Origin of the sequence: Streptomyces tendae (genome assembly GCF_014650435.1) — a bacterium.
Classification (GTDB): Bacteria; Actinomycetota; Actinomycetes; order Streptomycetales; family Streptomycetaceae; genus Streptomyces; species Streptomyces tendae.
Genome location: NZ_BMUY01000001.1, coordinates 226,268 through 338,599 on the forward strand (window position 1 = coordinate 226,268; position 112,332 = coordinate 338,599).

Annotated in this window: 115 protein-coding genes and 1 pseudogene (2 of these 116 only partly in view); 89 read left to right on the top strand and 27 right to left on the bottom strand. The window is 71.4% G+C overall.

Going from position 1 to position 112,332, the window contains the following annotated elements; all coding sequences use genetic code 11:
• Window positions 1-432: the end of an elongation factor Tu gene (gene tuf, locus IE258_RS01070; RefSeq protein WP_159329772.1), read on the top strand. It extends 762 nt beyond the left edge of the window; the window shows 432 of its 1,194 coding nt (coding positions 763-1,194); its start codon lies beyond the left edge, outside the window; it ends in the stop codon at window positions 430-432.
• A 101-nt stretch (window positions 433-533) separates the two neighbouring features.
• Here the strand turns inward: tuf and IE258_RS01075 are convergent, their stop codons facing one another.
• Window positions 534-3,014 (bottom strand): ABC transporter permease, encoded by a 2,481-nt coding sequence (locus tag IE258_RS01075; RefSeq protein ID WP_189737729.1) that lies wholly within the window; start codon window positions 3,012-3,014, stop codon window positions 534-536.
• The gene (locus tag IE258_RS01080; protein ID WP_189737732.1) at window positions 3,008-3,748 is read right to left on the bottom strand and encodes an ABC transporter ATP-binding protein; all 741 of its coding nucleotides are present in this window, start codon (window positions 3,746-3,748) and stop codon (window positions 3,008-3,010) included. Before IE258_RS01080 ends, IE258_RS01075 begins: the two co-directional genes overlap by 7 nt.
• Window positions 3,749-3,928: 180 nt before the next feature.
• Here IE258_RS01080 and IE258_RS01085 point away from each other — a divergent pair, with 180 nt between their 5' ends.
• From IE258_RS01085 to IE258_RS01095, 3 genes are all read left to right on the top strand, one after another.
• Window positions 3,929-5,224, top strand: coding sequence for a sensor histidine kinase (locus tag IE258_RS01085; RefSeq protein WP_189737736.1), 1,296 nt, complete (start codon window positions 3,929-3,931; stop codon window positions 5,222-5,224).
• Window positions 5,197-5,856, top strand: coding sequence for a response regulator (locus IE258_RS01090; RefSeq protein WP_308434112.1), 660 nt, complete (start codon window positions 5,197-5,199; stop codon window positions 5,854-5,856). Before IE258_RS01085 ends, IE258_RS01090 begins: the two co-directional genes overlap by 28 nt.
• A gap of 122 nt (window positions 5,857-5,978) precedes the next feature.
• Window positions 5,979-7,118, top strand: a complete 1,140-nt coding sequence (locus IE258_RS01095; protein WP_189737739.1) for a hypothetical protein — start codon at window positions 5,979-5,981, stop codon at window positions 7,116-7,118.
• A gap of 84 nt (window positions 7,119-7,202) precedes the next feature.
• Here IE258_RS01095 and IE258_RS01100 read toward each other — a convergent pair whose 3' ends face one another.
• The 3 genes from IE258_RS01100 to IE258_RS01110 all read right to left on the bottom strand — a co-directional run bounded on the left by IE258_RS01100 (window position 7,203) and on the right by IE258_RS01110 (window position 10,732).
• Window positions 7,203-8,573 carry an alpha-lytic protease prodomain-containing protein gene (locus IE258_RS01100; protein ID WP_189737742.1) on the bottom strand — a complete coding sequence of 457 codons (1,371 nt, stop codon included), beginning with the start codon at window positions 8,571-8,573 and terminating at the stop codon, window positions 7,203-7,205.
• Between the two features lie 181 nt (window positions 8,574-8,754).
• On the bottom strand, window positions 8,755-9,702 hold the full coding sequence (locus tag IE258_RS01105; protein WP_189737745.1) for a LysR family transcriptional regulator: 948 nt from the start codon (window positions 9,700-9,702) through the stop codon (window positions 8,755-8,757).
• A gap of 64 nt (window positions 9,703-9,766) precedes the next feature.
• Window positions 9,767-10,732 (bottom strand): helix-turn-helix transcriptional regulator, encoded by a 966-nt coding sequence (locus tag IE258_RS01110; protein ID WP_373309701.1) that lies wholly within the window; start codon window positions 10,730-10,732, stop codon window positions 9,767-9,769.
• A gap of 75 nt (window positions 10,733-10,807) precedes the next feature.
• Here IE258_RS01110 and IE258_RS01115 point away from each other — a divergent pair, with 75 nt between their 5' ends.
• Window positions 10,808-11,200, top strand: coding sequence for a VOC family protein (locus tag IE258_RS01115; RefSeq protein ID WP_189737752.1), 393 nt, complete (start codon window positions 10,808-10,810; stop codon window positions 11,198-11,200).
• Between the two features lie 12 nt (window positions 11,201-11,212).
• On the opposite strand, the gene IE258_RS01120 is transcribed toward IE258_RS01115, so the two are convergent.
• The 3 genes from IE258_RS01120 to IE258_RS01130 form a co-directional block, all read right to left on the bottom strand.
• Complete coding sequence (locus tag IE258_RS01120; protein ID WP_189737755.1) at window positions 11,213-12,085, bottom strand: hypothetical protein; 873 nt, start codon at window positions 12,083-12,085, stop codon at window positions 11,213-11,215.
• Window positions 12,086-12,101: 16 nt separating this feature from the next.
• Window positions 12,102-12,977 carry a helix-turn-helix domain-containing protein gene (locus IE258_RS01125; protein ID WP_189737758.1) on the bottom strand — a complete coding sequence of 292 codons (876 nt, stop codon included), beginning with the start codon at window positions 12,975-12,977 and terminating at the stop codon, window positions 12,102-12,104.
• 240 nt (window positions 12,978-13,217) lie between these two features.
• Window positions 13,218-13,652 carry an ATP-binding protein gene (locus IE258_RS01130; RefSeq protein WP_189737761.1) on the bottom strand — a complete coding sequence of 145 codons (435 nt, stop codon included), beginning with the start codon at window positions 13,650-13,652 and terminating at the stop codon, window positions 13,218-13,220.
• A gap of 112 nt (window positions 13,653-13,764) precedes the next feature.
• Between IE258_RS01130 and IE258_RS01135 the strand changes: the two genes are divergently transcribed.
• Together IE258_RS01135 and IE258_RS01140 are read left to right on the top strand one after the other, a co-directional pair.
• Entirely contained in the window at window positions 13,765-14,613 is an 849-nt protein-coding gene (locus IE258_RS01135; protein ID WP_189737764.1) for a helix-turn-helix domain-containing protein, read from the top strand.
• Window positions 14,610-14,801 (top strand): DUF397 domain-containing protein, encoded by a 192-nt coding sequence (locus IE258_RS01140; protein WP_189737766.1) that lies wholly within the window; start codon window positions 14,610-14,612, stop codon window positions 14,799-14,801. Before IE258_RS01135 ends, IE258_RS01140 begins: the two co-directional genes overlap by 4 nt.
• Here the strand turns inward: IE258_RS01140 and IE258_RS01145 are convergent.
• Entirely contained in the window at window positions 14,752-15,660 is a 909-nt protein-coding gene (locus IE258_RS01145) for a helix-turn-helix transcriptional regulator (RefSeq protein ID WP_189737769.1), read from the bottom strand. The genes IE258_RS01140 and IE258_RS01145 overlap by 50 nt on opposite strands.
• A 77-nt stretch (window positions 15,661-15,737) precedes the next feature.
• Here IE258_RS01145 and IE258_RS01150 point away from each other — a divergent pair, with 77 nt between their 5' ends.
• The 4 genes from IE258_RS01150 (at window position 15,738) to IE258_RS01165 (ending at window position 18,740) form a co-directional block, all read left to right on the top strand.
• Window positions 15,738-16,511 carry an SDR family oxidoreductase gene (locus tag IE258_RS01150; protein ID WP_189737772.1) on the top strand — a complete coding sequence of 258 codons (774 nt, stop codon included), beginning with the start codon at window positions 15,738-15,740 and terminating at the stop codon, window positions 16,509-16,511.
• Window positions 16,511-16,720, top strand: coding sequence for a 4-oxalocrotonate tautomerase family protein (locus tag IE258_RS01155; RefSeq protein ID WP_003974281.1), 210 nt, complete (start codon window positions 16,511-16,513; stop codon window positions 16,718-16,720). Before IE258_RS01150 ends, IE258_RS01155 begins: the two co-directional genes overlap by 1 nt.
• Window positions 16,721-16,897: 177 nt before the next feature.
• Window positions 16,898-18,256, top strand: a complete 1,359-nt coding sequence (gdhA, locus tag IE258_RS01160; protein WP_189737775.1) for an NADP-specific glutamate dehydrogenase — start codon at window positions 16,898-16,900, stop codon at window positions 18,254-18,256.
• A 280-nt stretch (window positions 18,257-18,536) separates the two neighbouring features.
• Window positions 18,537-18,740: a cold-shock protein gene (locus tag IE258_RS01165; RefSeq protein ID WP_003974279.1), complete on the top strand. Its 204-nt coding sequence runs from the start codon at window positions 18,537-18,539 to the stop codon at window positions 18,738-18,740.
• A gap of 114 nt (window positions 18,741-18,854) precedes the next feature.
• On the opposite strand, the gene IE258_RS01170 is transcribed toward IE258_RS01165, so the two are convergent.
• Together IE258_RS01170 and IE258_RS01175 are read right to left on the bottom strand one after the other, a co-directional pair.
• Window positions 18,855-19,214, bottom strand: coding sequence for a GvpU-like protein (locus IE258_RS01170; RefSeq protein WP_189737778.1), 360 nt, complete (start codon window positions 19,212-19,214; stop codon window positions 18,855-18,857).
• 49 nt (window positions 19,215-19,263) lie between these two features.
• The gene (locus IE258_RS01175; RefSeq protein WP_189737781.1) at window positions 19,264-19,620 is read right to left on the bottom strand and encodes a MerR family transcriptional regulator; all 357 of its coding nucleotides are present in this window, start codon (window positions 19,618-19,620) and stop codon (window positions 19,264-19,266) included.
• A gap of 402 nt (window positions 19,621-20,022) precedes the next feature.
• Here IE258_RS01175 and IE258_RS01180 point away from each other — a divergent pair, with 402 nt between their 5' ends.
• From IE258_RS01180 to truA, 37 genes and pseudogenes are all read left to right on the top strand, one after another.
• On the top strand, window positions 20,023-20,670 hold the full coding sequence (locus IE258_RS01180; RefSeq protein ID WP_189737784.1) for a hypothetical protein: 648 nt from the start codon (window positions 20,023-20,025) through the stop codon (window positions 20,668-20,670).
• A 103-nt stretch (window positions 20,671-20,773) separates the two neighbouring features.
• Window positions 20,774-21,912: pseudogene (locus tag IE258_RS01185) on the top strand (PP2C family protein-serine/threonine phosphatase).
• Window positions 21,897-22,409, top strand: coding sequence for a hypothetical protein (locus IE258_RS01190; protein WP_229891896.1), 513 nt, complete (start codon window positions 21,897-21,899; stop codon window positions 22,407-22,409). Before IE258_RS01185 ends, IE258_RS01190 begins: the two are co-directional and overlap by 16 nt.
• Before the next feature lie 101 nt (window positions 22,410-22,510).
• Window positions 22,511-22,963, top strand: a complete 453-nt coding sequence (locus IE258_RS01195; RefSeq protein ID WP_229891897.1) for a barstar family protein — start codon at window positions 22,511-22,513, stop codon at window positions 22,961-22,963.
• Window positions 22,964-23,079: 116 nt separating this feature from the next.
• Window positions 23,080-27,645 (top strand): DUF6531 domain-containing protein, encoded by a 4,566-nt coding sequence (locus tag IE258_RS01200; RefSeq protein ID WP_189737790.1) that lies wholly within the window; start codon window positions 23,080-23,082, stop codon window positions 27,643-27,645.
• 68 nt (window positions 27,646-27,713) lie between these two features.
• Window positions 27,714-28,424 carry a hypothetical protein gene (locus tag IE258_RS01205; RefSeq protein WP_189737793.1) on the top strand — a complete coding sequence of 237 codons (711 nt, stop codon included), beginning with the start codon at window positions 27,714-27,716 and terminating at the stop codon, window positions 28,422-28,424.
• A gap of 434 nt (window positions 28,425-28,858) precedes the next feature.
• The gene (gene rpsJ / locus IE258_RS01210; protein ID WP_003948644.1) at window positions 28,859-29,167 is read left to right on the top strand and encodes a 30S ribosomal protein S10; all 309 of its coding nucleotides are present in this window, start codon (window positions 28,859-28,861) and stop codon (window positions 29,165-29,167) included.
• Window positions 29,168-29,184: 17 nt separating this feature from the next.
• Window positions 29,185-29,829, top strand: a complete 645-nt coding sequence (gene rplC, locus IE258_RS01215; protein WP_007443982.1) for a 50S ribosomal protein L3 — start codon at window positions 29,185-29,187, stop codon at window positions 29,827-29,829.
• A gap of 8 nt (window positions 29,830-29,837) precedes the next feature.
• Window positions 29,838-30,497, top strand: coding sequence for a 50S ribosomal protein L4 (gene rplD / locus IE258_RS01220; RefSeq protein WP_127894806.1), 660 nt, complete (start codon window positions 29,838-29,840; stop codon window positions 30,495-30,497).
• Window positions 30,497-30,916 carry a 50S ribosomal protein L23 gene (gene rplW / locus IE258_RS01225; RefSeq protein ID WP_007443985.1) on the top strand — a complete coding sequence of 140 codons (420 nt, stop codon included), beginning with the start codon at window positions 30,497-30,499 and terminating at the stop codon, window positions 30,914-30,916. Before rplD ends, rplW begins: the two co-directional genes overlap by 1 nt.
• 39 nt (window positions 30,917-30,955) lie before the next feature.
• A complete protein-coding gene (gene rplB, locus IE258_RS01230) occupies window positions 30,956-31,792 on the top strand; it encodes a 50S ribosomal protein L2 (protein ID WP_030400225.1) in 837 nt (278 codons plus the stop codon).
• Window positions 31,793-31,804: 12 nt separating this feature from the next.
• A complete protein-coding gene (rpsS, locus tag IE258_RS01235; protein WP_003974263.1) occupies window positions 31,805-32,086 on the top strand; it encodes a 30S ribosomal protein S19 in 282 nt (93 codons plus the stop codon).
• 44 nt (window positions 32,087-32,130) lie between these two features.
• Entirely contained in the window at window positions 32,131-32,478 is a 348-nt protein-coding gene (rplV, locus tag IE258_RS01240; RefSeq protein WP_003974262.1) for a 50S ribosomal protein L22, read from the top strand.
• A complete protein-coding gene (rpsC, locus tag IE258_RS01245) occupies window positions 32,478-33,308 on the top strand; it encodes a 30S ribosomal protein S3 (RefSeq protein WP_109034237.1) in 831 nt (276 codons plus the stop codon). The genes rplV and rpsC overlap by 1 nt, the downstream gene beginning before the upstream one ends.
• 5 nt (window positions 33,309-33,313) lie before the next feature.
• Window positions 33,314-33,733, top strand: coding sequence for a 50S ribosomal protein L16 (gene rplP / locus IE258_RS01250; RefSeq protein ID WP_004927269.1), 420 nt, complete (start codon window positions 33,314-33,316; stop codon window positions 33,731-33,733).
• Window positions 33,733-33,957, top strand: coding sequence for a 50S ribosomal protein L29 (rpmC, locus tag IE258_RS01255; protein ID WP_003974259.1), 225 nt, complete (start codon window positions 33,733-33,735; stop codon window positions 33,955-33,957). Before rplP ends, rpmC begins: the two co-directional genes overlap by 1 nt.
• Complete coding sequence (rpsQ, locus tag IE258_RS01260; protein ID WP_003974258.1) at window positions 33,957-34,244, top strand: 30S ribosomal protein S17; 288 nt, start codon at window positions 33,957-33,959, stop codon at window positions 34,242-34,244. The genes rpmC and rpsQ overlap by 1 nt, the downstream gene beginning before the upstream one ends.
• Before the next feature lie 107 nt (window positions 34,245-34,351).
• Complete coding sequence (rplN, locus tag IE258_RS01265) at window positions 34,352-34,720, top strand: 50S ribosomal protein L14 (protein WP_003974257.1); 369 nt, start codon at window positions 34,352-34,354, stop codon at window positions 34,718-34,720.
• A 2-nt stretch (window positions 34,721-34,722) separates the two neighbouring features.
• Complete coding sequence (rplX, locus tag IE258_RS01270) at window positions 34,723-35,046, top strand: 50S ribosomal protein L24 (RefSeq protein WP_003974256.1); 324 nt, start codon at window positions 34,723-34,725, stop codon at window positions 35,044-35,046.
• Complete coding sequence (gene rplE, locus IE258_RS01275) at window positions 35,046-35,603, top strand: 50S ribosomal protein L5 (protein WP_003974255.1); 558 nt, start codon at window positions 35,046-35,048, stop codon at window positions 35,601-35,603. Before rplX ends, rplE begins: the two co-directional genes overlap by 1 nt.
• A 5-nt stretch (window positions 35,604-35,608) precedes the next feature.
• The gene (locus IE258_RS01280; protein WP_003948630.1) at window positions 35,609-35,794 is read left to right on the top strand and encodes a type Z 30S ribosomal protein S14; all 186 of its coding nucleotides are present in this window, start codon (window positions 35,609-35,611) and stop codon (window positions 35,792-35,794) included.
• A 211-nt stretch (window positions 35,795-36,005) separates the two neighbouring features.
• Window positions 36,006-36,404: a 30S ribosomal protein S8 gene (rpsH, locus tag IE258_RS01285; protein ID WP_026248232.1), complete on the top strand. Its 399-nt coding sequence runs from the start codon at window positions 36,006-36,008 to the stop codon at window positions 36,402-36,404.
• A 24-nt stretch (window positions 36,405-36,428) separates the two neighbouring features.
• Window positions 36,429-36,968 carry a 50S ribosomal protein L6 gene (rplF, locus tag IE258_RS01290; protein WP_003974253.1) on the top strand — a complete coding sequence of 180 codons (540 nt, stop codon included), beginning with the start codon at window positions 36,429-36,431 and terminating at the stop codon, window positions 36,966-36,968.
• A 3-nt stretch (window positions 36,969-36,971) separates the two neighbouring features.
• On the top strand, window positions 36,972-37,355 hold the full coding sequence (gene rplR / locus IE258_RS01295; RefSeq protein ID WP_003974252.1) for a 50S ribosomal protein L18: 384 nt from the start codon (window positions 36,972-36,974) through the stop codon (window positions 37,353-37,355).
• Between the two features lie 43 nt (window positions 37,356-37,398).
• The gene (gene rpsE, locus IE258_RS01300) at window positions 37,399-38,004 is read left to right on the top strand and encodes a 30S ribosomal protein S5 (RefSeq protein WP_003974251.1); all 606 of its coding nucleotides are present in this window, start codon (window positions 37,399-37,401) and stop codon (window positions 38,002-38,004) included.
• Window positions 38,005-38,006: 2 nt separating this feature from the next.
• Window positions 38,007-38,189 (top strand): 50S ribosomal protein L30, encoded by a 183-nt coding sequence (gene rpmD / locus IE258_RS01305; protein WP_003974250.1) that lies wholly within the window; start codon window positions 38,007-38,009, stop codon window positions 38,187-38,189.
• A 2-nt stretch (window positions 38,190-38,191) separates the two neighbouring features.
• On the top strand, window positions 38,192-38,647 hold the full coding sequence (gene rplO, locus IE258_RS01310; RefSeq protein ID WP_003974249.1) for a 50S ribosomal protein L15: 456 nt from the start codon (window positions 38,192-38,194) through the stop codon (window positions 38,645-38,647).
• Window positions 38,648-38,903: 256 nt separating this feature from the next.
• The gene (secY, locus tag IE258_RS01315; protein WP_003974248.1) at window positions 38,904-40,217 is read left to right on the top strand and encodes a preprotein translocase subunit SecY; all 1,314 of its coding nucleotides are present in this window, start codon (window positions 38,904-38,906) and stop codon (window positions 40,215-40,217) included.
• Window positions 40,217-40,870 (top strand): adenylate kinase, encoded by a 654-nt coding sequence (locus IE258_RS01320; RefSeq protein WP_003974247.1) that lies wholly within the window; start codon window positions 40,217-40,219, stop codon window positions 40,868-40,870. The genes secY and IE258_RS01320 overlap by 1 nt, the downstream gene beginning before the upstream one ends.
• A gap of 152 nt (window positions 40,871-41,022) precedes the next feature.
• Window positions 41,023-41,859: a type I methionyl aminopeptidase gene (gene map / locus IE258_RS01325; protein ID WP_189737796.1), complete on the top strand. Its 837-nt coding sequence runs from the start codon at window positions 41,023-41,025 to the stop codon at window positions 41,857-41,859.
• Window positions 41,860-42,000: 141 nt separating this feature from the next.
• Window positions 42,001-42,222, top strand: coding sequence for a translation initiation factor IF-1 (gene infA / locus IE258_RS01330; RefSeq protein ID WP_003948620.1), 222 nt, complete (start codon window positions 42,001-42,003; stop codon window positions 42,220-42,222).
• 68 nt (window positions 42,223-42,290) lie between these two features.
• Window positions 42,291-42,404 (top strand): 50S ribosomal protein L36, encoded by a 114-nt coding sequence (rpmJ, locus tag IE258_RS01335; RefSeq protein ID WP_003974245.1) that lies wholly within the window; start codon window positions 42,291-42,293, stop codon window positions 42,402-42,404.
• Window positions 42,405-42,625: 221 nt separating this feature from the next.
• A complete protein-coding gene (gene rpsM / locus IE258_RS01340; protein WP_003974244.1) occupies window positions 42,626-43,006 on the top strand; it encodes a 30S ribosomal protein S13 in 381 nt (126 codons plus the stop codon).
• Window positions 43,007-43,070: 64 nt separating this feature from the next.
• Complete coding sequence (rpsK, locus tag IE258_RS01345) at window positions 43,071-43,475, top strand: 30S ribosomal protein S11 (RefSeq protein ID WP_007443997.1); 405 nt, start codon at window positions 43,071-43,073, stop codon at window positions 43,473-43,475.
• Between the two features lie 138 nt (window positions 43,476-43,613).
• Window positions 43,614-44,636 (top strand): DNA-directed RNA polymerase subunit alpha, encoded by a 1,023-nt coding sequence (locus IE258_RS01350; protein ID WP_003966937.1) that lies wholly within the window; start codon window positions 43,614-43,616, stop codon window positions 44,634-44,636.
• Between the two features lie 116 nt (window positions 44,637-44,752).
• Complete coding sequence (gene rplQ / locus IE258_RS01355; RefSeq protein ID WP_189737799.1) at window positions 44,753-45,259, top strand: 50S ribosomal protein L17; 507 nt, start codon at window positions 44,753-44,755, stop codon at window positions 45,257-45,259.
• 140 nt (window positions 45,260-45,399) lie between these two features.
• Window positions 45,400-46,254: a tRNA pseudouridine(38-40) synthase TruA gene (truA, locus tag IE258_RS01360; protein ID WP_189737802.1), complete on the top strand. Its 855-nt coding sequence runs from the start codon at window positions 45,400-45,402 to the stop codon at window positions 46,252-46,254.
• A gap of 19 nt (window positions 46,255-46,273) precedes the next feature.
• Here the strand turns inward: truA and IE258_RS01365 are convergent, their stop codons facing one another.
• Window positions 46,274-47,182 carry a hypothetical protein gene (locus tag IE258_RS01365; RefSeq protein ID WP_189737804.1) on the bottom strand — a complete coding sequence of 303 codons (909 nt, stop codon included), beginning with the start codon at window positions 47,180-47,182 and terminating at the stop codon, window positions 46,274-46,276.
• A gap of 74 nt (window positions 47,183-47,256) precedes the next feature.
• Between IE258_RS01365 and IE258_RS01370 the strand changes: the two genes are divergently transcribed.
• The 4 genes from IE258_RS01370 to glmM all read left to right on the top strand — a co-directional run bounded on the left by IE258_RS01370 (window position 47,257) and on the right by glmM (window position 51,242).
• Window positions 47,257-48,462, top strand: a complete 1,206-nt coding sequence (locus IE258_RS01370; protein WP_229891898.1) for a glycosyltransferase family 87 protein — start codon at window positions 47,257-47,259, stop codon at window positions 48,460-48,462.
• 207 nt (window positions 48,463-48,669) lie between these two features.
• On the top strand, window positions 48,670-49,113 hold the full coding sequence (rplM, locus tag IE258_RS01375) for a 50S ribosomal protein L13 (protein ID WP_064729367.1): 444 nt from the start codon (window positions 48,670-48,672) through the stop codon (window positions 49,111-49,113).
• A 42-nt stretch (window positions 49,114-49,155) separates the two neighbouring features.
• A complete protein-coding gene (gene rpsI, locus IE258_RS01380) occupies window positions 49,156-49,668 on the top strand; it encodes a 30S ribosomal protein S9 (RefSeq protein WP_087807730.1) in 513 nt (170 codons plus the stop codon).
• Between the two features lie 215 nt (window positions 49,669-49,883).
• A complete protein-coding gene (gene glmM / locus IE258_RS01385; protein WP_164458926.1) occupies window positions 49,884-51,242 on the top strand; it encodes a phosphoglucosamine mutase in 1,359 nt (452 codons plus the stop codon).
• 127 nt (window positions 51,243-51,369) lie between these two features.
• Here glmM and IE258_RS01390 read toward each other — a convergent pair whose 3' ends face one another.
• Both IE258_RS01390 and coaA read right to left on the bottom strand, forming a co-directional pair.
• Window positions 51,370-52,317: a DUF389 domain-containing protein gene (locus IE258_RS01390; RefSeq protein ID WP_189737810.1), complete on the bottom strand. Its 948-nt coding sequence runs from the start codon at window positions 52,315-52,317 to the stop codon at window positions 51,370-51,372.
• Window positions 52,318-52,396: 79 nt separating this feature from the next.
• Window positions 52,397-53,386, bottom strand: coding sequence for a type I pantothenate kinase (gene coaA / locus IE258_RS01395; protein ID WP_189737814.1), 990 nt, complete (start codon window positions 53,384-53,386; stop codon window positions 52,397-52,399).
• Between the two features lie 279 nt (window positions 53,387-53,665).
• Here coaA and IE258_RS01400 point away from each other — a divergent pair, with 279 nt between their 5' ends.
• A complete protein-coding gene (locus IE258_RS01400; protein ID WP_189737817.1) occupies window positions 53,666-54,469 on the top strand; it encodes a hypothetical protein in 804 nt (267 codons plus the stop codon).
• 111 nt (window positions 54,470-54,580) lie between these two features.
• On the top strand, window positions 54,581-56,428 hold the full coding sequence (gene glmS, locus IE258_RS01405; RefSeq protein WP_189737820.1) for a glutamine--fructose-6-phosphate transaminase (isomerizing): 1,848 nt from the start codon (window positions 54,581-54,583) through the stop codon (window positions 56,426-56,428).
• Between the two features lie 394 nt (window positions 56,429-56,822).
• Here glmS and IE258_RS01410 read toward each other — a convergent pair whose 3' ends face one another.
• Entirely contained in the window at window positions 56,823-58,283 is a 1,461-nt protein-coding gene (locus IE258_RS01410; RefSeq protein ID WP_189737823.1) for an NAD(P)H-hydrate dehydratase, read from the bottom strand.
• A gap of 79 nt (window positions 58,284-58,362) precedes the next feature.
• On the opposite strand from IE258_RS01410, the gene IE258_RS01415 reads away from it, so the two are divergent.
• Window positions 58,363-58,971: a helix-turn-helix domain-containing protein gene (locus tag IE258_RS01415; RefSeq protein ID WP_189737826.1), complete on the top strand. Its 609-nt coding sequence runs from the start codon at window positions 58,363-58,365 to the stop codon at window positions 58,969-58,971.
• A gap of 230 nt (window positions 58,972-59,201) precedes the next feature.
• On the opposite strand, the gene IE258_RS01420 is transcribed toward IE258_RS01415, so the two are convergent.
• Window positions 59,202-59,573 (bottom strand): holo-ACP synthase, encoded by a 372-nt coding sequence (locus IE258_RS01420; protein WP_087807722.1) that lies wholly within the window; start codon window positions 59,571-59,573, stop codon window positions 59,202-59,204.
• A gap of 111 nt (window positions 59,574-59,684) precedes the next feature.
• Here IE258_RS01420 and alr point away from each other — a divergent pair, with 111 nt between their 5' ends.
• The 4 genes from alr (at window position 59,685) to IE258_RS01440 (ending at window position 63,134) form a co-directional block, all read left to right on the top strand.
• Window positions 59,685-60,854 carry an alanine racemase gene (gene alr / locus IE258_RS01425; RefSeq protein WP_189737829.1) on the top strand — a complete coding sequence of 390 codons (1,170 nt, stop codon included), beginning with the start codon at window positions 59,685-59,687 and terminating at the stop codon, window positions 60,852-60,854.
• A 121-nt stretch (window positions 60,855-60,975) separates the two neighbouring features.
• Window positions 60,976-62,235: an alpha/beta fold hydrolase gene (locus IE258_RS01430; protein ID WP_189737832.1), complete on the top strand. Its 1,260-nt coding sequence runs from the start codon at window positions 60,976-60,978 to the stop codon at window positions 62,233-62,235.
• Window positions 62,201-62,743 carry a tRNA (adenosine(37)-N6)-threonylcarbamoyltransferase complex ATPase subunit type 1 TsaE gene (gene tsaE / locus IE258_RS01435; protein WP_189737835.1) on the top strand — a complete coding sequence of 181 codons (543 nt, stop codon included), beginning with the start codon at window positions 62,201-62,203 and terminating at the stop codon, window positions 62,741-62,743. Before IE258_RS01430 ends, tsaE begins: the two co-directional genes overlap by 35 nt.
• A 154-nt stretch (window positions 62,744-62,897) precedes the next feature.
• Window positions 62,898-63,134: a hypothetical protein gene (locus IE258_RS01440; protein ID WP_189737838.1), complete on the top strand. Its 237-nt coding sequence runs from the start codon at window positions 62,898-62,900 to the stop codon at window positions 63,132-63,134.
• Between the two features lie 81 nt (window positions 63,135-63,215).
• Here IE258_RS01440 and IE258_RS01445 read toward each other — a convergent pair whose 3' ends face one another.
• A complete protein-coding gene (locus tag IE258_RS01445) occupies window positions 63,216-63,770 on the bottom strand; it encodes a hypothetical protein (protein ID WP_189737841.1) in 555 nt (184 codons plus the stop codon).
• Between the two features lie 208 nt (window positions 63,771-63,978).
• Here IE258_RS01445 and tsaB point away from each other — a divergent pair, with 208 nt between their 5' ends.
• The 8 genes from tsaB to IE258_RS01485 all read left to right on the top strand — a co-directional run bounded on the left by tsaB (window position 63,979) and on the right by IE258_RS01485 (window position 70,748).
• Window positions 63,979-64,632, top strand: a complete 654-nt coding sequence (tsaB, locus tag IE258_RS01450) for a tRNA (adenosine(37)-N6)-threonylcarbamoyltransferase complex dimerization subunit type 1 TsaB (protein WP_159329604.1) — start codon at window positions 63,979-63,981, stop codon at window positions 64,630-64,632.
• Window positions 64,629-65,162: a ribosomal protein S18-alanine N-acetyltransferase gene (gene rimI / locus IE258_RS01455; RefSeq protein ID WP_011029840.1), complete on the top strand. Its 534-nt coding sequence runs from the start codon at window positions 64,629-64,631 to the stop codon at window positions 65,160-65,162. Before tsaB ends, rimI begins: the two co-directional genes overlap by 4 nt.
• Complete coding sequence (gene tsaD, locus IE258_RS01460; protein WP_159329605.1) at window positions 65,155-66,288, top strand: tRNA (adenosine(37)-N6)-threonylcarbamoyltransferase complex transferase subunit TsaD; 1,134 nt, start codon at window positions 65,155-65,157, stop codon at window positions 66,286-66,288. Before rimI ends, tsaD begins: the two co-directional genes overlap by 8 nt.
• Window positions 66,285-66,569 carry a hypothetical protein gene (locus IE258_RS01465; RefSeq protein WP_189737843.1) on the top strand — a complete coding sequence of 95 codons (285 nt, stop codon included), beginning with the start codon at window positions 66,285-66,287 and terminating at the stop codon, window positions 66,567-66,569. Before tsaD ends, IE258_RS01465 begins: the two co-directional genes overlap by 4 nt.
• 93 nt (window positions 66,570-66,662) lie before the next feature.
• Entirely contained in the window at window positions 66,663-67,724 is a 1,062-nt protein-coding gene (locus IE258_RS01470; protein WP_189737846.1) for a LacI family DNA-binding transcriptional regulator, read from the top strand.
• Window positions 67,725-67,913: 189 nt separating this feature from the next.
• On the top strand, window positions 67,914-68,951 hold the full coding sequence (locus IE258_RS01475) for an LCP family protein (RefSeq protein WP_189737849.1): 1,038 nt from the start codon (window positions 67,914-67,916) through the stop codon (window positions 68,949-68,951).
• A 119-nt stretch (window positions 68,952-69,070) separates the two neighbouring features.
• Window positions 69,071-69,427: a YciI family protein gene (locus tag IE258_RS01480; protein WP_189737853.1), complete on the top strand. Its 357-nt coding sequence runs from the start codon at window positions 69,071-69,073 to the stop codon at window positions 69,425-69,427.
• Window positions 69,428-69,491: 64 nt separating this feature from the next.
• Window positions 69,492-70,748, top strand: coding sequence for an RNA polymerase sigma factor (locus tag IE258_RS01485; protein WP_189737856.1), 1,257 nt, complete (start codon window positions 69,492-69,494; stop codon window positions 70,746-70,748).
• Here IE258_RS01485 and IE258_RS01490 read toward each other — a convergent pair.
• Window positions 70,745-71,917, bottom strand: a complete 1,173-nt coding sequence (locus tag IE258_RS01490) for a class I SAM-dependent methyltransferase (RefSeq protein ID WP_189737859.1) — start codon at window positions 71,915-71,917, stop codon at window positions 70,745-70,747. The genes IE258_RS01485 and IE258_RS01490 overlap by 4 nt on opposite strands.
• A 90-nt stretch (window positions 71,918-72,007) precedes the next feature.
• Between IE258_RS01490 and IE258_RS01495 the strand changes: the two genes are divergently transcribed.
• The 4 genes from IE258_RS01495 to groL all read left to right on the top strand — a co-directional run bounded on the left by IE258_RS01495 (window position 72,008) and on the right by groL (window position 76,149).
• Entirely contained in the window at window positions 72,008-72,934 is a 927-nt protein-coding gene (locus tag IE258_RS01495) for a polysaccharide deacetylase family protein (RefSeq protein WP_189737862.1), read from the top strand.
• Window positions 72,931-73,686, top strand: coding sequence for a polysaccharide deacetylase family protein (locus IE258_RS01500; RefSeq protein ID WP_189737864.1), 756 nt, complete (start codon window positions 72,931-72,933; stop codon window positions 73,684-73,686). The genes IE258_RS01495 and IE258_RS01500 overlap by 4 nt, the downstream gene beginning before the upstream one ends.
• A 384-nt stretch (window positions 73,687-74,070) precedes the next feature.
• The gene (gene groES, locus IE258_RS01505) at window positions 74,071-74,379 is read left to right on the top strand and encodes a co-chaperone GroES (RefSeq protein WP_003974211.1); all 309 of its coding nucleotides are present in this window, start codon (window positions 74,071-74,073) and stop codon (window positions 74,377-74,379) included.
• A 144-nt stretch (window positions 74,380-74,523) separates the two neighbouring features.
• Window positions 74,524-76,149 carry a chaperonin GroEL gene (gene groL, locus IE258_RS01510; RefSeq protein ID WP_159329614.1) on the top strand — a complete coding sequence of 542 codons (1,626 nt, stop codon included), beginning with the start codon at window positions 74,524-74,526 and terminating at the stop codon, window positions 76,147-76,149.
• Window positions 76,150-76,361: 212 nt separating this feature from the next.
• Here the strand turns inward: groL and IE258_RS01515 are convergent, their stop codons facing one another.
• The 3 genes from IE258_RS01515 to IE258_RS01525 all read right to left on the bottom strand — a co-directional run bounded on the left by IE258_RS01515 (window position 76,362) and on the right by IE258_RS01525 (window position 79,288).
• Complete coding sequence (locus IE258_RS01515; protein ID WP_189737867.1) at window positions 76,362-77,633, bottom strand: hypothetical protein; 1,272 nt, start codon at window positions 77,631-77,633, stop codon at window positions 76,362-76,364.
• Between the two features lie 157 nt (window positions 77,634-77,790).
• The gene (locus IE258_RS01520; protein ID WP_127894056.1) at window positions 77,791-78,564 is read right to left on the bottom strand and encodes an SDR family NAD(P)-dependent oxidoreductase; all 774 of its coding nucleotides are present in this window, start codon (window positions 78,562-78,564) and stop codon (window positions 77,791-77,793) included.
• A 55-nt stretch (window positions 78,565-78,619) separates the two neighbouring features.
• The gene (locus IE258_RS01525; RefSeq protein WP_189737870.1) at window positions 78,620-79,288 is read right to left on the bottom strand and encodes an MOSC domain-containing protein; all 669 of its coding nucleotides are present in this window, start codon (window positions 79,286-79,288) and stop codon (window positions 78,620-78,622) included.
• Between the two features lie 96 nt (window positions 79,289-79,384).
• Between IE258_RS01525 and IE258_RS01530 the strand changes: the two genes are divergently transcribed.
• Window positions 79,385-80,299, top strand: coding sequence for a LysR family transcriptional regulator (locus IE258_RS01530; protein WP_189737873.1), 915 nt, complete (start codon window positions 79,385-79,387; stop codon window positions 80,297-80,299).
• Between the two features lie 92 nt (window positions 80,300-80,391).
• On the opposite strand, the gene IE258_RS01535 is transcribed toward IE258_RS01530, so the two are convergent.
• Window positions 80,392-80,730 (bottom strand): WhiB family transcriptional regulator, encoded by a 339-nt coding sequence (locus tag IE258_RS01535; protein ID WP_029394253.1) that lies wholly within the window; start codon window positions 80,728-80,730, stop codon window positions 80,392-80,394.
• Window positions 80,731-81,111: 381 nt separating this feature from the next.
• Between IE258_RS01535 and IE258_RS01540 the strand changes: the two genes are divergently transcribed.
• The 4 genes from IE258_RS01540 to IE258_RS01555 all read left to right on the top strand — a co-directional run bounded on the left by IE258_RS01540 (window position 81,112) and on the right by IE258_RS01555 (window position 85,524).
• Window positions 81,112-81,723, top strand: coding sequence for a response regulator transcription factor (locus IE258_RS01540; protein WP_003948568.1), 612 nt, complete (start codon window positions 81,112-81,114; stop codon window positions 81,721-81,723).
• Between the two features lie 281 nt (window positions 81,724-82,004).
• A complete protein-coding gene (locus IE258_RS01545) occupies window positions 82,005-82,592 on the top strand; it encodes a sigma-70 family RNA polymerase sigma factor (protein ID WP_087807702.1) in 588 nt (195 codons plus the stop codon).
• Window positions 82,593-82,746: 154 nt separating this feature from the next.
• On the top strand, window positions 82,747-84,252 hold the full coding sequence (gene guaB, locus IE258_RS01550; protein ID WP_159329621.1) for an IMP dehydrogenase: 1,506 nt from the start codon (window positions 82,747-82,749) through the stop codon (window positions 84,250-84,252).
• Between the two features lie 147 nt (window positions 84,253-84,399).
• Entirely contained in the window at window positions 84,400-85,524 is a 1,125-nt protein-coding gene (locus IE258_RS01555) for a GuaB3 family IMP dehydrogenase-related protein (protein ID WP_052839813.1), read from the top strand.
• A gap of 607 nt (window positions 85,525-86,131) precedes the next feature.
• On the opposite strand, the gene IE258_RS01560 is transcribed toward IE258_RS01555, so the two are convergent.
• Window positions 86,132-87,349, bottom strand: a complete 1,218-nt coding sequence (locus IE258_RS01560; protein ID WP_159329622.1) for a nucleotide sugar dehydrogenase — start codon at window positions 87,347-87,349, stop codon at window positions 86,132-86,134.
• A 336-nt stretch (window positions 87,350-87,685) separates the two neighbouring features.
• On the opposite strand from IE258_RS01560, the gene IE258_RS01565 reads away from it, so the two are divergent.
• From IE258_RS01565 to IE258_RS01600, 8 genes are all read left to right on the top strand, one after another.
• Complete coding sequence (locus IE258_RS01565) at window positions 87,686-89,392, top strand: glycerol-3-phosphate dehydrogenase/oxidase (protein ID WP_159329623.1); 1,707 nt, start codon at window positions 87,686-87,688, stop codon at window positions 89,390-89,392.
• Window positions 89,393-89,491: 99 nt separating this feature from the next.
• A complete protein-coding gene (locus tag IE258_RS01570) occupies window positions 89,492-91,597 on the top strand; it encodes a serine/threonine-protein kinase (protein ID WP_189739231.1) in 2,106 nt (701 codons plus the stop codon).
• Window positions 91,598-91,770: 173 nt separating this feature from the next.
• The gene (locus tag IE258_RS01575) at window positions 91,771-94,551 is read left to right on the top strand and encodes a serine/threonine kinase C-terminal domain-containing protein (protein ID WP_189737876.1); all 2,781 of its coding nucleotides are present in this window, start codon (window positions 91,771-91,773) and stop codon (window positions 94,549-94,551) included.
• 145 nt (window positions 94,552-94,696) lie between these two features.
• Window positions 94,697-96,451 (top strand): serine/threonine-protein kinase, encoded by a 1,755-nt coding sequence (locus IE258_RS01580; protein ID WP_189737879.1) that lies wholly within the window; start codon window positions 94,697-94,699, stop codon window positions 96,449-96,451.
• Window positions 96,452-96,544: 93 nt separating this feature from the next.
• Window positions 96,545-97,648 carry a serine/threonine-protein kinase gene (locus IE258_RS01585; RefSeq protein ID WP_189737882.1) on the top strand — a complete coding sequence of 368 codons (1,104 nt, stop codon included), beginning with the start codon at window positions 96,545-96,547 and terminating at the stop codon, window positions 97,646-97,648.
• 92 nt (window positions 97,649-97,740) lie between these two features.
• Window positions 97,741-99,480: a serine/threonine-protein kinase gene (locus IE258_RS01590; protein ID WP_229891899.1), complete on the top strand. Its 1,740-nt coding sequence runs from the start codon at window positions 97,741-97,743 to the stop codon at window positions 99,478-99,480.
• Between the two features lie 139 nt (window positions 99,481-99,619).
• Window positions 99,620-101,233: a succinic semialdehyde dehydrogenase gene (locus IE258_RS01595; RefSeq protein ID WP_189737885.1), complete on the top strand. Its 1,614-nt coding sequence runs from the start codon at window positions 99,620-99,622 to the stop codon at window positions 101,231-101,233.
• Window positions 101,234-101,271: 38 nt separating this feature from the next.
• Window positions 101,272-103,116 carry a GMC oxidoreductase gene (locus IE258_RS01600; protein ID WP_189737887.1) on the top strand — a complete coding sequence of 615 codons (1,845 nt, stop codon included), beginning with the start codon at window positions 101,272-101,274 and terminating at the stop codon, window positions 103,114-103,116.
• A 513-nt stretch (window positions 103,117-103,629) separates the two neighbouring features.
• On the opposite strand, the gene IE258_RS01605 is transcribed toward IE258_RS01600, so the two are convergent.
• Complete coding sequence (locus IE258_RS01605) at window positions 103,630-103,917, bottom strand: chorismate mutase (protein ID WP_030145536.1); 288 nt, start codon at window positions 103,915-103,917, stop codon at window positions 103,630-103,632.
• A gap of 369 nt (window positions 103,918-104,286) precedes the next feature.
• Between IE258_RS01605 and guaA the strand changes: the two genes are divergently transcribed.
• Window positions 104,287-105,867, top strand: coding sequence for a glutamine-hydrolyzing GMP synthase (gene guaA / locus IE258_RS01610; RefSeq protein ID WP_052839803.1), 1,581 nt, complete (start codon window positions 104,287-104,289; stop codon window positions 105,865-105,867).
• Window positions 105,868-105,891: 24 nt separating this feature from the next.
• Here guaA and IE258_RS01615 read toward each other — a convergent pair whose 3' ends face one another.
• Entirely contained in the window at window positions 105,892-106,377 is a 486-nt protein-coding gene (locus tag IE258_RS01615) for a pyridoxamine 5'-phosphate oxidase family protein (RefSeq protein WP_189737890.1), read from the bottom strand.
• 126 nt (window positions 106,378-106,503) lie between these two features.
• On the opposite strand from IE258_RS01615, the gene IE258_RS01620 reads away from it, so the two are divergent.
• The 3 genes from IE258_RS01620 (at window position 106,504) to IE258_RS01630 (ending at window position 109,410) form a co-directional block, all read left to right on the top strand.
• Window positions 106,504-107,307 carry a class II aldolase/adducin family protein gene (locus IE258_RS01620; protein ID WP_127895167.1) on the top strand — a complete coding sequence of 268 codons (804 nt, stop codon included), beginning with the start codon at window positions 106,504-106,506 and terminating at the stop codon, window positions 107,305-107,307.
• A 161-nt stretch (window positions 107,308-107,468) separates the two neighbouring features.
• The gene (locus IE258_RS01625) at window positions 107,469-108,764 is read left to right on the top strand and encodes a hypothetical protein (protein WP_189737893.1); all 1,296 of its coding nucleotides are present in this window, start codon (window positions 107,469-107,471) and stop codon (window positions 108,762-108,764) included.
• A 130-nt stretch (window positions 108,765-108,894) separates the two neighbouring features.
• Window positions 108,895-109,410, top strand: a complete 516-nt coding sequence (locus IE258_RS01630; RefSeq protein WP_159323922.1) for a DoxX family membrane protein — start codon at window positions 108,895-108,897, stop codon at window positions 109,408-109,410.
• Between the two features lie 16 nt (window positions 109,411-109,426).
• Here the strand turns inward: IE258_RS01630 and IE258_RS01635 are convergent, their stop codons facing one another.
• Window positions 109,427-109,672 carry a hypothetical protein gene (locus IE258_RS01635; protein ID WP_189737896.1) on the bottom strand — a complete coding sequence of 82 codons (246 nt, stop codon included), beginning with the start codon at window positions 109,670-109,672 and terminating at the stop codon, window positions 109,427-109,429.
• Window positions 109,659-111,107, bottom strand: coding sequence for a PspC domain-containing protein (locus IE258_RS01640; RefSeq protein WP_189737898.1), 1,449 nt, complete (start codon window positions 111,105-111,107; stop codon window positions 109,659-109,661). Before IE258_RS01640 ends, IE258_RS01635 begins: the two co-directional genes overlap by 14 nt.
• 190 nt (window positions 111,108-111,297) lie before the next feature.
• On the opposite strand from IE258_RS01640, the gene IE258_RS01645 reads away from it, so the two are divergent.
• Window positions 111,298-112,332, top strand: partial view of an ATP-binding protein gene (locus IE258_RS01645; RefSeq protein WP_127894815.1) — the 5' portion only. It continues 258 nt past the right edge of the window; the window shows 1,035 of its 1,293 coding nt (coding positions 1-1,035); the start codon lies at window positions 111,298-111,300; the stop codon falls past the right edge of the window.

Here is a 112,332-nt window from a genome sequence, read left to right on the forward strand (position 1 = left end):
ACCACCACCACGGTCACCGGCATCGAGATGTTCCGGAAGCTCCTCGACGAGGGCCAGGCCGGTGAGAACGTCGGTCTGCTGCTTCGCGGCATCAAGCGCGAGGACGTCGAGCGCGGCCAGGTCATCATCAAGCCGGGCTCGGTCACCCCGCACACCGAGTTCGAGGCCCAGGCCTACATCCTGTCGAAGGACGAGGGTGGCCGTCACACCCCCTTCTTCAACAACTACCGTCCGCAGTTCTACTTCCGTACGACGGACGTGACCGGCGTCGTGACCCTCCCCGAGGGCACCGAGATGGTCATGCCGGGTGACAACACCGAGATGAAGGTGGAGCTCATCCAGCCCGTCGCCATGGAAGAGGGCCTGAAGTTCGCCATCCGCGAGGGTGGCCGGACCGTGGGCGCCGGCCAGGTCACCAAGATCAACAAGTAAGCTCCGCTTGCTTGTCGGTCGACCCGACCTGACATGGGCTGATGCCTGAAAGGGCCCGTACGACTCCGGTCGTACGGGCCCTTTCGTCGTGCCATCCCGCGTCACTCGCGGACGACCGCGCGGCGGCGTACCAGCAGGGTGGCGGAGGCGAGTGACGCCGTCACGGTGAGAGCCGCGCAGGTGGCCGCGGTCGCCGCGACGGCGGTCCATGGGACGACCGGGGTGGCGGGGACCGCGAGCAGGTGCAGGGCCGCGCCCATGCCCGCCAGGTTGAGGCCGGCGACCAGCAGGCCCAGGAGGGTGCCCACCGCGGCGACCGTCAGTGACTCGACGGCGAGCAGCCGCAGCACCTGAGCGTCGGTGGCGCCCGTGAGGCGCAGGACCGTCAGGTCGCGGACCCGGTCGGACGTGGCCGTCAGCATCGTGTTGACCACGGAGATCCCGGTGTAGAGCAGGGCGATGCCCAGGACCAGGAAGAGGCCCGTCCGTGTGATGCCGCCGGACTCGGCCAGGGCCGCTTCGGCCCACTCGTCGCCGCTCGACACCCGTCCGCCCACCGACGCCACCGCCCCGCGCAGCCCGGCGGCCACCGTGTCGGCGTCGGCGTCGTCGGCGAGGGCGACGTCCACCCGGTCGACGGGGGCGCCCGCGGCGTTGGCCGCGGTGACGTAGACGCCGTTGTCGCCGGTGCCGGTGTGCATCACGGCGGCGATGCGCAGGGTCTTCGACGTGCCGTCCCCGAGCCAGACCCGTACCCGCCGGCCGACCGTGTGCTCCTCCCACTCCTCGTTCACGATGATCGAGTGGTCGTCGAGGTCGGACACCTTGCCCGCGGCGAGCGGGAGGCGGGTGGTGGCGGTGAGGGGCTCGGGGGCGGCGACGGCACGCGCGTCGGACCTGATGAGGGCCACGCCGTCCTCCAGGACGTACACCGCGCTCGACGAGGTCGGGGAGAGCTCCGCGCCCGGCACCGCGCGCAGGCGGTCCACGGTCGCCGCGTCGAAGCCCGCACCGGACGGCGCCGTGACCACGAAGGCGGCGGTGGTCCGCTCCCGGACCTCGGCGGCCTTCGCCCCGTTCAGGGTCGCGACGGCGCCGAGCAGGGAGCCCGTGAGCGCGACCGTGACCAGCACCGGCGCCGCGACGGCCGCGGTACGGCGCACACCGGCCACCGTGTTCTCCCGGGCCAGCAGGCCCGTGGCGCCCGGCAGGCGGGCCGGCAACCAGGTGAGCAGGCGCGCCGTCGGGCGCACCACGACCGGTGCGAGCAGCGCCGCCGCGGCGATCAGCGGCATCGGGCGGCTCACGTACGTCTTGCGGTGCAGCAGGTCGCCGGGGTCGTCGGCCAGCGCGAGTACGAGCGTGACCAGCGCGGTCAGCAGCAGCCCCGCCCCGCACACCCATCGGCCCCGGGTCATCGCCCGGGTGTCGACGGACGCCTCGCGCAGCGCCTCGACGGGACCGGTGCGCCCCGCCCGCCACGCCGCCGCCGTCGCGCCGCTCAGGGCGACGACGAGCCCCGTCCAGAAGGCCGCGTGGTACGGCCAGGTGTGGTCGCCGATGGCGAACCAGGCCGGTGCCAGCCCCTCCTCGACCACCAGGGCCGCCAACCGCGGCGCGGCGTACGCACCGAGCACGCAGCCGGCCGCGGAGGCGAGCACCCCGACCCCGAGGGCCTCGGCCAGCACCGTCCGGCGCAGCTGTCCCGGCGTCGCCCCGGCCGTGCGCAGCAGCCCGAACTCCCGGCGCCGCCGGTCCACCGCGAAGGCGAACGTGGACGCCACGACGAACACCGACACGAACGCGGTGACGCCGCCGGCCGTGCCGAACAGGGCGTTCAGGCCGGTCAGCGCCTCGCGGTCCCGGTCGGGGTCCGCGTCCGCGTACCGCCGGTCGTCCCCGGCGAGCACCCGGACGCCCGCACTGCCCGGCACCGAGTCCCGTCCGGCGTCCCGTACCGCCTTCCGTACGGCGGACACCTCTGCGTCGACCACCACCTGCACGCCGACCGGGGCGAGCCGGGCGGCCCGCGCGTCGGTGAAGAAGACGGCGTCCTCGAACCCGCGGCCGGGCACCGTGCCCACCACGCGCAGGGTGCCCCCGTCCGTGCGCACCCGCTCGCCCGGCGCCGCCCAGCCGCCGGTGACGACGACCTCGTCGGCGGCGCGCGGCGCGCGACCGGCGTCGATCCGGTACGGGGCGAACGCGGCGGTCGACCACGGGTGGCCCACCAGCTCACCGGGGCCGTGCCCGGCGCCCCGTACGCGCACCGGGAAGGACCGGTCCTCGACGACGGTGCCGAGCCGCTTCAGCCGGGCCACGACGGCGTCGGGCACGGCACGCGGTCGCGCCAGCTCCTCCGTACGCTCCCCGGAGGCCGTCGGCACCCGCAGGGTGTCCTGCCCCCGCACCACCACCGGCGCGGCGGCGAACCGCTCCGGTTTCCGGTCGGACGCGTCCAGCGTGGCGGCCAGCGCCAGCCCCGACACGGCCAGCAGGGCGACACCGAGGGACAGCGCGACGAAGCTGCCGGTGAAGGCGACCCAACGGGTGCGCAGGGTGTGCAGGGCGGTGGTCAGCACGGGGCCGCCTCCAGGTGGGTCAGGTGGGCGGCGACGGTGTCGGCGGTGGGGGCGGACAGTTCGCCGTGGACGTGGCCGTCGACGAGGAACAGCACGCGGTCGGCGCGGGCGGCGGCCACCGGGTCGTGGGTGACCATGACGACCGTCTGGCCCTCGCGGTCGACCATGCCGCGCAGCAGGGCCAGCACCTCGCGGCCGGCGCGTGAGTCCAGCGCCCCCGTCGGCTCGTCGGCGAAGAGCACCTCCGGGCGGGTGATCAGCGCGCGGGCCAGGGCGACGCGCTGCTGCTGGCCGCCGGACAGCTCGGTCGGCCGGTGCCCGGCGCGGTCGGCGAGACCGACCTGGCGCAGCGCCTCGCGCACCCGGTCCCGCGGCGGGCGGCGTCCGGCCAGCCGCAGGGGGAGCGCGACGTTCTGCGCGGCGGTCAGGGACGGCAGCAGGTTGAACGCCTGGAAGACGAAGCCGACGCGTTCGCGCCGCAGCAGGGTCAGCCGCCGCTCGCTCAGCCCCGTCAGCTCCGTGCCGCCGACGACGACCGATCCCGACGTGGGCCGGTCCAGTCCGGCGGCGCACTGGAGCAGCGTCGACTTGCCCGAGCCCGAGGGGCCCATGACGGCGGTGAAGCTGCCGCGGCGGAAGGAGAGGGACACGTCGTCGAGGGCGGTCACGGTGCCGTCGCCCGCGCCGTACCGTCTGCTGACGGAACTCAGTCGGATCGCGTCGTCGCTGGTCATCAGTCTCCACTTCCCGATGTCCGAGCTGTTCGATGGGGTGCCCGGTGCGCCAACGAAACCGTGCGGGGCGGCACCGGCGCAGTGCGGCAGGGGCTAGAGCGGGGGTATGGCCTGCCCTACCTCCGTTGCTCCGCCTGGGCCGATGGCCGCGCCGCCCGTGGCGGTCCTACGGTGAGCCGCATGCGCTCTCGCGACCTGTGGCAGGCCCTGTCCGCCCGCCGCTATCTGCTCTCCGCCTGGCCGTGGCGGGCGACCGCCTACCTGGTGACCGGGGCGGTGGCCGGCGCCGCGACCCTGGTGGGGCTCGCGGTCGCCCTCGTCGTCGGGGGTGCCCTCACCGTGGTGCTGGTGGGACTGCCGCTGCTGCTGCTCACCGCCCTCGTCGGCATCCCCCTGGCCCGCCTGGAGCGGCGGCGGCTGCGCCTGATCGACCGCGCTCCCGCCCCTGCCCGGCCGGTACGGCTGCCGCCCGCCACCGGGCCGTGGCCCTGGCTGGTAACCCGTCTGCGCGAACGGGCGACCTGGCGGGAGCTGGGCCACGCGCTGCTGTTCGCCCTGCTGCTCTGGCCACTGGACGCGCTGGTCGTCGCCTTCGCCCTGGCGGCACCCCTCCATCTCGCCGCCACCCCGCTGGTGATGGCCGCGTTCGGCGGCGGCGAGGAGGCGAAGGTCCTCAAGCAGTGGACGGTCACCACCTGGCCGGCCGCGTCCGGCGTCGCCGTGCTCGGGCTGCTGCTCCTCGCCCTCGGCGGCTACGCGCTGGGCCTGGCGGCGGGCGTGCGGGCCGAGCTGGCCCGGGTGCTCGTGGGTGCCCCGGGCGAGGGCGATCCGGAGGCCAGGGTCGTCGAACTCACCCGCTCCCGGGCCCGGTTGGTGGACGCCTTCGAGGCCGAGCGGCGCCGCATCGAACGCGACCTGCACGACGGTGCCCAGCAGCGCCTGGTCGCCCTGACGATGGCCCTCGGCCTGGCCCGCCTGGACGCGCCGCCCGGTCCGCTGGCCGACCAGCTGGCCAAGGCGCACGGGGAGGCGGGCCGGGCCCTGGAGGAACTGCGCGAGCTGATCCACGGCATCCACCCCAAGGTCCTCGCCGACTACGGGCTGCCCGCGGCGGTCGCCGACGCCGCCGACCGCTCCGCCGTCCCCGTCGACGTCGCCCTGGAACTGCCCGGACGGCTGCCCCGGGCGGTGGAGGCCACCGCCTACTTCGTGGTCTGCGAGGCCCTCGCCAACGTCGGCAGGCACAGCGGCGCCGACCGCGCGGAGGTGACCGGCGGCCACCGCGACGGTCGGCTCCTGCTGCGCATCCGGGACGACGGCCGGGGCGGGGCCGACGTCGCGGCGGGCAGCGGGCTGACCGGGCTCGCCGACCGGGTGTCGGTCCTGGATGGCAGACTCTCCCTGTCCAGCCCGCCGGGCGGACCGACCCTGCTGAGCGTGGAGATTCCTTGCGAGTGGACCGAACGCTTCGCGTAGTGCTCGCCGAGGACAGCGTGCTGCTGCGGGACGGCCTGACCGGCCTGCTGGCCCGCTTCGGCCACGAGGTCGTGGCGGCCGTCGGCGACGCGGAGGCGCTCGTCGCCGCGGTCACGGAGCACGTCCCGGACGTGGTCGTCACCGACGTGCGCATGCCGCCCGGCTTCCAGGACGAGGGCCTGCACGCGGCCGTGCGCCTGCGCGAGGAGCGGCCCACGCTGCCGGTCCTCGTCCTCAGCCAGTACGTGCAACGGGCCTACGCGGCCGAGCTGCTGGACTCCGGCGACGGCACCGGCGTCGGCTATCTGCTCAAGGACCGCGTCGGCCAGGTCGAGGAGTTCGTCGACGCGCTGGCCGAGGTCGCGGACGGCGGCACGGTCGTCGACCCGGAGGTGGTACGCCAGTTGCTGCGCCGCCGCCGGGACCCGCTGGAGCGGCTCAGCCCGCGCGAGCGCGAGGTGCTCGCGTTGATCGCGGAGGGCCGGTCCAACGCGGCCATCGCCCGTCAACTCGTCGTCTCCGAGGCGGCCGTGGGCAAGCACATCGGCAGCATCCTCGCCAAGCTCGACCTGCCCCCGGCGACCGAGACGCACCGCAGGGTGCTGGCGGTGCTGACGTATCTGCGGGGCTGACGCGGGTCGAGCGAAGGTGTACGGGTTCGGTCACAAGTGCCGCACGAAGCAACACTTCTCCTCCACTCGACGGCAGGATGGATCACCGTCGACGCCCCCGCACCGAGGCAGAAAGTGAGCCCGTGAGTTCCGTCCCGCCGCCCGACCGCTCCGACGACGAACCGGCCCCGTCGATCTCCGACGAAGAGTTGGAGTCGTTCCTGCGGGAGGCCGCCGACGGTGGTGGCGCCTCCGCACCCAAGGAGCCGTCGGCGCGGGCGCGGATGGTGGCGGCCCGGCTGCGGGACCAGGAGGAGCCGACGCCCTGGCGGGCCCCGCAGGGCAACCCGAAGGACGACGGCCGCGGCCGTCGGCGCCTGGTGGGCACGGTGGTCGGCGTGGTGGTGCTGGCGGCGCTCGCCGTCGTCGCCGTACGGCCCTCCCTGGTCCTGGACCGGCTGCCCGGCGGAGACGACGCCTCGGCGTCACCGACCCTGTCGGCCGAGTCGGCGCGGCCGACCGGCGCCCCCGGGGAGGCGGCCGGGGCGGAGCGTGCCACGCGCGAGCACCCGTTCCGCGGCTCGCCCGCCGAGCGGTGGGCCGAGGGCGCCGACGCCATCGAGGTACCGGCGGCGAAGCCGCTGTCCGGCATGAGCAGGGACGACGTGGCGTTCGCGCTGCGCCGTACCAAGGAACTCCTGGTCGCCGCCAACCTGGACCCCGCGGTCCTGCGCGGGGAACGGCCGGACGAGGCGCTGGACGTGCTCGACCCGAAGCAGCCGGAGCTGCTGCCCAAGCTGCGCCGCTCGCTGAGCGACCCGGACGCGGACCACGACCCGCTCCGGCTCTTCACCCGCTTCGACCCGGACGAGACCCGCCTGGCCGGTGACGTCGTGAAGGTCCGCGGCCGCATGACGCTCGCCGCGGGCGAACCGGGCGTGGTGAAGGTCAACGCGGACTACACCTTCGTCTATCCGCTGGTCCGGGCCGACGACGCCGACGGGCCGGTCGCCCGCACGATCATCCGCCGGGTGCTCACCCTGACTCTGAACGACCCGGCCAAGTGGAACGTGACCGAGGGCAAGCTCCTGGTGGAGAAGTACTTCTCCGAGTACGGCAACACCGACTGCGACGTCTACGACGGCTACCTGCACCCCGGCTTCCCCGACGACGACGGTCCCGGCGGCGCGCGGCCCACCGGCCCCCTGACCGACCCCTACGACCGGAGCCGCCCCCTCACCGGCTCCGGTTCGGGAGGCTGCGGCCAGGTCACCCGTACCTGACGCGGACGTGACCGGGCCCGGGCGCTCTCCCTCACGCACGCCCGGACCCGTCCCCCGTTGTCCCCTGTGGGGGTCAGTGGGGTGTCACACTCGCTGCCACAGCGCCGGAACGTTCGGCGGCTCCCAGCCCGCGTAGGCCTGGTGGCCCTGCAGGCAGCGGAAGGTGGCGCCGCCGTAGGTCACGGTGTCGCCCGGCTGGTAGACGGTGCCGGCCGCCCAGGTGCCGCCGGGCTCGCCGGGCTCCTCGCCGCCGTCGTCGCCGCCGGTGGTCTTGAGCGTGAGCCCGTAGTTCTGGAGCAGCGCGTTGATCGGCTGGAAGAAGGTCTCGCCGCCGGAGCGGCAGTCGCCCGAACCGCCCGAGGTGACGCCCTGCGCCTGGCTGCCGGAGATGTAGGAGCCGCCGGAGTCACCGGGCTCCGCGCACACCGTGGTCTTGGTGACCGGGGAGATGGTGCCTTCCTGGTAGGTGACGCTGGTGTTCAGCTGCGTCACGGTGCCGCAGTGCCAGCCGGTCGTCGAGCCGGACCGGCACACGGACGCGCCGACCGGGGAGGCCGTGGAACCGGTGACCTGGACGTTCTGCCCACCGGCGCCGAGGACGTACGGGGTCGCCGTCCACTGGGAGTTGGTGGCGACCCACGCCATGTCGCGGCCAGGGAAGATCGAGCCCTGGAAGGTGCCCTGCGCCACCCGGTTGGCGCCCGTCGTACTGGCGCCGGCCCGGCCGCAGTGGCCCGCGGTGGCGAAGCCCTGCTGGGTGCCCTTGGTGATCGGGAAGCCGATCGAGCAGCGGCTGCTGTTGTTGATGTAGTACGCCTCGCCGCCGCGCAGGTCGTAGAAGGTGCGGGGCCGCTCGGTGCGGCTCTTCACGCGGGCGAGGGCGTCGTCGACACCGGCCGCCGAGAGCAGCTTGCGGGCCGCGGCGGGACGGATCGCCTCGACGACGACGGTGTTGGTGCGCGTGTCGACGTACCAGACGGGCGCGTCCGCGGTGTTCAGACCGGCCGCCGCCTTGTCCAGGCGGGCCTTGGCCGCGTCCAGGTCGGCGAGCGAGTGGCGCACGACCTTCGCCTCGGCGCCCCGCGCCTCGATCGCGGCGACGTCGCCCGCGTCGGTCGTCGCCACGGTCAGGGTGCCGGACTCGGCACCGCGCACCCACGCGCCCGCGAAGTCGCCGCCGAGCGCGGCCCGCAGCCGGCCCGCCGTGGCGCCCGCCTCGGCCTCGTTGACGAGGCGGCGCTCCGCCTGCTGAGCGTCGAGGCCGAGGTCCCGCTGCATGGCCTTGAGGAGAGCGGGGGGCGCGGCGTCGGTGCGCAGCGTCTCGGCCGCGGTGGGGGCGGAGTCGGCGGGTGCCGTCCCGGCGCTCGCGGAGCCGCTGAGCCCGGCCACGAGCAGGGCCGCGGTCGCGGCGACGGCGGCACCCACGGCTCTGTGGTGTCGGTGTCGGTGGGGCATGGGGGATCTCCTCGGTCTCGGTGGGGAGGTGCCGAAACCGTAGGGAGGGGCGACCGGCCGCCATAAGAGGTCAGTCGTCCCTCTCCCCGGCGTTATGGAACACGCTGTTGTGGAGCTCGACGTCACGGGGGCCGGCGTTATGGGGCCCGAATCACGGGGCCCGACGTCATGGAGCCCGGCGTTATGGAACCCGGTGGGCCGACATCCACTCCGTGTAGCTGTCGCTGTTCGCCGCCACGCTCGCGTGCGCCATGCGCGCCTGCGAGAGCACCTCGGCGGCGGTGTCCTGCCGCTGCGTCGCCGCGTGCCAGCCGAGCAGGTGCCGCCAGGTCAGCGGGGTGCCGACGAGCGGCCGGGTCACGATCTGGGGCGTGGTCGGGAAGGTCGCCCGGCACAGCCCGACCGCCCGCCCCACCTGCACCAGGTGCACGAGCGACGCGGTGTCCGTCTCGTACATGCGGCGCGGGGTGAAACCGGCCCGGGCGCACGAGGCGGTGAAGCAGTCGCCGAAGCAGCCGTCGCCGGGTACGCAGGCCCACTCCTCGTCGGCCAGCTCCGTGAGGTCCACCTCCGCGCGGTGGGCGAGGGGATGGCCGTCGGGCACCATGACGAACACCGGGTCGACGGCGACCTCCCGCCACACCAGCCCCTCCCCGGCGGGCGGCGACGCGGTGCCGCAGGTCCCGGCCAGCGCGAAGTCCAGGCGTCCCTCGGCGAGCTGCCCGGCCAGCTCGCGTTCGGACCAGGAGGTGCAGGTGGTCATCCGGGCGTCGGGCGCCACACCGGCCAGCCGGTCGAGGAGGGCGCCCAGTAAGGGCCCGTGGGTGCCGCCGATCCGCAGCCGCTCCGCCGTGCGCGGCGCCCGGGCGAACCGGGCCGCCTCCTGCTGCAGCTCGGTCACCGCGGGCAGCACGATCCGGCTCCGTTCCAGCACCAGCTCGCCCAGCGCGGTGGCCCGCACGCCGTGCCGGCCGCGCACGAACAGCGCGCCGCCCAGGGCCCGTTCGATCCGCTTGAGCTGTGCGCTCAACGCGGGCTGCGCGAGACCGAGAGCCGTCGCCGCCCTGGTGAGGCTGCCGGCGTCGGCGATGGCCCGGACCGTCTTGAGATGCCGCAACTCCAGCTCCATGAGGGGAGCTTGCGACGCGGGGAGGACGGGGGCAAGGGGTTGGTACGGACCTGTGGAGGAAACTTCAAGTACTTGCTTCCTCGTTCGCGGCGGTCAACTCCCGGGTCCGGCGCAGCAGCTCCTCCCGTACGGAGTCCGGTGCCAGCACGCGCAACGGCGTGGCGAGGCTGAAGAGATACCAGGCCAGCCCCTCCGCGCTCGATCCGCCGATCTCGACGACCGTGGCGTCCGGCCCGTCGGCCCGGTGCAGCCCGACCGTGGCGGGAATGGACCGCAGCGCCTGCTCCATGGGCACCGGCAGGCGGACGGTGGCCAGCACCGCGTACGGCCCGGTCGCGCTCGCCCGGGACACGAGCAGCGCCGGATCGGGCGGCGGTTCGGCGAACTCGACGGCCCGCCCGGTCGGCTGCAGCCGCTCGATCCGGTCGGCCCGGAACGTTCGCCACTCGCCCCGCGCGACATCCTGGGCCACGAAGTACCAGCGCCGCCCGGTGTGCACGAGCCGGTACGGGTCGACGTCCCGCACACTGGCCCGCCCTCCCCAGTCCCGGTACGCCATCCGGGCCCGCTCGGCCCGCCGGCACGCGGCCGCCAGCTCCAGCAGCATCCCGGCCGCGACCTGCGGCTCACCGGCCCGCGGCGTCTGCACGAACGCGGCGTCCATGTCCCCGAGCCGGTCGCCCAGCCGCTTGGGCAGCACCTGCCGCAGCTTCAGCAGCGCCGACAACGCCGCCTGGTCCCCGCCGAGCGCCCCGCTCAGCGCGGCCTCCCGCAGCCCGACGGCCACGGCGAGGGCCTCCTCGTCGTCCAGGATCAACGGCGGCGTACGCGTGCCCGGCCGCAGCCGGTACCCGCCCCACGGTCCCGGGTCGGAGTCGACGGCGTATCCCAGCTCCCGCAGCCGCGCCACGTCCCGCCGCACGGTCCGCTCCGTGACCTCCATCCGCTCGGCCAGCTCACCGCAGGTCCAGGCGGGGCGGACGGCGAGCAGGGAGACCAGCCGCAGCAGTCGGGCGGAAGTACTGAGCACGGTGTGGAAGTCTGCCACGATCAACCGGCGTGACCAGGACCGAACCTGTCCTGATCACGCCCTACGGTCTCTCCCATGACGACAACGCAGAACGCCTCGGCACCGACCTTCCGCTACTCGGCCGTCACCTTCGACTGCTCCGACCCCGCGGCGATGGCCCGCTTCTGGGGCGAGGCCCTCGACCTCCCCGTGGCCTTCAACACCGACGACTTCTACCTCCTCGGCGGCAAGGACGGCGCCCCCGGCCTCGGCTTCTGCCGCCTCCCCGACTACCGCCCGCCGACCTGGCCGGGCACCGACCAGGAGAAGCAGGCCCACATCGACGTCGGCGTCGAGGACCTGGACGCGGGGGAGGCCCGTCTGCTCGCCCTGGGCGCCACGAAGCCCGACTTCCAGCCGTCCCCGGACCGCTGGCGGGTCCTGCTGGACCCGGCGGGGCATCCGTTCTGCGTGTCTACGGTGGCGTGAGCCGGGGGAGGGCTACTCGCCCTCGAAGACGGCCTCGGCCGAGCCCGCGGTGACGGCCCGTGCGAGCCAGTGGCGGAGAACCTCGGGGTCGCCGCACTCCGTGATGCGCGTACGGACCTCGTCGGAGACGTCGAGTCCACGCTGTTCCAGGACCAGCAGCACATCCTGGGCGCCCTGCTGGGCGCGGCCTTCGTCGCGGATCTCTTCCGAGATGTACGACTTGTAGAAGGAGAGGTCCGTGGCCACCAGGTTCCTCCAGAGGTGCTGGGCCGGGCGATTGCCCAGACCGTGTGCGGTGAATTCGACGATGGGGTCGGCGATGTCTTCGGGAGCGTCCCGCAGTGCGGTGGACAGAGCCTTCAGTATCGCATTGACGACCGGCTCTGCGGCGTGTGTGATGGCCGCCAGGCTGGCCAGGATCAGGTCCGCACGGGCTTCGTTCGGTTCGGTGATCACCGGCATGTTGTGTGGGCCAACGACTAGAGGACGCAGGGTGAGGGTGGGTAGCTGGGCCGGTCCGCTGTTTACCGGTTGCTGAGCCCACTTGGCCGTGGCGTAGTCCTGGCAGACGACCAGGAGCGCTGTGGGCAGCCGGTATTTCGTCCGCAGGTACGAGACGTAGTACGCCCAGCTCGCGGGCTTGTCCGGGTCCTTCTTGCCCTGAGCCTCGACGGCCAGCAGGAAGGGCCCCTGTTCTGCGGTCTCGAAGCGCAGGAGCGTGTCCACGCGGCGTTCGACGGGGCTGGCCTCGGTGAGGTCGGTCGGCAGTGCGGTCGCCCCGATGGGCTTCGGGATGTCGACGCCGAGGAAACGTGAGACGCGACTGAACAAGCCGGGGTCGTGCTGGAAGATGCGGTGCATCGCCTCGTGGGGCGGGCTGACCATGGAGTTCCTTGCTGGTTCAGGGATGGGAGGCGACTGCCGTAAGGCAGTCGCGGCAGCGGTCTTCGGTCTCGGAGGCCCGGAAGCCGCGGTCGCAGCCCTCGCAGTTCTGGAGGGGGTGGCGCGGTGGCGGTGCGACGGCCGACTGCGTGCGGAACGGCGGCGGCGGTGGCAGCCGGTCCGTGAGGCGGTGGGCCAGGAGGGCGGCCGGGCGGCGCAGGGGCTCGTCCGGGAGGCCGGTGGTCAGGGCGTGCCGTACGGCGCCGGGGGCGACGTCGCGCTCCAGCCAGGCCGCGACCCCTGGCACCAGGTGAGCCGTGTCCGTCGCGGAGAGCAGCAGCCGGGGGTCGTGGCGGCGCAGGGTGGCGAGGAGGTCGAGCGCCGTCTGGAGGAGGGCCGGGGCGGTGCTGCTCGGCTGCGGTACGGCGGGGAGCGCCTTTTGGACCGTACGGCGCTGCGGCGGAGGCGTTCGCTTCGCGGGCGGGCAGCCCGTGTCGGCCGGTTCGCGGCGGCTCGCGTGCGGCTGGTTGCAGGAGACCGTGCGGGTGACGATCCGGCCGGTCTGCGTGCGGTGGCGTTCGCGGCGCAGGTAGCCGTGGGCCTCCAGCTCGCGCAGGGCGGCGGCGATCCGGGTCGGGCCCTCCGGGAAGCGGGCGGCGAGCGACTTGATGTCGGCGCCCGCACCGGTGGGCAGGGACTGGAGGTGGCAGCTCAGGCCGATCGCGAGGAGCGACAGCTCCTTGTGCTGGACCAGGTGGTTGCCGATCACCACGAAGCGGGTGGTGTGGCGGGTGTTGTCGTGGGTGATGCCGCCGCCTTGGCGACGCGTACGGGTCGGATTGTCGGCGGGGGCTGACTGGGCGCGCGGGGGCGCGCTAAGGTTTTGGTTACCCATCGGGAAGCCTCTTCTTCTCTGTTGGTAGGCCCTCGCACCGGGATGCCAGTCCCAGCGGGGGCCGATGTCTTTTCGGTTGTTTGCGCTGAGAGTAGGGGAGTTGGGGACCCGGAAATCCAGCTCAACCGGTGATGTTCACCCACCCGAGTGACGACGCGCCTCGGGCGGGAGGGGTGGGGCTTGGCAGGGGTCATTTCCCCGGGTTTCTTGTCTTGGTAGGGCACCGACGGCACCGGAACCTCACAACGTGGGTTCCGGTGGCATACAGCGCAGTTCCGCCCAGACCGTCTTGCGCGGGAAGCGGCCCTCCGTCACTCCCCAGCGGTGCGCCAACGCCTCCACCAGCAGCAGACCCCGGCCGGATTCGGCATCGGAGGCCGGCTTTTGAGGGGCGGGGAGTTCCTGGCCCCGCGTGTCGGTGACCTCGATGCGGAGGATGTCGCCGACGACGTACAGGGTGAGCCGGAAATCGCGGCCGGGGACACGTCCATGGTCCGCCGCGTTGTTGGCCAGCTCGGCGACCAGGAGGCGTGCCGGGTCCAGGGGCAGACCCCAGGCGCGGAGCTGCTCGGTCGCGAGCAGGCGGGCGAGGCGGGCACCGCGTGGGGTGGGAGAGAGCTGCACGCTGAAGTTGCGGACGGACGCGGTGAGTTCGGTGGTGGATTTCTGGTTCACATCACTCAGCGTGGCGATGTGTGCGTACCGTGAGAAGTGACTCAGCGGGTACGTACGGTGACTGTCCGGCGCTTGTCCAGTGGTGTCGGCGCTGTCGGGGAAGGGGCGGAGGATGGCGGTCGAGACGGACGAGTCGGGGTGGGAGGTCGACCCGGACGACGAGTGGGGCGTCGCGGTCATCACCACGGTGGGACGGCAGTTGAAGCTCCGCCGGGAGGCGGCGGGGATGCGGGCCGGCGACTTCGGAGTGGCGGTCGGGTACGGGGAGGACCTCGTCTACAAGGTCGAGGGCGGCAAGCGGATTCCCCGGCAGGAGTATCTGGACAGGGCCGACGAGGTGCTGGACGCCGGTGGGCTCCTCTCGGCGGCCTGGGAGGACGTGAAGAAGGTCCGGTACCCGAAGAAGGTGCGGGAGCTGGGGAAGTTGGAGGCCAAAGCGGTTGAGATCGGTCTGTACGAGTGCAACATCATCGCTGGCCTGTTGCAGACCCCGAAGCACGCGCGAACCCTGATCGAGGCAGCGCAGCCGCCGTACTCACCCGACGACGTCGACCGTATGGTCGCCGCTCGGCTGGCTCGGCAGTCGGTCTATGAGCGCGATCCGGCTCCATCGATGCACTTCGTGCTGGAAGAGGCACCGCTGCGTCGGCAGGTTGGAGGCACAATGGTGTGGCGACAGCAGCTCGAACGCCTGCTGGAGGTCGCGCGGTTGCACAACGTCACGCTTCAAGTGATGCCGACAAATGCCGACGCCCATCCGGGGCTGGACGGCAGGATCGAGCTGCTGAAGTTCCCGGACGGTACAGCGGTGGGACGCTCCGACGGGGCGTTCAACGGACGGCCGATCACCGACCCGAAACACCTGCGCATTGTCGAACTGCGGTATGGCACGATCCGAGCGCAGGCTCTCTCGCCCAGGGAGTCGTTTGCCTTCATCGAGACACTGCTGGGAGAAACATGATCCGCGAGGCCGAACTGGTCTGGTTCAAGAGCAGCTACAGCGGCGGGACCGACGGCAACTCCTGCGTTGAACTGGCCCTCACCCCCGCCATCATCCACATCCGGGACTCCAAGCACACCGACGGCCCCCGCCTCACCCTCACCCCTGCCGCCTGGGCGAGCTTCCTGCCGTACGCGGCGCAGCGCTGACCTCGCTGACCTCCTGCGTGCCGACGACCGACAGCAGCTCCAGCAGACCCGCGCTGTCGGTCCCCACGGCCGGGGTGAACCACAGGAGCCGCTGGCGGCCGTCCTCGCTGAAGAGGTTGAGGCAGTTGACCTCGATCAGGCCGATCACCGGGTGGACGAGCCGTTTGCGGTCGTGGCGTCGGAACGCCACGTCGTGATCGGCCCACAGCGCGGCGAACTCGGGAGAGACGCCGAGCAGCGTACGGACCATCGCGCCGGCCTCCGTGTCCTTAGCGTCCCGCCGGGCGGCGGCGGCCCGCAGGTCGGCGACGAAGGAACGGGACTGGTACGCGTGGTCGGCCTCGGGATACAGCAGCCGGGCCTCCGGCTCGGTGAACCACCGGTGCACGAAGCTGGCGCGGGGCCCCCGGTAGCCGGACTGGTCCCCGAGCAGCGCCACGGCCAGCGGATTCTGTACGAGCGTGACGTGCAGGTCGGTGATCACCTGCGCCGGGGTCGAGGCCATCCGGTCCAGCAGGTCCAGCATGCCGGGGTGGACGTGCGACGCGGCCCCGCCCGGCACGGGCACCGGCCGGTCGGCGAGCCGGTAGAGGTAGTCGCGCTCGTCGCCGGACAGCCGCAGCGCCCGCGCCAGCGCGGCGAGCATCTGCTCGGACGGCTGGGACCCGGCGCCGCGCTCCAGCTCGTTGTAGTAGTCCACGGACGCCCCCGCGAGGTGGGCCACCTCCTCGCGGCGCAGCCCCGGCACCCGGCGGCGCGGTCCGGCCGGGAGTCCGACGTCGGCGGGGCGGATGCGCTCGCGCCGCGACCGTAGGAACGCTCCCAGCTCGGCGTACTTCACAGCGCTCATGCGGTCCATTCTGCGCCGGGCCGGGCCGCTGACCCAGGGGATGGCATCCCCTGGCTGCGGCGGCGGACCGGGCGCATCGTGGACGCATGACCACTAGTACCAACACGAACACGAACCAGAACACGGCGGCGGTCGCCCGTGTGGCGATCGTCACCGGCGGATCGCGCGGCATCGGCCGGGCCGTCTCCCAGAAGCTCGCCGAGGACGGCCTGGCCGTCGTCGTGAACTACGCCCGCGACGCCTCGGCCGCCGACGAGACGGTGGCGGCGATCACCGGGGCCGGCGGACGGGCCGTCGCCGTACAGGCCGACGTGGCGGAGGAGAAGGAGGTCGCCGCGCTGTTCGACCGGGCGGAGGAGGAGTTCGGCGGCGTCGACGTCGTCGTGAACTCGGCCGGGCGGATGACCCTCTCGCCGATCGCCGACCTGGACCTGGCGGCGCTGGACGCCATGCACCGCACCAACATCCGCGGCACCTTCGTCGTCGCCCAGCAGGCGGCGCGGCGGCTGCGTGCCGGGGGCGCGTTCATCGGGTTCTCGACGTCCGTCGTCGGTGCGCAGTTCCCCACGTACGGGGCGTACGCGGCCAGCAAGGGTGCCGTGGAGGCGATGACGATGATCCTGGCGCGGGAGCTGCGCGGGCGGGACGTCACCGTGAACACGGTCGCGCCCGGCCCGACGGCCACCGACCTGTTCCTCGACGGCAAGACGCCCGAGCAGATCGACCGGCTCGCGAAGACGCCGCCGCTGGAGCGGCTGGGCACCCCGGAGGACATCGCCGCCGTGGTCGCCTTCCTGGGCAGCCCCGCCGGGCACTGGGTGAACGGCCAGGTCCTGCGTGCGAACGGAGGGCTGGTCTGATGCCATTCGCCCACTTCAAGGTCCCCGCGGGCACCCTCTCGGCGGAGGACAAGAAGAAGATCGTCGAACGCACCACCGACCTCTACGCGGAGATCTACGGGGAGCGCGCCCGCCCCACGACCGTCGTCCTGGTCGACGAGGTCCCGGACGGAGGCTGGGGCGTCGCGGGCAACGTCCTCACCGCCGCGATGCTGAACGGGGACGGGTAGCGTCGCCGGGAGGAGGCCGGTGGCGCCGGGAGTCCTTCGTCTCATCCAGTGATCGGGTGCTGGCCATGGGGTTTACATGCGCGTAACACTTAAGTGTCCCGCGCGCGGCAACGGCGCCGAGCGCCTCCCACCGGTCGCTGCATGCGACCGGTGCCCGCCGTGCCAGAAAGGGCCCCTGTGACGACGCGAAGCGAGACGCAGACCACCCTCGACCACCTGCTCACCGAGATCGAGCACCGCAACCCGGCCCAGCCCGAGTTCCACCAGGCCGCGCACGAGGTCCTGGAAACGCTCGCCCCGGTCGTCGCGGCCCGCCCCGAGTACGCCGAGCCGGGCCTCATCGAGCGGCTGGTCGAGCCGGAGCGCCAGGTGATGTTCCGGGTGCCGTGGCAGGACGACCAGGGCCGTGTTCGCGTCAACCGGGGCTTCCGGGTCGAGTTCAACAGCGCGCTGGGCCCGTACAAGGGCGGTCTGCGCTTCCACCCGTCCGTCAACCTGGGCGTCATCAAGTTCCTGGGCTTCGAGCAGATCTTCAAGAACGCGCTGACCGGCCTCGGTATCGGCGGCGGCAAGGGTGGCAGCGACTTCGACCCGCACGGGCGCAGCGACGCGGAGGTCATGCGGTTCTGCCAGTCGTTCATGACGGAGCTGTACCGGCACATCGGCGAGCACACGGACGTCCCGGCCGGGGACATCGGCGTCGGCGGCCGGGAGATCGGCTACCTCTTCGGCCAGTACCGCCGGATCACCAACCGCTGGGAGTCCGGCGTCCTCACCGGCAAGGGCCAGGGCTGGGGCGGCTCGCTGATCCGCCCGGAGGCGACGGGCTACGGCAACGTGCTCTTCGCGGCGGCGATGATGCGGGAGCGCGGGGAGGACCTGGAGGGCCAGACCGCGGTCGTCTCGGGGTCCGGCAACGTGGCGATCTACACCATCGAGAAGCTGACCGCGCTCGGTGCGAACGCCGTGACCTGCTCGGACTCCTCCGGCTACGTCGTCGACGAGAAGGGCATCGACCTCGACCTGCTCAAGCAGATCAAGGAGGTCGAGCGCGGCCGCGTCGACGCGTACGCCGAGCGTCGGGGCGCCTCGGCCCGCTTCGTCCCCGGCGGCCGCGTCTGGGAGGTCCCGGCGGACCTGGCCCTCCCGTCGGCCACGCAGAACGAGCTGGACGAGAACGACGCCGCCACCCTGATCCGCAACGGCGTCAAGGCCGTCTCGGAGGGCGCGAACATGCCGACCACCCCCGAGGCCGTCCATCTGCTCCAGCAGGCGGGCGTCGCCTTCGGACCCGGCAAGGCGGCCAACGCGGGCGGCGTCGCGGTCAGCGCCCTGGAGATGGCGCAGAACCACGCCCGTACGTCGTGGACGGCGGCGCGCGTGGAGGAGGAGCTGGCGGACATCATGACCAGCATCCACACCACCTGCCACGAGACCGCCGAGCGCTACGACGCCCCCGGCGACTACGTCACCGGCGCGAACATCGCCGGCTTCGAGCGCGTGGCCGACGCGATGCTGGCGCAGGGCGTCATCTGAGAGAATTCGCCCGCCAAATAATTCCTGTGAAATGGGCGCCAATGAATCTGTATTCACGGGAATAGGTTTTGACGGAACGCGCCGATAGTTTCCTTGCGGCGTCGAACAGGGTGAAATGTATTGGCGCACATCGGGCGCCCCGGCGTGCTACTGTCACCATCAGTTGCAGTTGTGGTTCCCGAATTTTGACACCGGTCTTTTTCCGGTCGGGGTGATCATCGCGGCGACACGGCGTCCGTACAGTGCGGACGCCGGTGCACTGCCCCGAAGGAGAAATGACATGGCTACTGGCACCGTGAAGTGGTTCAACGCGGAAAAGGGCTTCGGCTTCATCGAGCAGGACGGTGGCGGCGCCGACGTGTTCGCCCACTACTCGAACATCGCCGCCCAGGGTTTCCGCGAGCTGCTCGAAGGCCAGAAGGTGAACTTCGACATCGCGCAGGGCCAGAAGGGCCCGACGGCCGAGAACATCGTCCTCGCCTGACGCCGGCGCGCCCGCGGGCGCGCTCTCGCGGCTGGGGCCCGCATCCTTCGGGGTGCGGGCCCCAGCCGCATTTCCGGAACCGCGAATTCACGGGCGTCCTCGCCCGTACCCGTCTCAGTGGTCGGAGTAGCTGAAGTCACCCACCGTCCAGGCGCTGACGTCCTCGATCGCCACGCGGTACATCCCGCCGGTCTCCGGGATCCCCATGGTGCCCTGGAGGATCCGGGCGACGTGGAAGTGAAGGTGTGTGGGCGCTTCCTCCTTCTCGGCCGGAGCGTCAAAGGCGGCGGAGAAGGCGCTGAGGTCGGCGGAGTCGGTCAGCACTTCCGACACCCGCTTCCTCCACACGGACTCGGGGGCCAGGCGACCGGTGATGACGGCACCGTGGGTGACCACGGTCAAGGACATCCGACTGCTCTGCGCGGACTCCACACGGGCAGCGATGTCAATGAGCAGCTTGTCAGGCTTCGACATGGGAACGGATTTTATCCGCACGCCCGCCCGGTCGGGCGGGTCGGTGTCACTACCGGCCAGGACGGGAACTCCCCGATGTCTCTCCGGGTGCCCCGGCGCCACCGCGCCGCAGCTCCTCGTTGATGCGCTGAGCCTCTTCGAGCTGGTCTTCCAGGATGATGATGCGGCAGGCCGCCTCGATGGATGTCCCCTGGTCGACCATCTCGCGGGCGCGAGCCGCGATGCGCAGCTGGTAGCGGGAGTAGCGGCGATGGCCCCCCTCCGAGCGCAGCGGCGTGATCAGCCGTGCCTCGCCGAGGGCTCGTAGGAAGGCGGGCGTAGTGCCCAGCATCTCGGCCGCCCGCCCCATGGTGTACGCGGGGTAGTCGTCGTCGTCGATGCGGTTGAGCGGTGTGTCTGCGGTCATCTGCACCTCTGTTTGCGGAACGCGTCGAGGGGCCTTGGTGCCGTACGGCACCAAGGCCCCGAGGGATTTGTAACACCATCTGCCGGCCTACTGCACTGCCGGCCTTCTGTTGAGGGATCGCGGATGCGTGACCGTGGGACCACCTTCCGTTCCGGGGCCTGCGGTACCCGGTGAGAACGTTCTCGCCCGGGCGATCCTGATGGCGTCCTCCTCCTTGCCTCGCTTCACTGACTTCTTGGCTACGACAGAAGACTAACCACAGCGGCAGCCGAATGTCTACTGCGGCCACGACAGGTTTTCGCCCAAACAGGTGAACGATTTTCTGTATCCCGGGTGCGCGGGCCGTGTGGGACGATGACGGGAACGGCAGATCGAGCGACGTACGGGGAGGCCGGGCACGCCATGGCCCGTTACACGGAGGCACTGACCGTCGAGCGGGGCGGGTTCCGCATCAAGGTCCCGGAGTCCTGGTGGGAGTTCGACGTACGCCCGGAGTCCCGGGACGACTCGATCCGCCGCATGGTCGACGACCGGATACGCCAGTACCCGGAGCTGAAGCCTTCTCGTTCCGCGTACGTCACCTTCCTCCAGAAGGCGGCGTCCGACGCGTGGAAGTCGGGCGCGCTGTACTGCGGCTGCATGGCGGAGAGCTTCGGCGGCGACACCCCGATCACGGGCTCGGTCACGGTCTCCCTGATCGGCGGCCGCACGTCCTCCGGCGATCCCCTCTCCACCGACCCGGGCGCCATAGCCGCCCAACTCGCCGTCAAGGAGGCTCGGAAGCCCGGCGACTCCTGGCGCAAGGTCACCACGGTCGACATCCCCGGCGTGGGCCCCGCGGCCCGGACCCAGGGCGTGGAGGACATCCCGGTCCCGGACGACGCCCTGAACCGCACGGTCCGCGCGGTCCTCATGCAGACCTACATCCCGGTCCCCGGCCAGGAGGGCAAGGTCGCCCTGGTCGCGGGCAGCAGCCAGGTCCTCGACCTCGCGGACTCCTTCTTCGACATCTTCGACGCGATCACGTCCACGTTCCGGTTCGTGGGCTGACGGGCGGGTCCGTCCGTCCCCCGAATGCCCCGGCGAGGCGGACGCCGGTGCCGTGGGGGGCGGCCGAGAATGCGGAGGTTCACCGCCCCACCCTGGAGATCGTGTGTCGCGTACCCGTCGCCGGCGCCCCGCCGCAAGCTCCACCCGGGAGACCATTCAGCCGCCGGGGACGGGGCAACTGGTCGTCTGGATGGTGACGGTCACGCTGCTGGTGGCGGTGGTCGGGTCGTTGGCGAACTCGGTCATGGCGCTGGTCGGGCTGCTGGTGTTCCTGCCCGCCGCGGCGGCGGCACAGTGCACGGTGCGGCAGACGGCTCTGGTCTGCGCCTGGACCGCTCTCCTCGGCTCCGCCGCCTTTCTGACCGGCGGCGGCGACGTCGCGCTGGCCGACCGGGTGCTGCTGCTGGTGCTCACCGCCTGCCTGATCGCGGCATCGCTGTATGCCTGTCGCCGGCGCATCAACAGCGAGCGCGCGATGGTGCGCCTGCACTCCGCGGCCGTGGCCATACAGCGTCAGATCCTGCGCCCGCTGCCGCTGCGCACCGACGACGTCCTGGTGGACGGGGTGTACGAACCGGTGCAGGAGGACCGGCTCGTCGGCGGCGACATCTACGACGTCGTCGAGTCCGCCTGGGGAACCCGCGTCCTCATCGGTGACGTTCAGGGCAAGGGGCTGGCCGCGGTGGGCGCGGCGTTCGCCGTCCTCGGCAGCTTTCGCGAGGCGGCCCATCGCGAGCCCACCCTCACGGGGCTCGTCGACGCCCTCGACGCCTCCGTCGTGCGGCACAACTCCTACGTGGCGCGCAGAGGTGACGACGAACGATTTGTCACCGTCCTCATCCTCAACATCGACGACGCCCGCAACGAGGTGCAGGCCATCAACTGCGGTCATGTGCCGCCGCACCTGCTCGACGCCGACTCGGTGATCACGCCGCCGTTGGACAGCGGCGTCCCCCTCGGCCTCGCCGCGCTCGCGGCCGAGCCCGCCACCCCCGGCCGGTTCGCGTTTCCCGGCGGCACTGCGCTGCTGCTCACCACCGACGGACTGACCGAGTCCCGCGCGGCGGACGGTGCGTTCTACCCCCTGGACGAACGCCTTGCCGACCTCGGCGACCTCCGCGGAGCGACCTGCCCCGGGCCCTCAACGAGGATGCCCACGCCTACGCGGGCAAGGCAGCGCCACACGACGACGTCGCCATCCTGACCGTCCGCCGCCCGCAACGTTCGTGCACACTCTCCTGAGCGCTACGGCTCGGAAGAGGGAGTCGATTCTGACGGCCCAATGGAACTGGCAGACCGGCGAACGACTGCTGGCCCTGAACGACCCGGAGGAATGGGACGCCGCGTTCGACCGCGGGGAGCGATGGCTCGGCACGGCGGCGATCGGGCTGGCCTTCAACTGCCCGTTGGAGGAGGCGTCGCCCCGGATCGTCCGGGCGATGCGGCTCCCGGACCTCGCCCAGCGAGGATTCGCCTTCACCGCGGCAGGCACGGCGGCCCGCCTCAACGGCGCACTGACGCCGGAGCTGTACGCCGCACTGCGGGCAGAGGGCCCGGGCCGCAGGAGCATCGCGGTGAACGCCATCGCCGACACCTTGACCTTCGTACCGTTCCGACGCCTGCCGACGTGGCTGAAGTGCTGGAGCGTCGTATCAGCTGTGCGCGACAAACTGGACGCGTGGCGGCTGAGCTTCTCCTACGCGGTGACCGACGCCTGGAAGTCGGTGCGCAGACGATGAGCCCGCGTCCTCCGCACCCGCACACCGCAAAGCCTCACCCGGAGCCTTTCGTGGTCTTCGGCCCCACAGACGCACGCGGATTCCGAGCAAGGGCCGCGGACTTGGAAGCCGCCGGAGGGCGGGTCCACCACTTCGACTCCCGCGAGCTGACGACCGAGCAGGGCATCCACCGTTCCTTCGCACAAGCCCTCCAGTTCCCCGGCTACTACGGCGCGAACTGGGACGCCTTGGTCGACTGCCTGAGCGACCTGTGCGGCGCGGCCACAGGCGGTGTCGGGATCGTGGGCGTCATCCACGACGCGGACCTGATCCTGGACGCGGAACACTTCCCCCTCTTCGTCTCGGTCCTCTGCCAGGGCGCGGACCGTGCCAACGCGTCGACAGACCTCGATGGCTTCCCCTCGGACCGCCCCGCCCTTTCCGAGCACTTCCACTTCGAGTTCCGCGACTTCGATCCCGAGGGCATCGCGCTCCGCGTCCGCCGGCCCGACCTGACCGTGACTGCAGGAGCCGATCACGTCTCGGCGGCCCTGAACCCCGAGGTGTGGCACTGACCGGCTGGGGGCCACGCTCGCCATGGGCGCCTTTCATCGAACGACCGTGCCTTGTAAGTTCACGTGTGCGTACGGGTGGTTGCTGGTGCGGCGCGTGAGTTGACGGGGGTTGCGCGATGGTGGGCCACAGGCCGAGTGACTGGCATGTCCTGGACCTGGACAAGGACCCGACGCCGGGGGATCCGCAGCGGGTGCGGACGCTCGCGAAGACGTTGCACGATTTCGCCGACGACGTCTCGGAGGCGTTGCGTCTGGTGAAGGGGATGGCGGGGGAGTCGACGCTCGCGCAGTGGGCGGGGAAGTCGGCGGCGGTCTTCAAGGAGGAGTTCGACGGGGTTCCCAAGAACCTCAGGAAGCTGGAGAAGTCGTACGGGATGTGCGGCGACGCGCTCGCTGACTTCTGGCCGAAGCTGGAGCGGGCGCAGGCGCTGGCGGACCGGGCGCTCGTCAAGGCGCGGGAGGCGCGCCAGGACCTGTCCTCGGCGCAGTCGAAGCTGTCCTCGGCGGATTCATGGGTGACGCGGGCGTCGAAGGAGGCGGACAAGTACAAGGACGATCCGACGGGCAGCAGGTCGGACGGGGACAAGCCGGACGAGGCCAAGGTCCGGGCCGCCACCCGTGACGTTCAGCACGCCAAGACCGCGCAGACGAACGCGCAGTCGGCGGTCGACAACGCGCAGAGCGCGTTGGACGCGGCGAAGAAGATGGCCGAGGACGCGCGCAAGATGCGCGACGACGCGGCCCGGGAGGCCAAGGGCAGGATCGACGAGGCGTCCGACGCCGGCATCCAGAACCGGTCGTGGTGGGAGGAGGTCGGGGACTGGGTCTCCGACAACTGGGACTCGATCGTCGCGGTCTGCAAGGTCGTCGTCGCCGTCGTCGGCATCATCGCGATGGTCATCGGCGGCCCGATCCTCGGCGCGATCGTGCTGGTCGCCGCCCTCGTCGTCCTCGCGGACACGCTCTACAAGTACAGCAAGGGGCAGGCGTCCCTGTGGGACGTGGGCTTGGCGGCTCTGGACTGCATACCCGGCATGAAGGGGCTCACCACCCTCGGCGGACTCGCCAAGGGCGCGAAGGCACTGGGCAAGACCGGCCTCAAGGGCATGGCCGCGGGACTGCGGGGGCTGAAGTCCGCTCGAAGCGTTCTCACCAAGGGCGCCAAGGGGGCGTACAACCGTCTTAAGTCGGTGGTCAAGGGGTGCGGCGATCCGGTCGACGCGGCAACGGGACAAATGTTCCTTGCCCAGACTGACGTTGTACTGCCAGGAACGCTTCCGCTTGTCTTCACTCGTCGATCTGCTTCCGACTACCGCACGGGGTGGTGGTTCGGACCGTCCTGGTCATCGACGGTTGATCAGCGCCTTGAGCTGGACAAGGACGGCATCGTCTTCGTCACAGAGGACGGCATGTTGATCGCCTATCCACATCCCCATGGACGCTCGGCCCCCGGCGTTCTGCCGGTAGCAGGACCGCGTTGGCCTCTCCTTCGAACGGGCGATGGTGGGTTCCGCATCACTGAGCCCGTGACCGGACACAGCCGGTACTTCGCACCGCCCAGCGGCGGAATCGCCCAGCTGAAGCGGATATCCGACCGTAACGGCAACACCATTGATTTCGAGTACGACGAGGGCGGTACGCCGCTCAGCATTCGGCACTCCTGTGGGTACCACCTTCGTCTCACAGCGGAGGGTGGCCACATTACCGAGCTGGCCCTGGTGGCGGCTGCCGATGACGGGACAGACGTCGTCATCAGGAGCTACGGCTACGCCGACGGCAGTTTGTCATCGGTCGCCAACTCGTCTGGCCTGCCCTTGCTCTTCACCTACGACGAGCGAGGGCGCATCAACTCGTGGACAGACACCAACAGCAGACGCTACGCATACGGCTACGACGAGTGGGATCGATGCGTCCAGCAAGGTGGTGAGGACGGCCATGTGACGGGGCGTTTCACCTACGGTGGCACAGATCCCATGTGGCCCGGGTGCCACATCACCACGCTTCACACCACCGACGGCGCCGAGTGGAAGTTCGTCGTCAACGACAACTCTCAGGTCGTCGCCGAGATCGATCCTCTCGGTAACACGGCACGGACTGGCTACGACGTCCACCACCACCTGGTCAGACAGACCGACACGCTTGGTGCCACGACAAGCTGCGTGAACAACGAGTTGGGCCAACCTCTGCGAGTGACGCGACCGGATGGTGCCGTGACGCGTTACGCCTACAACGACATGCACCTGGTCACTCTCATCGAGCTGCCTGACGGGTCGGCATGGCGGCAGGCATATGACGAACGGGGCAACTGCGTCAGCGTCACCGACCCGTCAGGTGCCGTCACCAGAAGCAGCTACGACGACAGCGGCAGACTCGTATCGTTCACCGACGCGCTGGGGCACGCCACCATCGTGCGCTGCAACCCGGCGGGCATCGCGGTTTGCATCACCGACCCACTCGGGGCCACCACCCAATGGGGCCGCAACGCATTCGGGCAACCCGTCACGGTCACCGACAGCGAAGGCCGCACGACACACCGCGCGTGGACGCCGGAGGGTTTGCCGCTCACCCGGACCGGGTCAGACGGATCCACGGAAACCTGGACCTACGACGGCGAGGGCAACTGCCTCAGTCACACGGATCCAGCCGGACATACGAGCAGGTTCGAGTACACCCACTTCGATCGACTCGCGGCGCGTACGGACACCGAAGGCAACCGATACGAGTTCGCGTATGACGCCTCGTTGCGCCTCACGCAAGTCACGAATCCGCGAGGCATGGTCTGGGCCTACACGTACGACGCCGCCGGACGTGTGACGTCGGAGACGGATTTCGACGGGCGAACACTCACATACACCCACGACGCCGCCGGCCGACTCGCGTCCCGGACCAACGCGGTTGGCCAGACCGTAACTCTGGAGCGGAACGCATTGGGGCAGGTCACTCGCAAGGATGTCGAGGGAGCCGTAACCTCGTTCGTCTACGACCTCCTCGGTCACCTTGTGAGGGCCACTGGCCCGGACAGCGACCTCCTCCTTCAGCGGGACCCCTACGGGGCGGTTCTCGCCGAGACGGTGGACGGCCGCACCCTCACAAACACCTACGACGTACTGGGCCGGCGTGTCAGCCGCACGACCTCCTCCGGGGCGACGAGCAACTGGGCCTATGACGTTGTGGGACGCCCGGTTCGCCTTGACCTCTCCGGGCACTCCATGGCCTTCGCGTATGACTCCGAGGGACGAGAAACAACCCGGCGTCTCGGGGAATCCCTTGAAGTGGCTCACGTTTTCGATGAGCTGGGCCGCCTTGTCACACAGGCGGTGACCGCTGCTGATGGTAGGTCAGTGCAGCACCGCACCTACACCTACCGCGCTGACAACAACCTCGTCGCTTCCGAGGACCAGTTCGGCGGCGCGCGCCAGTACGACCTCGACTCGGCCGGCCGTGTCACCGCTGTCCGCGGTGAACAATGGACGGAGCGCTACGCCTACGACGAGGTGGGAAATCAGGTCCAGGCCGTCTGGCCCGCCGACCACCCGCGCCATGAGGCTGCCGGAAGCCGGCAGTACCGGGGCATGCGCATCCAACGTGCCGGAGCGGTGCGCTACGAGTATGACAACCAGGGGCGCGTCGTCCGCCGGCAGAAGACCCACCTGTCCCGCAGACCGGAGACGTGGCAGTACGCCTGGGATGCGGAGGACCACCTCACGTCCGTAGTGACACCGGACGGCACCCGCTGGCGCTACCGGTACGACCCTCTCGGACGCCGTATCGCCAAGGAACGTCTGTCGGCTGACGACAGCAGTGCTGTCGAGCGCACTGTCTTCTCGTGGGACGGCACCACGTTGTGCGAGCAGACGACGGAAGCCGAGGAACTCCCTCGCCCGATCACCCTCACCTGGGACTACCAGGGGGTGCGTCCGGTCGCGCAGCGGGAGACCGTCGACGACATCGCGAACGCCTCACAAGCGGAGATCGACCGTCGCTTCTTCGCCATCGTCACCGATGCTGTCGGAACGCCCACCGAGCTGATCGATGTACGGGGCGAGGTGGCGTGGCGTGCTCGTTCGACCCTTTGGGGCACTACGGCTTGGCCGTCGAACAGCGTGGCCTATACGCCTCTCCGCTTCCCTGGCCAGTACTTCGATCCGGAGACCGGGCTTCACTACAACCACTATCGTCAGTACGACCCCGAGTCCGCCAGGTATCTCTCCCCGGACCCCCTCGGTCTTCATCCGGCGCCAAATCCGTTCACGTACGTAACAAATCCGCTCACCTGGTTGGACCCACTCGGCCTGGCGCCTTGTGACGTGGCTCTGGGATACAGATGGGCCGACACGGCGAAGTTCGCGGAGTCGCGCGGTTTCAAACACTTTCTGGAATTGAGCGCAGAGGACTGGCGAGGTCCGGTCCAGAACGCGATTCTGGACCGCTCGGTGCTCCTCCATGTGAACATGAAGGGGTTCTCTGGGGCTTTCGAGGGCATGGCAAAAAGAGGACTGGGGCACGAACCCGGAATGGCGATTCATGCAACAGAAGAGGAGATGGGATGGATCGCGAGGGCGGTGAAGCACGGTCATCGCGATTGGGACAGTATTACGTGGTACGACAAGGATGGAAATGTGGCAGATATATTGGAGCCGGACTGGGAGAATTTCGGAAGGGTGCGGGACTTTATTCTGTGACCAATTTGAATGCTATGATGTGAGGTCGACCCAACCGCAGTCGTAATGTTTGTAAAAGGTGCACTCTGATGACGTCCGATGGAAAAGGTAGGGAATCTGATGTTTCCCGTACCGTAAGTGCTGTCTTGTATCCCGATCTCGTCGAACTAGGTGGCCTGGTCGACGCACTAGAGCATGTGGCGAGCGGCATGGGGGTTGATCTGGGGGGCGTCGAATCGGCAAGCTCCAATCCGAAGGGGCGTCTGGTAACTGCCCGCATGCACTCGGACCGAGGTCCCGTCCTTATCCATCTAGGAAAAGAGTATCGCCTCTTTTCCATCAGTGTTGAGGGTGCGACGCACCCGTGGGCCGCCGGTTCCACGGCTGACTTGCAAAACGTGGTGCGAGTCGCAGACGCATGGCGGTCCGGAGTGACGCTGCGTGAAATGAAGTCCCGATTTCCATTCATGGAATATGATGAACTTGCCCAAGCGCAGGAGGAGGGCGATCCAGTCCAGACCCAGTGGCGGCTCCTGCTGCGCGAGGAAAGTCGACCCGTGCTTCAGGAATTGATCCGCGTCTTCCATGGAGACCCTGGGTTCCGGCGGTTCTTCCCTTACCTCAGCATGGGAACCCTCTGCCTTGCTCGGGACATCTCCGACCGCAGGGCGGGAGAAATCCGGATCGCTCCCATGGAGGCGACGTACCGGGTGCAGTCGACGACGTCGGGTGAAGAGACAGAGGCCGCGTCGATCGTTCTGGCTCTGGACGCGGCACGGACCCTTGAGGGGCGTTCATAGCTGAGGGGCGTGAGTCGAACGCGGGCTCACGTGTACCCCCCGGTGACGTGGGGTACAGTCATCCGCTTCGATTGGCCAGCCCCGCGCCCCGTATGGCAGACTAGCGGGGTTGCTCGGTCGAGTGCCGATGCTGCGCGCCTCCCGCCGGGGGGACCGGAAGCGAGTCCCACAGTACTCGTCGTCCCTGCTCAGGGGCGGACGTACGGGAATCTTCCGGGAAGCGTCAGCGGGGTGCAGGCCAGGCACCCGGTGGGCCTCTCGCCCCCGGTCCGCGGTTCCGGAAGGGCCCGCACTCCCAGGCAGGGAAGTCCCGAAGAGGGACATCTGTGTCAGCGAGGGTGCGACACGCCCGACCGCGTGGGTCGGAGGGGGAGCGGAATGGACAAGGACCACCGGGTCCAGAGCGTTACGAGAGACAGGACTACTGAGTAGCCATGGCGGGACAGAAGATCCGCATCCGGCTCAAGGCCTACGACCACGAGGTCATCGACTCCTCGGCGAAGAAGATCGTCGAGACGGTGACCCGCACTGGTGCGTCGGTCGCGGGCCCGGTGCCGCTGCCCACTGAGAAGAACGTGTACTGCGTCATCAAGTCGCCGCACAAGTACAAGGACTCGCGCGAGCACTTCGAGATGCGCACGCACAAGCGCCTGATCGACATCCTCGACCCGACCCCCAAGACCGTTGACTCTCTGATGCGACTCGACCTCCCGGCCGGTGTCGACATCGAGATCAAGCTCTGAAGGCCGGTGATCTGAGAATGGCTAAGCAGATCAAGGGCATCCTGGGCGAGAAGCTCGGCATGACGCAGGTGTGGGACGAGAACAACCGCGTTGTTCCGGTCACCGTCGTCAAGGCCGGCCCGAACGTCGTCACCCAGGTCCGCACGAACGACGTCGACGGCTACGAGTCCGTCCAGATCGCGTTCGGCGAGATCGACCCGCGCAAGGTGAACAAGCCTCTCAAGGGCCACTTCGCCAAGGCCGACGTCACCCCCCGCCGTCACCTCGTCGAGATCCGTACCGCCGACGCCTCCGAGTACACCCTCGGTCAGGAAGTCAGCGCCGAGGTCTTCGAGTCCGGCGTGAAGGTCGACGTCACCGGCAAGAGCAAGGGCAAGGGCTTCGCCGGTGTCATGAAGCGTCACAACTTCAAGGGCCTCGGCGCCGGACACGGCACCCAGCGCAAGCACCGCTCGCCCGGTTCCATCGGTGGCTGCGCCACCCCGGGCCGCGTGTTCAAGGGCCTCCGCATGGCCGGCCGCATGGGCAACGAGCGGGTCACCACCCAGAACCTGACCGTCCACGCCGTTGACGCGGAGAAGGGTCTGCTGCTCATCAAGGGCGCGGTTCCCGGTCCGAACGGCGGCCTCGTCCTGGTCCGCACTGCGGCCAAGGGGGCCTGAGGTAACCGATGAGCACTGTTGACATCCTTTCGCCTGCCGGCGAGAAGACCGGAAGCGTCGAGCTCCCCGCGGAGATCTTCGGCGTGGAGAAGATCAGCATTCCGCTGATCCACCAGGTCGTCGTCGCGCAGAACGCCGCTGCCCGCCAGGGCACGCACAAGACCAAGCGTCGCGGCGAGGTCCGTGGTGGCGGCAAGAAGCCGTACCGCCAGAAGGGCACCGGCCGCGCCCGCCAGGGTTCGACCCGTGCGCCGCAGTTCGCCGGCGGTGGCGTCGTCCACGGCCCGCAGCCGCGTGACTACTCGCAGCGGACCCCGAAGAAGATGAAGGCCGCGGCCCTGCGCCACGCCCTCACCGACCGGGCCCGCCACGACCGCATCCACGTCGTCACCGGCGTCATCGAGGGCGAGACCCCGTCCACGAAGGCCGCCCGGACGCTGTTCGGCAAGATCTCGGAGCGCAAGAACCTGCTCCTGGTCGTCGACCGCGCCGACGAGGCCGCGTGGCTGTCCGCCCGCAACCTGCCCCAGATCCACATCCTGGAGCCGGGCCAGCTGAACACGTACGACGTTCTCGTCTCGGACGACGTGGTCTTCACCCAGGCCGCTTTCGAGTCCTTCGTGTCTGGCCCCAACAAGGCCGCTGACACCGAAGGGAGCGAAGCCTGATGGCTACGCGTCACCCGAGCATCGCCTCCAAGGCGGCCAAGGCCGCCAAGGCCGCGCGCGTCGCCAAGGCGCGCCGCCACGAGGCCGAGGGCAAGAACACCGTCGTCACCCCGGCCAGCAAGGCGTTCACGGACCCCCGTGACGTGCTGCTGAAGCCGGTCGTGTCCGAGAAGAGCTACGCGCTCCTCGACGAGAACAAGTACACGTTCATCGTCGCGCCGGGCTCCAACAAGACCCAGATCAAGGAGGCCGTCCAGGCGGTCTTCTCGGTCAAGGTCACCGGGGTCAACACGATCAACCGCCAGGGCAAGCGGAAGCGGACCCGCACGGGCTTCGGCAAGCGTGCCGACAGCAAGCGCGCGATCGTGACCCTCGCCGAGGGCGACCGTATCGACATCTTCGGCGGTCCTACCTCCTGACGGAGGTCGGATCGTCCGGAATCGGACGAGGACTGAGAAATGGGAATCCGCAAGTACAAGCCGACTACGCCGGGCCGTCGTGGCTCCAGCGTCGCCGACTTCGTCGAGGTCACGCGGTCCACGCCGGAGAAGTCGCTGGTCCGCCCGCTGCACAGCAAGGGCGGCCGTAACAACGCCGGTCGTGTGACCGTTCGCCACCAGGGTGGCGGACACAAGCGCGCCTACCGTGTCATCGACTTCCGTCGGCACGACAAGGACGGCGTGCCGGCGAAGGTCGCGCACATCGAGTACGACCCCAACCGCACCGCGCGCATCGCGCTGCTGCACTACGCCGACGGCGAGAAGCGCTACATCCTCGCCCCGCGCAACCTGCAGCAGGGCGACCGCGTCGAGAACGGTCCCGGGGCCGACATCAAGCCGGGCAACAACCTGGCGCTCCGCAACATCCCGGTCGGTACCACGATCCACGCGATCGAGCTCCGTCCCGGTGGCGGCGCCAAGTTCGCCCGCTCCGCCGGTGCCTCCGTGCAGCTGCTCGCGAAGGAGGGCTCGATGGCCCACCTGCGCATGCCGTCCGGAGAGATCCGCCTGGTCGACCAGCGCTGCCGCGCCACGGTCGGCGAGGTCGGCAACGCCGAGCAGAGCAACATCAACTGGGGCAAGGCGGGCCGCAAGCGGTGGCTGGGCGTTCGCCCGACCGTCCGTGGTGTGGTCATGAACCCGGTGGACCACCCGCACGGTGGTGGTGAGGGCCGGACCTCCGGTGGTCGTCACCCCGTGTCCCCGTGGGGCAAGAAGGAAGGCCGTACTCGTTCGCCCAAGAAGGCGTCGAACAAGTACATCGTCCGCCGCCGCAAGACGAACAAGAAGCGCTAAGGACGGGTTGAGATGCCTCGTAGCTTGAAGAAGGGACCCTTCGTCGACGACCACCTGATCAAGAAGGTGGACACGCAGAACGAAGCCGGTACCAAGAACGTCATCAAGACCTGGTCCCGTCGCTCGATGATCGTCCCGGCGATGCTCGGCCACACGATCGCGGTGCACAACGGCAAGACCCACATCCCGGTGTTTGTCACCGAGTCCATGGTCGGCCACAAGCTCGGCGAGTTCTCGCCGACGCGCACCTTCCGGGGTCACGTCAAGGACGACCGGAAGTCGAAGCGCCGCTAGTCAGCGGGGTGTGAATGATCATGACAAACACTGAAGGGACAACCATGGAAGCCAGGGCCCAGGCGCGGTACATCCGCGTCACGCCCATGAAGGCCCGCCGCGTGGTGGACCTCATCCGTGGCATGGATGCCACGGAGGCTCAGGCGGTCCTGCGTTTCGCCCCGCAGGCCGCGAGCGTGCCGGTCGGCAAGGTGCTGGACAGCGCCATCGCCAACGCCGCGCACAACTACGACCACACCGACGCCGACAGCCTCTTCATTTCCGAGGCCTACGTCGACGAGGGCCCGACCCTGAAGCGGTTCCGTCCGCGTGCCCAGGGCCGCGCCTACCGGATCCGCAAGCGGACCAGCCACATCACCGTGGTCGTCAGCAGCAAGGAAGGAACCCGGTAATGGGCCAGAAGGTAAACCCGCACGGGTTCCGGCTCGGTGTCACGACCGACTTCAAGTCGCGTTGGTACGCCGACAAGCTGTACAAGGACTACGTCAAGGAAGACGTCGCCATCCGTCGGATGCTGACGTCCGGCATGGAGCGCGCCGGCATCTCCAAGGTCGAGATCGAGCGCACCCGTGACCGCGTCCGCGTGGACATCCACACGGCTCGTCCGGGCATCGTCATCGGCCGCCGCGGTGCGGAGGCCGACAAGATCCGCGGTCAGCTCGAGAAGCTCACCGGCAAGCAGGTCCAGCTGAACATCCTCGAGGTCAAGAGCCCCGAGACCGACGCTCAGCTGGTTGCCCAGGCCGTCGCCGAGCAGCTCTCCTCCCGCGTCTCCTTCCGTCGCGCCATGCGCAAGAGCATGCAGGGCACGATGAAGGCCGGCGCCAAGGGCATCAAGATCCAGTGCGGTGGCCGCCTCGGTGGCGCCGAGATGTCCCGCTCGGAGTTCTACCGCGAGGGCCGTGTGCCCCTGCACACGCTCCGCGCGAACGTGGACTACGGCTTCTTCGAGGCCAAGACGACCTTCGGCCGCATCGGTGTGAAGGTCTGGATCTACAAGGGCGACGTCAAGAACATCGCCGAGGTCCGCGCCGAGAACGCCGCCGCCCGTGCGGGCAACCGCCCGGCCCGTGGTGGCAACGACCGCCCGGCCCGCGGTGGCCGCGGTGGCGAGCGTCGCGGGCGCAAGCCGCAGCAGCAGTCGGCTCCGGCCGCCGAGGCCCCCAAGGCCGACGCGCCCGCCGCTGCCGCTCCGGCTGAGAGCACCGGAACGGAGGCCTGACCGAAATGCTGATCCCCCGTAGGGTCAAGCACCGCAAGCAGCACCACCCGAAGCGCCGTGGTCAGGCCAAGGGCGGTACGACGGTTGCGTTCGGCGAGTACGGCATCCAGGCCCTCACGCCGGCGTACGTGACCAACCGCCAGATCGAGGCCGCGCGTATCGCGATGACCCGCCACATCAAGCGTGGCGGCAAGGTCTGGATCAACATCTACCCGGACCGCCCGCTCACGAAGAAGCCGGCCGAGACCCGCATGGGTTCCGGTAAGGGTTCTCCGGAGTGGTGGATCGCGAACGTGCACCCGGGCCGGGTCATGTTCGAGCTGTCCTACCCCAACGAGAAGATCGCCCGTGAGGCGCTGACCCGTGCGGCCCACAAGCTGCCGATGAAGTGCCGGATCGTCAAGCGCGAGGCAGGTGAAGCGTGATGTCGGCCGGTACCAAGGCGTCCGAGCTGCGCGAGCTGGGCAACGAGGAGCTTCTGGCGAAGCTCCGCGAGGCCAAGGAAGAGCTGTTCAACCTCCGCTTCCAGGCGGCGACGGGCCAGCTCGAGAACCACGGTCGGCTCAAGGCCGTCCGTAAGGACATCGCCCGGATCTACACCCTGATGCGTGAGCGCGAGCTGGGCATCGAGACGGTGGAGAGCGCCTGATGAGCGAGAGCAACGTGACTGAAGAGACGAAGGCCGCGCGCGGCTTCCGCAAGACCCGCCAGGGTCTGGTCGTCAGCGACAAGATGGACAAGACCGTCGTCGTCGCCGTCGAGGACCGCGTGACCCACGCCCTGTACGGCAAGGTCATCCGCCGTACCGAGAAGCTCAAGGCTCACGACGAGCAGAACGCCGCGGGCGTCGGCGACCGTGTCCTCCTCATGGAGACCCGGCCGCTGTCCGCGACGAAGCGCTGGCGCGTCGTCGAGGTCCTCGAGAAGGCCAAGTAAGAAATCTCCTGCGAGGCATTCCTCGCAGGACAGTTCCGCCAGGCTCCGGGAGTCGTTCACCAAGGTGACCGACTCCCGGGGAACCGGCAGACATTCAGGAGATAGACGTGATCCAGCAGGAGTCGCGGCTGCGTGTCGCCGACAACACGGGTGCGAAGGAAATCCTGACCATCCGTGTGCTCGGTGGCTCGGGCCGCCGCTACGCGGGTATCGGTGACGTCATCGTCGCCACCGTCAAGGACGCGATCCCCGGTGGCAACGTGAAGAAGGGTGACGTCGTCAAGGCGGTCATCGTTCGCACCGTCAAGGAGCGCCGCCGTCCCGACGGCTCGTACATCCGCTTCGACGAGAACGCCGCCGTCATTCTGAAGAACGACGGCGACCCTCGCGGCACCCGTATCTTCGGCCCGGTGGGCCGTGAGCTGCGCGAGAAGAAGTTCATGAAGATCATCTCCCTCGCGCCGGAGGTGCTGTGAGCATGAAGATCAAGAAGGGCGACCTGGTCCAGGTCATCACCGGTAAGGACAAGGGCAAGCAGGGCAAGGTCATCGCGGCCTTCCCCCGTGAGGACCGCGTCCTGGTCGAGGGTGTCAACCGGGTCAAGAAGCACACCAAGGCCGGTCCGACCGCTCGCGGTTCGCAGGCCGGCGGCATCGTGACCACCGAGGCCCCGATCCACGTCTCCAACGTCCAGCTGGTCGTGGAGAAGGACGGCAACAAGGTCGTCACGCGCGTCGGTTACCGCTTCGACGACGAGGGCAACAAGGTTCGCGTTGCCAAGCGGACGGGTGAGGACATCTGATGGCTACCACCACCACTCCGCGTCTCAAGACGAAGTACCGCGAGGAGATCGCGGGCAAGCTGCGTGAGGAGTTCTCCTACGAGAACGTCATGCAGATCCCCGGCCTCGTGAAGATCGTGGTCAACATGGGTGTCGGCGACGCCGCCCGTGACTCGAAGCTGATCGAGGGCGCGATCCGCGACCTGACCACCATCACCGGTCAGAAGCCGGCCGTCACCAAGGCCCGCAAGTCCATCGCGCAGTTCAAGCTGCGTGAGGGTCAGCCGATCGGTGCCCACGTCACGCTCCGTGGCGACCGCATGTGGGAGTTCCTGGACCGCACCCTGTCGCTCGCGCTGCCGCGCATCCGCGACTTCCGCGGTCTGTCCCCCAAGCAGTTCGACGGCCGTGGCAACTACACCTTCGGTCTCACGGAGCAGGTCATGTTCCACGAGATCGACCAGGACAAGATCGACCGCACCCGGGGTATGGACATCACCGTGGTGACCACGGCGACCAACGACGCTGAGGGCCGCGCGCTCCTCCGTCACCTCGGCTTCCCCTTCAAGGAGGCGTGAGCGAGATGGCGAAGAAGGCTCTGATTGCCAAGGCTGCTCGCAAGCCCAAGTTCGGTGTCCGCGGCTACACGCGCTGCCAGCGCTGCGGCCGTCCGCACTCCGTCTACCGCAAGTTCGGCCTGTGCCGCGTGTGCCTTCGTGAGATGGCTCACCGTGGCGAGCTGCCGGGCGTGACCAAGAGCTCCTGGTAATCCGGTAAATCCGGGTTATTCAGACTCTCGGTAAGCAACTGGGTCGACAGAGGCCCGCCTCCGCATGCCGTAGGCTTGCGGGGTTGGGCGTCTGTCGCGCCCGTACGACTTACTACGCCGTAGGTCCACCGCGCCGCACCCGTCCCGTCTCGGATCGGGGAGAGGGATGGCGCACCAGGAAACCCCGGCGAGAGAGGCCGAAGGCCAATTCATGACCATGACTGATCCGATCGCAGACATGCTTACGCGTCTGCGGAACGCGAACTCGGCGTACCACGACTCCGTGACGATGCCGGCGTCCAAGATCAAGTCTCACATCGCGGAGATCCTCCAGCAGGAGGGCTTCATCACCGGCTGGAAGACCGAGGACGCCGAGGTCGGCAAGAACCTCGTCCTCGAGCTGAAGTTCGGCCCGAACCGTGAGCGCTCCATCGCGGGCATCAAGCGGATCTCCAAGCCCGGTCTCCGGGTGTACGCGAAGTCCACCAACCTGCCCAAGGTGCTGGGTGGCCTCGGCGTGGCGATCATCTCCACGTCCCACGGGCTCCTCACCGACAAGCAGGCCGGCAAGAAGGGCGTAGGCGGAGAAGTCCTCGCCTACGTCTGGTAACGGAAGGGAACGGAGGAAACAGCTATGTCGCGCATCGGCAAGCTCCCCATCGCGGTTCCCGCCGGCGTGGACGTCACCATCGACGGCCGTACGGTTTCGGTCAAGGGCCCCAAGGGCTCGCTGACCCACACCGTCGTGGCGCCGATCGACATCGCCAAGGGTGAGGACGGCGTGCTGAACGTCACCCGCCCCAACGACGAGCGTCAGAGCAAGGCCCTGCACGGCCTGTCCCGCACGCTGGTGGCGAACATGATCACCGGCGTGACCCAGGGTTACGTGAAGAAGCTCGAGATCAGCGGTGTCGGTTACCGCGTGCTCGCCAAGGGTTCGAACCTGGAGTTCTCCCTCGGCTACAGCCACCCGATCCTGGTCGAGGCCCCCGAGGGCATCACCTTCAAGGTGGAGAACCCGACCCACTTCTCGGTCGAGGGCATCGACAAGCAGAAGGTCGGCGAGGTTGCGGCCAACATCCGCAAGCTGCGCAAGCCCGACCCGTACAAGGCCAAGGGCGTCAAGTACGAGGGCGAAGTCATCCGCCGCAAGGTCGGAAAGGCGGGTAAGTAAGCCATGGCATACGGACAGAAGATCCTCAAGGGCGACGCCTACAAGCGCGCCGCGATCAAGCGCCGCCACATCCGGATTCGCAAGAATCTCTCGGGTACGGCGGAGCGTCCCCGTCTGGTCGTTACCCGCTCGAACCGCCACATCGTGGCCCAGGTGATCGACGACATCAAGGGTCACACCCTGGCGTCGGCGTCCACCCTGGACACCTCGATCCGCGGTGGCGAGGCCGACAAGTCCGCGCAGGCCAAGCAGGTCGGCGCCCTGGTCGCCGAGCGCGCCAAGGCCGCCGGTGTCGAGGCCGTCGTGTTCGACCGTGGTGGTAACCAGTACGCCGGGCGCATCGCCGCCCTGGCGGACGCCGCCCGCGAAGCCGGACTGAAGTTCTGAGCCGGTTCCGTAACGCTAGCGGAAACAGAGAGAGGTAATTCCAATGGCTGGACCCCAGCGCCGCGGCAGCGGTGCCGGTGGCGGCGAGCGGCGGGACCGGAAGGGCCGTGACGGTGGCGCAGGTGCCGCCGAGAAGACCGCTTACGTTGAGCGCGTTGTCGCGATCAACCGCGTCGCCAAGGTTGTGAAGGGTGGTCGTCGCTTCAGCTTCACCGCGCTGGTCGTGGTGGGTGACGGTGACGGCACCGTGGGTGTCGGATACGGCAAGGCCAAGGAGGTGCCGGCCGCCATCGCCAAGGGTGTTGAGGAGGCCAAGAAGCACTTCTTCAAGGTCCCCCGCATCCAGGGCACCATCCCGCACCCCATCCAGGGTGAGAAGGCTGCCGGCGTCGTGCTGCTCAAGCCCGCGTCCCCCGGTACCGGCGTTATCGCCGGTGGCCCGGTGCGCGCCGTGCTCGAGTGCGCCGGTATCCACGACGTGCTGTCGAAGTCGCTCGGCTCCGACAACCAGATCAACATCGTGCACGCGACCGTGGAGGCCCTCAAGGGCCTGCAGCGTCCCGAGGAGATCGCGGCCCGCCGCGGTCTGCCGCTCGAGGACGTCGCCCCCGCGGCCCTTCTCCGTGCGCGTGCCGGGGCGGGTGCGTAATCATGGCGCAGCTCAAGATTACGCAGGTCAAGTCCTACATCGGCAGCAAGCAGAACCACCGTGACACCCTGCGCTCCCTTGGTCTCAAGGGCATCAACACGCAGGTCGTCAAGGAGGACCGCCCCGAGTTCCGCGGCATGGTGCACACCGTCCGCCACCTCGTGACGGTCGAGGAGGTCGACTGATCATGGCGGAGAACAACCCGCTCAAGATCCACAACCTCCGTCCCGCCCCCGGCGCCAAGACCGCCAAGACCCGTGTCGGTCGTGGTGAGGCGTCGAAGGGTAAGACGGCCGGTCGTGGTACGAAGGGTACGAAGGCCCGTTACCAGGTTCCGGAGCGCTTCGAGGGTGGCCAGATGCCCCTCCACATGCGTCTTCCGAAGCTGAAGGGCTTCAAGAACCCGTTCAAGACCGAGTTCCAGGTCGTGAACCTCGACAAGCTGGCCGCGCTGTACCCCGAGGGTGGCGAGGTCACCGTCGAGGGCCTGGTGGCCAAGGGTGCCGTTCGCAAGAACAGCCTCGTCAAGGTCCTCGGCCAGGGCGAGATCTCCGTGGCGCTGCAGGTGACGGTCGACGCCGTCTCCGGCTCCGCCAAGGAGAAGATCACCGCCGCCGGCGGTACCGTCACCGAGCTCGTCTGAACTACTCGGACGTGTCGATGACATGAGCGATCCCAACCGGGGATGCCCCACAAAAGGGGTATCCCCGGTTGGTCGTTCCAAGGGGAGTGCTCCCGCCGGTAAGGTGGCCTGCGCTGCCCTCTTTCACGGGTGCGTCACATGAGGCACTCTTGGCGGCGGTTCAGCGTTACTCCCTTAGCCGTCCACTTATCAGTCGTCAGTCGAACCTCAAGACCGTCACCCTTGACGCAGTAGCGCGGGGGTCGCAGGAGGCACCGTGCTCACCGCGTTCGCCCGGGCGTTCAAGACGCCCGACCTGCGCAAGAAGCTGCTCTTCACGCTCGGCATCATCGTGGTGTACCGACTCGGTACCCACATCCCCATTCCAGGCGTCGACTACAAGAACGTCCAGGAGTGCGTGGACCAGGCGTCCGGCAACCAGGGCCTCTTCGGCCTGGTCAACATGTTCAGCGGTGGCGCCCTGCTGCAGATCACGGTCTTCGCGCTCGGCATCATGCCGTACATCACGGCGAGCATCATTCTGCAGCTGCTGACCGTCGTGATCCCGCGCCTGGAAGCCCTCAAGAAGGAGGGCCAGGCCGGTACGGCGAAGATCACGCAGTACACCCGCTACCTGACCGTGGCGCTCGCCATCCTCCAGGGCACCGGCCTGGTGGCCACCGCCCGCAGCGGTGCCCTCTTCTCCGGCTGCACCGTCGCCGGTCAGATCGTCCCCGACCAGGCGATCTTCACCACCGTCGTCATGGTCATCTGCATGACCGCCGGTACCTGTGTCGTCATGTGGCTCGGCGAGCTGATCACCGACCGCGGCATCGGCAACGGCATGTCGATCCTGATGTTCATCTCGATCGCCGCGACCTTCCCGTCCGCCCTGTGGGCCATCAAGAAGCAGGGCGAGCTGGCCGACGGCTGGATCGAGTTCGGCACGGTCATCCTCGTCGGCCTGGTCATGGTCGGCCTGGTGGTCTTCGTGGAGCAGGCCCAGCGCCGGATCCCCGTGCAGTACGCGAAGCGCATGATCGGCCGCCGCTCCTACGGCGGCACCTCGACGTACATCCCGCTCAAGGTGAACCAGGCGGGTGTCATCCCCGTCATCTTCGCCTCGTCGCTGCTCTACATCCCGGCACTGATCGTCCAGTTCTCGAACTCGACGGCGGGCTGGGCCACCTGGATCACGAAGAACCTCGCGGACACCGCGGCGACGCCGCACATCATCCTGTACTTCTTCCTGATCGTCTTCTTCGCCTTCTTCTACGTGGCCATCTCGTTCAACCCCGAGGAAGTCGCGGACAACATGAAGAAGTATGGTGGCTTCATCCCGGGCATCCGGGCTGGCCGACCGACCGCTGAGTATCTGAGCTACGTACTCAACCGGATCACCTGGCCGGGTTCGCTGTACTTGGGTCTGATCGCTCTCGTCCCGACAATGGCGTTGGCTGGTTTCGGGGCAAACCAGAACTTCCCGTTCGGTGGCACCAGCATCCTGATCATCGTGGGTGTCGGTCTCGAGACGGTGAAGCAGATCGAGAGCCAGCTCCAGCAGCGCAATTACGAAGGGTTCCTCCGCTGATGCGAATCGTCCTCGTCGGGCCTCCGGGTGCCGGAAAGGGAACGCAGGCCACCCGCCTTGCCGAGACGCTGCACATTCCGCACATCTCCACGGGCGACCTGTTCCGCGCGAACATCAGCCAGCAGACCGAACTGGGCAAGCTCGCGAAGTCCTACATGGACGCCGGCAATCTCGTGCCGGACGAGGTCACCATCGCCATGGCGAAGGACCGCATGGAGCAGCCCGACGCCGAGGGCGGCTTCCTGCTGGACGGCTTCCCGCGGAACGTCTCCCAGGCCGAGGCGCTGGACGAGCTGCTCGAGACCGAGGACATGAAGCTCGACGCGGTGCTGGACCTGGAGGCCCCGGAGGACGAGGTCGTCAAGCGGATCGCCGGCCGGCGCGTCTGCCGCAACGACTCGGCCCACGTCTTCCACGTGACGTACACCCCGCCGAAGAAGGAAGGCGTCTGCGACGTCTGCGGCGGCGAGCTGTACCAGCGGGACGACGACTCCGAGGAGACGGTCCGCAAGCGGCTCGAGGTCTACCACACGCAGACCGAGCCGATCATCGACTACTACAAGTCGCAGGGCCTGGTCGCGACCATCGCGGCGACGGGACCCGTGGACGAGGTCACCCGCCGTGCGCTGGAGGCGCTCAAGCGCGACCAGTAGTACTCCGCCCGGCTTCAGCCGCGGTCCCTCGCTCAGGGGGCCGCGGCTGTGCTGTGGGGTGGGGTGGCTCCGCCCCGTATCGTGGGAACCGTTCTCCTCCCGCGCCCCTCCTCCGTACCGGTCCAGTCCCGTCCAGAAAGGCCGCAGCCCCCATGGTGCAGATCAAGAACCCCGAGCAGATCGCCAAGATGCGCGAGGCGGGGCTGGTCGTCGCCGCCATCCACGCGGCCACCCGCGAGGCCGCCGTGCCCGGCGCGACGACCAGGGACCTGGACCAGGTCGCCCGGAAGGTCCTCGCGGAGCACGACGCCAAGCCGAACTTCCTCGGGTACGGGGGCTTCCCCGCCACCATCTGCACCTCGGTGAACGAGGTCGTCGTCCACGGCATCCCGTCCGACGACGTGGTCCTCAAGGACGGCGACGTCATCTCCATCGACTGCGGCGCGATCATCGACGGCTGGCACGGCGACGCCGCCTACACGGCCTTGGTGGGCTCCGGTCACTCCCCGGAGCTGGTCGAGCTGTCCCGGGTGACCGAGGAGTCCATGTGGGCGGGCATCGCGGCCATGAAGCAGGGCAACCGCCTGGTGGACGTCTCCCGCGCCATCGAGACCTACATCCGCCGCCAGCCCAAGCCCGGCGGCGGCAAGTACGGGATCATCGAGGACTACGGCGGCCACGGCATCGGCACCGAGATGCACATGGACCCGCACCTGCTGAACTACGTCGACCGCCGGCGCGGCAAGGGCCCGAAGCTCGTCCCCGGCTTCTGCCTCGCCATCGAGCCGATGCTCTCCCTGGGCACCCCCCGCACCGAGGTCCTCTCCGACGACTGGACCGTCATCACCACGGACGGCACCTGGTCCTCCCACTGGGAGCACTCGGTGGCCCTGACGGAACAGGGCCCGCTGGTCCTGACGTCCCCCGACGGCGGCAGGGCGAAGCTGGCGGAGCTGGGGATCACGGCGGCGCCGGACCCCCTTGCATAACGATCTCGCATCCGGGGCAGACTTCCTCGTTTCGCCTTTCCGGGTTCGCTGACGTAGACTGACTCGTCGGCTCCCGTGCACCCCCATGTCTGGAGGATTGCACGATGAGTCGATCAAGGTAGTCGATTCGAAGGGCGAAGCGTGGCCAAGAAGCAAGGTGCCATCGAGATCGAGGGCACTGTCGTCGAGTCTCTTCCGAACGCCATGTTCAAGGTCGAGCTCCAGAACGGCCACCAGGTCCTGGCACACATCAGCGGCAAGATGCGTATGCACTACATCCGCATCCTCCCTGACGACCGGGTCGTGGTGGAGCTGTCTCCGTACGACCTGACGCGTGGCCGGATCGTCTACCGGTACAAGTAGATCTTGCCCACGTCCCGTGCGCCTCGCGTGCGGGTCCGCCGGCAACTGACCCGGAGAACCTCACACCCATGAAGGTCAAGCCGAGCGTCAAGAAGATCTGCGACAAGTGCAGGGTGATCCGCCGTCACGGTCGGGTCATGGTCATCTGCGACAACCCGCGCCACAAGCAGCGCCAGGGCTGACGCCTGACCGTTCCCTCCGCGATTCGCATGACTTCGCGCGACGCGAGCTGAACATGTTCATACGCAGGACCCGGGCGAGCGATCGTCCGACACCCCCGGTTCGGAGGCCGGGGACCCGAGCCGTACCAAGTCTTTGGCTGTGTCTCTTGAACAGCGTGAAGGTGCCGGCGGCCGGGGATCGGTTCTGTGGAAGACCTCCGACAATCAACTGGAGCCATTGAATGGCACGCGTTTCCGGTGTTGACATCCCGCGCGAAAAGCGCGTCGAGATCGCCCTCACCTACGTGTTCGGCATCGGCCGGACCCTCTCGCAGCAGACGCTCGCCGCCACCGGCGTGGACCCGAACACCCGTGTTCGGGACCTCTCCGAGGAGCAGCTCGTCGCGATCCGCGAGTACGTCGACAACAACATCAAGACCGAGGGTGACCTCCGTCGCGAGGTCCAGGCCGACATCCGCCGCAAGGTCGAGATCGGTACCTACCAGGGTCTCCGTCACCGTCGCGGTCTGCCCGTCCGCGGTCAGCGCACCAGCACGAACGCCCGTACCCGCAAGGGCCCGCGTCGCGCCATCGCCGGCAAGAAGAAGCCGGGCAAGAAGTAGTCCTCAGCGGACGCTTTTCAGCGGTCTTCGCTGTAGGACCGACCACCTCCCGTAGGAGAACGACATGCCCCCCAAGGGACGTCAGGGCGCGACCAAGAAGGTGCGCCGCAAGGAAAAGAAGAACGTCGCTCACGGCCACGCGCACATCAAGAGCACGTTCAACAACACGATCGTGTCCATCACGGACCCGACCGGCAACGTGATCTCCTGGGCCTCCGCCGGCCACGTCGGCTTCAAGGGCTCCCGGAAGTCCACGCCGTTCGCCGCGCAGATGGCCGCCGAGTCGGCTGCCCGTCGCGCGCAGGAGCACGGCATGCGCAAGGTCGACGTGTTCGTCAAGGGCCCGGGTTCCGGTCGTGAGACCGCCATCCGCTCCCTGCAGGCGACCGGCCTCGAGGTCGGCTCCATCCAGGACGTCACGCCCACCCCGCACAACGGGTGCCGTCCGCCGAAGCGTCGTCGCGTCTGATCCCGCTTCACCGCGGCATCGCTTCAACGCTTCACCAGGGTTTCCGGGCGGTACGGCTCTTTCGGGTCGTATCGCCCGTACCCTTGCAGTACTAGTCGGGCGTCAAATAGCGGGCGCCCCTGACTGAAGGATCACCACATGCTGATCGCTCAGCGTCCCTCGTTGACCGAAGAGGTCGTCGACGAGTTCCGCTCCCGGTTCGTCATCGAGCCGCTGGAGCCGGGCTTCGGCTACACCCTCGGCAACTCCCTGCGCCGGACCCTCCTGTCGTCGATCCCGGGTGCGGCGGTCACGTCCATCCGCATCGACGGTGTCCTGCACGAGTTCACCACCGTGCCGGGCGTCAAGGAGGACGTCACCGACCTGATCCTCAACATCAAGCAGCTGGTCGTCTCCTCGGAGCACGACGAGCCGGTCGTGATGTACCTGCGCAAGCAGGGCCCGGGTCTGGTCACCGCCGCCGACATCGCGCCCCCGGCCGGTGTCGAGGTGCACAACCCCGACCTCGTCCTCGCCACGCTCAACGGCAAGGGCAAGCTGGAGATGGAGCTGACCGTCGAGCGCGGTCGCGGCTACGTCTCCGCCGTGCAGAACAAGCAGGTCGGTCAGGAGATCGGGCGCATCCCGGTCGACTCGATCTACTCGCCGGTCCTCAAGGTCACGTACAAGGTCGAGGCCACGCGTGTCGAGCAGCGCACCGACTTCGACAAGCTGATCGTCGACGTCGAGACCAAGCAGGCCATGCGTCCGCGTGACGCCATGGCCTCGGCCGGCAAGACCCTGGTCGAGCTGTTCGGTCTCGCCCGCGAGCTGAACATCGACGCCGAGGGCATCGACATGGGTCCGTCCCCGACGGACGCCGCGCTCGCCGCCGATCTGGCCCTTCCGATCGAGGAGCTGGAGCTCACCGTTCGGTCGTACAACTGCCTCAAGCGTGAGGGCATCCACTCCGTGGGTGAGCTGGTTGCCCGCTCCGAGGCGGACCTGCTCGACATCCGCAACTTCGGTGCGAAGTCCATCGACGAGGTCAAGGCCAAGCTGGCCGGCATGGGCCTGGCCCTCAAGGACAGCCCGCCCGGATTCGACCCGACCGCCGCCGCGGACGCCTTCGGCGCCGACGACGACGCGGACGCCGGTTTCGTGGAGACCGAGCAGTACTGATCGGTACCACTTCCGGGGGCCTCGTGCAGGCCCCCGGATCTCCGACGGGCGACCGCCCGCTCGGATACTGACTCCGGTACCTGATACGGCCGGGGCAGACACCTAGGAGAAACATCATGCCGAAGCCCACCAAGGGTGCCCGTCTGGGCGGCAGCGCCGCGCACGAGAAGCTGCTCCTCGCGAACCTCGCGAAGTCGCTCTTCGAGCACGGCAAGATCACGACCACCGAGGCGAAGGCGCGCAAGCTGCGTCCGTACGCCGAGCGTCTGGTCACCAAGGCGAAGAAGGGTGACCTTCACAACCGCCGTCAGGTGCTCCAGGTGATCACGGACAAGAGCATCGTCCACACGCTCTTCACCGAGATCGGCCCGCGCTACGAGAACCGTCCCGGTGGCTACACCCGGATCACCAAGATCGGTAACCGCCGTGGCGACAACGCGCCCATGGCCGTCATCGAGCTGGTCGAGGCGCTGACCGTGGCGCAGCAGGCGACGGGCGAGGCCGAGGCCGCGACCAAGCGTGCCGCCAAGGACGCGGAGGGCTCCGCCGAGGTTTCCGAGGCCAAGGTCGACACGACCAAGGCCGACGACGAGGCTGCGGCCGAGGAGTCCAAGGACGCGTAAGCGTCTGCCGGGGGCTGTGCGATTGCGGCTGCGGCTTCGTCGTGGCTGTTCGCGCAGTTCCCCGCACCCCTTGAGGGTGTTTGCGGGTCCGTTCCTTTCGAGGGGCGGGCCCGCTTTCGTGTGGGTGAGAGGATCTCTGGGTGAGTGACGAAGTTGAGGCCGGGTTCGTGCGGGTGCGGCTGGATCTCTCCTATGACGGGAGCGAGTTCTCCGGGTGGGCCAAGCAGGCCGGGGGGCGGCGGACCGTGCAGGGGGAGATCGAGGACGCGCTGCGGACCGTGACGCGGTCGCGGGAGACGTACGAGCTGACCGTGGCGGGGCGGACCGACGCCGGAGTGCACGCCCGGGGGCAGGTCGCCCATGTCGATCTGCCGGAGGCGGTCTGGCGTGAGCATCACGTGAAGCTGCTCAAGCGGCTCGCGGGACGGCTGCCCAGGGACGTACGGGTGTGGGCGCTCAGGGAGGCGCCGAGCGGCTTCAACGCCCGGTTCTCGGCGGTCTGGCGGCGCTACGCCTACCGGGTCACCGACAACCCGGGCGGCGTCGACCCGTTGCTGCGCGGACACGTCCTGTGGCACGACTGGCCGCTCGACGTGGACGCCATGAACGAGGCCGCTCGGGGGCTGCTGGGGGAACACGACTTCGCCGCCTACTGCAAGAAGCGGGAGGGGGCGACCACCATCCGGACGCTGCAGGAGCTGAGCCTCGTGCGGGGCGAGGACGGGATCGTCACCGCCACCGTGCGGGCCGACGCCTTCTGCCACAACATGGTGCGCTCCCTCATCGGGGCGCTGCTGTTCGTCGGCGACGGGCACCGCGGGCCCGACTGGCCGGCGAAGGTGCTGGCCGCGGGTGTAAGGGACTCGGCCGTGCACGTCGTACGGCCGCACGGGCTGACGCTTGAGGAGGTCGGCTACCCGGCCGACGAGCTGCTGGCCGCCCGGAACAAGGAGGCGCGCAACAAGCGGTCGCTGCCGGGAGCCGGCTGCTGCTGACGGGGCGGGCGGTGGGCCCTCAGCCCGTCTCCGCCGCCGCCGACGCCTGGGCCTGACCGCGCCGGCGGATCTGCCGGAAGGCGAACTCGGCCAGGTCGTCACCGGCCCGGAACACCCCGGTGGACTTCTCCGTGACGTCCTTGCCGCCGGTGAAGCCGGCGACCGTGAAGTAGGCGTACCGGCCGTAGGAGTTGGTGGTGGAGCGGCAGACGGCGCCGGTGCAGAAGGACTTCACACCGCCGCCGGACAGGGAGCGCACGATGCTCTTCTTGTCGGCGTCCTTCTTGGCCTTCGCGGCCTGCGCCTCGGTGTCGAAGACGGCCACGCCGACCGTCACGGCGGTGTCGCCCTTGGTGTAGGTGACGCGGAGCAGGCGCGTGCACTTGTTGGTGTCGAGGACCTTCGGCAGGGTGCCCTGGGCGGCGGAGCCGCAGGTGCGGGAGTCGGCCGTCGGGCCCTTCTTGTAGACCGTCTCGCCCATGGTGAGCTGGGTTCCGGGGAAGAGCAGGTCCGGGCTGAGCGGGGCCTTGTCCTTCTTGACGCTGGAGACGAAGTCCTTCGGGTCCAGCGGAGGCGGGGCACTGGTCGGGGCGAAGGACGGCTCGGTGGCCGTCGAGCTGGGTATGTCCGCCGTCGTGGGGAGCTGCGAGGAGGGGCCGTCGGACGCCTGGTCTGAACCGTTCGCCGAGACCACGGCCACCGCGACGGCGCTGGCTATCGCCACGGTGGCCAGCGCGCCGCCGCCGATGAACAACAGCCGGCGCCGCTTGGCTCGGGCCTCGGAAGCCTCGGCGAGCGCGGCCCAGTCCGGCGTGTTGTCACTGTTCCCGCTGTTCCAGGGCTGCTGCGGCTGCTGGGACTGCGGCTGCTGCGATTGCGGTGTCCAGGGATCCCACTGCGACTGAGGTCCCCCCTGCCCAAAGCTCATGGGCGGCATCTTAGACGGGCCGAGGGGCGTGCTGGTGCCGGGACTTGGGGCTCGCAGGGCCTAGCGTTCCGTTCATGCGGACGGGCAAAAGCGACATCTCCGGGTGGTTGGTGCAACCGGCGGGAAGGCATCCGTGGGCGGTGCTCGTGACGGCGCTGGCGGCGTCCGCCGCACACGCGGCGCGGACCACCTCGGACGGCGGGATGGACAACGCGATCGTCGTGCGGGCCGCCCGCACCTGGCTGGCCGGCGGTTCCCCCTACGACGACCCGCACTTCCTCTACCTGCCGAGCGCCGTCCTGGCCGCCGTCCCGCAGGCGCTGCTGCCCGGGGCCGTGCTGCGGGTGCTGGTGCCGTGCGCGGTGACGGCCCTGCTGGCGCTGGCCTGGGCCTGTGCGCTGCGCCTGCACCGGGTGCCGCTGGGCAGCCGGCTCGCGGTCCTCGGGCTGACCGGGCTCGCGCTGGGCTTCGCACCGTTCGGGCACCTGGTGCGGCTCGGCAACTGGACGGTGACGGCCACGGTGGCGCTGCCGCTGGCCCTGCTGCTGGCGAGCCGGGGGCGCTGGACGGGGGCGGGAGTCGTCATCGGGGCGGCCGTCGCGCTCAAGCCGCTGCTCGCGCCGGTCGTCCTGCTGTTCCTCTTCGCCGGGCGGTGGCGGGCGCTGGCCGCCGCCGTCCTGGTGCCCGCGCTGGCCTCCGCCGCGGCGGCGCTGGCGATGCCCGACCCGGCGGGCTTCTTCACCCGCACCCTGCCCTTCCTGCTGCACGGCGACGACGGCTTCGTCCGGCTCTACGAGGCGTCCCCGGCGGCCGTACTGCCCCGGCTCGGGGTGCCGCCGGCGCTCGCGCAGGGGTTCGCGGTCGCGGCGGCCTCGGCCGGGGTGCTCTGCGCGTACCGGCGCTGGCGCCGCGCCGACCCCGGTCCGCTGCGGCTCGCGGAGACCGGCGCGGGGCTGATGCTCTCGGCGTTCCTCGTCTCCCGGCCGTCCTACGACCACTACCTCCTGGTCGCCCTGCCGCTGCTGCTCGCCGGGTTGCCGTACGCCGGGTCGGTGGCCCGCGGGGTGTGGTTCTGGATCGCCCTGGTGCCCCAGGCGCCCGGCCTGACCTGGCCCTGGCTCGAGGGGGAGCGGCGGCGGGCCTTCCGGGACGCGTTCACGCTCTGCGTACTGGCGGTGACGGTCGCCCGGCAGGCCCGGACCGGTCCGGCGGGCGCGGACGACCGGGTGCCCCAGGGGCGTGCGCCGGAGCCGGAGCGCGCCCCCGCGGCCCCGTTTTGACCCGGCCGCCGGGGCCCGGGTATTCTGCACAGTCGTATGTGTATTGGCTTGCTCATTCTCACGTGAGGGGCCCTTACACCGGTCCACCGGGACCGATGACCAGCGACCTGCACGCGGTATGCGTCACCGCAGTGCGGTCAGGGCTGTCGTGATCGTCTTCGGTGACCATGTCAGGACCACTCACTGAAGAAGCGAAGGCTACGAACCGTGCGTACGTACAGCCCCAAGCCCGGCGATGTGACGCGCCAGTGGCACGTCATCGACGCTCAGGACGTCGTCCTGGGTCGTCTGGCCACCACTGCGGCCTCCATCCTGCGCGGCAAGCACAAGCCGATCTACGCGCCCCACGTCGACACCGGTGACTTCGTCATCATCATCAACGCCGACAAGGTGCACCTCTCCGGCAACAAGCGGACCCAGAAGATGGCGTACCGCCACTCCGGCTACCCGGGCGGTCTGCGCTCCGTGCGCTACGACGAGCTGCTCGACAAGAACCCGGAGAAGGCCATCGAGAAGGCCGTCAAGGGCATGCTCCCGAAGAACTCCCTGGGCCGTCAGATGCTCTCGAAGCTGAAGGTCTACAAGGGTGACCAGCACCCGCACGGCGCGCAGCAGCCGCAGCCGTTCGAGATCACCCAGGTCGCGCAGTAAGTCCGGCCACCCCCTAAGACTGAAGAGAATCTGAGGAGCATCGTGGCCGAGACCACTGCCGAGCAGCCGCTCGAAGAGATCGACATCGACAGCTACACCACCGAGTCCGAGGTCCCCGTCGAGGGCGAGTACACCTCGGAGTCCATGGCCTCCGCGTTCGGCGAGCCCCAGCCGGCCGCCGGCCTGGGCCGTCGCAAGAACGCCATCGCCCGTGTCCGGATCGTCCCGGGCACCGGCAAGTGGAAGATCAACGGTCGCACCCTCGAGGACTACTTCCCGAACAAGGTGCACCAGCAGGAAGTCAACGAGCCCTTCAAGGTGCTCGAGCTCGACGGTCGTTACGACGTCATCGCCCGCATCGCCGGTGGCGGCGTCTCCGGCCAGGCCGGTGCGCTCCGTCTCGGTGTCGCCCGCGCCCTGAACGAGGCCGACGTGGACAACAACCGCGGCGCCCTCAAGAAGGCCGGCTTCCTGCGCCGCGACGACCGTGCGGTCGAGCGGAAGAAGGCCGGTCTGAAGAAGGCCCGCAAGGCCCCGCAGTACAGCAAGCGCTAAGTCGTACCGGCTGTACTCCGAACGCCCCGGCGGCACGCCACTGTGCTGCCGGGGCATTCGTTTATCCCTGCCGTTGGGCGTATAACGGCACAAGACGTTCTAAGGCTTATGTGATCGTTGGTCGGGCGATGCGTGCCCGGGTCTTCGGGAGCCGACTGCGTGGGCCGCACTCATCGGCAGCCGCTCCCGGAATTGACGTTTCCTCAGGAGGACAAGTGGGACGACTCTTCGGCACGGACGGCGTGCGCGGCGTCGCCAACGCGGATCTGACGGCCGAGCTGGCACTGGGCCTCTCCGTCGCCGCGGCGCACGTACTGGCCGAGGCGGGCACCTTCGCCGGTCACCGGGCGACCGCGGTGGTCGGCCGGGACCCGCGTGCCTCCGGGGAGTTCCTGGAGGCCGCGGTGGTGGCGGGCCTGGCCAGCGCCGGTGTGGACGTGCTGCGGGTCGGTGTGCTGCCGACGCCCGCGGTGGCCCACCTCACCGGCGCGCTCGGCGCCGACCTCGGCGTGATGCTGTCCGCCAGCCACAACGCCATGCCCGACAACGGCATCAAGTTCTTCGCCCGCGGCGGCCACAAGCTCGCCGACGAGCTGGAGGACCGCATCGAGTCCGTCTACGCCGAGCACCGCACCGGCGCCCCCTGGGACCGCCCGACCGGCGCCGGCGTCGGCCGCGTCCGCGACTACGACGAGGGGCTCGACCAGTACGTCGCCCACCTCGTCGGCGTGCTCCCCAACCGCCTCGACGGGCTGAAGATCGTCCTCGACGAGGCGCACGGCGCGGCCTCCCGGGTCTCGCCGGAGGCGTTCGCGCGGGCCGGTGCCGAACTGGTCACCATCGGCGCGGTGCCCGACGGCCTCAACATCAACGACGGCTGCGGCTCCACCCACCTCGACCTGCTCAAGGCCGCCGTCGTCGAGCACGGCGCCGACCTCGGCATCGCCCACGACGGCGACGCCGACCGCTGCCTGGCCGTGGACCACACCGGTGCGGAGGTCGACGGCGACCAGATCCTCGCCGTGCTCTCCCTGGCGATGCGGGAGCGGGACGCGCTGCGCTCGGACACCGTCGTCGCCACCGTCATGTCCAACCTGGGCTTCAAGCTGGCCATGGAGCGCGAGGGCATCCGGTTCGTGCAGACCGGCGTCGGCGACCGGTACGTGCTGGAGGAGATGAAGGAGCACGGCTACGCCCTCGGCGGCGAGCAGTCCGGCCACGTCATCATCCTCGACCACGCCACCACCGGCGACGGCACGCTGACCGGCCTGATGCTGGCGGCGCGGGTCGCGCAGACCGGGCGTACGCTGCGGGACCTCGCGTCCGTGATGGAGCGGCTGCCGCAGGTGCTGGTCAATGTGCCGGACGTGGACAAGTCGCGGGTGAGCACCTCTGCCGAGCTGGCCGCGGCGGTGTCCGAGGCCGAGCGGGAGCTTGGGAGTACCGGGCGGGTGTTGCTGCGACCGTCGGGGACCGAGCCGCTGGTGCGGGTGATGGTGGAAGCGGCGGATATCGAGCAGGCTCGGTCTGTGGCGGGGCGGTTGGCCGATTCGGTGAAGTCTGCGCTGGGGTAGTTTTCTGCGCCGGGTTGGGGGTGGGGGTTCTGTGCGATGCGGGCTGCGGGTTCGTTGTGGCTGGTCGCGCAGTTCCCCGCGCCCCTTCAGGGCATGGCCCCGCTCGGCGTCGGAAGCTGATGCACCCTCAGGGTCCTTCCGGCTTCGTCAGTCGTGAGCGCTGGGTCGCCCACAACGCCTTCTGGGCCAGCAAGGTCAGGGTTCCGGCTACCACGATGCCTGCCAGGTTGAGCAGGAGCTGTTCGGTGGAGCCCACCGTCTGGTTGGTGTCGCCGAAGCTCAGGGCGACGGCGGCGTTCGCGGCCGCCGGGACCGTGGTGACCGAGATGGCGACGCCCACCAGGGCGCCGGACTTCGCCGAGGTGAGGGACAGCGTCCCCGCGATGCCGGCGAGGACCGCCACCACGAAGGAGAAGGCGTCGGGGGCGTAGACGAAGCCGGTGTTGGGCCGGTCGCCCTCCAGCTTGCCCTCGCTGAACTGGCCGAACTCGGTCATGATCCAGCTGAAGCCCACCGTCACCGCCATCGCCACGGCGAAGCCCACCAGCAGGGCGATCGCCGAGCGCAGGGCGAGGCGCGGGGCGCGCTGGACGGCCGCGGTGCAGATGCCGGCCAGGGGACCGAACTCCGGGCCGACCGCCATCGCGCCCACGATCAGGATCGCGTTGTCGAGGACCACACCGCAGGCCGCGATCATCGTGGCGAGCGTGATGAAGGCGACGTAGGTGATGGAGAGCGTGGACTCCTCGTGCGTGGCCTCCTCCAACTGCTCCCACAGCACCGCGTCGGCGGCCTCGCCGGGCGCGTCCCGCTCGGCCTGGTCGGCGCGCTCCGACAACGACAGGTCGATGTTCTCGGCGGTGATGGCGCCGCAGCTGTCGATGCCCAACGCCCGCAGCCCGTTGATGAGTTCGTCCCCGGCCTCGCGGGCCACGTCGCACATGACGACGTCGCCCTCGGGCTCGCGGGCCGCGCCCGGCAGGACGACGAGATGGGTGGTGCCGACCGTACGGTCGATCAGGCGGACCACCTCGTCGGTGCGGTCGGCCGGAGTGATCAGGCGCAGATGCAGCATCCGGTATTTCTATCGCGCCGCCGGCCCCACGTGCCCAGCCCGTGCCACAGCGTCGCCGGCCCCACATGCGGCGCCCGCCTCACAGCTTGCGCAGGCTCAGGCGCTGCACCTTGTGGTCGGGGCCCTTGCGCAGCACCAGGGTGGCCCGGCCCCGGGTGGGGGCCACGTTCTCCACCAGGTTGGGCTTGTTGATGGTGCGCCAGGTGGTGCGGGCGTAGTCGAGGGCCTCCGCCTCCGAGACCTGCGTGTACTTGCGGAAATACGAGGACGGGTTCTGGAAGGCGGTCGCGCGCAGTTTGCGGAAGCGGTTGAGATACCAGCTCTCGATGTCCTCGGTGCGCGCGTCGACGTACACGCTGAAGTCGAAGTAGTCGGCCAGCCCGACCCTGGTGCGGCCGTCCTTGCCGGGCAGCGCGGGCTGGAGCACGTTGAGGCCCTCGACGATCAGGATGTCGGGGCGGCGCACGACGAGCCGCTGGTCCGGGACGATGTCGTAGATGAGGTGGGAGTAGACCGGGGCGGTCACCTCCGCCTTGCCCGCCTTGATGTCGGCGACGAACCGGGTCAGCGCCCGGCGGTCGTACGACTCGGGGAAACCTTTCCGCGACATCAGGCCGCGCGCCTCCAGCTCCCGCGTCGGCAGCAGGAAGCCGTCGGTGGTGACCAGCTCCACGCGCGGGTGCTCGGGCCAGCGCGAGAGCAGCGCCTGGAGCAGGCGGGCGACGGTGGACTTGCCCACCGCCACCGAACCGGCGACCCCTATGACGAAGGGGGTGCCGGACTGGGAGCCCTGCTCGCCGAGGAAGGTGTTCAGCGCGCCGCGCAGTCCGTCGGTGGCGCCGACGTAGAGGTTGAGGAGCCGGGAGAGCGGGAGGTAGATGTCCCGCACCTCGTCGAGGTCGATGACGTCGCCGAGGCCGCGCAGCTTCTCGACCTCCTCGGCGGTCAGCGGCAGCGGCGTCTTGTCGCGCAGCGCGCTCCACTCGGGGCGGGTGAGGTCGACGTAGGGAGTCGCCTCCGGCCGCTGCCGGTGGGCGCTCCGGGGGATCGAGGGGACCGGAGAGATCACAGTCCATTGTTAACGGAGTACGAACGGGGCGGCAGGTGGGCTGTGTCACGTCGGCCGGTCCGCCGCGGCCCGTCGGGCTCCGGCGGGGCCCGACGAGATCACGGTCGGATCTCGGCTGGCCGGTTATCGATCGTGCGTGCGATTGCCGTAGGTATGGTGCGGGCAAAGTCGACCGGATCTCATCACCGGCCCCGACATGACTCGACAGATTCCGACGTGAGTCGACATCCCCGAAGTATGTCGACATCCCTCGAAGTGAACCGACGAAAGAGTGCTGCCGTGAGTTCGACCGCTGTCCGCCGTACCGCCCTCGCGGCCTCCGCCGCCGCCCTGGCCCTGCTCGTCACCGCCTGCGGCGGGTCCGACGACGACTCCGCGGCCGGTGACGACAAGGCGAAGGCGGAGCAGTCCGCCCCGGCCGAGGGCGCCGGCGAGTCCGCACCGGCGGGCAAGGCGCTGACCGCCGCCGAACTGGAGAAGGTCGCCCTGGCCCAGGCCGACGTCAAGAACGGCGAGGTCGCCACCGAACTGTCGGCGGACGACCAGGTGGCCAAGGACCAGATCTCGGCGGACGACAAGGCGTGCCTGCCGCTCGTCCACGTCCAGGGCGCCGTGGCCCAGGGCGAGCCGGCGGCGGACGTGCAACGCTCCTGGCAGGGCCAGTCGGAGTCGCCCTCCGAGAGCAAGGGCCCGGACGGCCAGGACATGACCGACATCGACGTGAACAAGATCCTGCTGAACGTCGCCTCCTACGCGGACGGCGGCGCCGAGGAGGCGGTGGCGGGTCTTAAGGCGGCCGTCGAGAAGTGCGCGGACGGCTTCGACGCCACCGCGGGCGGCGACAAGATGCGGGTCACCGAGGTGAGCGGCTTGGCTCGCCTCAAGGGCGGTGACGAAGGGTTCACCGTCAACATCGGTGTGGCCACCGGCGGGGACAGCAGCGGGCTCATGAAGCTCGTCGTGGTCCGCAAGGGCAGCACGCTCGCCACCTTCAGCGCCGTCAACCTCTCCTCGATGATGACCGGCGCGGAGTTCGAGGTCCCCGCCGAGGTCGTCGACGCGCAGGTCGCCAAGCTCGGCTGACACCGCGCCCCGCGGACGGCGTTCGTACCCCGGTGGGAATTTCCGATTTCGGGCACAGGAGGCCCGCTTTGCGGCCGCCGCGCGGCCGATCCTGCTCGTAGGCTGCCGCTTATGTGCGGAATCGTGGGATACGTAGGGCCTCAGTCGGCACTCGACGTCGTGATGGCCGGCCTGAAGCGGCTCGAATACCGGGGATACGACTCGGCGGGCGTCGCCGTGCTCGCGGACGGCGGCCTCGCCACCGCCAAGCGGGCCGGCAAGCTCGTCAACCTCGACAAGGAACTGTCCGAACACCCGCTGCCGTCCGCCGCCACCGGCATCGGCCACACCCGCTGGGCCACCCACGGCGGCCCCACCGACGCCAACGCCCACCCGCACCTCGACAACGCGGGCCGGGTGGCCGTGGTCCACAACGGCATCATCGAGAACTTCGCGCCGCTGCGGGCCGAGCTGGCCGAGCGCGGCCACGAACTGCCCTCCGAGACCGACACCGAGGTCGTCGCCCACCTGCTCGCCGAGGAGTACTCGGCCTGCGCCGACCTGGCCGAGGCGATGCGGTTGGTGTGCGGGCGGCTGGAGGGCGCGTTCACGCTGGTCGCGGTGCACGCGGACGCGCCGGACGTGGTGGTGGGCGCGCGCCGCAACTCGCCGCTCGTGGTGGGGGTGGGGGAGGGCGAGTACTTCCTCGCCTCGGACGTCGCGGCCTTCATCGCCCACACCCGTAACGCCGTCGAGCTGGGCCAGGACCAGGTCGTCGAGCTGCGCCGGGACGGCGTCACCGTCACCGGCTTCGACGGGACCCCGGCGGACGTCCGCTCGTACCACGTCGACTGGGACGCCTCCGCCGCCGAGAAGTCCGGCTACGCCTCCTTCATGCTCAAGGAGATCGCCGAGCAGCCGAAGGCCGTCGCCGACACCCTGCTCGGCCGCATCGACGGCTCCGGCACGCTGAGCCTGGACGAGGTGCGCATCCCGGCCGCGGTCCTGCGCGAGGTGGACAAGGTCGTCGTCGTCGCCTGCGGTACGGCCTTCCACGCCGGGCTGATCGCCAAGTACGCCATCGAGCACTGGACGCGGATCCCCTGCGAGGTGGAGCTGGCCAGCGAGTTCCGCTACCGCGACCCGATCCTCGACCAGCAGACCCTGGTCGTCGCGATCTCCCAGTCCGGCGAGACCATGGACACCCTGATGGCCCTGCGCCACGCCCGGGAACAGGGCGCCAGGGTCCTCGCGATCTGCAACACCAACGGCTCGACGATCCCGCGCGAGTCCGACGCCGTGCTCTACACCCACGCGGGCCCCGAGGTCGCCGTCGCCTCCACCAAGGCGTTCCTCACCCAGCTCGTGGCCTGCTACCTGGTCGCCCTGTACCTCGGTCAGGTGCGCGGCACGAAGTACGGCGACGAGATCCGCGACGTCGTCCGCGACCTGTCCGGCATCTCCGGTGCGGTCGAACGGGTCCTGGAGACCATGGACCCGGTGCGCGAACTGGCCCGCTCGCTCGCCCACAAGAACACGGTGCTCTTCCTCGGCCGGCACGTCGGCCACCCCGTCGCCCTCGAAGGCGCCCTCAAGCTCAAGGAGTTGGCGTACATGCACGCCGAGGGCTTCGCGGCGGGCGAGCTGAAGCACGGGCCGATCGCGCTGATCGAGGAGGACCTGCCGGTCGTGGTGGTGGTGCCGTCGCCGCGCGGCCGGTCGGTCCTGCACGACAAGATCGTGTCCAACATCCAGGAGATCCGGGCCCGCGGCGCCCGCACCGTCGTCATCGCCGAGGAGGGCGACGAGGCGGTCGTCCCCTACGCCGACCACCTCGTCCGGATCCCGGCCACCCCGACCCTGCTGCAACCCCTGGTGGCCACGGTGCCGTTGCAGGTCTTCGCCTGCGAACTGGCGACGGCCCGGGGCAACGAGGTGGACCAGCCGCGCAACCTCGCGAAGTCGGTGACGGTCGAGTAGCCCCGGATCGGGCGGCCCGGGGCGGGTGGTCGCTGAGCGGGAAGTACCGGGGCGGGTAGTCGCGGAGTAGTCGCGGAGCCGGTGGCCCCGGATCGGGTGGCCCCGGAGCCGGTGGCCCGGGGCGGTCCCTCGACGGTCGCCGCCGGTCAGCACGGTGGTCCGGGGCCCGCTCGGCACAGCCGTTCGGGGCCCGGTCGGCAGAGCGGTCGGGGGTCCGCTCGGCACAGGGGTCGGGGGTCCGCTCGGCACAGGGTCCGGGGTCCGGTCGCACGACGGTCCGGGCCGGGTCGGCACAGGGTCGGGGGTCCGGTCGCACGGCGGCCCGGGACCCGCTCGGCACAGGGGTCCGCGGCTCGGTCGGCGCAGGGGCCCGGGGCCCGCTCAACCCCCCCGCTCAGTCCCCCCGCACGTCCCGCCAGGCCCGCGGGATTGCCGCCGCTACGTCGTGCGCTCCCGCCGGGGCCCCCTGGGCCGCGAAGCGGCCCGCCAGGCCGTGCAGGTATGCGGCCGTGCTCCCCGCGTCCACCGCCGACAGGCCCGCCGCCAGCAGGGACCCCGCCAGGCCGGACAGCACGTCCCCGCTGCCGGCCGTGGCGAGCCACGACGTCCCCGTCGCGTTGACCCGGACGGGGCCGCCCTTCGCACTGGCCACCAGCGTCGTCGAGCCCTTCAGCAGCACCGTCGCCCCGTACCGCGCCGCCAGCTCGCGCACCGAGGCCAGCCGGGCACCCTCGACCTCCTCCCGGGCCACCCCGAGCAGTGCCGCCGCCTCCCCGGCGTGCGGGGTCATCAGCGTCGGTGCGGTGCGCGCACGTACCGCGTCCGCGTCGGCCAGCCGCAGGCCGTCCGCGTCGATCAGCACCGGCACCTTCGCCGCCAGCACCTGAGCCACCGTCGCCGCGTCGTCACCGGCGCCCGGTCCGACCACCCACGCCTGCACCCGCCCCGCCCGCTCCGGCCCCTGGTCGGACACGAGCGTCTCCGGGAAGCGGGCGATCACCGCGTCCCCGGCCGGACCGACGTACCGCACCGCCCCGGCCCCGCCCCGCAGCGCGCCCGCGACGGCGAGTACGGCCGCGCCGGGGTAGCGGGCCGAGCCGGCGGCGATGCCCACGACCCCGCGCCGGTACTTGTCGCTCTCGGCCGCCGGCACCGGCAGCAGGCGCGCCACGTCCGCGTGCTGCAACGCCTCCAGCTCGGCCGCCTCCGCGGGCAGCGGCAGGCCGATGTCCACCAGCCGCACCGCACCCGCGTACTCCCGCGCCGGATCGATCAGCAGCCCCGGCTTGTGCGTCCCGAAGGTCACCGTCAGGTCGGCGCGGACCACGTCCCCGCGCACCTGACCGGTGTCCGCGTCGACCCCGCTCGGCAGGTCGACGGCGACGACGGCCGCCCGGGACCGCGCGGCCGCGTCCGCCAGCGGCACCGCCGCCTCCCGCAGCCCGCCCCTGCCGCCGATCCCGACGATGCCGTCCACGACCAGGTCGGCCCGCGCGATCGACTCCCCGGCGGCACCGGAGGCCCCGTCGCCGTCGGCGACCCGTCCGCCCGCCCGCCGCAACGCCGCCAGACCGCCGGCGTGCGCCCGTTCCGGCGCGAGCAGCAGCGCCGTCACGCCCGCGCCCCGCCGGGCCAGCCGCGCGCCCGCGTACAGGGCGTCGCCGCCGTTGTCACCACTGCCGACCAGCAGCACCACGCGGCTGCCGTAGACCCGCCCGGCCACCCGGGCCAGCACCTGGGCGCAGGCGGCGGCAAGGCCGGCCGCGGCCCGTTGCATCAGAGCCCCCTCCGGCAGCCGTGCCATCAGCTCCCGCTCGGCGTTCCTGACCGTTTCCACGCTGTACGCAGTCCGCATGCCGTCGAGTCTTCCCCGTACGTCCGGAACACGCACGGCCCACCGCTCCCCGGAATCCGCGATGGGGGACAGTGGTCCCATGAGCGGCGGCGACGACGAGACGGCACAGGTGATGACCTCGCTCGGGGCACGCCTGCGCGCCATCCGGCAGGCCCGCGGGCTCACGCTGGCCCAGCTCGCCGCCGTCACCGGCATCTCCGTGAGCACCCTGTCCCGGCTGGAGTCGGGACAGCGTGAACCGGGGCTGCGGCACCTGCTGCCGCTGGCCCGGGCGCACCGGTTGCCGCTGGACGAACTCGTCGGTTCCCGCACCGGCGACCCCCGCGTCCACCCCCGTCCCTTCACCCGGCACGGACAGACGTGGATCCCGCTCACCCGCAACCCCAACGACGGCCTGCACGCCTACAAGCAGATCCTCCCCGCACCGGCCACCGCGCGGACCGAGTGGACGCCCCGGCCCGCACAGGGGTCGCACGAGGGCCACGAGTGGCTCTACGTCCTCTCCGGCCGCCTGCTCCTGGCCCTCGGCGAGCACGACCTGGTCCTGACGGCCGGGGAGACCGCGGAGTTCGACACCCGTGTCCCGCACGGCATCGCCAACGCCGGGGACCAGCCCGTCGAGTGGATCGCCCTGTACGGCGCACAGGGTGAGCGCATGCACATCCGCGTCCGGCCGACGGCCGACTGACCCTCCGGGGCTGACCGTGGGGCCGTCCCGAGGGCTGACCGTGTGGGGCCGACCCGGGGGCTGACCATGAGGGGCCGACCCGAGAGCTGAACCCGGGGCTGGCCATGAGAGGCCGTCCCGAGAGCTGAACCCCGGGTCTGACCGTGAGGGGCCGACCCGAGGGCTGTCCATGAGGGCCGTCCCGGAGGCTGGGCATGAGGGCTGGCCATGGGGAGGGGGCTGCCCGGGGGCTATCCCTCCGCGATCACCACCGCCGACGCGATCCCCGCGTCGTGGCTCAGCGACACGTGCCAGGACGCCACACCCAGCTCCGCCGCCCGCGCCGCCACCGTCCCCGACACGCGCAGCCGCGGCTGCCCGCTCTCCTCGACGTACACCTCGGCGTCCGTCCACAGCAGCCCCGCCGGTGCGCCCAGCGCCTTGGCCAGCGCCTCCTTCGCCGCGAAGCGGGCGGCGAGCGAGGCGACGCCCCGGCGCTCACCGCTGGGCAGCAGCAACTCGCGCTCCAGGAAGAGCCGCCCCGCCAGGGCCGGTGTGCGTTCCAGCGACGCCCCGAACCGCTCGACCTCGGCCACGTCGATCCCGACCCCGATGATGCTCATGCCGGGCACCCTAACCACTGCCGGGCCGCCGCCCACCACTCCCGGGCCACCGCCCCGCCCCGGTGGCGTGCGGCCGGGGGCGGCCGGGGGCTCTGAGAGACTGGGGGCACGATGAGCGAGACACCTGCTCGGCCGGACGCGGTACTGCGCGCCCGGGCCGAGATCGACCTGGCCGCCCTGCGGGCCAACGTCCGCGCCCTGCGCGAACGGGCCCCCGGGGCGGCTCTGATGGCCGTCGTCAAGGCGGACGCCTATGGCCACGGCGCCGTCCCCTGCGCCCGCGCCGCCGTCGAGGCCGGCGCGACCTGGCTCGGCACCGCCACCCCCCAGGAGGCCCTCGCCCTGCGCGCGGCGGAGGCCGGACTGCCGGACGACGTACGCGTCATGTGCTGGCTGTGGACGCCCGGCGGGCCCTGGCGGGAGGCCGTCGAGGCGCGCCTGGACGTGTCCGTCAGCGGAATGTGGGCCATGGAGGAGGTCGTCGGGGCGGCACGGGCGGCCGGCGTGCCCGCGCGCGTGCAGCTGAAGGCCGACACCGGGCTCGGCCGGAACGGCTGCCAGCCCGGCGCGGACTGGGAGGAACTGGTCGCGGCCGCCCTGCGGGCCGAGCGGGAAGGGCTGCTGCGGGTCACCGGGCTCTGGTCCCACTTCGCCTGCGCCGACGAGCCCGGCCACCCGTCCATCGCCGCGCAGCTCACCCGCTTCCGGGAGATGACGGCGTACGCCGAGCGGCAGGGCCTGCGCCCCGAGGTGCGGCACATCGCCAACTCGCCGGCCACCCTCACCCTCCCCGACGCCCACTTCGACCTCGTACGGCCCGGCATCGCGATGTACGGCGTCTCACCGAGCCCCGAGATCGGCACCCCGGCCGACTTCGGGCTGCGGCCCGTGATGACGCTGGCCGCCTCGTTGGCCCTGGTCAAGCAGGTCCCCGGCGGCCACGGCGTCAGCTACGGGCACCACTACACCACCCCTGGCGAGACCACCCTGGGCCTCGTCCCGCTCGGCTACGCGGACGGCGTCCCCCGCCACGCCTCCTCCACCGGCCCGGTCCTGGTCGACGGCAAGTGGCGCACGGTCGCTGGACGGATCGCGATGGACCAGTTCGTCGTCGACCTGGGTGGGGACCGGCCGGGACCCGGCGCCGAGGCGGTGCTGTTCGGGCCCGGCGACCGCGGCGAGCCCACCGCCGAGGACTGGGCCCAGGCGGCGGGCACCATCGCGTACGAGATCGTCACCCGGATCGGAAGCCGCGTCCCGCGCGTCTACGTCAACGAGTGACGGATCCCGGCCGACGCGCGCCCGGGTGAAACGGCGATCGGCGGCGGGTAGGCGCACAGCGGCCCGGTGAACCGGGCGAACCAGGTGAACCAGGTGAACCAAGCGAAGGGGAGCGGTGCACGTGAGCGAGAGCAGCGGGGAGGCCGTCGCGGCGGCCGTCGCCTCCGCCACGGAGGCCGCCACCGAGGCCGCCGCGGGCGGCTGGCGCCGGGCGACCGGCATCGCCGGGGTCGCGATAGGCGTGGTCGCGGCCGGGGCCGCGGCCGGCGTGGCGATAGAGCGGCTCACCGTCGGCCGCGGGATGCGCCAGAAGGCCCGCCTCGCCCTCGACTCGGCGGGCCCTTACGGCGGACTGCGCGGCACTCCCGGCAAGGCGTACGCCGAGGACGGCACCGAGCTGTACTACGAGGTCGACGACCTCGACCCGGCGGCCGACGCCGACCGCGCCCCGCGCCGCAGGCGGCTCTTCGGCCGCAGGGCGCCCGCGCCCGTCACCGTCGTCTTCAGCCACGGCTACTGCCTCAACCAGGACTCCTGGCACTTCCAGCGGGCGGCCCTCAGAGGCGTCGTCCGCACCGTCTACTGGGACCAGCGCAGCCACGGCCGGTCCGGGCGGGGCGTGGCCCAGACGCGGGACGACCGGCCGGTCAGCATCGAGGAACTGGGCCGCGACCTGAAGGCCGTCATCGACGCGGCCGCACCCGAGGGCCCGATCGTGCTGGTCGGGCACTCCATGGGCGGCATGACCATGATGGCGCTGGCCGACGCCTTCCCCGACCTGGTCCGCGAGCGCGTCGTCGGCGTCGCCCTCGTCGGTACGTCGTCCGGGCGGCTCGGCGAGGTCAACTTCGGGCTGCCGGTGGCCGGCGTCAACGCGGTGCGGCGGGTACTGCCGGGCGTGCTCCGGGCGCTGGGGCAGCGGGCCGAGCTGGTGGAGCGGGGACGGCGGGCGACGGCGGACCTGTTCGCCGGGATCATCAAGCGGTACTCCTTCGCGTCCCGGGACGTGGACCCGGCCGTGGCCCGGTTCGCCGAGCGGATGATCGAGTCGACGCCGATCGACGTCGTCGCCGAGTACTACCCGGCCTTCAACGACCACGACAAGACCGAGGCCCTCGCCCGCTTCGCCGGCCTCCCGGTCCTGGTCCTGGCCGGGGTGCGGGACCTGGTGACGCCGAGCGAGCACAGCGAGGCGATCGCCGACCTGCTGCCGGACGCCGAGCTGGTGCTGGTCCCCGACGCGGGGCACCTGGTGATGCTGGAGCACCCCGAGCTGGTCACCGACCGCCTCGCCGACCTGCTCGCCCGCGCGGGCGCCGTGCCGACAGCGGCTACCGTGGACGGCTATGGAAGCACCAGCAGCAGCGCAGGGCCCGGCTGAGCCCTCCCGGGCCGCCGAGCCCGCGCCCGACGTCGAGATCACCGTCACCTCCCCCGAGCAGATGCGGGAACTGGGCCGCAGGCTCGCGGGGCTCCTGCGCGCCGGTGACCTGGTGATGCTCAGCGGGGAGCTGGGCGCGGGCAAGACGACGCTGACCCGGGGGCTCGGCGAGGGCCTCGACGTGCGGGGCGCGGTGACCTCCCCGACCTTCGTGATCGCCCGCGTGCACCCCCCGCTCGGTGACGGTCCGCCGCTCGTCCACGTGGACGCCTACCGGCTGTCCGGCGGCCTCGACGAGATGGAGGACCTCGACCTCGACGTGTCCCTGCCCGACTCGGTGATCGTGGTCGAGTGGGGCGAGGGCAAGGTCGAGGAGCTGACCGAGGACCGGTTGCGGGTCCGGATCGACCGGGCCGTCGGCGACACCACGGACGAGGTGCGGCACGTGACGGTGACCGGCCTCGGCGAGCGCTGGACCACGGCCGACGTGGGCGTCCTCGCCGGCTGAGCCGCTGAGCCACCGGTGCGGTGCCGGCTCCCGCCGGATTTCCGACAAGACGTCGGCAAAAGATTGCGCTCCGGGACTCGCGCGTGGTCACATGGTACTCAGCTCGTAGTTAGGCTTGCCTTACTGCGTCGCCCCCGAGCTTCAGGAGGCGTCCATGTCGTCCACGTCCCAGGCCCAGCCGCAGGGCCGCCCGAGGCCCCAGTCGCCCGAGCCCGCCGGAGTGTCGATGCGGGACCTGCTCGCCTCCTGCGCCGCCGCGACGGCGGTCTCGACGCCGCCCAGTGCCCCCGCACCCGAGACGCCCCGGCCGGTCCGCGAGCAGCAGGGTGACCTCGAACAGCCGGACCATCGCGGGCAGCGGCGCCACCGCGGCCACCGCGAGGCCGCCTGACACCCGGCGGCGAACCGCGGGGCCACCGCGAGGCCGCCCGGCACCCGGCGGTAGACCGCGGGGCCACGGCCCCGCGCGTCGTCAGGGGACGACGACGACCTGCCGTCCGATCGTCGCGAAATTCCACATCGCCTCGCCGTCGGCGCGCGACTCGCGGATGCCGCCGGTGGGCCGGTCCGGGTCGGGCGCGGCCGTCGAGCCGTCGACCGCCGCGCTGAACCCGATGGCCACGCCCTGGGCGCCGGCGAAGCGCACCACGTGCTCGACCGGGATGCCGTCGGACCCGGTGATGCGGTTGGACCGGGAGGTGACCGTGTAGGCGCCCGGGGTCGGATCGACCGTGCTGGGCGTGACCTCGAAGGTGCGCCGCACCTTGTTCCCGGGGCCGACCAGCCAGACGCGGTCGTCGTCCACCGAGTACACCACCCGTTCACCCGTTCCGGACATGGCGGGCAGCGCGTGCGGATGCCGCCGGTCGCGCGGCGCCTTGGCGGCGCCCGGGGCAGGGCTGACGGTCGCGCCGGTCCGGCCGAGGTCGTCCGGGACGCTGACGGACGCCTGGTGGGCGAGGACGCCGATGGTCACCAGGGCCGCCGCCGTGAGGCCGGTGACGATACCGGCGCTGCTGCTTACCACTGGCGACCACCTCGTCGTCGTACTCGTGCGTCTTGCGCCCGGCGTGCCGCGTGCCACGTCCCGGGTGTCGTGCTCCGGGCGACGGTAGCAGTACGTGAGCGGGCGGACGCGGTGTGCGACACGGAGTGGGCGGGCCCGTCCCGCCGGGCGCCGCCGGGTTGTCCACAGGGCGTCCGGCGCGGGCCCCGCGGCGCCGTAGGCTGTTTGCGTGCTCTTGCTCGCTCTGGATACCGCCACGCCCGCCGTCACCGTCGCGCTCCACGACGGTACGGACGTCATCGCCTCGTCGAGCCAGGTCGACGCGCGCCGGCACGGTGAGCTGCTGCTGCCCGCCGTCGACCGGGTGCTCGCCGAGGCCGGTCTGCGGCTCGACGCCGTCACCGGCATCGTCGCCGGCACCGGCCCCGGCCCGTACACGGGGCTGCGCGTCGGCCTGATGACCGCGGACGCCTTCGGACTCGCACTCGGCGTGCCCGTGCACGGCCTGTGCACGCTGGACGGCCTCGCGTTCGCCGCCGACCTGGAGGGCCCCTTCGTGGTGGCGACCGACGCCCGCCGCAAGGAGGTCTACTGGGCGCGGTACGCCGACTCCCGCACCCGCCTCACCGACCCGGCCGTCGACCGGCCCGCCGACATCGCCGGCCAGGTGGCCGGGCTCCCGGCCGTCGGCGCGGGCGCGCTGCTGTACCCGGACACCTTCCCCCGGGCGCACGAGCCGGAGCACGTGTCCGCCGCCGCCCTGGCCCGGCTGGCCGCCGAGAAGCTGGCGGCGGGGGAGGAGCTGCCCGCGCCCCGGCCGCTGTACCTGCGCCGTCCGGACGCCCAGGTCCCCAAGAACTACAAGGTGGTCACCCCGAAGTGACCGAGCCAGCCACCGCCGAGTCCGCACCCGCCGCGCTGCGCGAGATGCGCTGGTGGGACATCGACCCCGTGCTCCGCATGGAGCGCGAGCTGTTCCCCGAGGACGCCTGGTCGCGGGGGATGTTCTGGTCCGAGCTGGCGCACGCGCGCGGCCCCGGCGCGACCCGGCGCTACCTGGTCGCCGAGGAGGACGGCCACGTCGTCGGCTACGCGGGCCTGGTCACCTCCGGGGAGCAGGCCGACGTGCAGACCATCGCCGTCGCCCGCGACCACTGGGGCACCGGGCTCGGGGCGCGGCTGCTGACCGAGCTGCTGCGCGCGGCGACCGACTTCGAGTGCACCGAGGTGCTCCTGGAGTGCCGAGTGGACAACACCCGGGCCCAGCGGCTCTACGAGCGCTTCGGCTTCGAGCCCATCGGCTTCAGACGCGGCTACTACCAGCCGGGGAACGTGGACGCCCTGGTGATGCGCCTGACCGACCCGTCCACCTCCGTACCCGGCACCGAACGAGGAACCGAGAACCATGGCTGACTCACGCGACGAGCCTCTCGTCCTGGGGATCGAGACCTCCTGCGACGAGACCGGCGTCGGCATCGTCCGCGGCACCACCCTGCTGGCCGACGCCGTCGCCTCCAGCGTCGACGAACACGCCCGCTTCGGCGGCGTCGTGCCGGAGGTGGCCAGCCGCGCCCACCTGGAGGCGATGGTGCCGACCATCGACCGCGCCCTCAAGGAGGCGGGGGTGAGCGCCCGCGACCTCGACGGCATCGCCGTCACCGCGGGACCCGGGCTCGCGGGCGCCCTGCTGGTCGGCGTCTCGGCGGCCAAGGCGTACGCCTACGCGCTCGGCAAGCCCCTGTACGGCGTCAACCACCTCGCCTCGCACATCTGCGTCGACCAGCTCGAACACGGCGCGCTGCCCGAGCCGACGATGGCGCTGCTGGTCTCCGGCGGCCACTCCTCGCTCCTGCTGTCGACGGACATCACCTCGGACGTCCGCCCGCTGGGCGCCACCATCGACGACGCGGCCGGCGAGGCATTCGACAAGGTCGCCCGTGTGCTCAACCTGGGCTTCCCGGGCGGCCCGGTCATCGACCGGTACGCGCGCGAGGGCGACCCGGACGCGATCGCCTTCCCGCGCGGTCTGACCGGCCCGCGCGACGCGGCGTACGACTTCTCCTTCTCCGGTCTCAAGACGGCCGTGGCCCGCTGGATCGAGGCGAAGCGGGCGGCGGGCGAGGAGGTGCCGGTGCGTGACGTGTCGGCCTCCTTCCAGGAGGCGGTCGTGGACGTGCTGACCCGCAAGGCGGTGCGGGCCTGCAAGGACGAGGGTGTCGACCACCTGATGATCGGCGGCGGCGTGGCCGCCAACTCGCGGCTGCGGGCGCTGGCCCAGGAGCGCTGCGAGGCGGCCGGCATCCGGCTGCGCGTACCCCGCCCCAAGCTGTGCACGGACAACGGCGCCATGGTCGCCGCGCTCGGCGCCGAGATGGTCGCCCGGAACCGGGCCGCGTCCGACTGGGACCTCTCGGCGGACTCCTCCCTCCCGGTGACCGACCCGCACGTGCCGGGCCGGGGCCACGACCACGGCACCCACCACGGTCACCACGGCCACGACCACGTCCACGAAGTGAGCAAGGAGAACCTGTACTCGTGACCGTCGCGCTGATGTGGGAGGCGCGGGCGCTTCCCGGCCGGGGTGAGGAACTGCTGACCTGGGCCCGCACCCAGGCACTCGCAGGCACTCCGCTCCGCCGGGAGACCCTGCGCGCCCCGCAGGACCGCGTGCTCGTCATCACCTGGTGGGACGCCGACCTCGACGCCGAGCTGCCGGAACTGCCGGAGCCGGACAAGGGCCTGGTGACGCGGGCAGCACACCGGTGGCGGTTCGAGTCGGTCCAGGACGACGACGAGGACGGCGGGGACGGCGACCGCTAGCGCGAATGATTCGGCAGGTATTCCGAATGTTCCGATGGCCCTCGGTCCGCCGTCCCCTTCGTCAGGCGGCCTCATGGGGTTACGATCGCCGCCATGACATCCCCGCAGCCCGCTGAAACCCGGACGCAAAAGCGGTCCCCGCAGACCGCGACCCTCGCCGAGATCGCGCGTGAGGCCGGTGTGTCGGCGCCGACTGTTTCGAAGGTGCTCAACGGCCGCGCCGACGTCGCACCGTCGACCCGGGCCCGCGTCGAGGAGCTGCTCCGCGTCCACGGCTATAGGCGCAGGCGTGCCGAGTCGACCCGCTCGCCCCTGATCGACCTGGTCTTCCACGAGCTGGAGAGCGCCTGGGCGATGGAGGTCATCCGCGGCGTGGAGAACGTGGCCAGGGACGCCGGACTCAGCGTCGTGCTCTCCGAGAGCGCGGGCCGCCTCACACCCGGCCGGACCTGGGCCGACCAGGTCGCCGCCCGCCGCCCGCACGGCGTGATCCTCGTGCTGTCCGGCCTCGACGAGTCCCAGAGGGCCCTGCTCACCAGCCGCTCCATCCCGTTCGTGGTGATGGACCCGGCCGGCGACCCGGGCGCCGACGTGCCGTCCATCGGTGCCACCAACTGGCAGGGCGGCCTCGCCGCCACCCGCCACCTGGTCGACCTCGGCCACACCCGCATCGGCGCGATCAGCGGACCCACCCGCATGATGTGCAGCCGCGCCCGCGTCGACGGGTACCGCGCCGCACTGGAGACGGCGGGGTTGCCGGTCGACCCGGACCTGATCGTGACCGGCGACTTCCACCACGAGGCCGGCTACCGGCAGGGCCTGGAGCTGCTGCGCCGCCCGGACCGGCCGACCGCCGTCTTCGCCGGCAACGACCTCCAGGCGCTGGGCCTGTACGAGGCCGCGCGCGAGCTGGGGCTGCGCATCCCGCACGACCTGAGCGTGGTCGGGTTCGACGACCTGCCGGTGGCGCGCTGGGTGGGTCCGCCGCTGACGACCGTACGGCAGCCGCTGATGGAGATGGCCGAGGCGGCGGCCCGGCTGGTGCTGGACCTCGGGCGGGACGACGGCTCCTCGACGGCGACCCGGGTGGAGCTGGCCACCAGCCTGGAGGTGCGCAGCAGCACGGCGCCGCCCCAGGAGGGACAAGCCGCTTAGTGACAAGCCGCGGAGGGATGAGCCGCGGCGGTATGAGCCGCGAAGGGATGAGCGGATAAGCCCTCAGTCTGAGAATTTCCGCAGAAGCCCGGCCCACCTGTTCCAGTTTCAATAATTCGGACTTATGTTCCTTCCGGCGGGGCATCCGGGTGGGGACGCGGACGGGACTGGCAGGGCGGGGGCTGACGCATGGCGGCACGGGGCGGACAGGACGGTCGGGGCGGCCGCCGGAAGGGGTTGAGGGTGGCCGGCCTCGCCCTGGCCGGTTCCCTGCTGCTCGGTGCAGGGGCGGCCGGCTGGGCGTACTGGCACCTGAACGGCAACATCAAAAGCGTCGACATCAACGGCGCCCTCGGGGACGACCGCCCCGCGCGACCGGTCACCGCCCCCTCCGCCTCGCCCTCCGCCTCCCCGGTGCCCACCGGCGCCCTGAACCTCCTCGTCCTCGGCTCCGACTCGCGCAGCGGCGAGGAGAACCGGGAACTCGGCGGCGGCGACAGCGGCGGCGCCCGCTCGGACACCGCGATGGTCGTCCACCTCGACGCGGGCCGCACCGCCGCCACCGTCGTCAGCATCCCGCGCGACACGCTCGTCGAGCGGCCCTCCTGCCCGCTGCCGTCCGGCGGGACGACCCGTGAGGCGAGCGGCGCGATGTTCAACACCGCCTACGAACTGGGCGGGCCGGTCTGCGCGGTCAAAACCGTCGAGACGCTCACCGGCGTGCGCATGGACCACTACGTCGAGGTCGACTTCTCCGGCTTCGCCGACCTGGTCGACGCGCTCGGCGGGGTCACCGTCACCACGGACGTCGACATCGACGACGACAAGAGCCACCTGCACCTGGACGCCGGCACCCACCACCTCGACGGCACCGAGGCGCTCGGCCTGGCCCGCACCCGGTACGGGCTGGCCGGCGGCAGCGACCTCGCCCGGATAGAGCTCCAGCACAAGCTGGTGAAGGCGCTCCTCGAACAGGTCTCCGCCACCGACCTGCTCACCGACCCCGCGAAGCTCTACCAGGTCGCCGACGCGCTCACCGGCAGCCTCACCACCGACACCGGCCTGGACTCGCTGGGCGAGCTGACGAACCTGGGCCGCAGCCTCGGGGACCTCGCCGCGGACGACGTACGCACACTGACGATGCCGGTGCTGCCGGCGCCCTCGGACCCCAACCGGGTGGTGGCCGACCAGCCGGAGGCCGCCGACCTGTGGGAATCGCTGCGCTGAGCGAGGTCCCGAAAGGTCCCGAAAATCTTCCCGGCGTGTGTCGATCCGCGACCGGCCCGTTCGACGCAAGGGTGAGAGGCCGGGAGAAGCCCGGCAGCCGAACCACCCGAGGAGTCACCATGCCCCGCTACCTGTCGCTGATCCGCATCGAGGAGTCCGACGCCCTGCCCGGCGGCCCCAGCCCCGAGCTGGTGCAGCGGATGGAGAAGCTGATGGAGGAGATGACCAAGGCCGGCGTCCTGCTGGACACGGCCGGCCTGACCCCGACCAGCCAGGGCACCCGCGTCCACTACGAGGGCGGACAGCTCTCCGTCACCGACGGGCCCTTCACCGAGACCAAGGAGGTCATCGGCGGCTACTCCCTCCTCCAGGCCAAGGACCGGGCCGAGGCGATCGAGTGGACCAAGCGGTTCCTGAAGACCCACGAGGAGTACTGGACGGTGACCTGCGAGGTGCGGGAGCTGATGGAGGGCTGAGCCGACGGAGGGCGGCCAGAGCCCCGTTTTGCCCCGGCGTCCCGAGGGTGTTGCATGGTGGGCTGTGGAACCGCAGCCCACCGCCGCCCTCGAAACCGTCTTCCGGCTGGAGTCGCCCCGCGTCATCGCCGGCGTGGCCCGGCTCGTGAGGGACGTCGGCATCGCCGAGGAACTCACCCAGGACGCCCTGGTCGCGGCCCTGGAGCAGTGGCCCAGGGACGGAGTGCCCGACAACCCGGGCGCCTGGCTCATGGCCACCGCCCGCCGCCGCGCCGTCGACCTGATCCGGCGCCGGGAGACCTACGCCCGCAAGCTCGCGGAGATCGGCCGGGACCTGCCCGCCGCGGCGCCCCCGCCCGAGGAGCCCGCCGACCCCGAGGACATCGACGACGACCTGCTCCGGCTGGTCTTCACCGCCTGCCACCCGGTGCTGTCCGCCGAGGCCCGCATCGCCCTCACCCTCCGGCTGCTCGGCGGCCTGACCACGCCGGAGATCGCCCGCGCCTGCCTCGTCCCCGAACCGACCGTCGCGCAGCGCATCGTGCGCGCCAAACGCACCCTGGCCAGGAAGAACATCGACTTCGAGGTGCCGTACGGCCCGGACCGCGCGGCCCGCCTCGGCTCGGTCCTGGAGGTCATCTACCTGATCTTCAACGAGGGTTACGCGGCCACCGCCGGCGACGACTGGCTCCGCCCCGCCCTGTGCGAGGACGCCCTGCGCCTGGCCCGCGTCCTGTCGGCCCTGATGCCGAAGGAACCCGAGGTCCACGGCCTGACCGCGCTGCTGGAGTTCCAGTCCTCCCGCACCGCGGCCCGCACCGGCCCCGACGGCGAGCCCGTCCTCCTGGAGGACCAGAACCGCCACCGCTGGAACCGCCTGCTCGTCGCCCGCGGCATCACCGCCCTCGACCACGCCCACGCCGCCACCGGCTCCGGCGCCCCGGGCCCGTACGTCCTCCAGGCCGCGATCGCCGCCTGCCACGCGACGGCCCACACGTACCAGGAGACCGACTGGCCCCGCATCGCCACGCTCTACGGCCTGCTCGCGGCCCGCACCCCGTCCCCGGTCGTGGAACTCAACCGCGCGGTCGCCGTCTCCAAGGCCGAGGGACCGGCCCCCGCACTGGCCCTCGTGGACGCCCTCGCCGCCGAACCCGCCCTGCGCGACTACCACCTGCTCCCCAGCGTCCGCGGCGACCTCCTGGCCCGCCTGGGCCGTACGAGCGAGGCACGCGCGGAGTTCGAACGCGCCGCGTCCCTGACCCGCAACGCCCGCGAACGCGCGCTCCTGCTGGACCGGGCGCGGGAGGCGGACGGTTAACCCGCCGGGCGCCCGATCAGCATCGTCGGCGCCCCCGCGACCCGTGTCATGAACACGGTCGCGGCGTTCGGACCCTGCGGTTTGACCTTCTTCCGCAGCTCCTCCGGCTCCACCGCCGAGCCCCGCTTCTTCACCGTCAGCGTGCCGACCCCGCGCTCCCGCAGCAGCGCCTTGAGCTTCTTGACGTTGAAGGGCATCCGGTCGGTGATCTCGTAGGCGGTGGCGTACGGGGTGCTGCGCAGCTCGTCGGCGGTGACGTAGGCGATGGTCGGGTCGATCAGCCCGCCGTCCAGGTCCTCGGCGACCTCGGCGACCAGGTGGGCGCGGATGACGGCGCCGTCCGGCTCGTACAGGTACCGGCCGGGCGGGCGCACCTCGGGGTCGGGCAGGCCGGTGCCCGGCAGGGTGCGGGGGCCGGGCAGCAGTGTGGCCCGCACCGCCCCCGGCGCCGCGCCGGTCCCGAACCACAGCACGGCCTCCTTCACGTCCCCGCCGTCGGAGATCCACTCCGCCTCGGCGTCCTCGGGCACCGCCTCGTGCGGGATGCCGGGCGCCACCTTCAGCGCGGCGGCCCGGGAGGCCGTACGGGCCGCCCGCACGGCCCAGGACAACGGCGGCGAGTACGCCTCGGGATCGAAGATCCGGCCCCGCCCGCCCCTGCGCGCGGGATCGACGAACACGGCGTCGTACGCCTCCGTGTCCACTTCCGCGACATCCGCCTCGCGCACCTCGATCAGGTCGCCTAGCCCCAGCGCGTCGGCGTTGGCGCGGGCCGCCGCGGCCGTGGCCGGGTCCCGATCGACGGCGAGCACCCGGATCCCGGCCCTGGCCAGCGCGATCGCGTCGCCCCCGATCCCGCAGCACAGGTCGGCGACGGAGGTCACGCCCAGCGCCGCGAACCGCTCCGCCCGGTACGCCGCCACGCTCGCGCGGGTGGACTGCTCGACCCCGTTGGGCGTGAAGAACATCCGCCCGGCGTCCTCGGCCCCGAACTTCGCCACCGCGCGCTGCCGCAGCCGCGCCTGCCCGAGCGCCGCCGACACCAGCTCGGCGGGGTGCGTGCGCCGCAGCCGGGTCGCGACCGCCAACTCCCGTGCGGGGTCGGTGTCGCGCACCTCGTCGAGGAGCGCGCGGCCTTCGGGGGTGAGGAGGAAGTCGAGGTCGTTCACCGGGTCATTGTGGGCCAGTCGGTGGATCGTGTGCCTCCGGCGCGGTGTCGGGCCGGGTTCGGCGGCAGGGGACTGCGAGGATCCGGCACCATGCGAGAAGTCGTACAAAATGACAAAAGTCGGGTGTCGCGTCGCGTGTCTCGGACACCTCGTGCCACCGCCGTCCTCGCCGTCGCCGTAGCCGCCCTCGCCGCCGGCTGCGCGCAGGGCGACGACCAGGGCGTGCGGGGCGCCCCCGGTCAGCAGGCACCCCCGGCCCGCGCGGTCGACGGCGCGGCGAAGGCGCGCGAGGCCCGGGCCGCCCTGGCCGCCGCCGCCAAGCGCTGGAAACTCGACAAGGTCCCGCTGACGGCCCCCGCGCCCCCCGCGAAGAAGCCGGAGATCGAGGCCCGCGAGGGCTTCGAGGTCGACGGCCAGGAGTCGGACGACCTCCCGCCGGTCTTCACCACGGTCCCCACCAAGGAGAAGATCGTCTTCCTCACCATCGACGACGGCGCCGAGAAGGACCCGGCGTTCCTGAAGATGATGAGCGAACTGAAGATCCCGTACACCGTCTTCCTCACCGACGAGGAGATCAAGGACGACTACGGCTACTTCAAGAAGATGCAGGCCCGCGGCATCACCCTCAACAACCACACCCTGAGCCACCCCTACCTCCCCGGTCTCTCCTACGAGGACCAGAAGCGGGAGATCTGCGGCATGCAGGACGTGATGGAGAAGCACTACGGCAAGCGCCCCGTCCTCTTCCGCCCGCCCTACGGCAACTACAACCGCGACACCCTGCGCGCCGCCAAGTCCTGCGGGATCGAGTACGCCCCGATCTGGAGCGAGGAGGTGTACGTCGACCACTGGGAGTACCGGGAGTGGGACCAGGACCTGCACCCCGGCGACATCGTCCTCACCCACTTCCGGGGCACCGACGACTGGGACGGCACGATGACCGACATGGTCCGCCGCTTCCTGGACCGGATCACCGCCGACGGATACGCGGTGGCCCGCCTGGAGGACTACCTGTGAGGCGAGGGCGGTCCCGCCCGCCCGGCGCCGCCCCGGCCCCCCTCCTGCTCCTCCTGCTCCTGCTGCTCCCGCTCACCGCCTGCGACCGGCTCGCCACCGGCCCCGCCCCCGTCGAGCACGCGGCGGCGGCCGGGGACCCGGCCCAGGACGCCGACCGGGGCCGTCGGACGCCGTCCGCCGTGGACCACGTCCGCACCGACGACCCGGTCGTCTTCCTCACCTACGACGACAGCGCCGAGCGCGACCCCGCCTTCGCCGGCCTGGTCCGCGAACGGCGGCTCCCGGTCACCCTGTTCCTCACCGACACCGTCGCCGGACCGGCCTACGGCGACCTCGCCCGGCTGCGCCCCTTCGGCGCGAGCCTGCAGAACCACACCCTCGATCACCGCTCCCTGCGCGGCCTGCCGTACGCCGGTCAGCGCGCCGAGATCTGCGGCCAGCAGACCAAGCTCAGGTCCCGCTTCGGCGTCCGCGCCCACCTCTTCCGCCCGCCGCACGGCACGTACGACACCACGACCCTGCGCGCCGCCGCCGACTGCGGGATCACGGCCCTGGTCCTGTGGCGCGCCACCCTGGACGCCGACGGCGCCCTCACCTACACGCGCGGCGAGCCCCGCCTGCACCCCGGCGACATCATCGCCGTGGACCCGGACCACCCGACGGCCACGAACCTGACGGCCCGCACGGAACGTTTGCTGAACACGATCGAGGAGCAGGGACTGAGGGTGGGCAACTTGGAGGACTACCTCTGAGCCCTCGGGCGCGCCGACCCCTGCCCTCCTGTCGCCGACCGGCATTCTCCAGCCCGTTGGGGGTGCCCCCTCCGGGGGAGTTTGAGGACGAGGTCCGTTCAGGGCCGAAGCGGGGGCCTGGGGGCGGCAGCCCCCAGCGACGCCCACACCCACGCCGGGTGCCTCCACAAACCGGCGTTCACACGAAAACACCGCCGACGCGCCGTCGGCATTGGCACTCCGCTTGACCGAGTGCTAATCGCAGTCATAGTCTCGGGTCTGGCACTCCCCACTGGAGAGTGCCAACTACGCGACGGGCAGGTCCGGCACCCGCGACGACGGATCCACCTGGTCGCCACCTCAGACAGTTAACCCCGTGAGATCTCCGAAGGGGGAGGTCGGATCGTGACGACCACCAGCTCCAAGGTTGCCATCAAGCCGCTCGAGGACCGCATCGTGGTCCAGCCGCTCGACGCCGAGCAGACCACGGCTTCGGGCCTGGTCATTCCGGACACCGCCAAGGAGAAGCCCCAGGAGGGCGTCGTCCTGGCCGTCGGCCCGGGCCGCTTCGAGGACGGCAACCGCCTTCCGCTCGACGTCAGCGTCGGCGACGTCGTGCTCTACAGCAAGTACGGCGGCACCGAGGTGAAGTACAACGGCGAGGAGTACCTCGTCCTCTCGGCCCGCGACGTGCTCGCGATCGTCGAGAAGTAGAAGCAGCTCTCAAGTAGCTCTTCACTTCACCGAAGCACCTTGCTTTCCAGCTGCGCCCCTGGCTCCCGCGACCTTAAAAAGCCGGGCGTCGGGGGCGCAGTTGCCGTATAACCCCAAGATTTCCGGAAGAGGGCTCACGCTCCCATGGCGAAGATCCTGAAGTTCGACGAGGACGCCCGTCGCGCCCTCGAGCGCGGCGTCAACAAGCTCGCCGACACCGTGAAGGTGACGATCGGCCCCAAGGGCCGCAACGTCGTCATCGACAAGAAGTTCGGCGCCCCCACCATCACCAACGACGGCGTCACCATCGCCCGCGAGGTCGAGGTCGAGGACCCGTACGAGAACCTCGGCGCCCAGCTGGTGAAGGAGGTGGCGACCAAGACCAACGACATCGCGGGTGACGGCACCACCACCGCCACCGTGCTCGCCCAGGCGCTCGTGCGCGAGGGCCTGAAGAACGTCGCCGCGGGTGCCTCCCCGGCGCTGCTGAAGAAGGGCATCGACGCGGCCGTCGCCGCCGTGTCGGAAGACCTTCTCGCCACCGCCCGCCCGATCGACGAGAAGTCCGACATCGCCGCCGTGGCCGCGCTGTCCGCCCAGGACCAGCAGGTCGGCGAGCTGATCGCCGAGGCGATGGACAAGGTCGGCAAGGACGGTGTCATCACCGTCGAGGAGTCCAACACCTTCGGTCTGGAGCTGGACTTCACCGAGGGCATGGCCTTCGACAAGGGCTACCTGTCGCCGTACTTCGTGACGGACCAGGAGCGCATGGAGGCCGTCCTCGACGACCCGTACATCCTGATCAACCAGGGCAAGATCTCCTCCATCGCGGACCTGCTGCCGCTGCTGGAGAAGGTCATCCAGGCCAACGCCTCCAAGCCGCTGCTGATCATCGCCGAGGACCTGGAGGGCGAGGCGCTCTCCACCCTCGTCGTCAACAAGATCCGCGGCACCTTCAACGCGGTGGCCGTCAAGGCCCCCGGCTTCGGCGACCGCCGCAAGGCGATGCTGCAGGACATGGCCGTCCTCACCGGCGCCACGGTCATCTCCGAGGAGGTCGGCCTCAAGCTCGACCAGGTCGGCCTCGAGGTGCTCGGCACCGCCCGCCGCATCACCGTCACCAAGGACGACACCACGATCGTCGACGGTGCCGGCAAGCGCGACGAGGTCGAGGGCCGCATCAACCAGATCAAGGCCGAGATCGAGGCCACGGACTCCGACTGGGACCGCGAGAAGCTCCAGGAGCGCCTCGCGAAGCTGGCCGGCGGCGTGTGCGTGATCAAGGTCGGCGCCGCCACCGAGGTGGAGCTGAAGGAGCGCAAGCACCGTCTGGAGGACGCCATCTCCGCGACCCGCGCCGCGGTCGAGGAGGGCATCGTCTCCGGTGGTGGCTCCGCGCTGGTCCACGCCGTCAAGGTGCTCGAGGGCAACCTCGGCAAGACCGGCGACGAGGCCACCGGTGTCGCGGTCGTCCGCCGCGCCGCCGTCGAGCCGCTGCGCTGGATCGCCGAGAACGCCGGCCTGGAGGGCTACGTCATCACCTCCAAGGTCGCCGAGCTCGACAAGGGCCAGGGCTTCAACGCCGCCACCGGCGAGTACGGCGACCTGGTCAAGGCCGGCGTCATCGACCCGGTGAAGGTCACCCGCTCCGCCCTGGAGAACGCCGCCTCCATCGCCTCCCTCCTGCTGACGACCGAGACCCTGGTCGTCGAGAAGAAGGAAGAGGAAGAGCCGGCCGCGGCGGGCCACGGCCACGGGCACGCCCACTGAGCGCTGCGCTGAGCTGAGCCGAGTGAACGGTGCCCGGTCCCCTGCGGGGGGCCGGGCACCGTTGCGTCGGGGCGCCGGTGCCGGGGACGCGTCTGCCCCGTCGGGTTTGTTGCCGGGTGCGGCGCCGTTGTGGCTGGTCGCGCAGTTCCCCGCGCCCCTTGGGGGTGTTGCAGCTGACGAGTCTCAGTTCCCCGCGACCCTTGGGGGCGCCGTCACAGCAGGCCGCTCAGTGGTAGTACGCGTTCGGCGAGTCGGCCCCGTAGCCGGCCGGCGGTGGTGTCCGCCTCCTCCTCGAGCCAGCCCGCGGCGGTCAGCAGTCCGGCGTGTTCGGCGACTTCCTCGGGCCGCAGGCCGCAGAACTGGGCGACCTCGTCCAGCGCCAGACCGGCGTCCTCGCCGCCGCCTCCCAGGCACCCGCCGGGACGGCTGTGGGCCGCGGTGTACACCGCGAGGAGCCTGGTGGCAGCCCCGGCCTTCTTCTTCCGCAGCTTCCGGTCACCCACCACCTTCTGCGCCCACCCCGAGAGCCGGGCCCGGGTGACCTTGCCGAAGAAGAACGGGCGGGGCGCGGTGGCCAGCAGCGAGGGAACCGTCACCTGGGCGGGCTCCTCGGGCCGGGACGTCAGCGCGTCGTCGGCGGTGACGTCCTCCGGCAGCAGCAGCCAGCCCACGTCGACGAGCTCCTGGAGCACCCGCTCGGCGTCGCCCTGCAACCAGCCGCCGAGGTCCTGCCCGGTGACGTTCCCGGTACCGGCGCGCGCGGCCCGCAGGGTGAGCATCAGCACCGCGAGCCGCGCCTCCGCCCCGGGGAGCGGGGACCCGACCCGGACGTGCTCCAGCACCGTGCGGGCGTGGACGCCCTGGCCCCGGGTCAGCAACCGCTCGACGACCGGCCCCTCCCCGTCCACCGGGACGCCGCGGCGGTTGGCGTCCATCTCGCGGGTGGTCCGCGCGGCCGCCGCGGCCCGGTCCGCTTCCTCCCGCAGGGACGCGTCGTCGGTGACGTCCGCCCACAGGGCGAAGGCGCGGGCCTTGCGGTCGTGCAGTTCGGCGAGGACGGCGAGATCCGGTTCGGGCCGCCGCTGGTACGCCCGGAACGCGTCCCCGAGTTCCGTCAGCTCCAGGCGCAGCACCTCGGGCTGGAGATCGTCCGGCACGATCCGCTGCGCGATCTTCGGCCACGATTTCTTCTCCCGTCGGGACCCGCGGCGCGGCGGGCCGGTACGGGCACGTGGCAGTGCCGCCGAGCGGGTGCCCTCGGCGGGAACACCGGTGCTCTCGGCCGGGGCACCGGATGCGGCGGCGGGGGAGTGCGAGGGCGAGGGGACGCCGTCGGAGAACATCACCGCCGCTCCGCCGCCCGCGGGAGCCCGGCCCACCCCGGCAGCCGCCCGCCGTGTGCGGCCCGCCGTCGCCCCGTCCGTACGCCCTCCGCCGGTGCCGTCGACGAACAGCTCGCCCCGGTCACCCGTGCCCGCACTCACCCGATCCCGTCCTCTCGCTCGCCGCCCTGCGACCTCCCGCACACCACGGGCGCAGCCACCCGACGCTACGTCGCACCGGCACACGGTTCAGGACGGACCGCACCGGATCACACGGTCGGGTGACGGTCCCGGGTTGCCGACGATCTCGCCGACGGCCCTACTGCGGCCCGTACTTGCGCCCCGTCCGCGACGTGATCCCGCCCAGCAGGCCCCGCGGCACCAGCTTGGCCGCGCCCATCAGGGTCTTGTAGCGGGGGTCGGGGATCGACAGGGACTTGCCGCGGGACAGGTCGGCGAGGCCCGCGGCGACGACGTTGTCCGCGTCGAGCCACATCCAGTTCGGGATGTTGTCCGTGCCCATGCCGGCCCGCTCGTGGAACTCCGTGCGCACGAAGCCGGGCGCCAGGGCCATCAGGCGTACGCCGCTGCCGGCCAGGTCCTTCGCCACGCCCTGGGTGAACTGCACGACCCACGCCTTGGAGGCGCCGTAGGTGCCGCGCGGGACGAAGGCGGCGACCGAGGCCACGTTGACGACGCCGCCGCGGCCCCGCTCCCGCATCGCCTCCACCGCCGCCGAGGTCAGCCGGAGCACCGCCTCGCAGTGCACCTTGAGCATGGTCAGCTCGTCGGCCATGGGGACGTCGAGGAAACGGCCCTTGTTGCCGAAACCGGCGTTGTTGATCAGCAGGTCGACGGGGTTCCTGCGGTCCCCCAGCCGGGCGGCCACCGCGTCGATGCCGGCGTCCGTCGACAGGTCCGCCGTCAGCACCTCCGCCTCGATGCCGTGCCGGTCGTGCAGTTCGGTGGCCTGTTCGCGCAGCCGCTTGGTGTCGCGGGCCACCAGCACCAGGTCGTGGCCGTCGGCCGCGAGCCGGCGGGCGAACGCGGCGCCGAGGCCCGCCGTCGATCCGGTAATCAATGCCGTTGTCATGGCGCAAGGTTAGGGGCGCGCGGGGAGGGGACCGGACCGAGCCCGTCCGCTTCGCTCAGGCGCCGTACTGCGCCACGTACTTCCGCGCCGTCGCCAGCGCCTCCCCGTGCAGCGCGTCGCCCGCCGCGAGCAGCCGGGGGAGCAGCTCCCGTTGGGTGGTCACCGCGCGGAACTGCAGGGCCACCGTCACCTCGTGGGCGGGCCGGTGCACGATCCGCACCGGGTCGCCGGCCCGGATCTCGCCCGGCTCCAGGACCCGGAAGTAGGCGCCCGGCACGCCCTTCTCCGTGAAGCGCTTCACCCAGCGCGGCTCACCCATGTGGCCCTGGAAGGTGCGGCAGGGGATGCGTCCGGACGTCACCTCCAGGAGCAGCTCGGGGCCGACCCGCCAGCGCTCGCCGATGAGGGCACCGGCGAGGTCGAGGCCGGTGGTGGTGAGGTTCTCGCCGAACGAGCCGTTCGGCAGCGCGCGGCCCAGCTCGCCTTCCCAGGCGTCCAGGTCCTCGCGCGCCACCGCGTACACCGCCTGGTCGTCGCCGCCGTGGTGCCGGGTGTCGCAGACGGAGTCCCCGGCCAGACCGCTCGCCCCGACGCCCTTCGACCCGGGTGCCGCGACCCGCACGGGCCCCTCGGCGGGGCGCTTGTCGATGCCGGTGACGCCCTCGGGCTGGTCCGTGTACGGCACCGCCTTCGCGCGTCCCAGGTTGACGGACAGAAGCCTCATGGCGGGAAGGTGCATGCGAGAACGGTAGGACATGCGCGATCAAAGGCGCGACGCGTTATTCGGCATCCGGTCAAAGGGTCGCTTATCCTCGGCGGTGTGATCGAGGCTCGTCATCTCCGCGTGCTGCGCGCCGTGGCATCGACCGGTTCCTTCTCCGCCGCCGGGCGCGAGCTGGGCTGCACCCAGCCGGCCGTCAGCCAGCAGATGAAGGCCCTGGAGTCCTCCGTCGGCACGCCCCTGCTCGTGCGCACCGGACGCGAGATGCGGCTGACCCAGGCCGGAGAGGCGCTGGTGCGGCACGCCGCCGGGATCATCGCCGGGCTCACCGCGGCCGAGGAGGAGGTCGCCGCGATCGCCGGGCTGCGCGCCGGGCGGGTCCGGCTGGTCTCCTTCCCCAGCGGCAGCTCCACCCTCGTACCGACCGCCCTGGCCGCGCTGCGCGCCGCGCACCCCGGCACCCGGGTCTCCCTGGAGGAGGCCGAGCCGCCGAACTCCGTCGAGCTGCTGCGCGAGGGCGACTGCGACGTGGCCCTCGCCTTCCGCTACGAGGGCGCGGCCGGCGCCGAGGAGTGGGACGACCTCGTCGTACGGCCGCTGCTGACCGACCGGCTGGTTGCGCTGGTCCCGGACGGGCACCGGCTCGCCCGTACCGAGGGGTCGGTGGCCATCGGGGAGCTGGCCCGGGAGTCCTGGATCGCGGGCTGCCCGCGCTGTCGCGGTCAGCTGGTCGAGGTGTGCGAAGGTGCCGGGTTCTCTCCCCGCATCGACTTCGCGACCGACGACTACCCGGCGGTGGTCGGCCTGGTCGGTGCGGGCCTCGGCGTGGCCGTGCTGCCCCAGCTCGCCGTCGAGTCCGTACGGCCCCGGGGGGTGCGGACGGTCGCGCTGGAGCCGGCCGTGCGGCGGGAGATCGTCGCGCTCACGCTGCCCGACCTGGCGCAGGTGCCGGCGGTGGTGGCGACCCTGGACGAGCTGGCCCGGGCGGGGGCGCGCCAGTCGGCGGCGCGCTGAGCGCGTCGGGGAGTCACACACCGACCGCGTCGGGGTGTCCTGCACCGGGCTGTCGAGAGCCTTTCGTCGCCTTCTTTCAGAGAAACGTTCCTTCAGTGAGGGGCGGCCGCCTCCCCGCCGGCCGACGCCGAGGCCGTCGCCGCCACCAGGCGGTTGCGGGCCCGTCCCATCAGTTCTTCGCGCTCGTCCTCGGTCAGCCCGCCCCACACGCCGTACGGCTCACGCACCGCCAGCGCGTGCGCCGCGCACTCGGCGCGGACCGGGCACCTCATGCAGACCTCCTTGGCCGAGTTCTCGCGAGCGCTCCGTGCCGCACCGCGTTCGCCTTCCGGATGGAAGAAGAGCGAGCTGTCCACCCCGCGGCACGCAGCCAGGAGCTGCCAGTCCCACAGGTCCGCGTTCGGTCCGGGAAGGCGGGAGAAATCTGCCATTGCGTGACCCCTTGTAGCCGTTCTGGGTGGATACGGTGTCCACGACCGTACAACTACGATCTAAGGAGATGAAAATATGACTCATTGCGAATCTAGCCGCAGACACCAGCGAAGTGGAAGAAAAGCGGCTGAATGGGGCACCGCTTGTGATGAAACGGCGCGGGTCCGACGCGCATGTCTGCTGCGTGGCGGCCCCCTCACGTAGAGTGCCGAAGACGACACACAGCCCCGTAACTCTTTCGAGTGACCATCGTTGAGAGTGCGGAGGCGGTTGAAGGAACAAGTGCTCGGGCGGGCGTCCGGGACGGTCGACCGCACAGGTGACGATTTCGTACCAGCCTGGAGGCTCAACGTGACGCGCAAGAGCTGCGGAGGACGGCCATGACTTCCGTCCTCGTCTGCGACGACTCCCCGCTTGCCCGAGAGGCGCTCCGCCGTGCGGTCGCGACCGTGCCCGGCGTCGAGCGCGTGACGACGGCCGCCAACGGCGAGGAAGTCCTCCGCCGCTGGGGAGCCGACCGCTCGGACCTGATTCTGATGGACGTGCGCATGCCCGGTCTGGGCGGCGTCGAGACCGTCCGGCGGCTGCTGTCCGCCGACCCCGGCGCGCGCATCATCATGCTCACCGTCGCCGAGGACCTGGACGGCGTGGCCCTCGCGGTCGCCGCCGGTGCCCGTGGCTACCTGCACAAGGACGCCTCGCGCGCCGAGCTGCGCGCCACCGTGACCCAGGCCCTCGCCGACCCGACCTGGCGGCTCGCCCCGCGCCGGCTGCGCTCGGCCGAGATGGGTGCCGCGCCCACCCTCACCGCGCGTGAGATCCAGGTGCTCGAGGGCATGAGCCACGGCCGCTCCAACGCGGAGATCGGCCGCGAGCTGTTCCTCTCCGAGGACACCGTCAAGACCCACGCCCGTCGGCTCTTCAAGAAGCTCGGCGCCTCGGACCGGGCGCACGCCGTGGCGCTCGGCTTCCGGTGGGGCCTGGTCCGCTAGGAGCGCCCCCGTGCGAGGGAGTCCGAAAGGACCCGTCGGGGATGCGACTTTCCCCGCTTATCGCGAGGTGAGCGGGGGTGACAAGGCGACCCGCCGGGTGCCCGCTGCTCGTTTCGCCGCGGATGACGCATCCTTGAGGTGTGGAGTTCCTCGGGGACGAGTCGGTCGAGCGGAAGGGGAGGGCGCAGGGGATGAGTTCCGGCGCACCTGCTCATAACGCTTCGGTGCACAACAACAGGCACGAAGCCACGGATCGGACGGCCGCAAGGCACGATGGACCGATGCGTGACGACGAGACGCCCCCGGACCAGGGGACGGTAGGTGGGCTCGTCCACCGCGCCGTGGACGGGGACGAGCAGGCCACGCACGACCTGCTCGCCCATGTCCACCCCCTGGCGCTGCGCTACTGCCGTACGCGCCTGTCCCGGCTGCCCGGTGACGCCCGGCACTTCGTCGAGGACCTCGCCCAGGAGGTCTGCGTCGCGGTGCTGCTCGCGCTGCCCCGCTACAAGGACACCGGACGCCCCTTCGAGGCGTTCGTCTTCGCCATCGCCGCCCACAAGGTCGCCGACCTCCAGCGCGCCGCGATGCGCCACCCCGGCTCGACCGCCGTCCCGTCCGACGAGATGCCCGAGCGGCCGGACGACTCGCTGGGCCCCGAGGAGCGGGCGCTGCTCAACAGCGACGCCGCCTGGGCCAAGAAACTCCTGGCCAACCTGCCGGAGAACCAGCGCGAGCTGCTCCTGCTGCGCATCGCGGTCGGACTCACGGCCGAGGAGACCGGGCAGATGTTGGGAATGTCACCAGGGGCGGTGCGGGTCGCCCAGCACCGGGCGCTGAGCCGGCTGCGGGCGCTGGCGGAGCAGTAGGGCGCGCGGCGCCCGGCGAGGGTCCGCCTCGTACGGAAGCGGCTCTCGTGCAAAAACACGAAGGTCGCACGCTTCCTTGATCGTGGAATGACCCACGTCCACTTCCCGTTAGCATGGACATCCGCACCGATCAAGGCCATTTGGGGAAGGTGTCATGACTGCCAACGTCGACGGAGTGCCCGAGAAATTCGCGACACTCGGGCTGACCTACGACGACGTGCTGCTGCTGCCGGGCGCCTCCGCGGTGCTTCCGAACGCGGTCGACACCTCGTCCCGCATCTCCCGCAACGTGCGGGTCAACATCCCGCTGCTCTCCGCGGCCATGGACAAGGTGACCGAGTCCCGGATGGCCATCTCCATGGCCCGCCAGGGCGGCGTCGGCGTCCTGCACCGCAACCTGTCCATCGAGGACCAGGCCAACCAGGTCGACCTGGTGAAGCGCTCCGAGTCGGGCATGGTGGCCAACCCCATCACCATCCACCCGGACGCCACCCTCGGCGAGGCCGACGCCCTGTGCGCCAAGTTCCGCATCAGCGGCGTCCCGGTCACCGACGGCGCGGGCAAGCTGCTCGGCATCGTCACCAACCGCGACATGGCCTTCGAGACCGACCGCACCCGGCAGGTGCGCGAGGTCATGACGCCGATGCCGCTGGTCACCGGCCAGGTCGGCATCTCCGGCGTGGACGCCATGGAGCTGCTGCGCCGCCACAAGATCGAGAAGCTGCCGCTGGTCGACGCCGACGGCATCCTCAAGGGCCTGATCACGGTCAAGGACTTCGTCAAGGCCGAGCAGTACCCGCACGCCGCCAAGGACGCCAAGGGCCGCCTGCTCGTCGGCGCCGCCGTGGGCGCCAGCCCCGAGGCCCTCGACCGCGCCCAGGCGCTCGCCGAGGCCGGGGTGGACTTCCTCGTCGTCGACACCTCGCACGGGCACAACAGCAACGCGCTGAGCTGGATGTCGAAGATCAAGTCGAGCGTCGGCATCGACGTCGTCGGCGGCAACGTCGCCACCCGCGACGGCGCCCAGGCCCTGATCGACGCGGGTGTCGACGGCATCAAGGTCGGCGTCGGCCCCGGCTCCATCTGTACGACCCGCGTCGTCGCCGGCATCGGCGTCCCGCAGGTCACCGCGATCTACGAGGCGTCCCTCGCCGCCCGCGCCGCCGGGGTGCCCCTCATCGGCGACGGCGGCCTCCAGTACTCCGGCGACATCGGCAAGGCGCTGGCCGCCGGCGCCGACACCGTGATGCTGGGCAGCCTGCTCGCGGGCTGCGAGGAGTCGCCGGGCGAGCTGCAGTTCATCAACGGCAAGCAGTTCAAGTCGTACCGCGGCATGGGCTCGCTGGGCGCCATGCAGTCCCGCGGCCAGGGCCGGTCGTACTCGAAGGACCGCTACTTCCAGGCCGAGGTCGCCTCCGACGACAAGCTCGTGCCCGAGGGCATCGAGGGCCAGGTCCCCTACCGGGGCCCGCTGGCCAACGTCCTGCACCAGCTCGTCGGCGGCCTGCGCCAGACCATGGGCTACGTGGGCGCGGCCACCATCGAGGAGATGGAGTCCAAGGGCCGCTTCGTCCGGATCACCTCCGCGGGCCTCAAGGAGAGCCACCCGCACGACATCCAGATGACGGTCGAGGCGCCGAACTACAGCCGCAGCAAGTAGGCGGCCGTACGGTCGTAGCAAGCAAGTACACGGGCAGCAGCCTCCGAGGGCGGCTCCGGAGTATCCGGGGCCGCCCTCTGCGGTGCCCCGGCGCACCCGTCGGGGATACTGGAAGGCGCTGCAACGCATCAGGGAAAGGCCACAGACGTGACTGAGATCGAGATCGGGCGCGGCAAGCGCGGCCGCCGGGCGTACGCCTTCGACGACATCGCCGTCGTCCCCAGCCGCCGTACGCGGGACCCGAAGGAGGTCTCGATCGCCTGGCAGATCGACGCCTACCGCTTCGAGCTGCCGTTCCTGGCCGCTCCCATGGACTCGGTCGTCTCCCCGGCCACCGCCATCCGCATCGGCGAGCTGGGCGGCCTCGGCGTCCTCAACCTGGAAGGGCTCTGGACCCGGCACGAGGACCCGCAGCCGCTGCTCGACGAGATCGCCGAGCTGGACACCGACAACGCGACCCGCCGCCTCCAGGAGATCTACGCCGCTCCCATCAAGGAGGAGCTGATCGGGCAGCGCATCAAGGAGGTGCGCGACTCGGGCGTGGTCACCGCCGCCGCGCTCTCCCCGCAGCGCACCGCCCAGTTCTCCAAGGCCGTCGTGGACGCGGGCGTCGACATCTTCGTCATCCGCGGCACCACCGTCTCCGCGGAGCACGTCTCCGGCTCGCACGAGCCGCTGAACCTGAAGCAGTTCATCTACGAACTCGACGTCCCGGTGATCGTCGGCGGCTGCGCCACCTACACCGCCGCCCTGCACCTGATGCGCACCGGCGCCGCGGGCGTCCTCGTCGGCTTCGGCGGCGGCGCCGCCCACACCACGCGCAACGTGCTGGGCATCCAGGTGCCCATGGCCACCGCGGTCGCCGACGTGGCCGCGGCCCGCCGGGACTACATGGACGAGTCCGGCGGCCGGTACGTGCACGTCATCGCCGACGGCGGCGTCGGCTGGTCCGGCGACCTGCCCAAGGCCATCGCCTGCGGCGCCGACTCCGTGATGATGGGCTCCCCGCTGGCCCGCGCGACCGACGCGCCGGGCAAGGGCAACCACTGGGGCATGGAGGCCGTCAACGAGGAGCTGCCGCGCGGCAAGAAGGTCGACCTCGGCACGGTCGGCACCATCGAGGAGATCCTCACCGGCCCGTCCCGCAACCCCGACGGCTCGATGAACTTCTTCGGCGCCCTGCGCCGCGCCATGGCCACCACCGGCTACAGCGAGCTGAAGGAGTTCCAGCGCGTCGAGGTCACGGTCGCGGACTCGCAGCACCGGCGGTAGCCGCCACGGCATGTGAAGGGGCCGGTCACCTGATGGGTGACCGGCCCCTTTCGCGTGCTCGGGGGCTCTTGAGGGGGCGCGCGACGTGGCATGGGGGCGTGCGGTGGTGTTCGGGGTGAATACGCCCGGGAGGGCCGTGCCGGATCGGTAATGTCCCTGCTCGGCGACCCAGTTCTCTGGGGCGCCCCCTTCCAAGGAACCGTTCCGGACCCCGCTCCTCGGGGCCCGGCCCGAATTCCAGACGGACCGCCTCACCGGGATATGGGCGGCATCGTGGAAGGGGGCGCGCCATGGGCCGTCACCGCAAGCCCACCCGCTGGGACCGGATCCGTCTGCGGATGGTGAAGTTCCGGAGGAGGTGGATCCTGCGGATTTACGGGAAGTGAGCGGCCACCCCTACGAGACATAGGGGTGGACACTCCGTTCACTTCTCGGGAGCCTGCCGCAGGCCCACTGCGGTGGGCTCCCACCTTCTGCGGTTCCGGACCGCCACCAGGTGGCCCGTTCCGGAGGAGGTGCATTCTGCGGATCTACGCCAAGTACGTTACCCGGCGATTCCAACGTCTGCCACCAGCCTCCGCAGTACACGATTCCGTGCGCCCCCGCCTCACAACCGGTGCGCCGCCCCCGTCGGTGTGGCCCCCCGGGTGTCCAGCAGGAGCTGGGCCTTGACCGACAGGCCCTGGAGGTCGTACGTGCGGTGCTGCTGGAGCAGGATCGTGAGGTCGGCGTCGGCGGCGGCCTCGTAGAGGGAGTCGGCGCGGGGGACGGGGCGGTCGGCGACGTTCCAGGACGGGATGTGCGGGTCGTGGTAGCTCACGGCGGCGCCCATCGACATCAGGCGGGTCGCGATCTCCTCGGCCGGGGTGGCCTGCTGGTCGGCGAGGTCGGCCTTGTAGGTGACGCCGAGGAGGAGGATGCGGGCGCCGCGCGCGGACTTGCCGTGCTCATTGAGGAGGGCGGCGGCGCGCTGGACGACGTAGCGGGGCATCTGGGCGTTGACCTGCTGGGCCAGCTCCACCATGCGCAGGCTGTGCGGGGCCCGGCCGGTCAGGTCCTGGGGGACGGAGTGGCCGCCGACGCCGGGGCCGGGGCGGAAGGCGTGGAAGCCGAAGGGCTTGGTCTCCGCGCAGCGCAGGACGTCCCACAGGTCGACGCCGAGGTCGTCGCAGAGCACGGCCATCTCGTTGACCAGGGCGATGTTCACGTGCCGGAAGTTGGTCTCCAGGAGCTGGACCGTCTCCGCTTCCCGGGGGCCCCGGGCGCGGACCACCTTGTCGGTGAGGCGGCTGTAGAACGCCGCGGCCGACTCGGTGCAGGCGGGGGTGAGGCCGCCGATGACCTTCGGGGTGTTGGCCGGGGTGAAGTCGCGGTTGCCGGGGTCCACGCGGCTGGGGGAGTAGGCGAGGTGGAAGTCGCGGCCGGCGCGCAGCCCCGAGCCCTGCTCCAGGAGCGGGCGCAGGAAGTCCTCCGTCGTCCCGGGCCGTACCGGCGACTCCAGGATGACGGTGGTGTGCGGGCGCATGTGGGCGGCGAGGGTGCGGGCCGCGGCCTCCACCTGGGTGAGGTCGAGGCCGCCGTCCGCGCCCGGCGGGGTGGGCGCGCAGATGACGGCGGTGCGGACCCGGCCCAGCTCGGCCGGTCCGGCCGGTCCGGTCGGGGTGCGGAAGCCCGTGGCGAGCATCCGGCGCACCTCGGCGGGGGTGAGCGGGTCGGCCTCGGGTCCTGTGCGGTAGCCGAGGGTGGGGATGCCGGCGGCGACGGCGGCCTGGGCCAGCGGCAGGCCGTACGGGCCGAGTCCGATGACGGCGAGATCTGCGGGCATGGCGTGGGCCGTCCTTCCCAGTAGCCGAAGCGGGACAGGTGCGCAAGCCCGGTGGACAGGACGGGCGAGCACAACGTCAGACTAGGAGTAAATATGACCGATTTGCGGTATTGATCTGCGGAGTTTCGGCGAGTGTCGACGGCGCGGTGCCCGCCGGTACGGGCCTGTGGGGAAGTTGTCCACAGGCTGGGGCTCATCGGGTCCCGGGGTTGTCCACAGGTTCGGGCCTGCGGCTGCCGAAGTCGGGCAGGCCGGTCAGAATCTGGGCATGGTGGGTACCAGGAACCGGGCTCGCCCGACGGGTGCGGCCGACGCGACCGACAGCGGGAGGCAGCAGTGAGGACAGCGACCCTTGGGCCGGCGCAGCGCGCCGAGTCACTCGCGGCCATGGCCGAGCGCGAACTCGACGTACTGGTGGTGGGCGCCGGTGTGGTCGGTGCGGGCACCGCGCTCGACGCCGTGACGCGCGGCCTGTCCGTCGGCCTGGTCGAGGCGCGGGACTGGGCCTCGGGCACTTCCAGCAGGTCCAGCAAGCTGATCCACGGCGGGCTGCGCTATCTGGAGATGCTCGACTTCGTGCTCGTGCGGGAGGCGCTGAAGGAGCGCGGGCTGCTGCTCGAACGGCTGGCGCCGCACCTGGTGAAGCCGGTGCCGTTCCTGTACCCGCTCCAGCACAAGGGGTGGGAGCGGCTGTACGCGGGCTCGGGCGTCGCGCTGTACGACGCCATGTCCATGGCCCGCGGTCACGGGCGCGGCCTGCCGCTGCACCGGCACCTGAGCCGCCGTCACGCCCTGCGCGTGGCGCCCGCGCTGAAGAAGGACGCCCTGGTCGGCGCCTTGCAGTACTACGACGCCCAGATGGACGACGCCCGCTTCGTGGCCACGCTGGTGCGCACCGCGGCGGCGTACGGCGCCAAGGTCGCCAACCGGGCCCGGGTCACCTCCTTCCTGCGCGAGGGCGAACGGGTGGTCGGCGCGCGGGTGCAGGACGTCGAGGCGGGCGGCGAGTACGAGGTCCGCGCCAAGCAGGTGGTGAACGCGACCGGGGTGTGGACCGACGACACCCAGGCGATGGTGGGCGAGCGCGGTCAGTTCCACGTCCGGGCCTCCAAGGGCATCCACCTGGTCGTGCCCAAGGACCGCATCCACTCCACCACCGGCCTCATCCTGCGCACCGAGAAGTCCGTGCTGTTCGTCATCCCCTGGGGCCGGCACTGGATCATCGGCACCACGGACACCGACTGGGACCTCGACAAGGCCCACCCGGCCGCCTCCAGCGCCGACATCGACTACCTGCTGGAACACGTCAACTCGGTGCTGTCGGTGCCGCTCACGCGCGACGACGTCGAGGGCGTGTACGCCGGGCTGCGCCCGCTGCTGGCCGGCGAGTCGGACGCCACCAGCAAGCTGTCGCGCGAGCACACCGTCGCCCACCCGGTGCCCGGCCTGGTCGTCGTGGCGGGCGGCAAGTACACGACGTACCGGGTGATGGCCAAGGACGCCGTCGACGAGGCCGTGCACGGGCTCGACCTGCGGGTCGCCGACTGCGTCACCGAGGAGACCCCGCTGCTCGGCGCCGAGGGGTACCACGCGCAGTGGAACGCACGGGCCCGGATCGCCGCCCGCACCGGACTGCACGTCGTACGCGTCGAGCATCTGCTCAACCGCTACGGCTCGCTGACGGAGGAACTGCTCGAACTCGTCGCCGCCGACCCCTCCCTGGGCGAGCCGCTCACCGGCGCCGACGACTATCTGCGCGCCGAAGTCGTCTACGCCGCCTCGCACGAGGGCGCACGGCACCTGGACGACGTACTCACCCGGCGCACCCGCATCTCCATCGAGACCTTCGACCGGGGCACGCGCTGTGCCCGCGAGGTCGCCGAGCTGATGGCGCCGGTCCTCGGCTGGGACAAGGGCCAGGTCGACCGGGAGATCCAGCACTACGAGAAGCGGGTCGAGGCCGAGCGGGAGTCGCAGCGCCAGCCCGACGACCTGACGGCCGACGCGGCGCGGCTGGGGGCGCCGGACATCGTGGCCCGGTAAGGAGGGCGGGCGGGAACCCTGCGGGCACCCTGGGCGTAGAGCACTTGTCGGGTGAGGGACAATGAAGGCTCTGTCAGGGCGGGTTGCATGAGGGGACGCATGTCGGAGGCGGAGCGGGCGGGGACATCCCGTACGGACAAGAGCGCACGTCTCCTCGCCGGGCGGTACCGGCTGGGAGACGTGCTCGGCCGCGGCGGCATGGGGACGGTGTGGCGCGCCGAGGACGAGACCCTCGGACGCACGGTCGCCGTCAAGGAGCTGCGGTTCCCGGGGAACATCGACGAGGAGGAGAAGCGGCGCCTGATCACGCGCACGCTGCGCGAGGCCAAGGCGATCGCGCGGATCCGCAACAACAGCGCGGTCACCGTCTACGACGTGGTCGAGGAGGACGACCGGCCGTGGATCGTGATGGAACTGGTCGAGGGCAAGTCGCTCGCCGAGGCCATCCGTGAGGACGGACTGCTGGAGCCCCGGCGCGCCGCCGAGGTCGGCCTCGCCGTCCTGGACGTGCTGCGCTCCGCGCACCGCGAGGGCATCCTGCACCGCGACGTGAAGCCGTCGAACGTGCTGATCGCCGAGGACGGCCGGGTCGTGCTCACCGACTTCGGCATCGCCCAGGTCGAGGGCGACCCCTCCATCACCTCCACCGGCATGCTCGTCGGCGCCCCCTCCTACATCTCCCCCGAGCGGGCCCGCGGCCACAAGCCCGGACCGGCCGCCGACCTGTGGTCGCTGGGCGGACTGCTGTACGCCGCCGTCGAGGGCACCCCGCCCTACGACCGGGGCTCGGCCATCGCGACGCTCACCGCGGTGATGACGGAGAACCTGGAGGAGCCGAAGAACGCCGGCCCGCTGCGGGACGTCATCTACGGGCTGCTCACCAAGGACCCCGACCAGCGGCTCGACGACGCGGGCGCCCGCGCGATGCTCAACAAGGTCATCCACGCCCCGGAGCAGGCGGCCGGGACCGAACCGGTCGACGCCACCAAGATCGTCCCGCTGCCCCCGCAGCCGGACGGACGCAGGCGCCGCGGTGCCCAGGGCTCCGGCGGCAAGCTGGGCGAGGAAGCCGGGGAGAAGCTTCGCGGAGCGCTGCGTTCCGTGCGCAAGGCCGCCGTCGGGGCCGGTGCGGCCGGTGCGGCGGCAGCCTCGCGGACCAAGCCGGGCGACGGCGGACGGACGGCGACGGGAGCCGCGGGTGCCGGGGCCGCCCACGGGTCCGCCGGGACGGCCGCCGCCCCGCCGGCGCCGAGGGCGGGATCGGCCTCGGGCCCCGTCTCGGGACCGGGTGCGGGTGCGAGTACGGGTGCGCGTCCCGGCGCGGTCGGCAGTGGCGCCGGCACGGCCGGTGCGGGGGCCGGAGCGGCGAACCCGGCCGGGGGAGCACGGAGTTCCGGCTGGCCCGTCGTGCCGCCGCCGGACCTGCCCGCCCGGCCCGTGCCCCGGGCCCCGCTCACCGACGTGGTGCCGCGCCGGACGCTGATCATCATCGCGGTGGTCGTGGCGCTGGCGGTGCTCGGCACCGTGCTGGCGCTCACGCTCGGTGGCGACGACGACAAGGGCGCCGAGGGCGGCAGCGGCGGCAAGGCGGTCGCCTCCGCCGGTGCGAGCGGCGACACCAAGCAGGACGAGGAGAGCGGCACCGGCACCGACGGCGCCGCCTCCGACCCGGCGCCGAGCGGGGACGCGACCGGCGCCCCGGACGCCGGGGCGAGCGCCTCCGGCGAGGCCGACGGCGACTCGGACGACGCCGGGAAGTCCGACGACGAGGAGGACGTGGCCACCACCCACAAGGGCGGCCAGGGGTACCGCATCGGACTGCCCGAGGGCTGGAAGTTCGCCTCCACGGGCTCCTCGGGCGACCGGTTCACCGGACCGCGCGGACAGAAGCTGCTGGTCGCCTGGACCTCCACGCCCAAGGGTGACCCGGTGGCGGACTGGAAGAACCAGGAGCAGTACATGGTGCGCTCCAACTACCAGAAGATCCGCATAGAGAAGGTGGGCTACCGGGACTGGAACGCGGCCGACTGGGAGTTCACCTACACCGACGGCGGCACCAAGTACCGCACCGTGGACCGGGGGTTCGTCGTCAACGACCACCAGGGCTACGCGCTCATGTACACCGCGAAGGCCGCCGACTGGGGGGACGACCTGCGCCGGGACACCTGGCGGACCCTTTCGAAGACCTTCGTACCCAAGTCCTGAGCGGAGGGGGCCGGTGCCCGGGTTGCCGGGCCCCGGGTTTCAGCCGCGCGATATCTGGCATCAGCTCATTGCGGGTTGCCTCCGGCACGTATCGTGAGTGGTTGCGGACCGTACGCAGCCGGAACGGCCCGCCGGACGAACGGAATTGACCGACGGCTGCCGGGGGTGGCGACGTGGACGACTACGCGGGACGGGTGCTCGCCGACCGCTACCGCCTGCCCCTGCCGCCGTCCGACGAGTACGAACTCACCGAGACCCGGGCCTTCGACACCTACAGCGGCCAGGAAGTCCTGGTCCGCCAGATCCCGTTGCCCGAGGTCGTCGAGGCCGAGGTGCTCGACGCGGACGGTCTGCCCGACGGCTTCACGGCCCGCGACGGCGGCGCCCGGCACCCCGGCAGGCGGGCACCGGCCGCGGGCGGCGGCATCAGGCGGCCGGCCGATCCGGTGGTACGGCGTGCCGTCGAGGCCGCGCAGGCCGCGGCCGCGGTGCCCGACCATCCGCGCCTGGACCAGGTCTTCGACGTCTTCGCCGAGGGCGGTTCGCTGTGGATCGTCAGCGAGCTGGTGGCCGCGAGGCCGCTGGCCGCGCTGCTCGCCGAACAGAACCTGACGCCGTACCGGGCGGCCGAGGTGGCCTCCGACGTCCTCCTGGCACTGCGGGTGCTGCACTCGTACGGCTGGGTGCACCGCAACATCACCGCGCGCACGGTGCTCGTCTGCGACGACGGGCGGGTCATGCTGACCGGCCTGGCGGTCGGGGCGGCGGAGGAGGCACTGTGCGGGTACGACCCGGTGCCCCCGCCGCCCGACGAGGAGCCGGGCACCGCCGTAGACCCGGACGGAACCTTCGGTCCTGGCGGCGGCGCTTCCCGGGCCGTGGCCCTCGGTCCGGCCGGTGCCGGGCCCGGTGTCGACCCCGAGGCCGCCCGGCGGGCCGCCATCGAGGCGCGCGGCGTCGGCGCGCTCCCGGCGCCCGGGGCCCCGGGGCCTGGCGGAGCCCCCGCCGGACTCGCGCCCGCCTCGCTCGACGCCGCCGGGGACGCCCGTGCCGCCCGCGCCGGCGCGATCGCCGCCTACCGCGCGGGAGCCAGGGCCGCCGCCCGCGTCCAGGAGGCCCAGAACGGCCGCGCCGCCCTGCCCGGCGCCCGCCCCGCCCTCGACGACGCCTCGCGGGCCGGTGGCCCCGGCACGGCGGGCGGACGCCCGGCTTCCGCCACCGGCCCGGGCCGGGAGGCACACCCCGACGGCCCCGATGCGGAGTCCGCCGGTGCCCCGTGGGAGGACGAGGGCGTCGGCGACGTGGCCCCGCCGGGCCGGATCGCCGACCCCTACGGCGTACGCACCACCTCCTGGCACGGCGCCACACCCCGCCGCTCCGGCGACCCGGCGTCCACCCTGCCCCCGCGCCCCGGTGATCCTGCGTTCCCCGCCCCTGGCCCGACCGCTGAACCGGCGCCCGGCTCCACACCCCCGGCAGCCGGACGGTCCCTGCCCGCAGCACGCCGGCCGGACACCGAGGCATCCACCGCCGCACGGCGGGAGACCCCGCCCGGCACCGCCCCCGGGCCGCGGGAAGCCGCTCCGGGTGCCACCGCGCGGCCGTACGGCGGCGGCTCCGGAGCGGCCGGGCCGGCGCAGGAGGGTGGGGGCGGCGGCTGGGACGGCCCGGGTGGCCGGGTGGGCGCGCCGCGTGGGCCCGCCACCGCGCTCGACGCCGAGCGGGCGCGGCAGACGCGGATGGCCGTGGTCGGGCCCGTCACCGAACGCTGGGCGCCGGAACAGGCCGGACCGGTGCACGAGAACTGGCAGCTGGCCGCGCCCATCGGCCCCGCCACCGACCTGTGGGCCCTGGGCGCGCTGCTCTTCCGCGCCGTACAGGGACACGCGCCCTACCCGGAGGAGTCGACCGCCGAGCTGGTGCAGATCGTGTGCGCGGAGCCCCCGGCGTTCGCCGAGGAGTGCGGACCGCTGCGGCCGGTCGTGGAGTCGCTGCTGCGTCAGGACCCCATCGAGCGCATCGACTTCGAGGAACTGAGCGGCTGGCTCCGTTCCCTGGTGCGTTCCGCGCCCGAGCCCGAGGCGGGTCTGCACGTCGTCTCGGCGCCCCCCGTCGAGACGACCGGCCGGCTGCCGATCGTGCGCCGCCGCGGCGAGCTGGTGCGCAGGCGGCGCGCCGGTCTGCCCGCGCACCACGGACGGCACAAGCGGGGCAGGCCGGACAGCGACCGCTCCCCGCGCAGCCTCGGCCGAACCCTGCTCCTGCTGATACTGCTGGCGTTGGCGGGCGCGGTCGCCTACGCCATGTTCTTCATGCCCAAGAGCGACACCAACGGCTCGGGCGCCGCCGACCGGACCGGCGCCGCCGGCGAGGCGAGCCAGGCGCCGCCCGCACAGTCGCCGGACGCCGACAGCGAGCCCCCGCCGGACGAGACCTCGCCGAAGCCCGACCCCGACGCCTCGCGGACGGCGGGCGGCTCCACCGAGACCCAGTCCAACGTCGCCGACGGCTTCACCCTGCGCAAGGACGCCGAGGGTTTCCGCGTCGCCGTCGCCGAGGGCTGGAACCGCACGCCCCGCAACGGCAGCGGCCAGGTCGTCTACGGCAAGGGCGACTTCGAGCTGATCGTCGTACCGGGCCGCGACCGCGCCTCCGAGTTCGGCGACGACCCGATGACCTACCAGCGCGACAGCGAACCCGAGTTGGCCTCCTATCGCGCCTCCAGCTGGGCCACCTCCAGCGGTCTGAAGACCATCGAGGTCGGTGGACGGACCATGGCGGAGGGGCAGTTCACCTGGACCGCCGCCGACGGCGGCGAGCTGTACGTGCGCAACGTCGCGATCCTCGTCGACGGGCGCTACCACGTGGTGCAGGTCCGCGGTCCGGAGGCGGAGCGTGACGAGGTGACCCGGCTGTTCGAACAGGCATCGGCCACCTACCAGTACACGCGCTGAACGCAGTTCGCCCCGATGGTTGCGTCCCGTCACGGAAAGCGACAACCGTCACAGAGCGGTTTCCATACCGCCCCACCCGTTCCTTCGACGGGAGCCGGTCCCTAATGTGGCCCTGACAAGACCATTGCGGGGCAACGTGAATCAGATGCAGGGCCGGCTCGTCGCGGGACGCTACCGGCTCGGGGAAGCCATCGGCAGCGGCGGCATGGGCCGGGTGTGGCGCGCACACGACGAGGTGCTGCACCGTACCGTCGCCATCAAGGAGTTGACCGCCGCGCTCTACGTCTCCGAGAGCGACCAGGCCATCCTCCTGGCACGCACCCGGGGCGAGGCGCGCGCGGCGGCACGGATCAACCACTCGGCCGTCGTCACCGTGCACGACGTGCTCGAACACGACGGCCGGCCGTGGATCGTCATGGAGTTGGTGGAGGGCCGCTCGCTGGCCGACGCCGTCAAGGACGAGGAGCGGGTCGACCCGCGGGAGGCGGCCCGGATCGGCCTGTGGGTGCTGCGGGCCCTGCGCGCCGCACACACCGCCGGGGTCCTGCACCGCGACGTCAAACCGGGCAACGTCCTGCTCGCCGACGACGGCCGGGTACTGCTCACCGACTTCGGCATCGCGCAGATCGAGGGCGACTCCACCATCACCCGGACCGGCGAGGTCGTCGGCTCCGTCGACTACCTCGCGCCCGAGCGCGTCCGCGGCCACGACCCCGGCCCCTCCTCCGACCTGTGGGCGCTCGGTGCGACGCTGTACACGGCGGTGGAGGGCAGGTCGCCGTTCCGCCGCACCTCCCCGCTCACCACCATGCAGGCGGTCGTCGAGGAAGAGGCCACCGAAGCCCGGTACGCCGGTGCGCTCGCGCCCGTCATCAGCGCCCTGCTGCGCAAGGACCCGGCCGAGCGGCCCGACGCGACCGAGGCCGAGCACCTGCTCGCCCAGGCCGCCGAGGGCCGACGCCCGGACGCGGCCCAGGCGTACGTGCCGACCACCCGGTACGCGGGGCCCCCGCCGACCCCGGGAGACACGGCCCACCAGGGGATACCCGGGGCGCCCGGAACCCCGGGGATGCCCGGCACACCGGGACCGGTGGGCGGGACCTCCGGCACGCCGTACCCGCCGACGACCGGCCCCACGACGGTGGGTCGCACGGCGGTCGGCCCCGCGCCGACGGGGCACACCGTGCCGGGCCACGCGGCGGCGGGAGCGGTGGGCGGCGCCGCTCCGCGCCGCTCCCGGAGCACCCGCGCGCGCACGCTCGCCCTGGTCGTCGCCGTCGCCGCGCTCATCGGCGCGGGTACCGCCGTGCTGCTGCAACAGCGCGACGAGGGCGGCTCGTCGGCCGGCGCCGACCCCACCCGCGGGCAGACCGCCTCCCCGTCGGCCTCCGCCACCACCGGCAAGGGCCCCGGCGGCTCGGTCCCGGCCGACTGGACACGCCGCCGGGACCCGTTGGGTTTCAGCCTCTACCTGCCCGCGAACTGGCAGCGGACGGACTTCGACGGCGACAGTGGCGAACTCCGGCAGATCGACTACACACCCGACGGCGGCGAACACGTCCTGCGCGTGTCCGTCGACACCGCGCCCGACTACAACGACCCGTACGCGCACCAGCAGGACCTGGACGCCCAACTCGACGGGCGGCTGGTCGACTACCGGCGCATCTCCCTGGACCGCGTCACCTACCGGGACCGCGACAGCGCCCGGTGGGAGTACGGCTGGACCGCGCTGGCCAAGGACACCGAGTTCCCCGGCCCGCGCCGGGCCGTGTCGCAGACGTACATGTCCCGCGACGGCGTCGAGTACGCCCTCAACATGACGGGGCCGGCCGGCGACTGGCCGACCACGCAACGGCAGTTCAAGGCGGTGCTGCAGAGCTGGCAGGAGATCACCGGCTGAGCCCCGCGGCGGCGGTGACGGCGCACGCCTGCCCGTCGGTTGTCGGCCACCCGTGTGACAGCGGTCCGGAGCCGCTGCGTCCGGTGGGGCATGATGGGACGCATGGTGACCGAGGGGGCGGGCGGGCGTGTCATCGCGGGCCGTTACCGGCTCCACGAGCGGCTCGGCAGCGGCGGCATGGGCATCGTGTGGCGGGCCACCGACCAACTGCTCGCCCGCGAAGTGGCCGTGAAGGCGCTCCCCCTCGACGAGACCCTCTCCGCGGCAGAGGCCCGACGGCGCCGTGAGCGCACCCTGCGCGAGGCCCGCGCGGTCGCGCAGCTGCGGCACCCGCACGTCATCGTCGTGCACGACGTGGTCGAGGACGACGAACGCGCGTACATGGTCATGGAGCTGGTCGACGGCGGCTCCCTCGCCGACCGCGTCGTCAGCCGCGGCCCGGTCGACGCCGCCGAGGCCGCCCGCATCGGCATCGCCCTGCTCGACGCCCTGGGCACGGCCCACACGGCGGGGATCCTGCACCGGGACGTGAAGCCGTCGAACGTGCTGGTCGCCGACGACGGCCGGGTCGTCCTCACCGACTTCGGGGTGGCCCAGGTCGCGGGCGCCACCACGCTCACCGAGAGCGGTTCCTTCGTCGGTTCCCCGGAGTACACCGCCCCGGAGCGGATGTCCGGGGCCGGGACCGGGCCGGAGTCCGACCTGTGGTCGCTGGGCGTACTGCTGTGCGCGGTCCTCAGCGGCGCGTCCCCCTTCCACCGCGACTCGCTCGGCGGCGTCCTGCACGCCGTGGTCACCGAGGAGATCCGCCCGCCGACGCAGGCCGCACCGCTCCTGCCGGTCGTACGGGGCCTGCTGGAACGCGACCCGCGCCAACGGCTGGACGCGGCGTCGGCGCAGCGGATGCTGCGCGCCTTCCTCAGCACGGGCCGTACGCCCGCGACGGCCGCACAGGCCGCGGTCCCCGAGCCCCTGCGCGCGCGACGGAGCGTGAAGCGGAGCGTGCTGACGGCGGTGCTGCTGGTCGTCGCGGCGGCCGCCGCGGGTGTCTCGGCGGCCGCGCTGCTCGCGGACGGAGGCGACGACGGGGGCGGTACGCCGACGAGTTCGGTGCCCGCCACGCCGACGCCCACCCCCACGCCGCCGAGGACGGAGCCCGCGCCATCGACCGCGTCCGGTTCCGGCACCGGCACCTAAACGGGAGATAAGCGGCAAGCCGCGTCACGGGTCTGTGACCGCCGCGCACCGGCGGTGGAAACGGGCGCACCCGGCACGGTATGGATGGACCCATGAGCAGCAACGGGGGGCCCCGCAGCGGGGCGGACGAGCCGACCAGTTTTGACCTGCAACCACCGAACCCGCCGACCGCGGTGCCGCATCCCGGCAACCCGTACGCGGCACCCACGCAGGTCGTACCGCCGCGGTCGCAGGCCCCGTCGGCCACCCCGGCCGAGGCGTCCGCGCCCGCCTCCCCGCCCACCTCGCCGGCCGCTTCCTCGACCGCCCCCGCGGCCGCCGCACCGGACCCCGGCGCCGGGCGGCTGATCGCCGGCCGCTACCGCCTGATCGCCAGGCTCGGGCACGGCGGCATGGGCACGGTGTGGCGGGCCGAGGACGAGACCGTCGGCCGCGAGGTCGCCGTCAAGGAACCCCGCGTCCCCGACCACCTTCCCGAACGCGAACGCGCCAACGCCTTCGAGAGGATGCGCCGCGAGGCGCGCGCCGCCGCCCGGCTCGACCACCCCGCCGTGGTCGACGTGCACGACGTGGCGGTCGTGGACGGGCAGCCGTGGATCGTGATGGAACTCGTGCGCGGGCGCTCGCTCGGCGACGCCCTCCAGGAAGGCACCCTCGGCGCCCGCGAGGCGGCCCGGGTCGGTCTGGAGGTGCTCGGCGCGCTGGAGGCCGCGCACGCCGCAGGAGTCCTGCACCGGGACGTGAAGCCGGACAACGTCCTGCTCGGCCGGCACGACCGGGTCGTCCTCACCGACTTCGGCATCGCCCAGATCGAGGGCGAGACCAGCCTGACCGACACCGGCGGCTTCGTCGGCTCGCCCGAGTACATCGCCCCGGAGCGGGTGCTGGGCCAGCGCCCCGGCCCGGCGAGCGACCTGTGGTCCCTTGGCGTGGTGCTGTACGCCGCGACGGAGGGCGTCTCGCCGTTCCGCCGCAGCAACACCCCGGCCACGCTCCAGTCGGTGCTCAACGCCACGCCCGCACCGCCCGCCGCCGCGCAGGGCCCGCTGGCCGAGGTGATCACGGGCCTGCTGGACAAGGACCCCGCGCGCCGCCCGGACGCCGCCCGGGTCCGCGCCCTGCTGGACGCCGCGGTGAACCCGCCCGCGCCGCCGCCCACCCAGGTGGTCAGGATCGACCGGCCCGAGGAGCCGGGCGCGGCGCCCGCGTCCCGCTGGAGCGTCCGGCTGGGCCGCAACGCGTGGATCACGCTCGGCGCGATGGTCGTCGCGGCGGCGGTGGCCTCGTACCTGGTGGTCGCGGAGCCCTTCGCGGGGCCGCTGCCCGACGGCTGGGACACCCCGCACGAGAAGAAGCTCGCCGCGACCCTCGCGGTGCCCGAGGGCTACAAGCGCACCGCTCCCGAGGAGGCCGACCAGCACTGGGTCACCTACACCGACGAGAGCGGTGCCGTCTGGATCGGCCTGACCCTGGACAAGAAGCGCGAGGACACCCTGGGCAACATCGCCGGGTCCGCCGCGGCCGAGATGTACGACGACGACGGGAAGTTCAAGGAGAGCGGGGAGTTCGACCTCTCCATGCCCGAGAACCCGGAGACCGACCCCAGGGAGACCGAGTACCGGGGTGGGAAGTCCGCCGAGAACACGGTCGTCTACACCACCACCGACAGCCAGAATCCCCGCCTGCGCGAACTGCGGATCTTCTACTACCGGACGTCCGCGGGCGACATGTACAAGCTCACCGTCAGCTACCCGGGCAAGGGTGACTTCACCGAGCGTGGGCGTGAGGTGGCCAGTACGGCCGTCGCCAATCTGGACATCGACGGCACCTGAGCGCTCCGCCCGCACAACGCCCTGATCAGCGGGTTTGTTGCCAGCGATCACTGGCGGTGTGTGAGCACTCGGTGAATCACCGTGAATCCCCGTTACCGACGGGTACACAAAGCCCGCCCGGCGTCATACCCTGCGGCTCATGACGGACGCGCAGGCCCCGGAACTCACCGGCACGAACCCCCTCGCCCCCACCCCGGAGGGCGCCCGCACGGCTGCCGACGTGGTCACGCCCGAGCTGGTCGCCCAGCTCACCAAGGGCGTGGCCGGGTCCGGCCGCACCGCCAACCACACCCCGTTCACCGGCGAGAAGCTGGCCGACCTGCCCGAGTCGACGCCCGAGGACGTGGCCGGCGCCTTCGAGCGGGCCCGTGCCGCCCAGGCCGTGTGGGCGCAGGTGCCGGTGCGGCAGCGGGCCGCGGTCCTGCTGCGCTTCCACGACCTGGTCCTGGAGCGGCAGGCCGAGGTCCTCGACCTCATCCAGCTGGAGACCGGCAAGGCCCGCCTGCACGCCCACGAGGAGGTCCAGGCCGTCGCCGTCGCCGCCCGGCACTACGGCCGCAAGGCCCCGGCGTACCTGCGGCCCAAGAGGCACACCGGCGCCGTACCGACCCTCACCAAGGTCACCGAGCTGCGCCACCCGCGCGGCGTCGTCGGCCAGATAGCCCCCTGGAACTACCCGCTGGAGCTGTCCGTCGGCGACGCGCTCCCCGCGTTCGTCGCGGGCAACGCCGTCGTGATGAAGCCCGACACCGAGACCTGCCTGACCGCCCTGTGGGCCCGTGACCTGCTCGTCGAGGCCGGGCTGCCCGCCGAGGTCTTCCAGGTCGTCCTCGGCGACGGCCCGGTCGTCGGCCCCGAGGTCGTCAAGCACGCCGACTACGTCTCCTTCACCGGCTCCACCCGCACCGGCCGCGAGGTCGCCCAGGGCGCCGCCGCGCGCCTGGTCGGCGTCTCCCTGGAGCTCGGCGGCAAGAACGCCATGCTGGTCCTCGAGGACGCCGACATCGAGAAGGCCGCGGCGGGCGCCGTCCGCGCCTGCTTCTCCTCGGCCGGACAGCTCTGCATCTCCATCGAGCGGCTCTACGTCCACGAGTCCGTCGCCGACGCCTTCCTGGAGCGCTTCGCCGCCCGCACCAGGGCGATGCGGCTCGGCACCTCCCTCTCCTACGGCGCCGACATGGGCTCGCTGGTCGGGGAGCGGCAGCTGGAGACCGTGAAGGCACACGTCGCGGACGCCGTCGAGCGGGGCGCGAAGCTCGTCACGGGCGGGGTCGCCCGCCCCGACATCGGCCCGTACTTCTACGAGCCGACCATCCTCGACGGCGTCGTGGCCCCCATGACCGTGTGCACCGAGGAGACCTTCGGCCCGGTCGTCTCCGTCTACCGCTTCACGACCGAGGACGAGGCGGTCGAGCAGGCCAACTCCACGCCGTACGGCCTGAACTCCTCGGTGTGGACGAAGAACGCCCGGCGCGGCCACGAGGTCGCCGCGCGGATGCGCACCGGGACCGTCAACATCAACGAGGGGTACGCCCCCGCCTACGGCAGCGCCCAGTCCCCGATGGGCGGCATGAAGGACTCCGGCCTCGGCCGCCGGCACGGTTCCGAGGGCATCCTCAAGTACACCGAGGCCCAGACCGTCGCCCACCAGCGGCTACTGCCGATGGCGCCGTCGCTGGGGATGGACGACGAGAAGTACGCGGCGTTCATGAGCCGCAGCCTGCGCCTGATGAAGGCGTTCCGCTTCCGCTGACCCACCCGACCACCGTCCGTTCTCAACGAGGAGAGCACGTGTCGCAGGAGAAGTCTGTCCAGACCCGGGACGAGAACGGGTACGACTACGACGTCCTCGTCGTGGGATCCGGCTTCGGCGGCTCCGTGTCCGCCCTCCGCCTCACCGAGAAGGGATACCGCGTCGGCGTCCTGGAGGCCGGCCGCCGCTTCACCCGCGAGTCGCTGCCGAAGAACTCCTGGGACCTCAAGAACTACCTCTGGGCGCCCAGGCTCGGCATGTTCGGCATCCAGCGCATCCACCTGCTCGGAAATGTCATGGTCCTGGCAGGCGCCGGGGTCGGCGGCGGCTCCCTCAACTACGCCAACACCCTCTACGTCCCGCCGAAGCCCTTCTTCGACGACCCCCAGTGGCGCGACATCACCGACTGGCACGAGGAACTGACGCCGTACTACGACCAGGCCAAGCGCATGCTCGGCGTCCGTCTCAACCCGACGATGACCCCCTCCGACGTGCACCTGAAGGCCGCCGCCGAGCGGATGGGCTGTGGCGACACCTTCCACATGGCGCCGGTCGGCGTCTTCTTCGGCGACGGCGAGGACGCCGACGGCAAGGCGAAGGCCGAGCCGGGACGGCAGGTGCCCGACCCGTACTTCGGCGGGGCGGGCCCCGACCGCAAGGCGTGCAACGAGTGCGGCGAGTGCATGACCGGCTGCCGGCACGGCGCGAAGAACACCCTCAACGAGAACTACCTGTACCTCGCCGAGAAGGCCGGCGCCGTGGTGCACCCGATGACCACGGTCGTCTCCGTCACGGACGACTCTCGCGGCGGATTCGCGATCGCCACGCTCCCCACCGACCACAAGAAGCGCGGGAAGCCCGGCAGGCGCGGAAAGCAGGACGCGGGCCGCACCTTCACCGCCCGCCGGGTCGTCATCGCCGCCGGCACCTACGGCACCCAGACCCTGCTGCACCGCATGAAGGCGGGCGGCCAGCTGCCCCACATATCCGACAAGCTCGGCGAGTTGACCCGCACCAACTCCGAGGCACTGGTCGGCGCCCAGACCGACGACCGGCGCTACCGCGGCGCCACCGGCGAGCCCCGCGCCGATTTCACGCGCGGCGTCGCCATCACGTCCTCGATCCACCCCGACGCCAACACCCACATCGAACCGGTGCGTTACGGCAAGGGCTCCAACTCGATGGGCGGCCTGTCGATCCTCCAGGTCCCCTACGCCGGGCAGACCGCCTCGGGTGCCTCCCGCGTCCTGGGCTTCCTGGGCCACGCGGCCAAGCACCCGCTGCTGGTCCTGCGTTCCCTGTCCAACCGCAAGTGGTCCGAGCGGACCATCATCGGCCTGGTCATGCAGTCCGTGGACAACTCGCTGACCACGCACCTGAAACCGACGGGCGTCGGCAAGGGCCTGCTCACCGCACGCCAGGGTCACGGCTCGCCCAACCCCAAGCAGATCAAGGCCGCGACCGAGGGTGCCAGCGCACTCGCCGCCGAGATCAACGGCTTCGCCGGGTCCAACGTCGGCGAGCTGATGGGCACCCCGCTCACCGCCCACTTCCTCGGCGGCTGCCCGATCGGCGCCTCGCGCGAGACCGGCGTCATCGACCCGTACCACCGCCTCTACGGCCACCCCGGCATCTCGGTCGTCGACGGCGCCGCCGTCTCGGCCAACCTCGGGGTCAATCCGTCCCTGACCATCACGGCGCAGGCCGAGCGCGCGATGTCGTACTGGCCGAACAAGGGCGAGAGCGATCCGCGCCCGGCGCAGGGCGCCGCGTACGCACGGGTGGCAGCCGTCGAGCCCCACTCCCCGGCCGTCCCGGAGAAGGCCTTCGGCGCGCTCCGGCTGCCGTTCCTGGACCTGCCGACGGTGCCGCCGAAGAAGTAGCGGACCCGCACCCCCCTCCGAGCGCGGGTCCCCACTCCATGCCTGTTCTGATCGGCGAAGCCTGTGAATGGTTGTCCCCACATTCACAGAATCCTTATGTGGCCTGTGTCACTCGGGAGGAGCGCGGGAGGCAGGAGAGGGAGGGGGAGCGGGAGGCGGGCGTCGCCAGCTGAGACAGGCTCGTGGACAGGCCCGTGTCGAACGAGGGACACGTTCCGACGGCCGGCCCCGGGCGTCCCCGGAGCCGGCCGTTCTCTTGGGTGACCGGGCTGCTGTCCCCTGCCGTCCGGTCACTTCCTGGAGCGAGGTCCCACGACGTCCGGCGCCAGCCGTACGTCTCATCGCTCCAGCGAGCCACGCGTGGTTCTTTCGGGCCCGCCCCTGGCTGACACGGACACCGGGACCAACGAAGCCGCTCGCGCACCGGTCACGCTCCGTACGGGTGAGAAGCGGCCCGAACTCAGATACGACCCGGTCGCTCCGCGGACAGGAGACCCGGTCGGGCCGCGGGCCTCAGACCCGCCCGCGGCACAGCTCCAGCATCGTCATCGCCAGCGCCGTGCCCGGCTTGCCCAGCGCCTGCCGGTAGTGGTCGAGCACCTCCATCTCGCGGGAGAGGTTCACCCGCCGGCCGCCGGAGGTGATCCTCGCCTCCTGGATGACGGCGGAGACGGCCATCCGTTCCTGGATCAGCCCGATGATCCGGTCGTCCAGGGCGTCGATGCGCTCCCGGGCGCCGGTGATCACGTCGGCGGCCTCGGGGGTGTGGGCGCCGGTCTTGTCTGCTGCGGTGACGGTCATGTCGGTGTCTCCTCGCCGAAGGGTGGCGGCACCCGGGACCGGCACGGTCCGCAAACGCCAGGCGCCCCGGACCTTGTCGGCCCGGGGCGCCTGGGAAGTCGCTTGTCAGTTGCTCAAGCAGCACGACCATGGCAGCCGGTGGGCCGGTTGCCATAGGTAAACAGGAACGCCTGGTGCTTGAGCATGGGCCCAAGTATGCCCCGGCGACGGTCGGTGTCCAACCCGGTTCGCATGGTGAGACCCGAGGGCGGAGCGGGGAGGGGAGGCGGCGGGGCCGACGGCCGGGACCGACGGCGGGGCCGGGTCACCTTCCCAGCTCGGTAGAATCGGGAGCACAAGCCCCCCGCCCGACCCGCCGGAAGGCACCCCGTGTCATCAGCGACTCCCGCTGCCGCCGCCCCCGACACCGTCCTGGTCGTCGACTTCGGCGCGCAGTACGCCCAGCTCATCGCCCGTCGTGTCCGCGAGGCGCGGGTCTACAGCGAGATCGTGCCGAGCTCCATGCCGGTCGAGGAGATCCTCGCCAAGAACCCGGCGGCCATCATCCTCTCGGGCGGACCCTCCTCGGTGTACGAGCCGGGCGCCCCGACCCTCGACCGCTCCCTGTTCGAGGCCGGCGTCCCCGTCTTCGGCATGTGCTACGGCTTCCAGCTGATGGCGCAGACCCTCGGCGGCACCGTCGACAACTCCGGCGCCCGCGAGTACGGCCGCACCGAGCTGGCCGTCTCCAAGCCCTCCTCCACCCTCTTCGAGGGCACCCCGGCCGAGCAGTCGGTGTGGATGTCGCACGGCGACGCCTGCTCCGCCGCCCCCGAGGGCTTCACCGTCACCGGCTCCACGGACGTCGTCCCGGTCGCCGCCTTCGAGAACGACGAGAAGAAGCTCTACGGCGTCCAGTACCACCCCGAGGTCATGCATTCCACCCACGGGCAGCAGGTGCTGGAGCACTTCCTGTACCGGGGCGCGGGCCTGAGCCCCGACTGGACCACGGGCAACGTGATCGAGGAGCAGGTCGCCGCCATCCGCGAGCAGGTCGGCGACAAGCGGGCCATCTGCGGGCTGTCCGGCGGCGTGGACTCCGCGGTCGCCGCCGCCCTCGTCCAGAAGGCCATCGGCTCCCAGCTGACCTGCGTCTACGTCGACCACGGCCTGATGCGCAAGGGCGAGACCGAGCAGGTCGAGAAGGACTTCGTCGCCGCGACCGGCGTGCAGCTGAAGGTCGTGGACGCCGAGGAGCGCTTCCTCAAGGCGCTGGCCGGGGTCTCCGACCCCGAGGAGAAGCGGAAGATCATCGGCCGCGAGTTCATCCGGGTCTTCGAGCAGGCGCAGCTGGAGATCATGCAGGAGGACGGCCCCGAGGTCGCCTTCCTGGTGCAGGGCACGCTCTACCCGGACGTCGTCGAGTCCGGCGGCGGCACCGGCACCGCCAACATCAAGTCCCACCACAACGTGGGCGGCCTCCCCGACGACATCGAGTTCGAGCTGGTCGAACCGCTGCGCCAGCTGTTCAAGGACGAGGTCCGCATGGTCGGCCAGGAGCTGGGCCTGCCGGACGAGATCGTCCAGCGCCAGCCCTTCCCGGGCCCGGGCCTCGGCATCCGGATCGTCGGCGAGGTCACCAAGGAGCGGCTCGACCTGCTGCGAGAGGCCGACGCCATCGCCCGCGAGGAGCTGACCGCGGCCGGCCTCGACCGCGACATCTGGCAGTGCCCGGTGGTGCTCCTCGCGGACGTCCGCTCCGTCGGCGTCCAGGGCGACGGCCGGACCTACGGCCACCCGATCGTCCTGCGGCCGGTCTCGTCCGAGGACGCCATGACCGCCGACTGGTCCCGGCTGCCGTACGACGTGCTGGCGAAGATCTCGACCCGGATCACCAACGAGGTCAAGGACGTCAACCGCGTCGTCCTCGACGTGACCTCGAAGCCGCCGGGGACCATCGAGTGGGAGTGACCCGGGAGCCCCGGAGGGCGCTCGCTACGTGCGCCTGATCGTGCGCACGGGCTGACCGGGCTGCCAGATCTCGACGACGAGGTACTTGTCGTCCTCGACGCAGGTCCGCACGACCTCCGTCAGCTCGGTACGGAAGAGGTGGAACGGCTCCGGCGGTTCCACCTCTTCGACGTATCCGGCTCTGGTTGCGGGGTCCTCGACCTCGATCGCCCGTCCGGCGATCCGTACGTCCCCGCCTCCCATGCCGGTGCCGTCCCCCGGGTTCGCCTGCAGCGCGAAGCGCGGGTCGCGGCGCAGGTCGAGGGCCTTCAGCGAGCCCGGCATCATGCCGAGCCACAGCTCGCCGCGCAGGAAACGCACCTCCAGGCCGGTGGTGCGGGGCGAGCCGTCCTTGCGGAGGGTCGCGAGGACGTGGTGCGTGTACGCGCCGAAGCGCGCTTCGGCGGTGTCGGCCAGGGCGGGTGCCGCGGCGGCGAAACCGGCCCAGTTCACAGCGGTGCCTGAAGTCATGCACCGAGTGTGAACGCCAAAACCGACATCCTCTGTCGCCTATTGGTCCCGGAACTGTCCTCCCGGCCGCACCGCCGGTAACTTCCGGCCCGTAGGGCACATCCGGCGCCGAAGGACAGAGAACACATGCACGGGACGCCAGGGGCCACCGAGCCCCCGCCGCTGCCCACCGACCGGCTGCGGTTCGCCATGCCGCCCAGGCACGACTCGGTCGAGGACGAACGCCGGCACCGCAAGGAACGGCTCGCCTGCGCGCTGCGCCTCTTCGGGCGGCACGGGTTCGAGGACGGGGTCTCCGGGCACATCACGGCCCGTGACCCCGAGTACAGCGAGTGCTTCTGGGTCAACCCGTTCGGCGTGCCCTTCGCCCACATCGCGGTGAGCGACCTGGTGCTGGTCAACTCCGAGGGCCAGGTGGTGGAGGGCGGTCACCACGTGAACCAGGCCGCCTTCACCGTGCACTCCCAGGTCCACGCCGCCCGCCCGGACGTCGTCGCGGTCGCCCACTGCCACTCGGTGCACGGGCGCGCGCTGTCGGCCCTCGGCGAGCTGCTCGAACCGATCACCCAGGAGAGCTGCGCCTTCTACGAGGACCACGCCCTGTACGACTCCTACTCGGGGGTCTCCGTCGACGCCGAGGAGGGGCGGCGCATCGCACGGGTGCTCGGCTCCGGCAAGGCGCTGGTGCTGCGCAACCACGGGCTGCTGACGGTCGGCGACTCGGTGGACGCGGCGGCCTGGTGGTTCCTGTCGCTGGAGCGGTCCTGCCAGGTGCAGTTGCTGGCCAAGGCGGCGGGGCGGCCGGTGCGGATCGACCACCGGCAGGCCGTGGCGACCCGGGAACAGCTCGGCGGCGACCTGGTGGCGTGGATCAACTACCAGCCCCTGTGGCAGGAGGTCACCCGCCGCGAACCGGACCTGTTCGACTGACCGCACCCCAGGCGACCCGGTGCGACGTCAACACGGCGGTCCGCGCATCACCCGCGCTGAGCAGACGTAAGCCGGGGCGGCGCGCGGACACGGGCCGGGGTACGGCACAATTCGCTGTCGTTCCAAGGGACTTACCGGGTGCGGGAAGGCGGGCGTCGGGCGTGGCGGTGCAGGAGGCGAGACGCGGGAGCGGCTCGGACAGGGGCGCGTACGAGGCGGCGCACGGCGGTGGCTGCACCTGCGGGGACTGCCCGCACGGGGCCCGCGAGGGGCACCGCAGGGCGGTCGCCGCGTTCCTGCTGCGGCGGGACGAGTTCGCGGCCGGGCAGGGGCTGCCGGCCGCGGTGGCCCACTCGGCCTCCGCGTCCCGGCAGTGGGTCTCGGAGGAGCTGACCCAGTCGGCGGAAGCCGTCGCCGAACGCGGCCGCGCCGAGGGCGACGCGTGGCTCGCCGCGCTGGGCCGGCGTACGACGGTCGTCGTGTGGGCGGCGGTCGTCCTCCTGCTGCTGGGACAGTCGCTCACCGCGGTCGGCGCGGGCTGGTCGGCGGCGCGCACCGCCGGACTCGCGGCGGCACTGGTGGTGGCCGGTGCGCTGACGGCCGCGTCCTGGTTCCACCGGGCCAGGGGCGGGGCGCTGGCACCGGTCATCGGTGAGGACAACCGCCTGTCCACCTCCCGTGCCGTGGCGGCGGCCTGGGTCCTCCTCGTCGCCTACGCCGTCCTGGTGCTCGCCGGGCAACTGGCCGTCGCCTCCGGACCCGACCGGCGGGACGCGCTGATCTCCGGGCTCGAACTCGGCCGCGGCACCGGCGCGGTGACCGTGCTCGCGGTGGTCTGCGGGATCGCGGTCCTGGTGCGCCGGGTGGTCGGCCTGCGGGTCCTGGGGCAGCGGCTGCAGAAGGTACGGGCCGACCGGCCGCGCGCCTCGGACCTGCTGACGGACGACGCGGGCCGCGGCACGTTCGCCGACATCCAGTACGTCGTGATCAGCGGCGTGGCGCTGGTGTTCGCGGCGGTACGGCTGGCCCGGCGTCCGGAACAACTCCCCGACCTGCCCTGGGGTCTCGCGGTGGTCGTGCTGGTCTCGGCGGCGACCTACGTGGCCGGGAAGTACGCCGAGGGCGGCCGGCCGGTGATCCTCTCCGTGGTCCGGGCACGGGAGGCCGGCGACCTGGACGCACCGATCCGCACCGGCGACGACATCGAGATCCGCGGCGCGGGCTTCGTGCCGCCGGGTGCCCAGCGGGCGGACCGGCTCTCCCGCATGGTCGTCCGCATCGGCGCGGTCCACGTCCACGTCCCCCTGGTGCCGGTGACGGGCGGCTTCAGCAACCCCACGGACGACGTGCTGACGGTCCCCGTCCCGGCGGACGTGGAACCGGGCCGGGTGGACGTCCAGGTGGTCACGGGCGCGGGCGTGGAGACCAACCGGTACCCGATCGACGTGACGGACTGACACCTCGCGCGAAACCCGGCGGCGAGAAACCGGTTGCCGAGGGTTGAGCGGAGCCCGGGTGTCGTACGTATGGTCTGTGGGGGGTCTGGGCATGGGCGGCGAGAGGCGGCTGGCAGTGATGACTCACGGTATGCGGACGGATGTCCACATCTCACCCGAGGGCGGGGGAGACTGGCGGGACAACGCCGCCCGCTACGCCCTCCTTCCCCTGCGGATCTTCCTCGGTGTCACCTTCATTTACGCCGGTCTGGACAAGCTCACCGACAGCGCCTTCATGAAGGACGCGGGCGCCGGATCCATCGGCGACATGATGCGGACCGTCCGCGACTCCTCGGCCGTCCCCGCCCTGGTCGACCTCGCCCTGAAGAACCCGGCCGGGTTCGGCTACGCCATCGCCCTGGGCGAACTGGCCGTCGGCATCGGCACCCTGCTCGGGCTGCTCACCCGCCTCGCGGCACTGGGCGGCGCGCTGATCTCCCTCAGCCTGTGGCTGACCGTGAGCTGGGCCTCCGATCCCTACTACTACGGCAACGACCTCGCCTACCTCATGGCCTGGCTCCCCCTCGTCCTCGCGGGCGCCCCGCTGCTGTCGCTGGACGCCGTACTGCGCACCCGGCGCAGGCGACGGACGGGCGGGTACCGCTAGGGGGTGTCCGGCGCCGTCAGCGCGGGAGGTCCGCCGGGGGTTCGTGCGGGGTCGCCGCGCCGGGCTCCCCGCGGCGTCGGTGCGCGGCCCGGGCCACGACGCCGACCGCGCCCGCGATGCCGAGCCCGCCCGAGACGACGGGGATCACCGCGAACCACGGCGTTTCCCAGAGGCCGCCCGCGTCACCGGCGTAGACGACGCCTGCCAGCATCAGGAAGAGGCCGGCCACCAGGCGTCCCGGCTGGAACCTATGACGCAGCACGGGTCACCTCCGCCTGACCGACGCCGACCTGGAGGTCGAGGTCCAACGTGCCGGCGTCCCCGCCGCCCCCGGTCGGGGCCAGGGTGATCTCCTTGTGCTTGCCCGGTGCCACGTCCACGTCCTTCTCGTCGTCGCCGGGCAGCTGGATGTCGCCCACCCCCACCTCGACGCTCAGCCGCACGGTCACGTCCTGCGGCACGACGACCCGTATTCGGCCCAGGCCCACGTCGGCCCGGGTGCTCACCGTCTGCCCCTCGGCCAGGTCGAGGCGGGACAGGTCCAGGGTGCCGCTGCCCGCACCGACCTCGTACTGGTCGCGCACGTCGGCCGCCACCACGGGCTTCCAGGTCGTCCGGACCCACTCCGTCCCGACGTTCTCCGGTACGGCGGCAGATCCGGCCAGCAGGCCCGCCGTGATGACCGCCAGGAAGATCGAACCGGCTCCCGTACGCCCGAGGAAGGCGCTGACCGCGATACCGAGGCCGAAGACCGCGAGCGCGCACGCCAGGCCGGTCTGCAGACTGGTGCCCAGCGGGTGGTCGTCCCAGGTCAGCCGGGTCCCGAGGAAGCCGGCCAGCAGGGCGAGCAGGAACACCCAGCCGCCGATGCCGCGGGGGCCGCGCGTCTCGGGCGACCAGGGGCGCCGGTCGCCCGCGGGGACGCGGTCGCCACGCCCCGGGATTCCGCGGCCGATGTTGACGGCCGCCGCGATGTCACGCTCCGCGGAGTCCGGCGGGCCCCACATGTAGCCCGTCCCGCCGTCATGGGTGCCGTCCTTGACGATCGGGTCGCGCCACCAGGAGGGCCAGGTGTACATGATCGGCGGCGCCTTGGCCTCCGGCGGGGCGTCGGCGACGGCCTGGGCCGACAGCGGGTCGGGTTCGGGGGCCCTGCGGTGCCGCGACCAGTACCCGGCGCCCGCGAGGAGCAGGGAGAGGACGACGGCGAAGGTCAGCACTCCGCCGTTGCGCAGCATGGTGAGGAAGACCCCGCAGCCGACCAGGGCGAAGAGCACACCCGCGAGCGCCTGGCCGTCGACCCGGCCGGTCAGCAGCTTGCGCACCTCGTTCTCCTCCTCGTCGTCGTAGGGGACGAAGAGCCAGGCGAAGCCGTAGAAGAGGAGACCGACGCCGCCGGTCGCGGAGAGCACCGCGAGCGTGATCCGGAAGATCACCGGGTCCAGGTCGCACTGCCGGCCGAGGCCGGCGCACACTCCGGCGAGCGCCTTGTGCCGCCGGTCCCGCCGGAACCGGTGCGGCGGCCCGAGGGCGTCCGCACCGCCGACGGCTCCCGCGTCGCCCGGGCCGCCCGGTGGACCCGGGTCGGCGGCACCGGCATCCGCGGCGGGCGCGGCATCCCGCGGCCCGGCGCCCAGCGGGGGGCGCGGGCCGGAGCCGGGTCCCGGACCCGTCGCGGCGTGCTCGTGATCTGTCATGGGTCCATGGTGACGGGCGCGGCGCCGTGACGGCAGCCGGTTCGACCCTGGTCGGACCCTGATATCGGCCCTGACTCCCCGCCCGGGGAGCGTTCGAGACCACCCCGGCCCTCCCCGGACCGAAGATCAGGGGTGATTGGGGGAACGACCCTGATGCTCCGGCTCCCGCACCCGTGTGACCATCGGTGTCATGCCGGAAGCCGCAGCAGCACCCGTCGTCGAACCGCGGCCGCCGCGCAAGCTCTACCGAAGCAGCGACGGACGCTGGCTCGGCGGGGTGGCGCGGGGGCTCGCCGGACATCTCGGGCTGCCCGTCATCTGGGTGCGGTTCGCCTTCGTCGGCCTGTTCATGGCCGACGGCCTGGGCGCCCTGCTGTACGCGGCCTTCTGGTTCTTCGTGCCGCTGGGCGTCGGCGGGGTGGAGGCGCAGAAGCCGCCGTCGCTCGTCACCTCCGAGACCGGGCCGGACGGCCGCCGCAGACTCGTGGCCCGCAAGCCGGACAAGGGGCAGCTGGTCGCCCTGCTCCTCATGGTCGTCGTGGCCCTGGTCTTCGTGGGCAACGTCGACCTCGGCGGCGGAGCCAAGGCATACCTGTGGCCGACCGTGCTCGTCGGCGCCGGCGTCGCCCTCGTCTGGCGCCAGGCGGACAACGCGCGCCGGGCCCGCTGGGCCGAGGTGGGACGCCACCGCCGCACGGTCACCCTGCTGCGCTCGGTGGCGGGCGTCCTGCTGGTGACGGCCGGGGTCACCGGCATCTTCGTCCTCCAGGGCTCCGCGGCCCACCTCGGCTCCGTCCTCCAGGCGGCCCTCGCCGTCCTCGTCGGCATCACCCTCCTCGCCGGCCCCTACCTGGTGCGGATGACGCAGGACCTCTCCGAGGAGCGGCTGATGCGCATCCGCGCCCAGGAGCGCGCCGAGGTCGCCGCCCACGTCCACGACTCGGTGCTGCACACCCTGACCCTGATCCAGCGCAACGCGGAGAACGCGGGCGAGGTACGCCGTCTGGCCCGGGCCCAGGAGCGGGACCTGCGCGCCTGGCTCTACAAACCGGAGGGCAACGGCAAGGACGAGGACGACGAGCCCACCACCCTCGCCGAGGCCGTGAAGCGCAACGCGGCGGAGGTCGAGGACAAGCACGGCGTCCCGCTGGAGGTGGTGGTCGTCGGCGACTGCCCCCTCGACGAGCGGATCAGCGCGCAGATGCAGGCCGCGCGCGAAGCGATG

Bases quoted from the DNA above. Each gene is read 5' to 3' on its own strand.
- IE258_RS01080 (WP_189737732.1), bottom strand. From the start codon at position 3,748: ATGACCAGCGACGACGCGATCCGACTGAGTTCCGTCAGCAGACGGTAC.
- IE258_RS01085 (WP_189737736.1), top strand. From the start codon at position 3,929: ATGCGCTCTCGCGACCTGTGGCAGGCCCTGTCCGCCCGCCGCTATCTG.
- IE258_RS01100 (WP_189737742.1), bottom strand. From the start codon at position 8,573: ATGCCCCACCGACACCGACACCACAGAGCCGTGGGTGCCGCCGTCGCC.
- IE258_RS01105 (WP_189737745.1), bottom strand. From the start codon at position 9,702: ATGGAGCTGGAGTTGCGGCATCTCAAGACGGTCCGGGCCATCGCCGAC.
- IE258_RS01115 (WP_189737752.1), top strand. From the start codon at position 10,808: ATGACGACAACGCAGAACGCCTCGGCACCGACCTTCCGCTACTCGGCC.
- IE258_RS01120 (WP_189737755.1), bottom strand. From the start codon at position 12,085: ATGGTCAGCCCGCCCCACGAGGCGATGCACCGCATCTTCCAGCACGAC.
- IE258_RS01125 (WP_189737758.1), bottom strand. From the start codon at position 12,977: ATGGGTAACCAAAACCTTAGCGCGCCCCCGCGCGCCCAGTCAGCCCCC.
- IE258_RS01135 (WP_189737764.1), top strand. From the start codon at position 13,765: ATGGCGGTCGAGACGGACGAGTCGGGGTGGGAGGTCGACCCGGACGAC.
- IE258_RS01140 (WP_189737766.1), top strand. From the start codon at position 14,610: ATGATCCGCGAGGCCGAACTGGTCTGGTTCAAGAGCAGCTACAGCGGC.
- IE258_RS01145 (WP_189737769.1), bottom strand. From the start codon at position 15,660: ATGGACCGCATGAGCGCTGTGAAGTACGCCGAGCTGGGAGCGTTCCTA.
- IE258_RS01150 (WP_189737772.1), top strand. From the start codon at position 15,738: ATGACCACTAGTACCAACACGAACACGAACCAGAACACGGCGGCGGTC.
- IE258_RS01155 (WP_003974281.1), top strand. From the start codon at position 16,511: ATGCCATTCGCCCACTTCAAGGTCCCCGCGGGCACCCTCTCGGCGGAG.
- IE258_RS01165 (WP_003974279.1), top strand. From the start codon at position 18,537: ATGGCTACTGGCACCGTGAAGTGGTTCAACGCGGAAAAGGGCTTCGGC.
- IE258_RS01170 (WP_189737778.1), bottom strand. From the start codon at position 19,214: ATGTCGAAGCCTGACAAGCTGCTCATTGACATCGCTGCCCGTGTGGAG.
- IE258_RS01175 (WP_189737781.1), bottom strand. From the start codon at position 19,620: ATGACCGCAGACACACCGCTCAACCGCATCGACGACGACGACTACCCC.
- IE258_RS01180 (WP_189737784.1), top strand. From the start codon at position 20,023: ATGGCCCGTTACACGGAGGCACTGACCGTCGAGCGGGGCGGGTTCCGC.
- IE258_RS01200 (WP_189737790.1), top strand. From the start codon at position 23,080: ATGGTGGGCCACAGGCCGAGTGACTGGCATGTCCTGGACCTGGACAAG.
- IE258_RS01205 (WP_189737793.1), top strand. From the start codon at position 27,714: ATGACGTCCGATGGAAAAGGTAGGGAATCTGATGTTTCCCGTACCGTA.
- rpsJ (WP_003948644.1), top strand. From the start codon at position 28,859: ATGGCGGGACAGAAGATCCGCATCCGGCTCAAGGCCTACGACCACGAG.
- rplC (WP_007443982.1), top strand. From the start codon at position 29,185: ATGGCTAAGCAGATCAAGGGCATCCTGGGCGAGAAGCTCGGCATGACG.
- rplD (WP_127894806.1), top strand. From the start codon at position 29,838: ATGAGCACTGTTGACATCCTTTCGCCTGCCGGCGAGAAGACCGGAAGC.
- rplW (WP_007443985.1), top strand. From the start codon at position 30,497: ATGGCTACGCGTCACCCGAGCATCGCCTCCAAGGCGGCCAAGGCCGCC.
- rplB (WP_030400225.1), top strand. From the start codon at position 30,956: ATGGGAATCCGCAAGTACAAGCCGACTACGCCGGGCCGTCGTGGCTCC.
- rpsS (WP_003974263.1), top strand. From the start codon at position 31,805: ATGCCTCGTAGCTTGAAGAAGGGACCCTTCGTCGACGACCACCTGATC.
- rplV (WP_003974262.1), top strand. From the start codon at position 32,131: ATGGAAGCCAGGGCCCAGGCGCGGTACATCCGCGTCACGCCCATGAAG.
- rpsC (WP_109034237.1), top strand. From the start codon at position 32,478: ATGGGCCAGAAGGTAAACCCGCACGGGTTCCGGCTCGGTGTCACGACC.
- rplP (WP_004927269.1), top strand. From the start codon at position 33,314: ATGCTGATCCCCCGTAGGGTCAAGCACCGCAAGCAGCACCACCCGAAG.
- rpmC (WP_003974259.1), top strand. From the start codon at position 33,733: ATGTCGGCCGGTACCAAGGCGTCCGAGCTGCGCGAGCTGGGCAACGAG.
- rpsQ (WP_003974258.1), top strand. From the start codon at position 33,957: ATGAGCGAGAGCAACGTGACTGAAGAGACGAAGGCCGCGCGCGGCTTC.
- rplX (WP_003974256.1), top strand. From the start codon at position 34,723: ATGAAGATCAAGAAGGGCGACCTGGTCCAGGTCATCACCGGTAAGGAC.
- rplE (WP_003974255.1), top strand. From the start codon at position 35,046: ATGGCTACCACCACCACTCCGCGTCTCAAGACGAAGTACCGCGAGGAG.
- IE258_RS01280 (WP_003948630.1), top strand. From the start codon at position 35,609: ATGGCGAAGAAGGCTCTGATTGCCAAGGCTGCTCGCAAGCCCAAGTTC.
- rpsH (WP_026248232.1), top strand. From the start codon at position 36,006: ATGACCATGACTGATCCGATCGCAGACATGCTTACGCGTCTGCGGAAC.
- rplF (WP_003974253.1), top strand. From the start codon at position 36,429: ATGTCGCGCATCGGCAAGCTCCCCATCGCGGTTCCCGCCGGCGTGGAC.
- rplR (WP_003974252.1), top strand. From the start codon at position 36,972: ATGGCATACGGACAGAAGATCCTCAAGGGCGACGCCTACAAGCGCGCC.
- rpsE (WP_003974251.1), top strand. From the start codon at position 37,399: ATGGCTGGACCCCAGCGCCGCGGCAGCGGTGCCGGTGGCGGCGAGCGG.
- rpmD (WP_003974250.1), top strand. From the start codon at position 38,007: ATGGCGCAGCTCAAGATTACGCAGGTCAAGTCCTACATCGGCAGCAAG.
- rplO (WP_003974249.1), top strand. From the start codon at position 38,192: ATGGCGGAGAACAACCCGCTCAAGATCCACAACCTCCGTCCCGCCCCC.
- IE258_RS01320 (WP_003974247.1), top strand. From the start codon at position 40,217: ATGCGAATCGTCCTCGTCGGGCCTCCGGGTGCCGGAAAGGGAACGCAG.
- map (WP_189737796.1), top strand. From the start codon at position 41,023: ATGGTGCAGATCAAGAACCCCGAGCAGATCGCCAAGATGCGCGAGGCG.
- rpmJ (WP_003974245.1), top strand. From the start codon at position 42,291: ATGAAGGTCAAGCCGAGCGTCAAGAAGATCTGCGACAAGTGCAGGGTG.
- rpsM (WP_003974244.1), top strand. From the start codon at position 42,626: ATGGCACGCGTTTCCGGTGTTGACATCCCGCGCGAAAAGCGCGTCGAG.
- rpsK (WP_007443997.1), top strand. From the start codon at position 43,071: ATGCCCCCCAAGGGACGTCAGGGCGCGACCAAGAAGGTGCGCCGCAAG.
- IE258_RS01350 (WP_003966937.1), top strand. From the start codon at position 43,614: ATGCTGATCGCTCAGCGTCCCTCGTTGACCGAAGAGGTCGTCGACGAG.
- rplQ (WP_189737799.1), top strand. From the start codon at position 44,753: ATGCCGAAGCCCACCAAGGGTGCCCGTCTGGGCGGCAGCGCCGCGCAC.
- IE258_RS01365 (WP_189737804.1), bottom strand. From the start codon at position 47,182: ATGAGCTTTGGGCAGGGGGGACCTCAGTCGCAGTGGGATCCCTGGACA.
- IE258_RS01370 (WP_229891898.1), top strand. From the start codon at position 47,257: ATGCGGACGGGCAAAAGCGACATCTCCGGGTGGTTGGTGCAACCGGCG.
- IE258_RS01390 (WP_189737810.1), bottom strand. From the start codon at position 52,317: ATGCTGCATCTGCGCCTGATCACTCCGGCCGACCGCACCGACGAGGTG.
- glmS (WP_189737820.1), top strand. From the start codon at position 54,581: ATGTGCGGAATCGTGGGATACGTAGGGCCTCAGTCGGCACTCGACGTC.
- IE258_RS01410 (WP_189737823.1), bottom strand. From the start codon at position 58,283: ATGCGGACTGCGTACAGCGTGGAAACGGTCAGGAACGCCGAGCGGGAG.
- IE258_RS01415 (WP_189737826.1), top strand. From the start codon at position 58,363: ATGAGCGGCGGCGACGACGAGACGGCACAGGTGATGACCTCGCTCGGG.
- IE258_RS01420 (WP_087807722.1), bottom strand. From the start codon at position 59,573: ATGAGCATCATCGGGGTCGGGATCGACGTGGCCGAGGTCGAGCGGTTC.
- alr (WP_189737829.1), top strand. From the start codon at position 59,685: ATGAGCGAGACACCTGCTCGGCCGGACGCGGTACTGCGCGCCCGGGCC.
- tsaE (WP_189737835.1), top strand. From the start codon at position 62,201: ATGGAAGCACCAGCAGCAGCGCAGGGCCCGGCTGAGCCCTCCCGGGCC.
- IE258_RS01440 (WP_189737838.1), top strand. From the start codon at position 62,898: ATGTCGTCCACGTCCCAGGCCCAGCCGCAGGGCCGCCCGAGGCCCCAG.
- tsaD (WP_159329605.1), top strand. From the start codon at position 65,155: ATGGCTGACTCACGCGACGAGCCTCTCGTCCTGGGGATCGAGACCTCC.
- IE258_RS01470 (WP_189737846.1), top strand. From the start codon at position 66,663: ATGACATCCCCGCAGCCCGCTGAAACCCGGACGCAAAAGCGGTCCCCG.
- IE258_RS01475 (WP_189737849.1), top strand. From the start codon at position 67,914: ATGGCGGCACGGGGCGGACAGGACGGTCGGGGCGGCCGCCGGAAGGGG.
- IE258_RS01480 (WP_189737853.1), top strand. From the start codon at position 69,071: ATGCCCCGCTACCTGTCGCTGATCCGCATCGAGGAGTCCGACGCCCTG.
- IE258_RS01495 (WP_189737862.1), top strand. From the start codon at position 72,008: ATGCGAGAAGTCGTACAAAATGACAAAAGTCGGGTGTCGCGTCGCGTG.
- groL (WP_159329614.1), top strand. From the start codon at position 74,524: ATGGCGAAGATCCTGAAGTTCGACGAGGACGCCCGTCGCGCCCTCGAG.
- IE258_RS01520 (WP_127894056.1), bottom strand. From the start codon at position 78,564: ATGACAACGGCATTGATTACCGGATCGACGGCGGGCCTCGGCGCCGCG.
- IE258_RS01525 (WP_189737870.1), bottom strand. From the start codon at position 79,288: ATGAGGCTTCTGTCCGTCAACCTGGGACGCGCGAAGGCGGTGCCGTAC.
- IE258_RS01535 (WP_029394253.1), bottom strand. From the start codon at position 80,730: ATGGCAGATTTCTCCCGCCTTCCCGGACCGAACGCGGACCTGTGGGAC.
- IE258_RS01540 (WP_003948568.1), top strand. From the start codon at position 81,112: ATGACTTCCGTCCTCGTCTGCGACGACTCCCCGCTTGCCCGAGAGGCG.
- IE258_RS01545 (WP_087807702.1), top strand. From the start codon at position 82,005: ATGCGTGACGACGAGACGCCCCCGGACCAGGGGACGGTAGGTGGGCTC.
- guaB (WP_159329621.1), top strand. From the start codon at position 82,747: ATGACTGCCAACGTCGACGGAGTGCCCGAGAAATTCGCGACACTCGGG.
- IE258_RS01560 (WP_159329622.1), bottom strand. From the start codon at position 87,349: ATGCCCGCAGATCTCGCCGTCATCGGACTCGGCCCGTACGGCCTGCCG.
- IE258_RS01570 (WP_189739231.1), top strand. From the start codon at position 89,492: ATGTCGGAGGCGGAGCGGGCGGGGACATCCCGTACGGACAAGAGCGCA.
- IE258_RS01580 (WP_189737879.1), top strand. From the start codon at position 94,697: ATGCAGGGCCGGCTCGTCGCGGGACGCTACCGGCTCGGGGAAGCCATC.
- IE258_RS01585 (WP_189737882.1), top strand. From the start codon at position 96,545: ATGGGACGCATGGTGACCGAGGGGGCGGGCGGGCGTGTCATCGCGGGC.
- IE258_RS01590 (WP_229891899.1), top strand. From the start codon at position 97,741: ATGAGCAGCAACGGGGGGCCCCGCAGCGGGGCGGACGAGCCGACCAGT.
- IE258_RS01595 (WP_189737885.1), top strand. From the start codon at position 99,620: ATGACGGACGCGCAGGCCCCGGAACTCACCGGCACGAACCCCCTCGCC.
- IE258_RS01605 (WP_030145536.1), bottom strand. From the start codon at position 103,917: ATGACCGTCACCGCAGCAGACAAGACCGGCGCCCACACCCCCGAGGCC.
- IE258_RS01615 (WP_189737890.1), bottom strand. From the start codon at position 106,377: ATGACTTCAGGCACCGCTGTGAACTGGGCCGGTTTCGCCGCCGCGGCA.
- IE258_RS01620 (WP_127895167.1), top strand. From the start codon at position 106,504: ATGCACGGGACGCCAGGGGCCACCGAGCCCCCGCCGCTGCCCACCGAC.
- IE258_RS01630 (WP_159323922.1), top strand. From the start codon at position 108,895: ATGCGGACGGATGTCCACATCTCACCCGAGGGCGGGGGAGACTGGCGG.
- IE258_RS01640 (WP_189737898.1), bottom strand. From the start codon at position 111,107: ATGACAGATCACGAGCACGCCGCGACGGGTCCGGGACCCGGCTCCGGC.